Genomic DNA, 115,343 nt, shown 5'->3' on the forward strand with positions numbered 1-115,343 from the left:
AGGAAGAGCTGAAAATAAAGTTTTCAATTCCATATGTATTACATTCCTGAAGTAAGTAAATAAGCGTGTTCAGATTGTTTTCATAATAAAGCAAAGGATTTTCAACACTTTCGCCTACTGCTTTACTAGCTGCAAAATGAATTATTCCTTCAATATCACTATTTCTTTTAAAGAAATCTGAAACATCCGCCTTAAAACGAAGATCAAGCCTCTCAAAAGTTGGTGGTATCTTGGAAATATTGGTTATTCCCTCCAAAACATCCAAAGAAGAATTGGAAAGATTATCGATAATTAAAACTTGATAACCTGATTTTTGAAGTTCAACAACGGTATGGGAACCTATGTAGCCCAAACCACCAGTTACGAGTATTTTTTTCATTATTTGGTTACGAAATTTATAACGGTCTCTGTAATATAATCAATCTGCTCATCATCCAGTTCTGTGTGCATTGGCAATGAAATCACTTCTTTTATCAACTGATTTGTAACTGTAAAATCTTCTTCTTTGTAACGCTCATCTTTATATGCTTTCTGAAGATGCAGTGGGATTGGGTAATACACGCCACAAGGAATTCCTTTTTCGTTTAAATGGTTTACTAATGCATCGCGATCCGCATTTACGATTTTTAAGGTGTACTGATGAAAAACATGGCAGTCGCAATTATCGCAAATTTTTTGGGAATTATCGCAAATTCCAGTTGGAGTAATTATATTTTCAACTCCTTCAAACGCCTTGTTGTATTTTCGTGCGGCATTTCGACGGGCTGCGTTATATGCGTCCAAATGCGGCAACTTTGCTCTAAGCACCGCTGCTTGTATAGAGTCTAATCTACTATTTACACCAACCACATCGTGATGGTAGCGCACATACATACCATGGTTTACAATGCCGCGAATAATGTGTGCCAAATCATCGTCATTAGTAAATATCGCTCCGCCATCACCATAACATCCTAAATTTTTTGAAGGAAAGAAAGAAGTCGAGGCAATGTGACCTATAGTTCCGGTTTTCCTTTTAGTACCGTCTTTTGAGGTATAATCTGCACCAATTCCTTGGGCGTTATCTTCAATTACATAAAGATTGTGCTCTTCGGCAAGCGCCATAATTTCGTCCATATTCGCCGCAAGCCCGAAAAGATGAACGGGAACTATTGCTTTGGTTTTTGGAGTAATTGCTTTTTTTATGGCTTCAATAGCTATGTTGAAATTTATTGGGTCCACATCAACCAAAACGGGAGTGAGTTGCAAAAGTGCAATAACCTCAACAGTTGCAGCAAAGGTGAAGTCGGCCGTAATCACTTCATCGCCTGGCTTTAAACCAAGCCCCATCATCGCTATTTGAAGCGCATCGGTTCCATTGGCGCAGGGAATTACATGTTTTACATCTAAATACTCTTCAAGCTCCTTTTGAAATTCGTGAACCTCGGGACCATTTACAAAAGCGGTGGTTTCAATCACTTTCATGATAGAACTGTCCACCCGCTCCTTTATATTTTCATACTGACCTTTAAGGTCAACCATTTGTATTTTTTTCATGCTGCTGAAATAATTTTGAATTCGGTAAAATTACGAAAATGATATTTGTTATTTCGGGATTCGGGATGGGTTAATTCGGGATTCGAGATAGGGGCAACTTGAATTGACTTCATCGGTTTGGAATTTGGTACTTGAAATTTGGTATTTTTGCGTCATATGCGCATCATCTATAATTTATTAATTCATTTCGTTTCCTTCGGTTTAAGGATTGTGGCGCTGTTCAGCAAAAAAATGAAGCTTTTCGTCAACGGTAGGAAAGACGTTTTTGAAGTTCTTCAACAAAAAATTTCCGCTACAGATAAAACCATTTGGTTTCACTGTGCTTCTTTGGGTGAATTTGAGCAAGGCGTCCCAATTATGGAAGCAATGAAAAAAATAAAGCCCAACCATAAAATAGTGGTCAGCTTCTTTTCGCCATCAGGTTATGAAATCAAAAAAAACACTCCTTTGGCGGATGCCGTGATTTATTTGCCGATGGATACCTCTTCAAACGCAAAAAGGTTTATTAAAACCGTTCATCCATCGCTTGCTATTTTTGTGAAATATGAATTTTGGCCCAATTATCTTTTCGAGCTTCAGAAAAAAAACATTTCAACCCTTTTGGTTTCGGGTGTTTTTAGAAAGAACCAAATCTTTTTCAAAAGCTATGGAAGTTTTATGCGAAAAGCCCTCGGAAGTTTTGATCACTTTTTCCTACAGGATGAAAAATCCGAAGCACTTTTAAAAAGCATTGGCTTCAACAATGTAACAGTTAGTGGCGACACACGGTTTGATAGGGTTTCACACCAAATTGAAATGGACAATACCCTAAAATTTGCCGAAGATTTCAAGGGGAATTCGCTTTGCATTGTCTGCGGAAGCACATGGCCAGATGATGAAGCAGTACTTTTAGACTATATAAATTCGGCACCTGAAAATGTGAAATTCATTATTGCTCCACATAAAATAGAAACTGATAAAATTGAAAGTTTCAAAAATAAAATTATAAAAAAAACAGTCTTGCATTCAAATAAAGACGAAGTGAACCTTTACGAATATTCGGTTTTGATAATTGACTGCATTGGCTTGTTGAGCAAACTATACAGTTATGCAGACATCGCTTATGTGGGTGGCGCAATGGGAAAAACTGGACTTCACAATATATTGGAACCAGCCACTTTTGGAGTGCCAATCGTGATTGGAAAAAATTATGATGAATTTCAAGAAGCCATTCGTCTGCAAGATTTGGCTGGTCTTTTTTCTGTGAATAACGCAGCGGAATGTAGCGAGATATTGGACAAACTAATAAATAATGACAACTTCAGAAACAAAACCGGAATGATCTGTGGCCACTTCGTGAACAAAAACACGGGAGCAACACAGAAAATAATCAATTACTTAATAGCGAATTTTAAGTAAATATTTAACTTCTCTCTTATACTAACTGAACTATTTTGAATAAAAATCTAGCTTATTAGCATTATTTTTACATTTTTTAGTATTTAATTATCAATCTTCCACTTTTAAATAGATTAGATTTGTTGCAACCATTAAAACAATCTATTTATGAAAAAGCTATTTATTCTAATTTCCATTGCAACTTTAGCTTTGGGTTCATGTCGTGAAACAACGACGGAAACCAAAGAAGTGATACGCGAAGTGAAAGTTGAAACTCCTCAAACTGAAAACAAAGAGGGCATTCTTGAACGTACCGCAAAAGAAGTGGATAAAGAAGTAAACGAGGAAATCGATAAAAAAATTGATGAAATCGGGAACGATAAATAAATAACACTAACTCAAAACTAAAAACTATGAAAAAGTTAACAATGATTGCCCTATTTGCAGGATTCTTAACAGTTTCTCTTACTTCTTGTAGAGATCAAAAAACCCAGAAGGAAGAAGTAATTGAAGACATGCAGGACAAGGGTGCTGATATTAAAGTGAAAGACGACGGTGATAAAATAAAAATGGAAACCGAAGACGAAAAAGCCAAAATAAAAACTGACGATGACGGAAACGTTAAAATAAAAATAAAAGACAAAGATTAAATTCTTAGTTTTTTAAACAAAGAGGGGGTGTTTTGAAAAAAACATCCCTCTTTTTATTTCAGGCCGCTTATTTGTCCTTTTAGTTCATCCATTGACTGTTGTAATTGCCGCAACAAACTACTTTCAGCAGGTTCGTCCACTCCAAAACTCAACTTGCTATTTACCATCCAAAGCTCTTGGATATCCTTCACTTTTACATCTATGGGCAAGTATTGATCGTTTAGGGATATAAGCCTGATGCTTTGCAGGTTGTTAGGGATTTTTTGAAGTTTTTTCACCAAAACCGAATCTCTTAAAACCACTATGTAAATCTTGCTGTCTGTAGCTTCGCTAATACTGGGCACGGCACGGCCTAAAACCCACTCATTTGGTTTTATGTTTGGCAGCATACTATCACCTTCAACCTGAAAACCGCGATAAGATGCATTTCTGTATTCTGGCAAAGGAATATTGAAAGCCGGCAGGCTTTGATACCACCCTAAATCGTGAATATTGTTTGGGTAACCCGCTGCTGCTTTTTGGTTTACCAATAAAATACTGTCATTGCCCGAAATATCCAATGTTATAACCTTCGGACTCACATCGCCACGAGAAGTATCTATATGTTTTTCAAAACTTTTACCGTAAAGCCATAAAGGATTAATGTTGAATTGAGCCATAAGCTCCATCACAATTTTTCCGGTAATTTTGGTCTTACCTCTTTCAATATCAGCAGTCGTGGTGCCTATATCCAGAAGTTCCGAAAACGATTGTTGGGTATGGTGCAGCTCTTCACGGAGGGCTTTAAACCGTGTAGCTTCAATAGGAAGAGTATTTTTCATCCTTTAAAAATACTCTTTTTTGGAAATATTCCAAAAAAATAATGGATAATTTCCCTAAAAAAAGATTTGTACTTGCCTCAAAAAAAAAACTTATAAATGATACACAATCAAAATTTTAATTACTTTTGCACACTATTAATCACTAATCTATTTCTACAATGAAAAAAATCTTTTTATCACTTGCCGCTCTTGCATTAGTTGCTTCTGTTTACTCTTGCAGAGAAACTACAACAGAAAATGCTGAAGAAACTGCTGAATCAGTTCAAACTGACGCTGAGAACGCTATGGACAATGCAGCTGAAGCTGTTGATAACGCTGCTGACGCAACTGAAGATGCTATGGAAGATGCAGGCGATGCAGTTGAGCAAGCCGCTGATGACACTAAAGAAGCTGTAAAAGACGCTACTAACGGTCAATAAGCAATTTTTTTGCTGAAAAAACAGAAAGCCCTTTCAAATATGAAAGGGCTTTTTTTATACCTTGAATTTATCTGAAAAACAACTTTCAGAATATAGTTAGAACTAAAATAAAAAATGCCTCGTAATTATTTAATTACGAGGCATTTACGTACTGATGGCGGGACTTGAACCCGCACGACCTAATGGTCACAGGATTTTAAGTCCGGCGTGTCTACCAATTCCACCACATCAGCTTAATTCGGCTGCCAGTTGCAACCGGGACTTAACAAAAAATGCCGAATTGCATCGGCATCCTAGTTGAGCGAAAAACGGGATTCGAACCCGCGACCTCCACCTTGGCAAGGTGGCGCTCTACCAACTGAGCTATTTTCGCATAATATTTAATGAACGACGCTTCATATTCAAAGCGGGAGCAAATTTAAAAATTTTACTTCAAAAGCAAAGTCTTTTTTGATAAATTATTCCTGAATTTTACTTTTTCAATTTAACTGTTGCATTCCGCTGCAACATGCGCCGTATTTCATTTAACTTCATCAAGGCTTCTACGGGCGTAAGTGTATCAATATCAATACCTAAAATCTCTTCCCGGAGTTCTTCTAGCAGCGGATCGTCCAGTTTAAAAAAGCTCAACTGCATCTCTTCTTTTGAAACTGCTTTCATTTCTTCGGTCAATTCTTCTGAAGCGTGGCTCTTTTCTAATCGTTTCAGTATTTTATTTGCCCTTTGAAGCACCGCTTGCGGCATTCCTGCCATTTTTGCAACGTGAATCCCGAAACTGTGATGGCTTCCACCTGGAACCAACTTCCGAAGGAAAAGTACATTGTCTTTCAATTCCTTTACCGAAACATTATAATTTTTGATTCGGGCAAAAGTTTCGGTCATTTCGTTTAATTCGTGATAGTGGGTTGCAAAAAGTGTTTTCCCGCGTGAAGGATGTTCGTGCAAATATTCGCTAATGGCCCAAGCTATCGAGATGCCGTCATAGGTACTTGTTCCCCGGCCAATCTCATCCAAGAGAATTAAACTCCGTTCAGAAAGGTTATTCAGAATACTTGCCGTTTCGTTCATTTCAACCATAAAGGTTGATTCGCCCATCGAAATATTATCGCTCGCGCCAACCCTAGTAAAAATTTTGTCCACACACCCCATCCGCACTGCTGAAGCTGGAACAAAACTACCCATCTGTGCCAACAATACAATCAAAGCTGTTTGGCGTAGAATTGCAGATTTACCACTCATGTTCGGTCCGGTAATCATAATGATTTGCTGATTGTCTCTATCTAGAAAAACATCATTAGCAATGTACGGAGCATCTGGAGGAAGTTGTTTTTCAATAACCGGGTGACGCCCTTCTTTTATATCCAAATCAAAAGTATCATCGAGTAGCGGCCTTGTGTAGTTTGCTTCTTTTGCTTGCGTTGCGAAAGAACACAGACAATCCAGCTGCGCGATCAGTGCTGCATTTTGCTGAACGGATCCAATAAATTGAAGCATCCACTCCACTAGCTTCCCAAAAATTTCTTGCTCCAAAGCGAGTATTTTTTCTTCAGCTCCTAGGATTTTTGTTTCGTATTCTTTTAATTCTTCCGTAATATAACGCTCGGCATTTACCAAAGTTTGCTTTCGAATCCATTCTGGCGGCACTTTGTCTTTATGGGTGTTTCGAACTTCTATGTAATATCCAAAAACGTTGTTTGAAGCTATTTTAAGCGAAGAAATACCTGTCCGTTTGGTTTCGCGCTGTAGCATTTCATCCAGATATCCCTTGCCGTTTGCTGAGATATTCCGAAGCTCGTCAAGTGATTCTGAAAACCCTTCTGCTATGGAATTTCCTTTAAGAATGTTTACCGGAGCTTCCTCAAAAAGCGTTTCCTTTATTTTATCCCTAAGTAATTCGCAGTCGTGTAATTGTTCGCCAATAATTTTCAGGGATTCATTCTTTGAATTTAAAGCCAATGCTTTAATAGGAACGACTGCTTCTAAAGAATTTTTAAGTTGAATAACCTCTCTTGGATTCACTTTTCCCGTTGCAACTTTTGAAATCAAGCGCTCCAAATCGCCAATGCGCTTGGTGTATTGTTTCGTTTTTTCCAGAATAACTGTGTTGTCGAGCAGAAAACTAACAACTTCGTGACGCCGATTTATCTTTTCAGCATTTTTAAGAGGAAGTGCCATCCAACGTTTCAAAAGCCTTCCACCCATAGGCGAAATGGTTTTGTCTATAACATCCAAAAGTGTAACTGCATTTTGCTGATTGGAATGGTACAACTCTAAATTGCGAATGGTAAAACGGTCCATCCAAACGTATTCGTCTTCAGCAATTCGAGACAAACGCGAAATGTGCAGCAACTTGGTGTGTCGGGTTTCGCTTAAGTAATGAAGCGCAGCGCCCGCAGCAATAATGCCATCTTCCAAATGATCCACGCCAAAACCCTTTAAGTTTTTTGTGTCGAAATGTTTCGTAAGCGTTTCAAAGGAATAATCACTTTGAAAAATCCAGTCTTCCAAATGGAAAACGTGATATTGATTGCCAAAAGTTTCCGTAAAAAGTTTTCGTTTCTGTTTCGAAAAAAGCACTTCTGAAGGATTGAAATTTTGTAGTAGTTTATCAACGTATTCCGCAGAACCTTCTGAAACCAGAAACTCTCCCGTAGAAACATCTAAAAAAGAAACACCAATATTTTTCACGGTTGCTGAGCCTGTCGAAGTACCAAAGTGAACTGCTGCCAAAAAGTTATTCGATTTTGATTGTAGGATATCGTCGTTAAAAGCAACTCCTGGCGTGACCAATTCAGTAACGCCACGCTTTACAATGGTTTTGGTCATTTTTGGGTCTTCCAGTTGGTCGCAGATGGCAACTCGGCAACCGGCCATAACCAGTTTTGGTAAATACGTATTTAAGGAATGATGCGGAAAACCAGCGAGCTCAACATTATCACCGCCATTATTCCGAGCGGTAAGTGTAATATTCAAAATTCTCGCGGCTCGTATTGCGTCTTCCCCAAAAGTTTCGTAAAAATCGCCCACACGAAAAAGCAGCAAAGCATCGGGATACTTGGCTTTAATCGTGTTGTACTGCTTCATCAACGGGGTTTCCTTCTTCGCCATAACTCAAAAAAATTCTTTAATCGATAAATGTAACTAAAATGCTGTTTTCTTTAAAATGAAGTGATTGTGAATTATTGGGTTTTATCAACAATTGGCCTCAACTTTAGCCGGCTAATAATTAACTTTGCCGCCTATGAAAAATCGCAAGCTAAAAAATAGCGAACTCGATCGCATCAATCCTGAAGAATACAAGGCTTCGGAAAAAACGCCACTGATAATTATTCTCGATAACATCCGAAGCTTGAACAATATTGGTTCCGTTTTCCGGACAGCGGATGCTTTTTTGGTGAAGAAAATTTATCTCTGTGGCATTACGGCCAAGCCTCCGCATAAAGACATTCAAAAAACTGCTTTGGGCGCAACGGATAGCGTGGATTGGGAATATGCTGAAAATGTTACGGAATTAGTTTCCAAATTACAAAGCGAAGGTGTGTTTGTAGCTTCCATCGAGCAAGCGGAACTCGCCGTAAACCTTAATGACTTCTCTGTTCAAAAAGAAATGACTTATGCAGTTATTTTCGGGAACGAAGTAAAGGGCGTTCAGCAAAAAATAGTTACGGCAAGCGATGCGGTGATTGAAATTCCGCAATTTGGCACCAAACATTCGCTGAACATTTCTGTAAGCGTGGGTGTTGTGGTTTGGGATTTGTTTGTAAAGTTGCAAAAAAGTGAGAAATAGGAAATGGAAAATTGGAAGTGAAATATTTATATAAATTTTCTCATTCTATTTTTTTGTCTTGGCTCTTTATTCTTGGTTCTTTTTTTAGAAAAAGCGGTGAAGCAATAAATTTACATGAATTAGCACAATGCTGAAAACGCCAATTACTATGGCGAACTTCAAAATATTGTGCAAAACCATATAATGGATTTTGTTTTTTGAATACCAAAGAACCGCAAGAAACACGGCCAATCCTATAATACTTACATAAAAATAGTAATCCATATAACCTATCTCATCCTTAAATTTAGTGATAAGCAAAATGATTGGCGCCAAAGTCAATACGCTTAAAACAGTAAGCATTATTTTGGAAGTTTTTTCGCCATAAACCACTGGAATTGTATTGTAACCATGGGTTAAATCGCCTTTAATATTTTCAAGATCTTTCACTAATTCGCGCATAGCAATCAACAAGAAAAGAAAGGTGGCGTGTACAAAAATTACAACATCAAAATTTCGGTAATGCACAAAAATTGCAAAAAATGGAATTACTGCGAGAATAGCTGCCGTAATATTTCCAATGAAAGGATATTTTTTCAGTTTATGCGAATAGAACCAAAGGAAAAAAATATAAATAGAGAAAAATAGCACAGCTCTAAACGAAACATAACTCGCAAAAATGACCGACAAAAAGTTGAGTACAAAATAAGCCGAAAGCTTGGTGCGTTGGCTCACAAGTTTGTCCAACATTGTTTTCTGCGGTCTGTTTATTAAATCTTTTTCGCTATCGTAAAAACTGTTTATGATATAACCACTGGCAATTGCTGAAGATGAAGCCAAGACCAACATGAGCAAATTCACGTCAAACAAAACATCGCGAACGCGCAAATCTGGAGCCAAAATGTAAATACTGGTGAGGTATTGGGCAATTACAATAATGAGAATATTGTAGCCGCGAACCAAAGAAAACAGGCTGAAAAACTTTAATAGGAAGAGTTTTTGTTTTCTATTGAGCATTTTTATCGCGTAAATAGTTAGCTATTAAAACAATTTGAAAGGACTTAAAATTCAAACCACTTTATACTTTAATAAATCTTCTAACGCCAATTTCACCATCTGCACTTATTATTTTGATGAAGTAAACTCCTGCCTCTAATTTTGAAACATTTAATTCAGAATTACTATCATTCAAGACATTAATATTTCTTGTAATCAATTGCCCTAAGTTATTATATATTTCAACTTTTTGAATAGTTTTTATGCAATTAATATTCAGAGTATTCGATGATGGGTTGGGGTAAATGGAAAAGTTTAGGGTGGCGGCTTCATTAGTGCCTAAGATAAGGGTATTTTTAAACCATCTTATTTCATTTGAATCTCTAAGACTAGCAATAACATCCATATCGCCATCGCCATCAATATCATTTGCTAGAACAAAATTGGCTCCGTCAGCATTATTCATTATAATGTTTTGTGACCCAAAATTCCCAGCGCCATCAAGATTTTCGTACCAATCAACCACATCGCCGTAAAGGGAAACCGAAAGTACATCAAGATCGCCATCATTATCCAAATCCGATGTATAAACGCCAACGGGTGTATCTAGCCCTGATGCAATATTCTTCTCTGGACCGAAATCACCTAGGCCATCTATATTCTCAAACCATACCACCTTACCATCCAATCTTTGGGTTATTATTACATCCAAATCGTTATCGCCATCCAAATCGGAAGCATGAACAAAATCGATATTGTTGTTACGAGTTGAAGCAATTAACTGGGGTGGGCTAAAAACTCCACCTCCTAAATTTTCATACCAATTTGTCGCACCATTTATTAATGAAGCAGAAACAATATCCAATCTTCCGTCGTTATTAATATCTGCGACGTGAATATTATACGGACTCAAGGCAAAATTATCAACAATAATTTGTTCCGATCCAAAATTTCCTTGTCCGTCCAAGTTTTCAAACCATGACAATTTGTTTGTAAAAAATGTGGCTGTTACTACATCCACATCACCATCACCATCCATATCTTCAGCAGCAATATCAATATAAGCACTTGAAATTTGATTGGCTATTATTTTCTTTTCGCTGAATAGTCCATTTCCATCTAAGTTCTCTTGCCAAGCCACAAGATGTTGAGAAACAAATACAACGTCTAAATCTCCATCACCATCCACATCTTTTGCTACGACGGCTTTCGCACCATAATTATTTTGCGATATGGTTTTTTGTATACTGAAATTCCCATAACCGTCCACATTTTTATACCAAGCTATTTCTCCATCGGAGTAGGAAGCTGAAAGCACATCCAAGTTGCCATCACCATCTATATCGGCGGCATAAATGCTTTGGGGAGAATCTACATTATAAGTGAAATATTGATGCGGTCCAAAAGTGCCATTTCCATCAAGATTTTTATGAAACCCTATCCTGTCTTCTGAAGCAGAGATAATATCCGCACCGCCATTGTTATCAATATCGGCAACATAAATAGAAAAAGTAAATCCAGAGGATGTATTCACAAAATGGGGCGCACTAAAATTACCCTCTCCATCTAAATTTTCATACCATTCAATGGAAGTATCTTGATCTCTAGAAAGTCCTGAAATTACATCAAGATCTCCGTCACCGTCAATATCTGAAGCAAAAATGGTATATGGGCTAAAGGTACCCGAGGTTATTATTTGTTTCGCACCAAAACTTGCCTGTCCATCCAGATTTTCATACCATGCTATAGTACCTGTGCTAGAATTAGATGAAGCAGAAATTACATCCATATCTCCATCGCTATCAATGTCCGCAGCCTGCACATATTTGAAGTTACCCAAGCCTATATTCTGTTTGGCCCCAAATTGCCCTTGTGAATCTATATTTTCAAACCACACCAACTCATTGCCCAATCCCGAGGCCGATAAAACATCCATATCTCCGTCATTATCCATATCTGCCGAATAAACCGAATATACGCCCAAGGCATTTGGATTGATTATATTTTGTGTCCCAAAATTCCCTAATCCATCGGTATTTTCATACCATACAATTTTACCCTCATTAATATTCCCCGAAGCAGAAATTACATCCATGTCGCCATCGCCGTCAATATCTGAAGCAAAAACCGAAAGCGCATTGATAGCATCGGTAGTAATAATTTGCTGGACTCCAAATGTACCTTGCCCATCCAAATTCTCGTACCACGCGATTTTATTGTCATTAGATGAAGCGGAAAGTACATCCATATCTGAATCTCCATCTATATCAATCGCAAAAACCGATGAAGCGCCAATTGCGTTCACACTAATTAATTGCTGATCGCCATAAGTCCCTTGTCCGTCTAAATTTTTATACCATGCAATTTTACTGTCATTCATTGAAGCAGAGAGAATATCTATATCCCCATCACCATCAATATCGGCTGCAAAAACAGAGCGTGGATTTTGGGTGGCATTATAATCGCCAATAATGATTTTATTTTCAAAATCAACTTGGGCAAAACTTTGCAGCGATAGAAACGAAATAAGTAAGAGGGGTAATTTTAATTTCATTTTCAATGAATTATAAAAACAAGATATGAGCAATCGATTTCACAATAGAAATCAATTGCTAGCAAAGTAATCAAAATTTATATTTTTTGGTTTGAAACTAAAAAGAAAGAATCCAGAAGAATGATGCTTTAAAAACTATAAACCACTTCAAGTTTATAATTTTTCAAGGCCTTACGGGCTTCGTCAATATCTTCCGTGAAGCCAAGCATATAGCCTCCTCCGCCAGAGCCACAAAGTTTTAGGTAGTATGCATTGCTATCAATTCCCTTCTTCCAAAGTTTGTGGAACTGTGCTGGAATCATTGGTTTAAAATTGTCCAAAACCACTTTTGAAAGCTGTTTGATATTCCCAAAAAGCGATTTCACGTCGCCTTGCAGAAAATCCTCAACGCAAGCGTCTGTATGTTTTGTGAATTGGTCTTTAAGCATATTCCGGAAACCTTCCTGCTTCATATTTTCCATAAAAATCTGAACCATTGGAGCGGTTTCACCAGTACTGCCACTGTCCAATAAAAATACGGCACCTTTTCCGTTTTCGGTTTGAGAAGGAATACCGGCAGGCTCAATATTGTCTTTGGAATTGATTAAAATAGGAAGACTCAAATAACTGTTCAACGGATCTAAACCTGAAGATTTTCCATGGAAAAAAGACTCCATTTCAGCAAAAATAGCTTTTAGAGTAAGCAGTTTTTCACGGGTAAGATTTTCAAGAACCGTAATTTTATCATTTGCATATTTATCGTAAATAGCCGCTACCAAAGCGCCGCTGCTACCCACACCGTAACCCTGTGGAATGCTACTGTCAAAATACAATCCCCTTTCCACGTCCTTTTTCAAAGCTTCCATATCAAAAGAAACCAATTTTGGATTTTCTGTCTGAAGTGTTTCCAAATACTCAGCAAACCGTTTTAGGCTAGCGTTTGATTTGTGTGTGGAAATGGTATGGTGTTTATCAATTTTCAACGCACCTTTATAAAAATTATAGGGAATTGATAATCCTTTGGAATCCTTGATAATTCCATATTCACCGAAAAGTAAAATTTTTGAGTAAAAGAGGGGGCCGTGCATATTTTAATTCTTTCTAATGTTAAAAATACAGATTTTAACGATAAGATTCTTTTTAAAATGCAAAGATACGGTTTTTAAGAATTATAGTTTCAGAAAATTTCATTCAGAAGTTCAAAAAATTTAAATTAAAAAGTTGAATTTAAGTATTCTACAAATTCTTGATGACATTTTAATGAATTTGCCGATGTAGTGTCAAAAACCCTTGCACAATGAAAACTTCAACATCATTTTTCGTCCTCCTTTTAGTCTCTTCCATTTTCACTTCATGCCTTAATAGTAATGGAAAACAACAGAATTTTAATGAAGAAGACACCTTCGGGGAGTATTACAACGAAGAAAACGCCTCCGAAAATTATGAAAACGGCAACAATCAGATTGCAAAAAAAGGTGAAATGAAATACTTCAACACCATAGATTCCCGAAACGGAATGGTGATGTCGCGCATTCCATTTCCTTCCTCTTGGCAAAAACAAAATGGCGGCGAGTACCTCTATACAGGGCCAAATGGAATTAAAGTTCACGGCGAACGCGGGGGAAGTTTTATGTTTTCTAAAGACCCACAAATGAACCAAATGTATCAGCAAAGCGGAATGCAGGTGCAGCTTCCAAAATCCATAGACCAAGTAATAAATGAAGGTTTTATGGAATACGCCAATAAAATAAATCGCAAACTGGTGCGGAAATACCCAATGCCACAATTTGCTGCTTGGGACAAACAATTTGATGACCAACTGTATAAGAGCATGCCTTCACAAAAAACGTTCACCGTTATGGGCCTGGAATGGCGCGACCCAGATGGCACCTCATTCCTTACCGTATTGCATCATTACGTTTCTTACGATCAATACGGAGGTTACTGGGGCATAACCTATTCTGTGCTTGAAACTTCTAAAAATGTTTTTGAACAAGCCAAAATACAATACCTCAACGGGCTTTTAAACCAACAAATAAACTCACAGTGGCTGCAGGCAGTAAACCAAAAGGATATGCAAATTGCCCAGCAGAGCAATGCCGGCCACCAACAACGAATGGCGAATATAAAATCCTTTGGCGACCAAAACACTGCACGTTTCAATGAGCGAATGGCCGCGATGGACCAAAATATGGAAAGCTGGCGAGCCAATCAAGTCGCGGGAGATAGAAACCAAGAGCAGTTTCTGGACTATGTAAACGAAAGAACTAATGTAGTGGACCCTAATACTGGACAAACTTATAAAGTAGATGCAGGCGCAAATCAATATTGGATAAACAGCCAAGGCGAATATATAAAAAGTGACAATGCTAACTACAATCCGAACCAAGACAACAATATCAACAACCAAACTTGGACGGAATATGAGGAACAAAATTGAAGTAATTTCATAAAGCAATAGCTCTGTATGAAATTTGCCAATCAAAAATAAGTTGTATCTTTCTTCAAAATATCCCCAGAAACATTTACTTATTTTTTAGGTTTTTCAACTATGAAATTCAAACGTTGGATATTTTTTTCCTTACCTCACATCATTATATTTCTTTCTGTGTTTACAATGTATCCGCAAGAAAAAATTATGTCCGTAAAAGAAATCCAAACCCTTATTGAACAGGATTCGCTTGCAAAAGCCCAAACGGAAGTATCAAAAAACCTTACCTATTATCGCACCCAAAAAATATTCGATAGCCTTTATAATTACATCCAGTTTGAAGGCAGTTTTAAGCTAAATAACGGTGATAAGAAACTGGCTATCAAAAAAGCAGAGGTACTTACTCAAGAAATAAAGAATAACGCTTCCCCGCATTTTGTTGTTGAAGCTATTACAGAAATGGGCTGGATTTACGATGATGCTGGGCAGCATCAAAAAGCCTACGATTTTCTAGAAACTGCCATTCCCTTCGCACTTCGCAATAAAGAACCGCAAAATACTGACGTTGCAGGTGTGGAGTATCGCCGGGGTTATTATGCATCTAAAATGGGCGGTTTCCCTTTGGCAAATAAACATTACCAAACATCACTGCGGTTGTTGAGGAAGAGCGGAAAACAAGATTACGTTTTTTATAACCAAGTTTACAATGCCCTTGGCGGAATGATGTGGCAGGAAGCCAAACTGGACAGTGCAAAATTCTATTTTCAAGAAGCCGTGAAGGTATTGGAAAAAACGGATGAAACCGATATTATGAACCGTTATTACCGTCCATCGCTAGTGAAAATGAACCTTGCTATTTTGTGGAACGCTTTGGGTAAAAATCAGGAAGCAATTGCAATTTCAGAAGAAGCCCTTGCTGGCTTTCAGCAATATATAAATCGCTCCACGGATGAAGCACGGACCTATAAAGCAAAAAACCATCAATGTGTTGTGATAGATAATATGGCAACTTTTTACAATACCCTTGGCGAGTACTCCAGATCGCAGGAACTAATTGAATATTCTTTTGAACAGAAAAAAAAGCTTTTCGAAAAAAACGACATCAACCTCATCATTTCAAATATCATTCTTGCTGAAGCCAAAACGGCAAGTCACGATTTTGAAGGCGCAGCAAAAAATGCCGACCATGCATTGGAACTCTTAAAAACCAGTCCAGGCGCCGATTTATACTGGGGAGCCGCAGCATTATCTACCCGCGCCACCATTTATGAATTTATGGACGACACTGAAAATGCCGCAATTTTTTATGAAAAGGCAGAAACAATGTATCGAAAATCCATGGGCGATACCTATACCAAGGATTTTCTGGACAACATTATGGAATATTCCCTCTTTGCTGCAAAAAACCAAAAAAAAGAGAAAGCTATTTCCCTCGCCAAAGAAACGTATCATTTCACGCATACGGGTGATTTTAAAAACACACTTCAAGAATTTTATCACACCATCAATTTGGCACAAGTGCATTACCTACTTAAGGATTATGCCGAAGCTGAAAAATTTAGTGAAGAAGCACTGCGTTTCAACATCTTAAAAAAAGGCGAAAAAATAAGCGCTACAGATTCCATTCTTAGCCAATACCGCAAACCACAGGCGCTACTTATCAATGCTCAATCAAAATACTATTCTACTGAAAACAAAAACCCCTTTTTTTTGAAAGACCTATTACGCCAAGTGGAGGAGGGTGTTGCCATCTTGGACCAACGCAAAAAAGTGGTTAGCAACAACGAAAACGTTACGCTACTGATAACCGAAAACGAAGAACTTTTAAATTTTGCTAAAAAACTTCGGCTCGAACTTTTCCAAATGACTAAAGACGAAGTATATCTGGACAAAATGATAGCACTTCATGAGTCGAGCATTTATAACCGCATTCGCTCGCGATTGAACCTTCGGGATAACGTGGCATTTCAGCACATTCCGAAAGAAGTGGTTTCGAGAGAAAACAGTTTAAAGGCAAAAATGGTTTCTTCCCTCAACGACTCACAAAACAGCAGCATAGCGCCATTCTTTAAAGCATCAGAAAATTGGGAACAATTTCTGGATTCGTTGAAACAGAATTATCCCAGATATTACAAAATGCGTTATGCAACTTTGGAAGAACCCATCAACGACCTTCAACAAAAAATACCTAAAAATACCACTGTGGTCCGGTATATTTTTATTGAAGATGACCTCTATGTTTTTGTAGTCTCGCATTCCATTAAAAAAATGATAAAACTAAATTATTCAGCTGTCAAAAATTACATCCCAAAACTCAAAAATGACGAGTTTTCAGTTGAAAAAATGCGGCCGCTACTTTATGAGTTGTACCGCGCTTTATGGTTTCCATTAGAAAAATATGTGCATACCCAAAAAGTAGTTATTATTCCCGATCGCGATCTTTTCAACCTCAGTTTTGAAACACTTACCTCAAAACCAATGAAGAATTTTCAAGAAATGGCTTCCATAAGCTTATTGGCGAAGTATGATATTTCCTATAATTTCAGTTTATTGCTCTACAAAGATAAAGGCAAGGTTGCCGATTATTCTTCAGAGTTTATTGCCTTTGCTCCCGGTTTCAACAAAAAAATGAAGGAGGAATACAAACTCACAATCAAAGATTCCGTAGCGTTGGACAAAACCTATTTAAGATTGCTACCTCAGCCTTTTAGTGAAGATCTGGTGAAACAATATGCCAAAGTTTTTAATGGCAATTATTTTATAAATGAAAACGCCAGCAAAGAGTTGTTTATTAATCGAGCCAAAGAACACAAAATAATCCACATTGGTACCCATGCAGAAAGCAACAATATAAGTCCGGAGTTGAGCCGCCTTATTTTTGCAAAAAAGACTGATAGCAAAGAAAACTATGACGAAAACTCGCTGTACTCATATGAAATTTATAACATAGACCTCTCTTCTAATCTCGCCATCCTTACCGCTTGCGACACGGGCAAACCCACTTATCAAGCTGGTGAAGGAATGATATCGTTGGCGCACGCCTTCAATTATGCCGGAAGTGAAAGCATCTTGACAAGCCTTTGGGAAATAGACGAAGAATCCAGTGCTGTAATCGTAAAACTTTTTTACGACAATCTTTCCGAAGGAATGCCAAAAGATGAAGCCTTGCGAAAAGCAAAACTAAGTTACATAGCCACAGCCGAGGGCCGTACAGTTGCCCCACAATATTGGGCAGGCCTTGTGCTTATTGGCGATACTACTCCAATAAATTTAAATAATGATATCGCTTGGTGGTGGTATGTTTTGGCGGGATTTGTTGCGCTAGCACTTCTTGTTCTAATAATACGTAACAAAAAACAGGCACCGTCTGAAAACTGAAGTTGTTCGTTTGCTATTCGGGTTTTAAATTTTTAATTTTTCAGCTCCCAAACCAACCTCATCTACAATAAACTCTCCATTTTTACAGAATTGCGAAAGCTCTTTTTTGATGAAATGTAAAACTGTTTCCTTTTCAATTTCTGGGTAAAGCACATGTACATTAGCACCCGCATCCAACGTAAAGCAAACGTTGCTAGCAGTTTCTTCCCTAAATTTCCAAATACGATTGATTATTTCCAAGGTGTTTGGTTTCATCAATATGAAATAGGGCATCGAGGTCATCATCATAGCGTGAAGAGACAATGCCTCACTTTCCACAATTTTGATGAATTCAGAAACATTACCATTTTTAAAAATCGGGATTAGCTTGGAGAGATTTTCCTTTGCTTGCCTGAAGCGTTGTTCGGCAAAAGGATGATCTAGCATCAAATCGTGGCCAAGGGTACTACTCACTTGCTTTTCGCCTTTGTCAACCAATAAAATCGTGTCTTGATAATTCTTGAAGTTCGGATGTACCTCAAAAGGATATTTTGTGCCGAAGAATTTACTGCTTCCGTTAATATCTGAGTGTTCACCCCAAACAATCAACGGTCCTTCCACACTTCTGGAAGCACTACCAGACCCCAAACGCGCAAGAAAAGACGCTTTTTCAATAAAATATTCGTCCATAATATGCGGTTGCATTTGCTGTTCCATATCCATTAAACAAAGCGCCAATGCACTCATTCCACTAGCGGAGGAAGCAATACCACTACTGTGGGGAAAACTGTTGGATGTTTCAATCTTAAATTTGAAATCTTTCAAAAATGGCAAATACACCTCCACCCTTTCAAAGAATTTTTGGATTTTCGGCTCAAACGAAACTTCTCTTTTTCCGTCGAGATACACTTCAAAATTAAATTCCTGAGAAGAAGATTTTTCAAAAGACAACTTAGTATTTGTATGACAGTTGCTCAAAGTAAAGCTTACTGATGCATTCATCGGCATTTGCTCACCGTATTTCCCCCAGTATTTAACTAATGCGATATTGCTGGGCGATCGCCAAGAAACGGTTCCGGAAGATAAAGACTGAGTATAACTACAAACAATGAATCTGTGTTGTGCCATATTGTTAGGGATAGATTACAAAAGTAAAACACTTTTTCGGTTATCGTGATGACAATTTAAAAACGTTTCGATGTATTCCTATAATCCTAAAACCACATATCATGAAGAAAATATTACTTCTCCCTATTTTATTTCTTTTTAATTTAAACATTTCCGCTCAAAATTGGAATCAAATAGGGCAAGATATAAATGGCGAATCGGCAGATAATTGGAGCGGCTTTAGGGTAAGCTTAGATGCCACAGGAAATACTGTCGCTGTTGGCGCTCCCATAAACGATGGGATAAATGGCGAGAATTCGGGCCAAGTGCGGGTGTTCTCAAAAAATGGCAACTCGTGGATCCAAAAAGGGACTGATATAGACGGAGAAGCAAGCCAAGATGTTAGCGGTTGGGCAGTAAGCATTAGCGCAGACGGAAATATCGTCTCCATAGGCGCAACTAACAATGATGGCAATGGCAACAACGCAGGACAGGTTCGTCTATTTCAGTTTAACAATACCGATTGGGTACAGTTGGGTGCCGACATAGATGGGGAGGCAGAAGAGGACCGAAGCGGAACTTCTGTTACTATCAGTAACGATGGAACGTTAGTAGCCATAGGATCTGTCTTTAATCAAGGTGTAAACGGCGCACAATCGGGTCACGTTCGTGTATATATGTATAATGGTTCTGATTGGACTCAAAAAGGAAATGATATAGACGGAGAAGCATCTATGGATCTTAGCGGAGGCAGTATAAGCATCACGGGTGATGGCAATATAGTGGCCATTGGCGCAACTGGAAATGATGGAGGGGGTGACTCTTCAGGACACGCCCGTGTATATTCCTGGAATGGAACTGCGTGGGTACAACTTGGTAATGATATAGATGGGGAAACTGAAGGAGATCGCTTGGGCACTTCCGTAAGTTTAAGCGACAATGGAAATTTCCTTGCTGTGAGTGCACCAGATTACAATACGGGTGCTGTGTATGTTTATAATTTTAATGGAGCCAATTGGGTACAGGTTGGACAAACGCTTTTAGGTGAAAATGCTTTGGACGGATATGGAAATTGGATTAATTTAAACGCCGACGGCATGTTTCTTGCGGTAGCTGCCCCATTATATGATTCCGATAGAGGTCTCGTAAAAATTTACCACTTCGATGGAACTTCGTGGCTTCAATATGGAATAGATCTATTGGGTGAAGCGGAAAATGAAGCCAGTGGCTTCAGTGTTCAGTTGAGCAACGACGGCCAGCGCGTTGCCATAGGAGCCCCTTTTAATGAAGAAAACGGGTTTGATGCTGGACAATGCAGGATATATGAGTTTGGAACACTCGGGGTTGAGGATAATTTTCTGAATCGAATTAGACTATATCCAAACCCTTCTAACGGTACTTTCACAATAGACCTAGAAAAGGAATATACCGATGTAACCGTAAAGATTTACAATATGCTGGGGCAAATTATTTCTTCGGAAAAATACGCTTTGGCAAAAACAATTGAGAAAGAAATCACAAACGCAGCTGGGGTTTATTTTGTGAAAGTAAGTACAGCTAAAGAAGGATCAAACACTTTAAGGATTATAAAACAATGATTATTCAATAGCTTGTGAGGTTGAACAACAACCGGAATGCCCCTCTAACAAGGGGCATTTTTTATTAGAGAAAACCAAAAACAAATTGAATTTCCCTCTTCGTTATTGGCTCATAGCTACTCGCTAAGAAAGTGATGACATTCCCACACCAATTTCGATGTAACATTATAATCCTTAAAAAACCAAATTATGAAAATTTCATTTACCTTATTCGCATTACTATTAGGTGTCTGTAATGCCTTTTCACAAGATCCCGCCATTATGTGGCAAAAAACCATCGGTGGTAGCGAGGGCGATTTTTCAACTGCTTTTGAAGCTACTTCAGATGGAGGCTTCATCATTGGTGGCTATTCCAACAGCAACATTTCTGGAGAAAAAACTGAAAATAGCAACGGCGGCACCGATATCTGGATTGTCAAAATTGATGCCTCAGGAAACATTATGTGGCAAAACACCATTGGCGGAAGCGGAAACGATTCGCTCCTTTCCATTAAACAAACTTCGGATGGCGGTTACATCGTAGGTGCAGGGTCTGACTCAAACATTTCTGGCGACAAGTCTGAAAACTCTCGTGGAGGACTCGATTACTGGATTTTAAAACTGAATAGTTCTGGCACTATCGTCTGGCAAAAAACCTATGGTGGAGCCCAACCAGAATTTGACACCTACGTTGTTGAAACCAACGATGGCGGTTACTTTGTAGGCGGATATTCCGATAGCGACATTAGTGGAGACAAAACCGACCCTACCAACGGACAACGTGATTATTGGGCTTTAAAGCTCGATAGCACTGGAGCTATTGTTTGGCAGAACAGCATTGGTGGCAGTTTGGTGGACCGTCCACAGGCAGCCTTTCAAACAAACGATGGAGGCTACATAATTGGGGGATTTTCCACTTCAGGTGTTTCAGGTGATAAAACCGAAACCAACCGAGGCGTAACTGACAACTGGATAGTAAAACTTGACGGCAGCGGAAACGTACAATGGGACAAAACTTATGGTGGCAACGATAGCGACGTGCTGCGCAATATGGTAAAAACAGCAGACGGAGGTTATATCGTGGGCGGCTATTCAAAATCCAATATTTCTGGAGACAAAACCGAAAATTCTCAAGGCGATTATGATTACTGGATATTAAAACTGAACACCAGTGGAAACTTAGTTTGGCAAAACACTATTGGTGGCAGTGGCATAGACTATGTTCGCGATTTAAAACAACTTGCAGACGGCACCTATATGATAGCCGGTTACAGCAACAGTAACATTTCTGGCGACAAAACCGAAAACAGCAACGGTGGCTACGATTATTGGTTGGTAAGACTAAATTCCTCTGGAAGCATCCTTTCCCAAAATTCCATTGGCGGCGCTGCCGATGAAAGCGGTACATACATCCTACCAACAGTTGACGGCAATTTTGCAATGTTCTGTTCCTCAAACTCCAATATTTCGGGAGATAAAAGCGAAAACAGTAGAGGTCTGGATGATTACTGGGTTTTTAAAACAACGCCTAGCATTCTTGGCGTTTCAAGAAATACTTTTGGTCCAGCTATCAGCGCCTACCCAAACCCAACGAATGGCAGATTTACAATAAATCTAGGTGAAAGCTTTTCAGAAACCAATGTTACCATTGTCAATATGCTTGGCCAAGTTGTTTCATCAAAAAATTACAAAAACACCCAAATGCTGGATTTAGAAATCAACGGCGCGTCCGGAATCTATCTGGCAACCGTAAAAACCGCGGAAGGAAAACAAGCAACTCTTAAAATAACCAAAAAGTAACTTTTTTCATTTTTAATAGTTAATTTGGTGGAGGCTCTTAAAAGGGGCCTCTTTCATTTTGAGCACAGCAAAGAAACCCTCATATCTCATAAATCTTTCTTCTCTATTCTCTTTTCCTTATTCTTTATTCTTAAACCAGTCTGGCATCAAAAAGCATAAAATTTCCTATCTTTCACAAAAGTTTAAAACATAAAATCAATTCTTTAAAAAATATACTATGAAAAATCTTATCGTTCTCTTCGCCTTTGTTCTTTTTGCAGCAACCGCACAAAGCCAATCGCTAACACAAAAAGACGTTACCGGCACTTGGCTTGTAGTAAATGTTGAAAATAGCAACAGCAACCCAAAAATGGCAGCGGCAATGACCAATGCCGTGATTAACCTTTATGCCGACAATAGTTTTGAGATAAAGGAGAAACAACAAAACGGTACTGCTTATACATACAACACCACTTCAAATAAAAATGCAACGTGGAGCTTCAACGCTAGCACCCAAACCATCAACACTACCCGCACAAAAATGACACTTAAAATTTCCAAAAGCGGCGACAAAACCTTTTTCACCGACAGTGAAAGCGGGTTGAAGTTTGAGGTGAATAAGCCAATTTAAAAGTGAAATATAAAACATTCACTTTAAGGTGATGAATGAAATCAATACAGAAATGTACCGCAAATGCGGCCTAAACATTTCAAACTTCATAACCGAACCCGAAAGCAAAGAATACAACGCTTGTCAATTTCAAATTGATGGGCGTCTTGTTATAAGCAGAATCGCAAAAACAACCCCTAAAAAAATAGGCCAATTCGTTACCTTCTGGAACCGAAATACAAAGGGAATCACCCAACCCTATTCTGAAATAGACAACTTCCACTTTTACGTTATCAACGTACAGAAAGAAAACCATGTTGGGCAATTCGTCTTCCCAAAATCAATTTTAATAGCCAAAGGGATAGTTTCCACCGAAAAGAAAGACGGCAAAAGAGGGTTTCGGGTTTACCCTATTTGGGATGCACCCACCAGCAAACAAGCCCAAAAAACCCAACAATGGCAACTTGATTATTTTTATGAGATTAATAGTAAGACCGACTTAGAAAAAGTTGCCGAGCTGTACCACTCACATTATAACTAAAACAGTATTATACCACTATAAACCAACCCTAAATGAGTTTCTTAAAAGCCGAATGGAGAAAACTAGCCATTGCAAATTATGTAATTAATCCTGTAACCCTCTCCAACTATCTTCCCGCTGGAACCGAACTCGATTTATGGGAAGGCAAATGCTATGTCAGTTTAGTCGGGTTTATGTTTCTCAACACAAAATTAATAGGAATAAAAATTCCGTTCCACGTTAATTTTGAGGAAGTCAATCTACGGTTTTATGTAAAAAGATTTGAAAACGGCACCTGGAAACGCGGCGTAGTTTTTATCAAGGAAATAGTTCCAAAACCAGCATTGACCCTAGTTGCAAATACAATCTATAAAGAGAATTATGAAACATTGCCAATGCTTCACAAATGGGAAGAAAATGATTCGGATAGAATTGTAGCCTATCAATGGAAAAAAAATAAACAATGGCAATCATTTAAAATAATTTCAGATATTGAACTCTCAGAAATTCCAGAAAATAGCGAAACGGAGTTCATTACGGAACATTATTGGGGCTATGCAAAAGTGAACGAAAAAATAACTAATGAATACGAAGTAACCCACTCAAAATGGCGGCAATACAAAGTAAAAAGCTCAGAAATAAAAGTTGATTTTGGAGTTGTGTACGGCAATGATTTTGACTTTTTAAATAACCTAAAACCCGAATCGGTTATGCTTACAGAAGGTTCAGAAATAACTGTTGAAAACAAAAGAACAATAAAAATAGAATCCCATTAATGAAACCCCTCAAAAAAATCCTATTCCTGTATATACTCCTCCAGTCTTTTTTCTGCATAAACGCACAAGAAAAAGACTGTGCGTTTTTTAAAACAGGTAATTTCAAATACGTGCTCGAAGATCAACCCGAAATCATAATTCGCACAGACTCTACACAGGTTGAACTAAACCCAATTGATAAAATTGAAATTTACTCCACGGTGGAATGGATTTCAGACTGCGAATATGTTTTAACCTACAAAAGAATAGAAAACTACCCTGAAGACGTAAGCCACATAATAGGCAAAAAAATATATTGCGAAATACTTGAGACAAACGGCAACTGGATGAAAGTACACGCCAAGGGCGTTTATGTAGACGCCCCAGTAGAGTTTATCAAGCTAAAAGATTAACAAAAGAAATCTTCAATCACCGAAGCTTCAGCGTAGGAGGAATAACCAACAACTAACGACCGACACCCCCATTACAAAAAAACCGTAACATACTATAAATCAAAGGTTTTGCACATAAAAGTAGTAAATCAAATGTATTATGAGTCCAGTACTTAAAGTAGGTCACCACAAAAATGTAGCAAACTTTAGCGCAGCGGTTACAATCCCAAAAATAGAAACCCATAACCAACTCCCCAGAATCTAAAGCCCCTAATGCGTTTCTCATTTAGGATGAGGCGGCTTTTTTTTAATGGTTTTGTCAAAATCAAAATATAAATTGAAAAAATAGACCCAATTACGGAAAACCGTAAAGAACATTCAATTTAATAGAAGAAGTTTGAAGAAGGGTAAAACCAACTAGTATTAAAAAACAAAACAACTAACCTAAAACAACCAAAATCATGAACAAACATCTCCTTCAATCACAACGCACTCATATTTCACCATATAGAACAAATTGAAAAACAAAAACGCAATGACGATCAAGCAAGTCAAATGGCTATGCTTGCCGCTGTTAAAGGAAAATAACCGCTATCTACTTCAAAAAAAAGCAAATGAATTTTTTCAATAACAAATCAATATATTTTAAGATTATTTTAAGGGTTTACTATATTTGAAAAATGAAAAAACACATCCTCCTCACAATCTGGCTATTTAGCTTTGTTGCTATTGGTCAAGAGAAACTAGAAATTATTGACCTCGATGAAATTAATAACTCCATAGCATCAAAATCTCAAGAAAAAGACTACGAGGGCGTTCTTGATGTTTTGGGAAAGATCAATAAAAACGACTCTACTTACGCAAGTTCCCTGATTAGAAAATCATATTATTTAATGGCTTTGGATAGGTATGAAGATGCCGTTGCCACCTTAGATGAGGGGCTTGCCATGGGTGTTGGCGATCTAAAGAGTTCATTTTATCAAAACAAAGGGGTTTCATATATCAACCAAAAAAAATATGAGGAAGCCATTAAAACATTTGACGAAGGTTTAAAAATTTTCCCTGCAAATTATCTTTTGTTGTATAACAAAGCAGTTGCTTTACAAGGGATTGGGCAGCTTAAAGAGACCGTTAAAATCTTAGAACAAGTTATTGCTTTAAGTCCATTTTACACCAAAGCATACATGCAACTTGGCTCTATTTACTATGAGCAGGAACGTCCCTCACAAGCTTTAATGGCTTTTAATCTCGCCTTAATGATAGAGCCAGATAAGGAATTTTCATTTGCAAGACTTAAAGCGATAAACACTATGTTAGGTTCAGAAAATGAGAACCAGCGAACTCCCGGGCTGATTCTTTCTGAAGACGATAAAGCTTTTGATGATATTGATTTAATAATAAGCAACCGGATTGCATTAAATAAGAATTATAAAATAGACAATGAATTAGATTTTGCTTTAACCAAACAAAATCATGCATTACTAATAAAGCTTGAGGATTTTAAGGGTAAAGGTGGATTTTGGAGCGAAAAAATGGTTCCTTTTTATAAGTGGATTAACGACACTAAAAATTTTGATGCTTTTAGTTATACCATCGCCTATTCAATAGAAAACAAGGATTATAAAAAGATTGTAGAGAAACATACTAAGGAGGTTATGGAATTTATAAAGCCAGCAGTTCTTGCTTGGACAACCATTACCAGAACTGACAATAAAGCGCTTTTCAACGATAAAATAGTTCAATTTCAATATGACAAGACTGCCATTTCCATAAGTGGGATGGGCGCTATGGCGGCTGACGAAAAACAAATTGGAGACTGGATATATTTTAATAAAGAGGGAAGAGTAATTGCCGAAGGTAAATATAACGAGAACGGGGAGCGCAATGGCAAATGGATATGGTTCAACGATCAATTAGCACTTAACGAAACGGCCATTTATAAAAATGGCGAACTAAATGGGGAAAATGTTATCTACTATCCAGACGGACAATTGTCTATTAAGGCCTTTTACAAAGACGGCAAAGTTGATGGGGAATATCTTTTTTATTACGAGAATGGCGCGTTGAAACAAAAGAAATATTTTAAGGATGGAGAACTTTCAGGTACCTACACCTCCTACTTTATGGTAGGGGAGGAAATCCCTGAATTTATTACCCCTTACAAACAAAACGAGGTACACGAAAAAGCCAGCGAGTATTTTTCTAATGGAAAATTGTATTCCGAAATTCCTTTTAAAGATGGAAAAAGAGATGGCATTGAAAAAATATTTTATTTAAATGGCAACGTATCTAATGAGTTCACCCATATAGACGGGCAGCTTCAAGGCCCAATTAAAACGTACCATTCAAACGGTAAGGTTTCTGACGTTGGCACTTACAAGGACGATCTTTTACAAGGACCTTACACTACTTACTACCCAGATGGAACATTAAAAAGTGAAGGTAATTATTTAGATGGTTTACTCGATGGAAGCTATACCTTTTACGATTTTGATAGTAAGAAATATTATAACTACTCCTATAAAAAGGGCGATATAATTGATTATAGATTTTTTAATAAGAAGGACGAAGTATTAAAAGAAGGAAAAAAGCGGGGAGGCGAATTCTACTACAACGGTTTTGCTGCAAATGGCAATCTTACAACGGAAGGGCTTTACGATGTGTCTGGTGGTCGAAAAGGAGCATGGAAGTATTATGGGAACGATGGTAATTTAACAGCAAAAGGCACTTATGAAAATGACTTAACACAAGGGGTTTATACCGCATATTATCCAAATGGCACGAAAGAATGGTTGGGTAATTATAAAAACGACACGCTTGTGGGCTACTACGCCAACTATCATAAAAATGGCAAGATAGATAATCAGGGAGGCTATAAAAATGGGCTACAACAAGGTGAATGGAGGTTTTATTACGTGGACGGAAGTTTAAAAAGCATCAATTTTTATCATAAAGATGAATTACATGGAGTACAAAAATATTATGGCATTGAAGGCAAACTAACACATATTGCTTTATACGAATACGGCGATTTTTTATCTGAAACATTTTATGACAGAAACGAAAAGCAATTTCAGGAAGTAAGCTATAAACCCTCAAAAACAGATACACTGTTGGTCTTTAAACATTATAATGGAAAAATATATACTGAAAGTTCTTACATCTACGGAATAAAACACGGAGATTACAAGTCGTATTTCTTTAATGGGAAATTAGAAAACGAAGGCGCATATTTAAACAGCGCTCAAAATGGGGCTTGGACCTGGTATTTTGAAAATGGAAAACCTCGAGTTGAAGCTAATTACGTTATAGGAAATCTTGAAGGCAAGTTTATTCGGTATTATGAAAATGGACAAATTGAAGATGAAAATTATTATGAATTAGGAAATGCAGTGGGCACATGGAAATCTTATTACGAAGACGGTACGCTATATACAAACACTACGTATATTGATGGAGAAGAACAGGGGCGTAAAGAATTTTATAGTCCAAATGGGAAACTACAATTAGTTCGATTCTATGAGCATGGTACGCTAATAGGCTATAGCCATAGCGGTAAAGACGGTAAGGAGTTGGCAATGATTCCTATTGAAAATGAAACTGCGAAGATTACTGCGTATTACGACAATGGAAAAATTTCGCGAGAGATGGGACTTCAAAACGGACAATATACAGGCGTTTACAAAACCTACTTTTACGGTGGCCAGCTAAAAGATGAGTTTACGCACGAAAATGGCGAGTATCAAGGTCCAAAAATTTCCTATTATGCAAACGGAAATATGAAGGAACGAAAGGAGTATCTAATAGGGGAACTTCACGGAAAAGCAACAAAGTATTATGAAGATGGTACGCTAATGGAAGAAACTCATTTTAAAAATGGCATTCAAACCGGAAACGCGGCCAGTTATGATAAAACAGGGAAAAAGACCAAATCTGAAGAATATTTTAATGGAAGTATATACACGCAGCAAGTTTTTTAGCTTTAAAAACATTGGGGTTATTTTAATGCTTGTTGCTACTTCTGCACAGGCTCAATATTCTGATATTTTTCAGAATTATAAGGAAAAGTATCCCGAGGCTTCTTTTGTTCGCCTTAATCAGGAATCTAATCTTTTTATCACCATTAAAAACGGTAATATCGATATAGTTGAGAAGAATGTAGAAGAGAATTTATATCTTAATGAGTCAGCCACACAGGGGTCTAAACAATCTTTAAATTTTTCAAGCTTTTTTGAATTGGAAGAAATCGAGGCTTCTTCCTTTAATTACGAAGACCGCAAATACAGAGAAGAAAAGGTTTCGGTCTTTACTGAAAAAGACGAGATGGGCGAATCTTTTTATGACGACACAAAATCTGTAAACTTTGTTTATTCCAACCTTAAAAAGGGGTCGAGATCACAACTAAAATACTCTCAAAAAATTAAGAATCCGCGGTTTTTAACTCCTTTCTATTTTGGAAACTTTTCGCCCATAGCTCAGAATAAATTCAGTATTACTGCAGATGCTTCGGTAAATTTAAAATTTAAGCAGTTTAATACTGAAGGAATGGATATTGTTTTCACCAAAGAAGAAAAACGTGGGAAGATAACTTACACTTGGAAATTAAAAGATGTAAAAGCTTTTGATTATGAATCTCAGGCATCAACATATAAAAATATACTGCCACACCTAGTACCAATTATTGCGTCTTATGAAGTAAATGGCAATACCGTGCCCGTCCTTAATGAAACCAAAGATCTTTACAATTGGTATTACTCGTTGGTTAAGGATGTTAATCAAGAGCCGGCAGACCCCGAACTTATTGCCCTTACAAGAAGTCTTACCGATGGTTTGGATAGCGATTTGGAAAAAGTAAAAGCTATTTATTATTGGACGCAACGCAACATTAAATACATTGCTTTTGAGTATGCCTTAGGTGGTTTTATTCCCAGAGAAGCCAATCAGGTGTTTAAGAAAAAATACGGCGATTGTAAAGACAATAGCAGCATTCTATTTAAAATGCTAGAAATTGCAGGATTGAAAGGTAATTTAACTTGGATTGGCACCCGCGATATTCCATACAGCTATGAAGAAGTGCCAACGCCTATGGTTGACAACCATATGATTTTAAGCTATTTTGACGGCGCTGATATTTATTACCTAGATGCTACTGGAAGAAATATCCCGATAACATATCCATCTTCTTTTATTCAGGGAAAAGAGGCACTTATTGCATTGGATGACAGTAATTATCGCATTGCTAAAGTCCCAATTATCCCGGCTGAGATGAATTCTGTTAAAGATAAAACCCAACTTAAATTTGAAGGGAAGCAGCTTGTTGGTGTAACAGAGGTTGAAATTTCTGGGTACAATAAAATAGATTATATCTATGCCTTGGGAAATCTCAATACGAAAAATGAGCGCGATATTTTTTACAATGAAATTTTTCAGAAAGGAAACAATAAGTTTATTGCCCAAAATATTTCAGAAACCAATAAGGATGATTACGATAAAAACATAATTGTTACTTACAATTTTACTATTGGCGATTATTTTAAGCAATTTGGAGATCAGATTTTTCTTAACCTAAACCTCAACAAATATGTTTCGCAATACCGCACAGATCCCAACCGTAAGCGCGATATTGAAGTAGATTTTAAAAACTATTATACTTTTGAAACCGAACTTCAAATTCCCGAAGGATATAGCGTAGCGTATTTACCAGAATCGCAAATTTTTGAGATCGACTATATAAAAGCGACCATTTCTTATTCACAAATAGATGGAAAAATACAATATAAGCACACCGTAATCTGCGATTTTTTAAACCTTAATCTCGAGCAGCAAAAGGAGGTTAATGAGCTTATTACTAAGGTTGAAAAGGCATATAAGGAAGTGGTGACTTTTACAAAAAAAGCATAATATATATACTATGAAAAAACTAATCAGTTGTTGGGCACTTATACTTATTGCTCCATTACTTTTCGCACAGGAAACTCCATTTTACAAAAACTATTCTTGGGAAGCAAACCCTAATTTTTCAGTAAAGGTTGCAGACAGCACTTCTATTGTAGGCGTGAAGGATAAGATAGTTACCGAATTTATTTTTGAAGGCAAAGACCTTATAGAATATTTTTTAGAACACAAAGCAGTATGGCTTAACAGCGATGAACGTATAGAAGATTATAACAAGATTTATTTGCCGTATAACAACGATTCGGAATTGCTTATTAGTAAAGCTCGTGTAATTAAGCCTAATGGCGAAATTGTAGTACTGGACGATTCAAAGATTCATACAGCAGAAGACGAGGAAACAAAACGAGTATATAAATTTTTCGCTTTTGAAGGGATTGAAAAAGGTAGTATAATTGAGTATTATTATTTGGTAAAACGCGCCCCAGAATACTCGGGGAAGCTACTTACATTTCAAACATCTTACGCTAAGAAAGACATCACTTTTGAACTTTTTTCGCCTTCCAATTTAGTATTTAAGTTCAAAAGTTTTAATGGCTTACCAGAAACGAAATTAGATACCCTTTCGGAAGAAAATTTGCACTGGACGATGCACGCTGCCGAATTACCGGGCTTGGAGCATGAAAGTCAGTCGGCTTATAAGGCTTCGGTTGCTTCCTTGATTTTTAAACTGGATGAAAACCTGGCTAATAACACTAAGGATATTACTTCATATAGCAAGGTTTCGCAGAATTTATACAATTATTATTATACCGAGATTGACAAAAAAGCACATAAAAAGCTCACCAAATTTTTGGATGGGGCAGGCGTGAAATCGGGTATGGAGACAGATGAGGTGCTCCAAACACTGGAGTCTTATATTAAAACCAATGTTTACCTCAAGCAAGGCAATAATGTAGGCAACGATTTAGAAAGCGTCTTGGACCAAAAAGTGGCAAGTACCGAAGGAATAATGACTTTGTATATTTCACTTTTTAAAACTTTAGATATTAAGCACGAGCTTATTTTAACCAGTGACCGTCAAGACTTAAAATTTGACCCAGAATTTGAAGCGAATACGTTCCTGAATGAGTTTCTTTTCTACTTTCCTAAAACAGACAAGTATTTGGCGCCAACAGAAGTAGACACCCGTTACGGATTTCCACCAGCTTACTTAACAGACACATATGGGCTGTATATTAAAGAAGTTGTTTTGGGAGATTTTAAATCGGCTACAGCAAAAATTGAATATATTAATCCTGTCTCCGCAGAAAAGACGGTCGATAAAATGATTATCGATGTTGCTTTTAATTCGGAGGATCTCACCCAAAATACAATCAAACTCGACCGTTCTATGAGTGGTTATTACGCGGGGTATATACAACCTTTTGTCCACCTTATTCCCGAAGAAAATAAAACCGAGCTTCTTGAAGATTTTGCTAAAAGGCTGGATGAAAGTGCAGTTATAAAAAGTAAGGAAATGATAAATGCCGATCCCGCTCTTTTTGGTATAAAACCCTTGCAGTTTGTAATTGATTTTGAAACGGAATCGTTTGTTGAAAAAGCTGGAAACCGTTATCTCTTTAAGGTAGGCGAACTTATTGGTAAGCAAGTACAAATGTATCAGGATAATGAACGTATGCTCCCCCTCGAAGATGAATTTACCCGTACTTACTATCGCACCATTAACATAAAAATTCCAGAAGGATACCGTGTGGCAAATGCTGAAGACATTAACATAAATCACTCTTATTCTAAAGATGGGAAAGAGGTGCTAATGTTTAAATCTACTTATGAAATTGACGGCGATACCTTGACAATCACTGCAGATGAATTTTATAAGATTAATTTAATCTCAAAAGAATTTTACGAAGATTACCGAAAGGTGATAAACAGCGCTGCTGATTTTAATAAGGTGACTTTAATTTTGGAACCCAAATAAATTACAGAAAGAAATTCTTCTAAACATACAATGTAACTAGAGTTCTCCCCTTCTTGGGCGAGCATTCCGCCCATAACCTCACTACCAAAAATTTGCAACATATAACCACATAGCCAAACCCAAAAATTGAAACTAGCAACCCTAAATATTAATTGGGCGAATAAAAGCAAATCCAAAAATCACTGCCTCAAAATCGAGAAATTCTTAAATGCACAAGACTTCCATTTCCTAATTCTTACCGAAGCAATAAACCTAGATCTACCAAACTTCCCATTCAAATACCTTTCAGAGCAAATTCCAGAAAACATACGCTATGAAAATTTAAATTACCCCGAATATCTAAAAGGCGAAAAAGCATACCGAACCATAATCTATTCCAAATTCCCAAGTGTAAAAAAGCATCATGTAATAGACGGAAAAACAAGCCTTGCCCAAGAGTTTGAAACAGAAATAGGCAACATCATTATTTACACAACCATAATTGGAACCTAGTATAACAAACAGCCATTCGTCCAAAAAGAATTGGAAAACTGCATTAACGACTGTGAAAAAATACACCAATCAAACCCCAACCTAATAATTGTTGGCGATCTAAATACCTCTTTTCAGGAAAACGAAAAACAATTAACAATAAACACTGAAACAACCCAAGCATTAAAAAGGCTCTTTCAAAAACTAGAAGTCTTCAATGCCACGGAAAAGATAGCTCAGAATATAGATCACATCATTTTGCCAAAAGATTTTGATAAAAGATTAATTGAAAGTAACATTTTTATAAAAAAAGATGAATTAAGTGACCATCAAGGAGTTTTTATAACTATTAAATAAAATCAAAAAAAGCTCCTTCCCCTATTCTAAAAACAACAATCATAACATCAACATCCCATTAAAGGGGAAGGTGGATTTCTAAAAATGCCCAAAAGCATTTTTAGAAAGACGGAAGGGGGTAAAAACCTAAACACTTCCCTTACCCACATTCTCATTTCTTCCACCCTTTTCTCACTTACTCAAGATAAAAACGCTAAAATCATTTTAGCAGAGAATATTCCGCAATAAACTAAGCTATAAGACTTAGGCTTAAAGCCTAAGGCAAAAATTGTAACAATCTGAAAGAAATAGCGTTATATAGATTCATCAATCTAAAATCACTATGCTACAACGCTTTTTCATCTTCTGTTCCGGCGCAGACACCGCCATCCTTGAAGAATGTTCCCCTGGGGAGCGCACAAAATACGCCGGTATTGGCGCCACCGTGTTCTTTACCGCCGTTATGGCAACCATTGCTGGGGCTTATGCACTTTACACTGTCTTTGACAATTACTACACCGCCATTTTCTTCGGAACTATTTGGGGATTATTAATTTTCAATCTCGATAGATTTATCGTTTCCACCATCAAAAAAAGAAATAATTTCTTTGATGAATTAATTCAGGCCTCACCGCGAATCGCCTTGGCAATAATCATAGCCATAGTAATCTCAAAACCTTTGGAAATGAAGATTTTCGAAAAGGAAATCAACCAAGTGTTGCTCACAGAGAAAAACGAAATGACCCTCGCCAACAAAGACCAATTGGCTTTGCAATACACCCCTTCCGTAACAGCTTTGGATACCGAAATTGAAGGTTTAAAAAAGGAAATAACGGATAAAGAAGCCGAAGTAAACGCGCTATACGAAACCTACATAGCCGAAGCCGAAGGCCGCAAAGGCACTGAAAAATTAGGCAAAGGCCCAGTTTACAAAGAAAAACGCGAAAAACACGACGCCGAACTCGCCGCATTGGCAGAATTAAAGAAAACAAACGCAGAAAAAATCACCGCAGCCGAAGCACAAATAGCAAGCCTCGCCACCGAATATAAAACCAAGGTAGCCGACACCCAGCCCGTAATCGATGGCTTTGATGGTTTGATGGCGCGCGTAAACGCTTTGGATAAACTTCCGTGGTTACCATCGCTTTTTATCTTTTTACTCTTCCTAGCGATTGAAACTTCCCCTATACTCGCTAAACTTTTGTCCCCAAAAGGGACTTACGATTTAAAGTTGGAAGAACAGGAGAGTGCTTTAAAATCTTGGGTAACCCAACAGAAAGCACAAAGGGATATATTAGTAACCACAGACCGCGACATTAACAACAGAGTCTATGCAGACATCGCCGAAGAACAGGAACTTTACGATTACAAACGCAAAAAAGCCCGTGAATTGATGCAGATGCAAGCCGATGCGTTTTATAAAAAACAGAAAAGTATAATGTAATTGCAATTAGCCATGCATGAGGGACGAAATTTTAACGTGAAGTTTAATTTCGTCCTTCTCTTTTTCAGTATTATTGTTAGTCAATTACTTTAAAACAGCATGAATAAACACACTCCCGAACAAGCATCACAAGTAGCCAGAGACCATTATAACATAGACGCAGTATCGTCAAAACTAGACGGCTATGTTGATGAAAACTTTTTATTGATCTGTCCGCAAATTAGGCGGAAAACCGCTTCGGGTGAAAAACACCTTCTAAAAATAGCATCGGAAGAAATTGGCGAACAACTGGATTTCCAAATTCAAATTCTGAAACACTTATCTGCAAAAAAACTTACTGTCGGGCTATCCGAAGTTATTCCAAATAAAGAAGGCAAACCACTTTCAATACTTCCAAACAATAAAACCGCAAGAGTATTAAGCTGGCTTCCTGGCCGTCTATGGGCAACCGTAAACCCAAAAACCGAAAACTTGCGAAACAGTCTGGGCGAAGCTGCCGGAAGTTTAACAATGGCGCTAAAAGACTTTGAACATAAAGCAGCACACAGAAATCTGGATTGGGACTTAGCAAATTCGGCTTGGACTTCAGCGCACTTAAGTCGCTTTTCAGGAAAGCAAAAAGAGATTGTTCAATACATTCAAAAGCGTTTTAATGAAATTCAAGAGGAATACAAAAATCTTCCAAAAAGTATCGTTCACAATGATTTAAACGATTACAATATTTTAGTTTCCGAAGATTTAAGCAATCCAAAAATTACAGGCTTAATAGATTTTGGAGACTCAATTTTTACCCAAACTATAAACGACCTTGCCATTGTTTTGGCGTATGCAATTATGGATCTACCCGATCCACTTTCAGCAGCTTTGGAAGTAATAAATGGCTATAATCTAAACTACAAACTTTCAGAAAAGGAACTGGAATGTCTTTATACATTAATTGGAATGCGCCTCGTTACAACCGTGACGAACGCTTCCCTTAAAAAAGAGGAATTTCCCAACGACAATTATTACGTAATCAGCGAAAAACCTGCGTGGGATTTACTTGAAAAATGGTTTATTGTAAATGAAAACTTCGCCTATTATTCCTTCCGGAGTGTTTGTGGGTATTCCGCACATCCATTGGAAGAGAAGTTCAAAACTTGGGCGGAAAACAATCAAGTCCCTCTAAAAATACTGTTTCCAACCTTTGCTTCAGAGAAAGTGGTAAATCTCGATATGAGCGTTGGCAGTACGCTACTTGGCAATCTTTCGGAATACAACGATCCCGAGATTTCAGAGTTTAAATTGAAACAATTCCGAAAACAGCATCCCAAAACCATACTGCTGAACGGTTATTTGGAAGCACGTCCTTTTTACACTACCGAAGCTTTTAAAAGCGAAGGCAACAACGGCCCACAATACCGTACTGTTCATTTAGGAACTGACTTTTGGATACCAGCCAAAACACCCATCCACGCCCCTTTTGACGGAACTGTAAAAATAATCCATCACAACAATTACGATAAGGATTACGGCCCAATGCTCATCATAGAACACAAATTTAAAGGCGGAAAATTCTATTCGCTTTACGGACATTTGACCCTAATGTCGTTGGAAATTTTAAAAGTTGGGCAGAAAGTAAAACAGGGCGACCGCATCGCTTACATCGGCAAAGCATCTGAAAATGGTAATTGGGCACCACACCTTCATTTTCAATTGATTTTAGATTTGTTGGGCAATAATGAAAACTTCAATGGCGTGGCTTTGCCTACAAAAGTCTCGGTTTGGAAAAGCATCTGCCCCAACCCAAATTTTATATTTAAAGAGGAATTAAATACTTCCGAAGAAAAGATTTCAGATGAAAGCATAATCAATTTCAGAAAGGAACACCTCGGAAAAGGTTTGAGTCTTTCCTATGACAAACCTTTGCACATAGTGAGAGGCGAAGGCGTTTATTTGATTGATATTGAAGGGAGAAAATATTTGGACACAGTAAACAATGTAAACCACGTTGGGCATCAGCACCCAAAAGTGGTTGCCGCCGGACAAAAACAAATGGCAGTTTTGAATACGAATACCCGCTATTTACACAAAGAAATTATCGCTTACGCGGAAGCATTGCTGAAGAAACTACCGCCGCATTTATCTGTAATCCACTTTGTAAATTCAGGCAGCGAGGCCAACGAACTTGCCTTGCGAATGGCTAAAACCGTTACGGGTAATAAAGATATTTTGGCAATAGAAGTGGGCTACCACGGAAATACGAACGCTGTGATGGACGTGAGTTCTTATAAATTTGAAGGCGAAGGCGGCTTCCCAAAACCCGAAACAACACACATTCTTCCACTTCCAGATTCCTTTCGAGGGAGATATTCAGGAGAAAATTGCGGAATTGATTACGCCAATCATGCAAAGGAAGTCATTACAAATTTAAAAGCCGAAGGCAAAGAAATCGCAGGCTTTATAGGCGAAAGTATGATAAGTTGTGGCGGACAGATTGTTCCACCGAGCAATTATTTTAAAGAAGTTTATAAGCACGTTCACGAAGCTGGTGGCATTTGTATTGCAGATGAAGTGCAAACAGGTTTCGGACGAATGGGTAAAACTTTTTGGGCGTTTGAGCTTTACGATGTAAAGCCAGATATTGTAACCATGGGCAAACCCGCTGGGAACGGTCATCCGCTCGCGGTTGTTGCGTGCACAAAAGAAGTTGCAGAAAAATTCAATACGGGAATGGAGTATTTCAACACCTTTGGTGGCAATCCCGTTTCCTGCGCCATTGGTCGCACGGTTTTGGAAGTAATTGAAGAAGAAAACCTGCAACACAACGCATTGGACGTTGGTGGCTTTCTAATAAGTGAATTGAAAGTACTTCAAAAGCAATTTTCACTAATCGGCGACGTGCGCGGGGAAGGATTATTTTTAGGGTTTGAACTGAATGATTCAAACAAAAATCCATTGCCGGAACACGCTTCCTATTTGGCAAATAGAATGAAACAACTCGGCATTTTGATGAGCATTGACGGTCCAGATCACAATGTTTTAAAAATAAAACCCCCGATGATTTTTAGTAAAACGAACGCAGAAGAGCTTATCTTTAGACTGAAAATTGTTTTTGGAGAGGATTTTATGATGAAATTTTAAATTAACTTTAAAACGATTCTGCGATAAAAGCAGAATGATTTAATATGAAAAAACTACTCTTACTTTTCTGCCTATTCGTTACGTTTAATGCTATTTCCCAAACCGAAGCTTCAGATAAAGAAGCAATTTTTTCTGTGCTCAAAACACAACAAGATGCCTGGAATAAAGGCGATTTGGAAGGTTTTATGGAGGGTTATTGGAAAAGTGATTCTCTAAAATTTTATGGGAGCAAAGGAGTTACAAACGGTTGGCAAAAAACCTTGGACAATTACAAAAAAGGCTATCCTTCAAAAGAATACACGGGCAATCTTAGTTTCACAATTGAAGCAATTACCAAAATTGAAGAAAATTCATATTATATAATGGGCCAGTTCCATTTGGTTCGGGATGCAGGAAATGCGAACGGAGTCTTCCTGATTATCTTCAGAAAAATTGAAGGTGAGTGGAAAATTATTGCAGATTTGAGCTGCTAATTTCCCTTTATTCGTACCCAAAGATCAGTCAGCAACTTTTTGGCATCGCGCGTATCTTTTGGCTCTTCGGTAACTTTTAGTTCGTTTCCTTCTTTTTCTAGAAGAAAACTGAAAGCGTATTTCTCAGCACGTTGATCTACGCTCATCATCCCAAAACGGAGGTCGTTTAAATAGATTCCATCTTCTTTTTCAGAAATGGTATACCAGCCCTTTGTAATTTTTATAAGCCTTTGTACTTTGTCTTCTTCCTTTAAATTTCCAAGGGATTCGTGATTTTTTGGATGTGAGGAAAATTGAATCGGTTTTGAATCAAAAAAAGAATAATCGCCTATCAAAAAGGAATCTTCGGTTTCCACGTTTGCAGTCCATAAAATAGTATTCAATGGGCTGGGTTTGGTTTCCAAAGCGGAATAGGCTATGTTTTGATTTTTTAGTGCAGTTTCAAATTTATAAAACGTAACTCCCTTTAAAACTAAGGTAAGCAACATATAAGCGCTACTTAAAATCAAACCGAGATTATTAAATCTTCGCCTTTTAATACTTCCTCTTTTTTGAAACATCGCCAAAATCAAAAACGCTAGAAATGGCAGTGTATAAAGCGGATCGATTACGAAAATGTTTTTATACGCCAATCGGAGGTCAAATGGCCAAAAAAGCTGTGTGCCCCAAGTGGTATGTGCGTCCAATAATGGATGCGTCACGAAACACAGAAACCAAAACCAAGACCATTCCTTTAAACTCGCGCGTTTGTCCCAAAGCGAAAGTAGCCATCCAAATAGCAGCCCGAACACGACAGCAAAAACGATGGAATGTGTAAATCCTCGGTGGATTTCCAAAGCGGAAACAGTATCGGTAAAATAGTTTGCAATTATATCTAGATCTGGAATTGTTCCAGCAATCGCGCCTAGGACCATTGCTTTATTGCCAATCTTTTTTCCTAAAACTGCTTCGCCAACAGCAGCGCCCAAAACTATCTGTGTTACTGAATCCATTAAAAGTTAATATTTACAATAGCCATGCCGCGAAAATACGCCCTTCTAGAGTATAAAAAAAGGATGCTTTTTTAAAACATCCTTTTCTTAAAATTATAATTTACGAAGTTCTATTTTGAAAGTTCCGCCACTAAGGTATAAGCAGCATCCCCGTGAATACCCGTGAAATACTTGCCCCATTTTTCACCTCTTTTTTTACCTGAATCTCCAGGCCAAGCTTGGCCAATCAACTCGCCATTTTTATCGAACATCTTTTCCATATCACACAAAGAATCTACAAAAAATGCTTCAATAAATTCAGTTTTGTCGCTTCCCCATGCGTGAACATTGGGATAGTAGGCTTTTATGTATTCGTTTTTTGAAAGGACTTTAGAAAAACTCTCGGCCCGCATTTCATTAAATTCCTTTTGGGAACCGTCTTCGGGAAAGGTGAAATGCGTTTTTCTAACGTACAATACTAAATCCTTGGTGTTGTTATCTGGCAATAGTTTTGCGCCGTCAATAGGAGCATAAATTTCATCGGAATGCATTACTGAGAAATAATCATCGCGGTTTTTAAAATAGGCATCTCTTGCTTTCTCGTCTGGCCAAGCTTGTTTTGCAAGCTCCTCAGCACGATCGGCAGCTTTATCCATTGCTTCCCAAGACGGATAGGTCTGTACGTAAAGAACTTCAGAATTGTCCGGTGTAAAAAGGTGCGTGTAATAAGATGCCGATAAAACGTATTGGTTCTTGCTTACTACTTTTTGCAGATATTCCTTTTCCAAAGCTTTCCAATCATCCATGCTGAAATCATCTTTATCCATGTTCCAGTGCATTGTAGTAACTGATAGGTATTTAGGTCGATTCGCTTCATTTTGAGCGAACACACTAAAATTCAACAGCAACATAATTGATGCTATTGCAATAAACTTAAGGTTGGTGGTTGTTTTCATAATCCCATAAAATTAAATTAGTATAAATATTAAAATTGATTACTAAATAAAATTTTGGGGCAAGCCGAGGAGAGTAAAAAGCTAAAATGAAGAGTTTATGAGGAATAAAACTGTTTTAAAAGTAATAAAAAAATAATTACAAACAACTGTTTTTGTGATAATTATAAAAATCAATCTACAATCTGCATTTTCTTCAGCAGAAAGGAGGCGTTCATATTTTGGCAAATTCCAGGTTCTATTATAAAAATGGATGAAATATTAGAAAAAAGTAACAAAGAGAATTTGTTTTCAAAATTTGTGACAAAATGTAGAAAGCTGAAAAACAAATATTAACCAAAACTTTAAAAACTGGCTTTGTACATGTTAATTTGATACATTTATGTCGTAATATCTAAAGTATAACGAGATTTTATGCTGCTTTTTAAATAAAGCAGATTGATGATTGTTAGTAATTAATATCACTATGAACTTAAACGAAATACAAGATTTTATTATTAGGAATTGGCCTATTCTAACATATATCTTCGGTGGTGGCGGTGGTTTGACTTACTTAATTACACATTTAGTAAATAGAAGAAATAAACGAAATAAAGAAAGAAAAGATTACGATTTAAAATATTGGAAAATCATAAAACCTTCGAAAAAGATTAAAAAAACGGATTTCAATGTTCCGAGAAATAATAAATTAATTTCGCGACCGTGCGATACTGAAATTAAAAATAAAATTTTGGATAATAAACAAAATGTTATTTTAATAGGAGGAACTGAACCAAATCTAAAATATGGAAAATCTACACTTCTTTATACAGTTCTTAAACAAAAATCTCTAAAAGAGTATGTTGTATTTATTCCAAATCTTACCACAAAAATTATATCTGAGGATGAAATCTATTTTCCTCAAAAATGGCTAGAAACTCCAAATAGTAAGTTTATCTTACTCGTAGAAAATCTAAATAATTATAAGGATAATATGCAAAGTCTCATTATCTATTATAATTTATTACTGAAAAAATCCAAAACCTTCTTTTTCATTATTACCTCCGATTTTGATTTTGATTTTGATTGGGGAAATGTGGAAATAAAATTTCACAAAATTAAATTAAGCCCGATTGATAGAATAAATGAGAAAGATTCAATCATAATTACTCATTTAAAAAATGTTTTTGAGACACTTGAACCAACTCCACGTAAAATACTCTCATTTCTAAATTTATATGAGGAATTAGGTTTAAATACAAATAGTAAATTTATCTATGACATTATTCATTATGATTTACTGGATATATCGCAAGAAGATTTCAATAATAGGCTTTTTACATTAGAAGCAATTGATTTTATTATTTGGAAAAAAGAGGAAATAAAACTAAAAAAATCAATTGTTAACCCTGATTTTTCTAATTATGATTTAGTTAAACCTACCCATGATATAGATATTCATTTTATAGAAAACTATTTTTCTCACAATAAAAATTTCACCGGCCTTATTTATCTATCCAGCATATATGCAGATAGAAAGAATTTTCAAAAATCAAAAAAAACATTACTTAAAATTCTTGAATTTAACCCTCGCCATACTAAAGCTAAATATTTATTAGGAGAAGTATTATTAAAAGAATATCAAACTAATATAACTGAAAACAAATCTTATGATATTGACCTGTTAGATGAAGCAATTGATTGGTACGAAACAACGATTAGGGAAAATAATAATTTCTATAAATATAAATTAAGTTTGGCATTTTGTTTTATTAAAAGAGGCCAATCACCCAAAAATTCAACATTTCAAAAGCTAGATTTCTTCGAAAAAGCATTGACTAAGATTGATGAAACAAAGAGTTTAATCAATTTAGACAATTATTCATTTAATTATGCCTACGCTGTTTTTTACAAAAAGTTAAAACAACCCGAAACTTCATTATCTTATTACAAGATTGTAATGGATATTAATTATTCCAAGTTCAATTATAAGTTATTTACGGAATATGCGGAGCTACTTTATATGATTAATAAACATAATTTTAGAAAAGACTATACTGACGAAATCGAGAAATATCTATTATTGGCAGATGAAGTGAGACCTAAAAAATATTACAAAACAAACTATGTCCTAGCAAATTTTTATAATTGGAGAAGTCAGGATTCTAGGGTTAGTAAACAAGATAAAATGAATTATAAAAAATTATCTATATATAATTTTGACTTGGCCTTTGAAAATTCAGACAATAAATATTTACAGGCTCTAAAGGGAAAAGCTAAAGTTCTAATTTCCCAAAAAAAATCGGTTGAGGCTATCGAGATTTTAAAAAATGTTGTACAAGCTAATCCTAATGATTTTTATTCTCTAAAAGCAATAGGAACAGCTTATGCTAGAAAAGAAAACGTCAAAAAAGCGATATCCTATTATTTAAAAGCAATCGACAAAAGCATTTCAATGAGTTATATTAAAACCATGGAAGAAATCGAGAAATCTTTTTATCCAAAACTTTTTAAAGAACTTCAAAATTTATCGAATTATAATGAATTTATCGAATTACTTGAATCGGCCAAAAAAGAATCTATTCATATACTTGCAAAACGATTTATTGAAGATGAAATATATTTTACTCATATAGCCCAAATAAAAAATGACATAGATGAGATTACTGAACCTAATGACGCCATAGAGAATAGACTTAATTCTATAAGAAGCATGGCCGTTAGAGATTTTAAAAATAAAACTTTAGCAGTATATTTTATACGATTAGGAGATTTGGAAAAAAATAAAAAGAATAAAGTAGATTATTATAAAAAAGCCGAAAATATTCTGTTGAATAGTTTCCGAACTCCAAATAAGAAACCACATTCTTATTATAAACATATGATAGTTATTTCAAGTAAAATATCTTTAATTGAAGAAACAGGAAATTACATTGAAATTATTAAAAAATTTGAGAAACAAATTGAATATTCCGACAATAGTTATGCGGAAATTCATTTCGAATTTGCCAAATATTTAGATTCTCTACTGAATATTAATTATGATGTTCAGACAACTTTAGATAAATGCATTGATCAATACTTAATAGCTCATAAAAAGTTTAGTTATAAATCATATAATTATATTGAATTACAGTATTGTGAAAATAGATTAGACAAACTAAAATCTAATTTTAAAAATGGTTATAGATTATAGTTCCTGAAGCATTTCCTTTATCTCTCTATTAATGAATAATAACATTTTAACCTCTTAAATAAATATTAAATTCAAACAAGCGTTTCAATCCACAATTTGCATTTTCTTCAGCAGAAATGAGGCGTTCATATTTTGGCAAATTCCAGGTTTGAAGGTATAGTCGAAAAAGAGTTCGTCCTTTTCAATCCGTGCATCGAAGAAATAGTTTTTTACTCCAGACAGTTCTTCTGCAGCAACGCAAAGACTTAGATCGTGCGTAGCGATAATTCCCGTGGAATTGCTAGCAACGAGTTTTTCAATAAATTTGCGGGAGCCAATGGCTTTGTCTATGCTGTTTGTTCCTTTCAAGATTTCATCGAGAATGATGAAATAACGATCGGTTTTTATTTCGTCAACAATAAATTTTAAACGTTTTAATTCACTGAAAAAGTAAGATTCATCATCAGTTAAACTATCCGTGGTCCGCATACTCGTAATGAGCTTTATTGGGCTGTATTCCGCTTTTTCTGCACAAACCGGCAAGCCAATATTTCCCATTACAATTTGAAGTGATACGGTTCTCAGAAATGTACTTTTCCCTGCCATATTTGCTCCTGTAACAATGAAAAACTCTTCAGAATTAATCTGAAAATCATTGCGAACCATCGTTGCCTCTTTTAACAGCGGATGCCCAGCACCTTTCACTTTTAGAACGGGAACTTCATCGTTTATTTTTGGAAAAACATAATTGGGATGATTAAAACTGAAATTCCCCAAACTGTTGTAAGTATCAAAAAAAGTAATTGCATTGAACCAGACGGGAACGCTTTCTTTATGGGCTTTAATCCATCGTTCAATGTTATAGCTCTGTCTCAAATCGCGCAGCATAAAACCATTTGCGATAACACCGATGAGCATATTGCTTCGTTGGTCTAAAGCGTCCAAATGTTTGGCGAATTTCTTTAAAAGGTCTGAAGCCTTTATTTCTGAATTAACCACTAAATTTCTTTTTTCTGAAAGAAATTCTGAAGAAAAGTTCTCTTTTTCAATCTCCAGAATCAATTTATGAAACTGTTCAAAAGTGCTTTGAATTTTTGAAGTGTCTGAGGAAAGATCATTTACTTTTTTCAAATAACGTCCCGAAATGGCAAGCCCTAAAAAGAACCATCCCCCGATTGCATAACCTGATACTAAATCGAGATAATTCAACACTATCAAACCAACGGAAATGACTGAAAAAACTAATGAAACTGGCTTAATCCATTGGGGAACGAAGGTTTTATAATTTTTCAGCCAATCGGTAACCTCAGCTGCGGAAACTTCTGTTTTTACCAAAGAAGCAATAGCTGAAAACTGTTGACGCCATTTGGGCATTTCAGACAATTCGTTTATTGCTTCTTGCTTTTTTGGAATAGCATCGATTTCATTTTCAGTGAAAAGTTTCGCCAAAAAATCAGCTCCACTTTCCAAGGCAGTCCTATTTAAATATTGAAAAAAAGAACCACGTCCAAAAAGATCAATGTCCTGACTGTAGAAATGGAGCGGATTTTTATATTTTTCACCAGAAGGCAAATGATGAAAAACACGGTTCATCACGTCAAGTTCAGTTTCATTTTGCTCAATCAACTTCCTTTTCAAATCTCGCTCGTATTGCAGGCCGCTATGCTTTGAAACCAAATAAATGAATGCCGCTATTGCCAGCGCGATAATAGCAATTACAATTTTCGCGTTTCCAAAGAAAAAATAAACCCCAGCACAAGCAAGCAAAAAAACAACGAGCCTAATCGTACTCGAAACCACGAGTTTGCGTTTTATTTTTTGAAGTTCCTCGGAGTGGATTTCAATCTGTAATTTGTAAAAGTTTGACGAATTCTTCATTTATTTTTTTTGAATTTTTAAAGCGAATCAAGTTCGGCTTGGAGTTTTTTTGTAAGGTTTTGCACAACCAAATCATAGGAATGATTGATCAATTCCAAAACCAGTTCGTGCGGCAAATTGATTTCCAATTCTACAGTATTCCAGTGAACTTTGCTCATATGATACCCTGGCCTGATTAGTCCGTCATATTCTTCTCGAAGCTCAATAGACCTTTCTGGGTCACATTTTAGATTGGCTTGGGCGGGATTATATTCCAAACCCGTAAGCGCAAACATTTTCCCCATTACCTTAAAGACCAATGTCTTTTCATCAAAAGGAAAAGATTCAGTTACCCCTTTTTTTGAAATGCAATAATTCCTGAATTCTTCTATGTTCATAATGGTTCAGTTTATTTTATAGCCCAAAGCAGGTTTTCCATCAAAATAGACTAGTAATGTTTTTGCCCCGATGATCAAAGGCACATTAAATTTTATTCGGTTTGCTTCCCTTTCAATTTCTTCAATGAAAATCATCTCGGTTCCATAAGAATATGAGATTTTTTTAGGGTTTGTATTTTTGATGGAAAATAAAATTTTGTCGAAATATTCGTTTTCAAAAAGCAAGCCTTTTGTTGGGAATTCAATATCCTTTGGCAACAGATTTTTCTCAATGATCAACGGTTGTTCTGAAAACTGTTCCCTGCTTAAGATTCCATCAGAAAAAGCATCTTCATACATATCTGGATAGTGTGTTTTAATAAAAATCTCTGGTGGTGTTTTATAGTAAAAATAGCTCGGTTCCTTAATAAATTTACCATTGTATTTCCCAGCGCCCCAAGTAGCGTCAAATAGATAGGGTCTGCCGTCAATTGTAGCCACGTTCCAAATATGGACTCGCTTAAAGGGTCTTCCAATATCTGGAAAATTGGATTTTATATCGCCACGTACCAAATAGTTTTTTATTCCCTGCTGTTCACACAATTTTTCAAAAAGCATGGCATATCCTTCGCAAACGGCGACACCTTTTTGAAGAGTTCGTTGAATGATTTTTCCACGAAGCTTTTCATCTTTTTCATTTCGTTCGCGATAATTTGTGAAAGTGTAATCAAACTGCTTGTATTCATCAGGTTCGTATGAAATATTCTGGATAATCCAAGTATAGATTGCTCTAACCTTATCTTCTTCAGAAGCAAAATCACGGGCTATAAATTTTGAAAGTTTTTCTGGATTCTCAAAAGTGTTTGGATACATTGAAATGATGGCATCCACCCGTTCATAATCTTGGGCAAGTGCCGATATGTTCAAAAAAAGAAAAAAAAGAACTAGGAGTTTCATTTTTTTGAAGCAATTTCTTTTGGGGTTTCTTTGACTTCCAAGGCGGTATAATCGAGTTTCCAATTAATGGTTTCTACCAATTTTTCCATTAGCTGTATCGTTTCCAAAGCCTGTTTTGAAGCTTCATTCAACAAGCCACTTTCCGGGATTTTATCAACGATATGTTTTTTGGCTTCTTGGTTTATCTCGGTCAGATCTGTTGCTGTAAATGGGTTTGCCCAACCTTCGCGTTTGTCGTAATATTTAAAATCGGTCTCGATGGTGAGCAATTCAGGCTGTGGAAAATTGGTTAAAATAATCGTCTTATTTTTGGTGTCAGCGTGCATTTTCACTTTTGTGAGGTCAAAACCAATATGTGCTTTGGCCTCAATTAGAATTAGGGCTTTCTTCTTTCCCAAAATTAAATTCAGCCACTTATCTTTCACATTTTCGTAATAGAAAATTTCAGAAAAATCACCTTCCACTGTAATGAATTTACACACACTTCTGATTTTCTCCATCAAAATAACGGACTGCGTGCTCACTCTTTCTCTTTTTCGGCCACCGCTGAAACGGGCGAAAAGAAAGTAGGCTAAAATGGCGCCAACAGCCAAACCTATAAATAGATATTCCATAATATTATTTTCCAATGCTTCCCAAATGTGTGTTTTTAAAACTGTCCGGATATTTCAATCCGTAGCCAAAAACTCTGTCGAAGGAAGCGTGTGAGAACAAAATTACGCCTATTAAAATTAACAATGAATTGTTCAGATAAAATCCTGACAAACCAATGGCAATGGCAATCGCTTTGTGATGAAAAACATTGTAAGTGAATGCGCCAATTTTTGTGTTTATCAAATATCCGAACATTCCAATATCTGGGGTGAGCAGCAATGCCGGAAACCACCACCACGCATAATCTAATTGTGAGAAGAGGAAAATTCCCAAAATAAATTGCGCTAATTCCTCAATTTTTAAAGTTGTTTCCATTTTTAAATAATTTTATAAAGTACCGGTTTGCTCGGTGAAGCATCATTGTGAAAAGATGCTATTTGAAGGTTTAGCAAATAACTACCATCCTTTACTGAATCGGGTGCGTAAATCAGTTCTGTAATTGTACATTCATGACGTGGGTTTTCAGGATACTCCCAAAAAGCTTTGTGTGCCAAAAGCTTGCCTTCGTCCTTTTCTTTGTCAACGGAAGGGAGGTCTATCAGCAAATGTTTTACCCCGATTTCTCGTAAAAACAAAGCAGCTTTTTCGTGAAGAAACGGCCAATTGGTATCTGACCAGTGTTTTGTTTGTTTTTCTGAAGTATTTGGAAGTGATCTAATTACTATAGCTTCGGGCGTTTTTCCATTTAATGCTTCGCGAATGCTTTCTTCAGAAATAATTTCGTCATCGCCCACTTTTTCGGGTTTTACTGAAATCACTTCAGCTAAAAAAAAGAAAGTTTTTAATGCTTCGTTCACGGAATGAAATTCTTCTGAAATATGCCCGAAACATTCGGTATGCGTGCCGTGTGCGTGTGGATTGAAAAATACATTGTTGAAATTAACCGAAGCCCCTTCCGAAACTTTCCCCGTCCAATCCCCCATTTTTACCGGCTCAATGGTAGGTTTGTTTTGGTACCACGCCAATGGATTTTCTTTAGAAGCCTGCAATGGGATTGAAATATCCAGTGGTTTGGAGAGGTCAACTTTGATAGTTTGATTGTTTATTTCAATGGTAGTTTTCATGTGTCTATAACAATTATTTTTAATGGTCACATGGAACATCCTAAATAAACAACACCGTGTTTGCTCTAGAAATATTCAATGATGTTTCATCAATCTAAATTTACTAAGAATAAATCTGCCGCAATGCCATCGCTCAAAAACTTTCCTTTTTTTGAAATTTTCAAGGTTTGGTTTTCTTGGGTTAAAAGTTCGTTTTGTAAATGGATTTCTGCTTGTTTCAAAAGATATTCAGAATAATCTTTCCCGAATTCACTTTCAACTTTTTCCAAAGAAATACCCTTTTTGGTTCGCAATCCAGTCATCACGTATTCGTTGTATTTGTCTTCTTTAGAAAGCATTTCTGTTTCCGAGGGAAGAATTTCTTCTTCAATACTTTTAATATATTTCGTGTTGTTCGCCACGTTCCAACTTCGTGATTTCCCATCATAACTGTGCGCTGATGGACCAATGCCCAAATACGATTTTCCTTCCCAATAGGCTGTATTATTTCGGGAATGGAACCCTGGCTTTCCGAAATTTGAAAACTCATAGTTTTCCAAACCAGCTTCTTCAGTTTTAGTGAGCAATATTTCGTAATGTTGTTTTGCAGACTCCTCATCCACTGGCGGCACAATTCCTTTTTCGATGAATTTTTTTAAAGCGGTTTTCGGCTCGACTGTTAAAGCATAACACGAAAGATGTGGCACATTGAGCTTTAGCGCAATTTCTAGGTTTTCTTTCCAGCGTTTATCGCTCATTCCTGGAATTCCATAAATCAAATCGATGCTGATATTTTCAAAATATCGCTTCGCTTCTTTTATACATTCCAACGCTTCGGTAGCATCATGGGCGCGGTTCATCAGTTTTAAATCCTCTTCAAAAAAAGATTGGATTCCGATGCTTAATCGGTTAATTCGTGAATTTGTGAATTTGTGAATTTGTTCTTTTGAAATGTCGTCCGGATTAGCTTCGAGTGTAATCTCAGAGTTTTCGGAAACCTTGTAATTTTCATATATTGTTTGAAAAATCTGCTGCATTTCTTCCGAGGAAAGCAAGCTGGGTGTGCCGCCACCGAAATAAATGGTTTCAACCTCGCCAATTAATTCATCTTTTCGGAGCACTAATTCTTTACAAAGTGCATTAACTAATTCGCCTTTTTTCTTTAAAGAAGTTGAGAAATGGAAATCGCAGTAATGACAGGCTTGTTTGCAAAAGGGGATGTGGATATATATTCCAAAGCCGCCATTTTTATTTCCAAAATTTTCTGAATTATTCTCCATAACTTAGGGAATGCCCAACTTTAAAAAGCCTGATACTTCATAAGTCCTCAAAATTAGTTATTATTTTTACCAGAATTGGGGTTCTTGCTTTAAAAAGCTGGCCCGCAAATAATTTACAAAACATAAATTTATACTTCGCTATCTATCTTTCTCCCTTCTTTTGTGTTCCGTTCTTTCCTTTGGACAGGCCGATACACAAAAAATACGAGTAGGCTATGCGGGTTCGGCTCCATTTGTACTTCACAATGAAAAGGAAGAAGGGATTGTTTTTGATATTTGGCAAGAAATCGCTTTTGACCTCGGTCTGAGATATACATTGCAAGAATTTCCTTCAGTGGAAGATGGCATTGATGCGGCTAAAAACCATAAAATAGATATCTTAATTGGTCCAACGACAATAAATGCAGAACGTGCGGCAGTAATTTCATTTTCACAGCCTTATTATGATACCGAAATGGCAATCTTGGCGCCCATACAAGAACTTACACTTTGGGAAAAAATAAGTCCTATTTTTTCAACAACATTCCTTTATGCCATCTTGGGATTACTTTTAATACTTACCATTGTGGGCCTTTTGTTTTGGCTGGTGGAAGGGCGAAAATTTAAAGACGAATACGGAAAACAAATGCATCAAGGCATTGGGGCTGGCATTTGGCTTGCCATTGTAACTATGACCACTGTTGGTTATGGCGATTATGCTCCTCGAACTCCCGCAGGAAGGGTCGTAATGGGTTCTTGGATGATAATCTCACTTATTTTGGCAACTTCCTTTGTAGCCGGAATTGCCACAACTTTCTCCAAAACTACCCAGGAAAACAAAACCATTACCAGCTTGCAACATTTGGAAGGTAAAACTGTGGCCGTTCCAGATTACAGAAAAATTATGGATAGGGTCCGTAATGTAGAAGGCACGCCCATAGCTGTAAAAACTGTTTCTGAAGGCTATAAAATGCTTTTGGATAAAAAAGTAGACGCCTTGATTTATGATGAAATACCGCTGGAATATATATTTGGAACTAAAGAAAAGAACGATTTTGTTTTGAGCAAGAAAAAAATTGAACCTCAATATTATGGCTTTGTCTTCCCCATCGGTAGCGATTTGAAACGGAAAGTGGATGTAGAAATAATCCACCTGCAGGATAACAAAGAAATTTTACATATTATAGAAGACTGGATTTCAAGAAACTAGCAACCTTTTACAATCTAAAGATTACGGGTTGTATTTACTTAACCCTATCTTCATTCTGTTTTACAAAAGCGGCCCAGCCGGTATAGCTTTTTCCAACTTCAACTTTCCCTGAATTATAAAAATGGCAAACTGCTGCTGCCAATCCATCGGTGCTATCCAGGTTCTTGGGAAGTTCTTTTAAGCTTAAAAGACTTTGAAGCATTTTTGCCACTTGTTCTTTACTGGCATTTCCGTTGCCGGTGATGGCCATTTTAATTTTTTTGGGGGAATATTCGGTTATAGGAATTTCTCGTGAAAGCCCAGCCGCCATAGCTACTCCTTGTGCCCTACCGAGCTTGAGCATCGATTGTACGTTTTTTCCAAAGAATGGTGCTTCAATTGCAATTTCATCTGGATTGTGGCTGTCTATAAGTTCAATTGTTCGCTCAAAGATAAGTTTCAGTTTTAGGTAATGGTCGTCATACTTTTTTAGTTGAAGCTCATTCAGTTGTATAAAATGCATCTGTTTTCCCACCACTTTTATAAGACCGAAACCCATAATTGTGGTTCCAGGGTCGATTCCTAAGATAATTTTTTCAGGTTTTTCTTTCATTCCAATTGAGATTCCTGCCTTAACAGGAATTTGTATTTTAGCACAATGATTGCCTTACCCCACAAAGCTAAACAATATCTGCTTGCCGCCGCCAAAGTTTTGGTGCTCGCTGTAACTTTCGGGTATATTTTTTATAAACTAAAAAGCAATACTTCGTTAGGCTTTAGTGAGTTTACGGCAACTATTTTTTCCAAAGGAAGTCTTTCAATTTATACCGTATTGCTATTGCTACTTTTAGCAGCTGGAAATTGGTTTTTTGAAATCTTGAAATGGAAAACCTTGGTTTCAACATTTGAAAAAATAAATTTCAAAACTGCACTAAAGCAATGTTTGGCTTCACTAACAGTTTCGTTGGCAACGCCCAACCGTATTGGCGAGTACGGCGCAAAAGCACTTTTCTTTGAAAGCAGAAAGCGGAAAAAAATACTCTTGCTCAACTTCTTTTCCGGCGCAGCACAAATGCTGGTCACGACCTTTTTTGGCACTTTTGGAATGCTTTATTTTTTACGAAATTTCAATGTAAACTATTCAGTCACGACGCTTTGTTACTTTGGAATTGTACTTATTTTACTTTTTGCGGTCGGTTATTATTTCAAAGAAAAGGAATTGTTATTGAAGGGTTTTTCTATAGCAAAAACCCTTCAATTTTTTCGAGATATTCCGTTTCAAATAAAGTTTAAAACAGTGCTCTTTTCTACATTCCGCTATGTAATTTTCAGCAGTATGTTTTATGGATTGTTGTTGTTTTTTGGTGGGAACATTACCTTTTTGGAAGCCATTCCGCTGATTTTTTCAATGTATTTTTTGGTTTCTATTCTTCCCACTCTTTTTATTTTTGATGTTGTAATCCGTGGTGGTGTTGCTGTGTGGCTGTTTTCGCATGAAGGGATTCCGGAATTGGTGGTTTTGTCAACCGTGCTTGCAATGTGGCTTTTGAATTTTGTCCTGCCTTCGCTTTTAGGTAGTTTTTTCGTACTCACCTATAAACCTATCACCAGATGATTTGGATCTTTTTGATACTTTTTGTCGCTTACTTTTTTTGTATGATGGCCTTGGTGTATGGTTTTAAAAAAGTGAAGCCTTTTTACTCAGAAGAAATAAACTCTAAAATCCGTTTCAGCATACTAATCCCATACCGAAACGAGGCGGAAAACCTTCTGAATCTTTTGAAAACAATTGCCAAATTAAATTATCCTTCAGAACTATTTGAAATCATTTTTGTGAACGATGCTTCCGAGGATAATTCGGAAGCAATTATTTCCGAAGCAATTGAAAGAAGTAAGTTTTCAATACAAACCATTCAAAACAAACGCGTTTCCAATTCGCCCAAAAAAGACGCCATTTCCGTAGCGATCAAAAACTCAAATTTTGATTGGATTGTAACCACCGATGCCGATTGTGAACTCCCTAAAAATTGGCTGAAAACGCTTGATACTTTTATTCAAAAAAACAATCCCGTGATGGTTTGCGGCCCAGTAATTTATAAATCGAATGGAAGTTTTATTGAAAACTTCCAACAATTGGACGGCTTTAGTTTACAGGCCATAACCATTGGCAGTTTCGGGTTTGGAAATCCTTTGCTCTGCAACGGCGCCAACTTGGCATACAGAAAAGGGGCATTTTTAAAAGTGAATGGCTTTTCTGGCAATGATCACATTGCGAGTGGTGATGATATCTTTCTGTTGGAAAAGATGAAAAAAGCCTATCCAAAACAAGTTCAATTTTTAAAATCGAAAGAAGCCATTGTTTCCACAAAACCACAAAATAATTGGAAAGATGTTATAACCCAACGCATACGGTGGGCTTCAAAGACTTCAAAACAAAAAAGCTTATTACTAATACTTTTGGGGGTATTGGTGTTTTTAGTAAATATTTCACTTTTAGCAATTCCCTTTTTAATCTTATTCTATTTTAAATATGCAGGTTTATATATATTACTTATCTACTTAAAATTGATTACGGATTATATTGTTGTTCGTCAAACAGCAGATTTTCTAAGTAAAAAAATTAACTTTTGGAAGTTTCAGTGGCTACCCTTTGTATATGCCCAACTATTCTTGATTGTATTATATGGTAGTCTTCGTGGTAATTACGTTTGGAAAGGCCGAACCTTCGAAAAACAGTGATAAATTGATTTAATTTTTTACCTTAGCCATACTTTAAAAACACGCCCTTATGAAATCGCTCCTCCCCATTTTCGCTTTGTTTTTTATACTTTCCGCAACAACGCTACAAGCACAGGAACAATATACTGTTGATGGCCAAACCTATACTTTGAATACTGAAGTTGAGGGCACATTAACCTTGCTTTGGAACACCGTTGAAGGCGAATACCGCTATTTTTCAAAGAAAGGAAATGATATTGTTGAACTGAAAAACACAAAACAAAACGGTGATTACCAAGAAGAATACAAAGTAACATTACAACAGCAAACTAGTGACGCCTCCGTTTCGACCGAAAAAGTGAAACTTACATTGCCCAGCCTGCACGCCTTTTTTGTGCAATACAACAAAAAGAAAGATCCAAATTTTAATGAAACAGAAAAATCCATTGATCTTGAGTTTCGACTTGGAGCTTTTGCGGGAGTTAGTAACAGTATTTATACAACAAACCCAACAAACGCTCTTCAACCAGTTGCAGGAATAGATCTGGAACTAATAGATGCAATAAAATTGAAAAGACACTCCGTTGTGCTTCGTTTTAAACAAACTTTTGAGAGCAGCGATTACAAATATACCGCATCACAAATTTCGTTGAATTACCGTTTCAAATTTGTAAAAACACCAAAGTTTGACGCCTTTATAAATTGCAAATTTGCTGCACTTACATTTTCGAAAAGGGAGTTTACTTATATATTAGAAAGCGATCCTCCCACCATTATTACAGAAAATAGTTCAGGCAGTGATTTTAACGCTCCTGTTACCTTCGGAATTGGTGCAGACTATAAAGTTGGCAATGGCTATATTACCTTTAATTATAATGACATTGTTGGCCTGAATGTGGAAAGCAATGATGAATTTCCTGTAGATTTTACGCTGGGTTATAAATTCAATTTGTAATCAATTTGTTTTAATAATGACTGGCAATGTGAATTGCGTTTTCACAGGAATGCCACGTTTATAGGCCGGTGCCACAGGTTGTAGCGAATCGATACTTTGCAAAAGCCATTTTTCCAGCTCTGGAAATTCTTTTTGTAGCAACGTATCCATTTTTATTTCGAGAATGGTAAGTTGGCCGCTGCTGCTCACTTCAAAATTTACTTTTACGGTATCGTAAACCTCACGAGTTGCAATCATAGCTTCGTGGCTAATGGATTTGTAAAGTTGTGAACTGATGGTGTTTATAAAACAATCTTTCTGTTCGGGTTTTTCCAAAGTGTTTTCGCAGTTAGAAAAGGATGGGTAGCTATCTACCTCTTTCCAGTCTATGGCTTCCATTTCTTTTTTATAGACATTTTCTGAAGAAACTTTTTCGGTCTCAAAAAACTGGCAGGAAGTTGCCAGTAGCAGTAAAAAAACAAAAAGTAAACTGTGTTTCATTTGTCTTTATTATTTGTTTTTTTAAGGACAAATGGAACATCCAAATAGACTTAGTGGTCTATTTTATAAATAATGGATGTTTCATTTCAGAAAAAATTCAACTTGAAAAGTACAAATTTACTGAAACATACGTGATTAAATTGAAAGTCAAAGCGGAATGTCAATCAGGGATGTTACATACCTGTATTGAATACCGTCGATGTATGTGTTTTAAAAACTAATATATAGGCAGATAAAAGATAATGTCTTAAATAGTAAAGTGATTATCTCATTTAGAACAGGGGTCCTAAAAGAATTTTTTAGTATCTGTTCGAGCACAGTCGAGAATTTTAATTCCAGACTTTTAAAAAAGGTTTCGACTGTGCTCGACCGGATACAATAGTCTATTCCACTACATTAAAGACAATAGGCAATGAATAAAGTACGCCTACTTTTTGGCCTTTTTGCTCACCGGGCCGCATCTGTGGAAGTTTTTTAATGATGCGAATGGCTTCGGTTTCTAGCTCTGGTTTTGGAGCGCGGGCTTTTACATCTACAATATTTCCAGACTTGTCAATTTTAAACTGAACGGCGATGCGTTGGAGACCCAAAAGCCCCAAATCATTACCAAGTTTCGTATTGAAATTTTCCCCAACAAAAGCACTGATACTCTCTGAGAAACACTTCTTCAAGACTTCATTGTCACCTAAGCATCCCGGAAAGGTTGGCACCTTTTCTATTGCGGCAAAAGGAACGTCTGCTTCATTTTGGTCTTTGGTTTCATCCAAATATTCTTGAAGCGAAGTGTAAACTTTATCGCCTGGTTGAGATTCTGAGGTTAAAAACTTTAATGCTTTTTCTTCTTCGGGGGTCATGTCGCCTTTTTTCATAATGGCTTCAGCCAGTTCGTTAATTTTGTTCATCACTTCGGAATCTGACTGTTGGACAGTTTGTGTTTCTTCAGCTTTTGGGTCATTACTACAAGCAGTGTAAATTAACATGCCACAGATTGCTGGTAATAGCAGTAAATACTTTACCTGTGCAGCTTTTCGTGATTTTGATTTTTGTAACATAATGATTCGTTTTTTGATTAATGATTGATTGAAAAATGTATTGATGAATGATATTTTTTCTGTTTGGAATACTTCAGAAAGTAGGTTTTGATAGTATTGTTTTTTGTCTTTTTCGGCGGTAACCTTTGCATCTGCTATGAATTCGTGGAGCGTAGTCATGCGGTTTTGAAAGAGAAAGACCATCGGGTTGAACCAAAAGACAATGCGAAGCATTTCAAAAAACAGTAGATCTAAAGAATGTTTTTGTTCAATATGAATTTTTTCATGGGCAATGATGCTAGCTTTGCTCTCTTCGGAAATGTTTTCACCCAAAAATATGATGTTGAAAAAGGAAAAGGCTGTATCGGTTTTTTGAAGAATTTTAAGTTTGAATCCATTAAAATATTCTGTGGTTCCAGAGAAATACAGTTTTGCTATTTTGTAGAATTTCCAAAAGAAAAATACAGCACTGAGTCCAATTCCTATAAACCAAAAATCCAACAGTCCCGGAAGCCAAAATGACGTACCGCTTGTAATTGTTTCAGGAGTATTCCCGCCAATAACAACCGCTGGCAATTGAAAAATAAATTCCTGCGGAATGTTTTGCTGAATAAAATCGATACTTACAAAAGGCAAAACAAGACCCAAAATCGGGGTCAGAAACAGATAGATTCTGTTTAAACCGAAAAACGTTTCCTTTTTCAGAAAGAGGTCATATACTGCCAAAAACAGTACTTGAAAAGCGAATATTTCAAATAGGGTATGTATCATTTTTCAGTTTTTTCAGAATTAATTTCTTTCATAATAACCTCCATTTCCTGAATGCTGATATCGTTTTTCTTCATAAAAAAAGAAACCATACTTTTAAAAGAGCCCTGAAAATAACCGTCCATCAATTTATTTAAAGATTGACTGCTATACTCCGTTTTCTTCACTTTAGGGTAATAAACATGACCACGCCCTTCTTTTCTATAATCGACAAAATCCTTGCTCTCCAGAATCCGCACAATAGTAGAAACTGTGTTGTACGCAGGTTTTGGCTCGGGCAATTGCTCTATGATTGACGCTACGTTTGCCTCTGCCAAATCCCAAAGAATTTGCATAATATCCTCTTCTGCTTTTGTTAATTGTTTCATTTTTATATTATTAGAAGGTTCAAATATAACTAATACGTTAGTTTAAACTAATTTTTTAGTTATGTTTTTATAAAAAAAACCTTACCGACTTTTACGCCTGTAAGGTTTTACATTTTTAAACCTATAAAATTAGACCCAGATAGTCTTTTCTTCTATAGTGCTTTTGCGCGTTCCTTCGGGAAGTTCGTCATCATATTTTCCCATATAGAAAAAACCGAGACATTGCTCTCCTTCTTCCATTTGAATGAATTTGTCCATATACTTCAAAATGCCAGGAGAAGCCCAATACGCACCAATGCCTATTTCGTGTGCGGTGAGCCACATGTTTTGAACTGCCATAGCCGTAGCCGCAATTTCTTCCCATTCGGGTAAACTTTCCTTGGGGTCACGCTGCATACAAATTGCTATTACACAACCAGCTTTTACTGGGTTGTCCATAAACTTGCTATAGGTAAATTCTGAAAAATTCTCGGTAGTTTGCTTGTAAGTTTCGGCCGCAAATTTTCCTAGAGCCACCTGCGAAATACCATGAAACACCTTAAAACGCCAAGGTTCTGTTCGTTTATGCGTTGGCGCCCAATTTGCGCTTTCAAGTATGGTTAAAACTTCTTCTTTGGTGATAGGTTGGCTGTTATATTGTGCAGGGAAAACCGCGCGGCGGTTTTTTATAGAATTCGAAATCATTTTTTTTTATTTAGCGACGTGAAGATAGTAAAAGGGTCTTTCAAAAAAAATAATTTTAATGCTATCTGAAAAAATAAAAAAACCATTCTGACCCCACTTAATTTCTAGGTGTTCTTTTCTTTTTTTTTCAATTTTAAACCATATAACCACTTAAGCTGTGCTGTGGGATTGTAAAAGAATGCAAAATCGCTCTTAGGCTTTTTGCATAATTGGATGCATTGGGTAATTGTATTCTAGATTTCAGTTTTTTTAATTCCTTCTCATCATCAGAAAACACCATGCCCGATTGATAGCTTTCGAAGAGTCTATGGCTTATTTCTTGATCCATCATAATTGTTATCTGATTATGCCTATCGTCCTTTTTTATTTTTGATAGAATGGTTTCAACATCATCAATCTCCCCTTCCAACACCTGTAAAAAGGTACCCTCATTATAGAGTAACAAACCAGTAACATTCCGAAAAACATTCTGCGTTTTAGAAAATGAAAAGAGTGCCTCCAATTTGTGGTTTTGCCATAAATTAACTGAGTTACTAATATAACATTTTGTGTGAAGCATATTTAGAATTTGGTGTTATTTTAAAGGTACGGCTAGTTTATCAAGGACTAACTTAAAGTATTGTTAATGTTATACTTAACAGGCGCATACAAAAGAAACACCCCTCTTAAAGTACTATGCTAAGAACGTCAACACTAACCAACCTTTCTTTCTCCACAGGCAAAATATTCATAATTCAAGCAAAATTGGAGCTGGCTTTATAATAATCAAAGCATTTTTAGAAAATTAGAAGAAACACAATTCACATGTTACGCTACTCTAAAACTTCGACTTTCGTCGTTCTTCCCCCTTCAATTTACACCTCACCAAAACCTAAGGTGTCCGAGTGAATTTTGGTAAGCGAAGCAAAGCAAAAATTTGCCTGTGCTGAGCTAAGTTTAACCTGAGCGCAGTCAAAGGGTCGAAGTTTATCAAAGCCCCCTACTTCAGTGTGGATTAATCCCAAAAATGGAGAAAACTGTATGGATATTGTATAAAACAAAAAAAGCCCATCCATATGGATAAGCTTCTCATCGGTCTATTTCTAAACCACAAGCCACCTTTAGGTGACTCAACACAACATCTTGTTGCGGTCTGGACGAGACTCCAATCATTATATTTTGATTTATCTTCATATATCCATATCCCTTGTAATACGGGAGAACTATAATATATATTTTCTTATTTGATGTTAATTTACGTCATTTTATTTACATTTACCGCACGGTTACCGCACGATAAATTAATTAATATGTACAACTACGTCTTCAATATCAATACTAACTCAACTAAAACTGGCAAGGATATTCCTTTAAAAATTAGATATTATGAGGATGCGAAAAAGAGAGTTCAAATTGATACGGGAATAAAAATTGCCAAAAGACACTGGAGTGAGTCTAAGAAGAGACTAAAGAATTCTGCTGAAATTCCATTTGAATATGCAGAATTTGAAAGGTTAGAATCTTTGGCCAATCAAATCATTGACCATTACAAGAAGAAAAAACTTCCTCTTACTTGCAAAAAATTTAAGAATCATTTTATAAATGAAAATTTAATTGAAGTAAATGATTCCGTGGAAGGTGTTTATGAAGAGTTAGAAAAGTTCATAGAAAAAAAGAAGTCTGAAGTAGTTCCAGATGTAATCAAAGATTATCATACATTAAAAAAACACCTTGAAACCTATGAGACCGCTGAAGAAACCACATTAACATTCAAATCTTTCAATTATGATTTTTACCATAGTTGGATAAAATTCCTTGCTTTTAAATACAAAAGAAGAGACAAAAAGATTGGCCTTAAGAATAATAGTATTGGCAAATCAATTAAAAATCTTAAAGCATTTTTAAACTATTGTATTCAGTCGGAAAAAATCGAGCCAATTGACCTTACAGCATATAAAGGGATTCAGGACGAGGTAGACCACATATACTTGAAGCAAGAAGAGATAGACAAAATTGCAAAGGTCGATTGTAAAGGAGATGAAGAATTGCAGAAGGTGCAGGACTTTTTTATAATTGGATGTTATACAGGACTACGTTTCTCTGATATTGCTAGAATCAAACCTGATTATATAAAAGACGACTTCTTACACTTGATACAAAAAAAGACTTCTGGAAGAGTTATAATACCTCTTCGCCCTCCTGTAATAGAAGCACTTAAGAAATACGATTATCATTCACCAGATGTATCCAGCTTTGTTTTTAATAAAAGGATAAAAGAACTTGGGGAAGAAGCTAAACTAAATGACTCTGTAGAATTAGAGCACAAAAGAGGAGCAACTAAAGATGTAAAAACATTTAAGAAGTATCAGCTCATAAGCTCACATACCTGTAGACGTTCATTTTGTACAAATGCTTACTTCGATGATATTGATGTTCAGCTTATAATGAAGGCTTCGGGACACAAAACAGAAAAAGCTTTTAGGAGATACTTAAAATTGTCCAATTTAGAAGCTGCTGAAAAACTTAAGCAAGCTTGGGGAATGTGAATAAAATTTCCTCCATAATAAAACCTGGTTATTTAGAGCTACTAGAAAATAAGCTAACTGGAAGGATTCTTGACGGGGGGTACTTAAAAAAACGGATTCTTAATTTTGCATACCCTGACGGGAGGTATAACCCCAATCTCTCAAATAATTTTTTATTTCACAATTTACCCCACTTGAAGGCTATACACGGGTAAAATTAGCGATATCACCAAATCCTTTTTATGCCCTATTTAGCCTCCTAAGGCAAAACACGGGTTATAAGCCCCATTTCAGGAAATTCTAGATAAAAAATAAAAACCCTGCTTTTCCCACTTGGGTACTATAGGCGCATAAGGAATGGATAAGCCTCCCTTTAATAATGTTACGTAAGTTAGGTTAATATAGGCGTTATTGGGGAGGGGGACTTACAGATTGCCTCTCTGGAATATCTTTTCATATAAATCATAATTCAGTAGAGCGGGATTGACGCAAGAACCTTTAGGCTTATAACTGATTTTTAATTTGTAAAATTATTTTTGATTAAGTACTGATTCCGCTATTGTGTTTATACTCGTGTTATGCACAGGTTTTTCTCACGCTTTAATTAGACTCTCTATTTTTTCGCAAGGATTTTGATTTGGTTTAGGCATTACCTCTAAAATGTCAACAGACCAATCGAAATTTTCTTCTCTGATTTTTTCTCCCAAATATGTGCCTTTTAATCCTTCGATAATCATTTCTCCAACATCGCCCTCATTAATGGAAATTTCACTATCCAAAGTTTTCATATAAATCATTGCATTATCAGATTTGCGTGATATAGTAATGCGATATTTTATATTCTCTATTTTGTATGGGGTTAAATTATAAAGTCGCAACGCAACAAAATCAAATCTATCTCTATCATAATTATTCCACATTAACTCCTTTTTTCTTAACATTGTTGGATTATAAGGTTTGGATTTAAAATCAGAACATTCATTTGATATATTTTCAAAGTAGAAAGCCATTAATGAGTTTGCATCTTTGTTTTTATCGTTGTAAGTAGGAAATCGTAATCTATAAATATTTCCATTTGCTTTCACGAAAATTATGAATGACCCATTGTCAATAATTTGACCACCATTTAAAGCGTCTGAAAAATCGTACTTAAGAAATTCGAGTTGTGAATTGTCAAGTGTTTTGTACGCTTGCTTAAAATTTGTTGAGATTACATTTTTAATTTGGGATACACCTTCTCCATAATTACTGGATTTGAATTCTGGTGATGTTAAATCAAACAAGTTCATAAAGCTAATGGAATCTTTTTCTTTTATTGCCTTCAATGCATAATCCTTCACAGAATCAAAATTGTATTTATTCAATTCGATTTGTGAATCGCAAGCAGAAAGACTAATGATAGCGATTATTAATAAAAGTTTTATTTTCATAAATTATGTTGCCAGTAGTAGTACTTATTACGGAATGATAACTTCTTCCTTACTAATAGCCGTGTTGTTCTTTGATTTCTCTACGATTTCATCCGCATCTTTACTTAATTCATAAAGTTTTTCTCTTTCTAATTTTAACCTCTCATCAAGAAAGTTATGCCTTAACTCAAATTCAGTAAATATTTCACTCCAAGTTTTAACATAAATTTTTATTCTACCATCTTCATTGTAAATTAGAGATTCTTCTCCGTGAGTTTTATTTGTCCTAATTTGTCTTTCAATAAATTGACTAGTGTTAAACTTGTTTCCAATTAAGTAAAATTTCCACGACATATTTGGAGCATTAAACTCTTGTCTTGAACTTATAACACTTAAGTACTTCATAACTTGAGAATACTCTTTTTCTCCTAATTGGATTTTCGGATGCTTTAATTCAAGAACAATATTTTCTATTTTTGCATCTTTTTTATGTTGTCGACAAGCAAAAATATCCATTTCTCTATTTTTATCTATATGGTCTATTTTAGTGTCTTTTATCTCTCCAGTAGTTTTATAAATGTACCTTTTTAGTGCTTCCTCAAATTTAGGTTCAGCGGCTGTTACTAAATGATATTCTTCTCCGAACAGCCAATAATGATTTTCTATTAAATCTTGCAAATGAGGTATTTCTTTAGCTCCAAGCTCTTCATTAAAAACAAGTTCTTTTAATTGATAATAAGTTTTGTATCTATCTTCAATTAGCTTAATGGTATTTATAACTCTGTTTAGGCTTGTTTTGTGAAGGATTTTTGACAAATCCTCTCTTTCTTCAGGTTCGAGTTGAGTTACGCTTTCTATTATTTTGAAGATATTATCTCTTTCGTTAGAGTCAAGTAGTAAGTCTATAAATTGAACGAATATCTTTTTTTGTTCAAGATTTAAATTAGAAAATATCTTAGGTTGGACTTCATATAATCCAATGATAGTGTCTTTAAGTTCTTTACTTCTAATTTGCTCCCAAGAATTATTATAAGTTGGTATAATACCGTCTAATTCGTAGTCCATTACTAACCTTTCGGCATATGCCCTTAAATAAGGTTTTCGTTTATTTTTTAAATATTCGTTAAGTTTAGTTATTAAATATTTATACTCAACAGAAGATTTTGCTTTGGAGAATAAGCTTTTTTGATTGCTTTCTTCATTTGTGGTAAAATCGAAATGTGAAAAGAAATCACTTTCAATATAAATACTATGATAATAATAATCTCCTTTTTTATTTAGAGTAGTGAAGTCTTTATAAATTTCCTTTCCATTAGAATCTTGAAAATAAAATTTAGAATGTTCCTTGTTTAAAGATTCATTCCATTGAACATATTTGATTTTAAATATGCTATTGTTATTCTCCAAGTTGAAAAAATCTCTATCTGCAACTAATTCTGAATAATCCAAAGGTGTTCCATTTATTAGAATTGAATATTCTTTATTTAATTCTAAAAACCAGCAAAACTCTTTCTTTATATAATTTTTTAAATCTATCTCAAATACATCTTTACTAATAAGTAAGTTGGTGAAATAAACCGTGGTTCCCGTGAAATTTACATCTGTGTTTAAAATTTTCTTTTGGTATACTTTTAAATTTTCAGCAGATATAGCTATTGTTCCACCTTTTATTCCTTGATTTTCGTAAGATGTAGTCCATTTCGCACCATTTGCAAAAGTGTAAAATGTAAGTCTACCCACTCCGTTTTTACCGTGTAAAATCGATGAATGTTTTGGAGATTGAATTTGAATCGATTTTTCTGAATCATAGAAGTTATCAAATTTGTAGGCTAAATTTTCTAGGTCAATTCCTGTTCCATTATCTTTTACTTGAATAAAGTTGATTCGTCCTAATTCGTTGGAATCATAATTTATTTCAATTTTTGTAGCCTTAGCATCAAAACCATTCCAGATATATTCAGCAAAAGAAGAAGCAGGGTTGTAGTTCTTCAATACTCTTTTTATTCCTTTAGATGTAATTTTCGCTTCGTTCTGCATTTTTGTTTTTGTATTACTGGCAACGTTTAGTATAACCGCAGTTACGGATAAATATACGAGGTTTTTCGGTTTAGCATTGACGTTAGCAATTAGGCGTGGATTCGGACGCAGTCGAATCCGCCGTAATTGCGGTTCTACAGTGTTGGTAGCAGTTTTTAAATTCCGTTTGGAAAATATTCTTTTAGATAAACCTTTGCTTCCTCATAATCTAATTCGGATGCTTTTTTCATATAATAATACTCTAATTTATTTTCACGTAATTTTCCATATTCAAAACCCAAACCATAGTTTATTTTTGGATTATTTGGCTCTAATTTCAATGCTTTCTTTATTAATTCAATTGCTTCATCATTCAAGCCACAGGATGATTTAAAAATCCCGTAGTTAAAGTATAATTCAGGAAATTCAATATTGTTAATTAGTTTTAAATAACATTTTTCCGCTTCAGCTTGGAACTCAATTAACTTGAATTTTTCAGCATCTGTTAACTCTTTTTCTTGCTCAATTAATTTATAAGACTTATTGGCAAAATCATTAGCAATTTCGTATAAATTAGTGTTCTTCACTTTTACACGTATTTCAAGATGAAAAGGTATCGGATTTCCAATAAAATAATCTGTATGACCATTCGAGTAATCTATAACTATATCTAAAACTTCAACTGAAATATCTGATATTCGATATTGTTTATTCTCGTAATTAAATATAGATTCAATTTTTAATGTTGTATTTCCTAAAATAGAAGATATTTTCTTGTAATCCGAAGTTTCAAATATTGCTTTTTCACCTTCATCTTTAAAAACAAATCGAGGATAAATAAGGGCATCTTTATATTCAATATCATTTATCGAAGGAAAGTCAGGTAAGTTAATTCCCATAAAAGAGTTAACCTTTTTTGGTCTTAAATTTTTATAAATATCTTTCTTAAATAAACTCATTTTTATTTTTTTTCTTGAATTGCTACCAACGTGTTATATCTACACTAAAGGTGACCTTTTTCGCATTATAAGGGATAAACACACCTTCTTGTGATTCTATCCGTTTCTGTTATTTTTACTAAAACTACAATTAATCCATCAAATATCCATCATACATATTCTTGATTATAGCTTCATCCCATACATCATATTATCCAGTTCTCTCCAATTGGGGATGTGCTTCGAAAGTTCTGCCCAGAATTCTTTAGAGTGATTCTTTATTTTAGTGTGTACCAGTTCGTGGACTATTAGGTAATCTATTAGTGAGAATGGTAATTTTATAGATTCTATATTTATGGTAATGGCATTATTGGGGGAACAACTTCCCCATTGTTTTTCAAGCTTTTTAAACTGAACTTTTTCATATTTCAAGCCTGTTTTCTTTGACCATTTTTTTAGTCTTGGTTTTATCTTTTCTAAGGCTTTCTGAGTGAAGAAATTTTCAAAGGCTTCAACTAAATTGGATTGGCTGTTTAAACTTTTAGGAGTGAGAACTTTAAACTTTGATTCAGTGAAGTCTATTTCTATGTTTTCAATGTCATTATTGATGAATATCTCCACATAGTACTTTCTGCCCAAATACTGAATCCTGGAACCAGTGACTATTTCATCTTCTCCTATGGACTTAACGAGCTCTAACTTATCTATTATCCACTTGGCTTTTTTGGCTATTAGTTTGTCACTTTTTTCAATGGATATGAGATTTCCTTTCAGAGTAACCCCTTTCCCTTTTTCTACAGTTATGTAATGGGATTTGAGCCCTTCCTTTTCAAGAATGGTATATTCTATCGTTTTATGTCCGTACTTAATCTCTGGCATTATTAAAACTTATGAATATAATTTTGTGAAAGCTTAACTTCCTGTTCAATTCTTTTCATTTCTGCGCTATCGTTTAATGCTATTGTTCTATAAATTATATTCTCAATATTATTTAAAACGTATTTACGCTTTTCTTCATTATTTCTTGTTCCTTGTCCATATGGTTTTGGTAACAACGAGCTCATCCTATATGCAACATTGTTACCGCAACCAAAAAGAATAAATTCATTAGTCGCTTTATTCTTTAATTGATATACTCCTTTTCCGTATGGGGCTATTAAAATGTCATTATCAGCTGGATTTGGAAATTCATACCATTCAGACCAGTTAAAATCTTTCATAAATCCTATCCCTTATTTTTTATCAAAACATCCACCATTTCCCTAGCTTTTATTTTTGCCTCTGAACTTTCCAATTTAGCTTGTAGTAAACGTTTTATCTTGTTTTCAATGTCTTTCTTAACTCTGCCTTTATTCTGCCAATCAATAATATCTAATTCACCCTTTATAAGAGCAAATAAGCTCCTGGTAGCGTCTTCTGCTTCATTATTGAATATAGTCTTCATTGAGTTGAAAACCGCTCTGCTACGCTCTGTATTGAATCCTTTTTCTTCTCCTTCTTTTTGCTGGCTAATTATCTCATCCTGGATTTGGGAATAGGCCAATAATAATTGAAGCTGGGTCAGTCTTTTTTCTTCATATTGTTTCAAAAGCTCCTCTAACCTTTGTGCTAAGGGCTTGTAAAAATCTGGGTTTTTGTCAATGCCAACTTTTATGGTGTGCTTTAAGTTGTTTCGCATCTTCAACTCTTTGGTGGCTGGAGAGGCGTTCATAATTTCCTCTTTGAACTTTTCTTTATCTATAATAGAGATAGGTTCGTTCAAAAGACTTTCAACTCCTTCAGATTTTAAGTGGGCATCTATCATATCCTGAAGCATCTTACTTTCATCGGGACTGATACGAAGACCATCATCATCTGGATATGCGTTTTTGGCTCTCAACTTCAATTCATTGTAGAGCTTAAAATCATCTTCATATTTCAACGCTGCCTGGTTGGGCAGGATTAGGTTAATGGATTTGTTGAAATCTTTCAGTAAGGTTTTAAACTCATCCCTTCTGTCCAAAGGTTCAATATACAAAAGAGCTTTATCAATATATTTCTCCCTGTCATACTTTCTATCAACTTTTAAGGGTTTGAAAAACTCTACCAGCTTATTGTGATTCAACTCTAGGATTGGCAGCTCTTCATTTATATTTTTAAGAATATCATCTGGTCTAAGGTCGCCTGAAAATATTTCAAGTGCCTGAATCAGATAGTCCGTGATACCGTTGTAATCAATAATAAATCCTGCATTCTTTCCTTGTCTGCTTCTGTTTACCCTTGCAATGGCTTGCAATAGATTGTGTTCCTTTAAAGGTTTGTCTAGATAGAGGCAGGAGGCAATGGGTGCATCCCAACCTGTAAGCAACATATCTGAAACTATGATAAAGGCAGTATTGTCATATTTTTTCTTCTTGCCAGATTTATCTCTTTCTCTCTCATCTCCAAAAGGAAGTTTAAAATCATCAGTAACTGTTTTTACCATTTCAGGGGGAACTACCAGAATGGGTTTTTGGTCATTGGGATTGTTTTTGTTCCACTCCAATGTTTTGAAATACTCCTTTGCGATGGCATCGCCTTTTGGAGAACCCATACTGATGACCACTTTGGAATCAAAATTATGATAGCCTTGTTCTTTTAATTTCAAGAGGGCTTCTTGATATTTTATTGCTGCTGGTCTGCCACTGCAAACTATCATTGCCTTGTGCTTATCAGGATAGATTTTATCTCTGTAATGGTCTACAATGTGTTTGCTTATATCCCGAATCCGCTCTTTAGAAAGTTGATATTTTTGAAGAGCTTTCCTTTTTAAAAGGTCTTTCTTTTCTTCCGATTCATCTTTGAACTTTTCTTCAAACTCCTTATCTAGTTCCTCTTTTTTGATATCCAGTTTGGCAATTCCTTCATCATAGAGCAGTTCTACAGTGGCACCATCTGCAACAGATTCTTTGATAGTATAAACATCAATATAATCTCCTCCATAAAACTCTCCTAAAGTGGATTTGTCTTCTTTGGAAATAGGAGTGCCCGTAAACGCTATAAACTTTGCATTGGGTAAAACCGAACGCATAAAAGCTGCTAGGAATCCATAATGGCTGCGGTGGGCTTCATCCACCATAACATAGAGGTTTTCTTTGTTTGAAAGTGCAGCGAGGTCTATTTCTGTGCGCTCAATTTCTATCCATTTACCCTCCTGTAACTCCTTAGTGATTTTGATGAGTTTATTATCTAAAATCTTTTTTTCGATTTGGATATTGCCTTTTTCCTCAATTTCAGTTTGGTCTTCTTGGGAAGTAGATTCCCTATCGCTTTCCTGGAATTTCTGAATTGTGGTTGTTATTATAGAACCATAATCATTGCCTAATAATTTTTGTAAATGTGCTACCGAGGATGCCTGTTTTACATTTTTAAAACCTACGTGTTGTAAGGTTGTTGTAATCTGCCTATCCAAATCCTTACGGTCAGTCATCACCAAAATGGTGGGATTGTTGAAACCATATTCTGGAGCTTGCAGTTTTCTGGCAATGTATGCCATAGTCAAAGACTTCCCACTTCCTTGGGTGTGCCAAACAACGCCACCTTCATCTCCTTGCAAACGCTTAATTGTTTTATTGGTTGCTCTTAATTGCTGATGTCTTGGAAGTTTTTTAATGGTTCTTCCTTCTTCCATTTCAAATAGGATAAAATGACGGATTAAGTCCAAAATTCTTTCTTTTCTGAAAAGAGCATACAAAAGCACATCCTGTTTGGAAGGAGAATCCCCTAAAAAACTAAGGTCTTCATCTTTGCCTGGTCTGTATAGGAAATAAAATTGTTGGGGCGCACCAATGGCACCATATCTTCCTCCATCCTTCCAAATTCCCAAACAGAATTGGTTGAAATGGAAGAGTTTTTCTGAGTTTTCTTGGTAATATTTAATATCATTATAAGCAGTGTCCCAGGCATTGGTAGCTATTGGAGATTTGCATTCAATAATTGCAATGGGCAGCCCATTTATATAGACTACTAAATCTGGAATTGAGTTTTGGTATCTGCCGTGGTATCTTATCTGGTTGACAATTAAATAATCGTTGTTGTCAGGGTTTTTGTAATCTATGAAATGGATTGGGTGAAAGTCTTCCTTCCCATCTATTACCTGCTTCACCGTCTGAGCTCCACCTCTGATTAAATGCCATATCTTTTCATTGATTTCCATAAGGGAAGTTCCCGTTACGGATGTGATAAGGCCATAGGCTTTATTTAGGTTATTGTCATTTATCCAGGGGTTTATTCTTTTAATGGCAGCGAGCAACCTGTCCTTTAGAATGGTTTCAGTAATATCTGTACGTTCATCCTGAGTAGCTCCATTGATATATTGATATCCCATTTTCTGAAACAGCTTAATGGCTGGTAGTTCACTTTGGATGTATTCTGGAGTGTTACTCATTACTGCAATAAGTTACTAAATGTTGTAAATGTTGTTTATACTCTTCAGCAAAATCAAATAGTTCTTGCGCCTTTATTCTTGGATAGTCTTCTATATTATTAGGCAAAATTTTAATTAGAGAACTTAATTTAGAAAAGTCTTCACCTGTAGATTTATAAGCAATCCATTCATTGCTTGTAGTATGTTCCCAGCCATCAAAATTCTTTCTAACGCTCATTTTATAGGCATTTGTTTTTTCAATATTTACTTTATCTTGAAAAGTATTTGCCCAGAGACCAATATTTTGATTTTGGCCTAAATGTTCATATGTAAACCTGAAATCTTTATTAGGTTCAAGATATAAGTATAATTTGGAATTATGAGCAAAATTATTTTCATAGATTTCTACTTTAAAGTCTGTATCCTTTGTCAATTCCTCTAATTCTCTCTTTACAGCATACCAGAATTTTGAAACCATTTTATCTACAACGGCTCCCATATGCTGGTAAATTTCAAAAGCAGAGGAAAAATTTTCCTCATCTATTGTAAGGGTTTTGAAAATTTCATCATCGTATTTACTCATCTTAAAAATATTTTATGATTTCTATATATTGTTTTACTAACTCCTTTACATTGGCTGACTGAACATTTGGCATCGTTGCATTTAGCATATCTGAAATATCCGTTTGATAACTGAGGCATTTTAAAACATCAACATCTACCAATCGAGTTTTCAAATCTTCATTTATCGTATATTCAGAAGGGGTTTTCCCGTCCTTAGTAAGATAAACTAATAAGATATTCTCATCCTTTAGCCCCAAAGTTTTTGTACAATAATTATAATACCGCTCCAATTGTTTGGGTTGGTCAGGTGCATCAATTTTGTTTTCAATCACTACTGCAAACCTCTGTTTTAGACCAATACTCTGAATAAAGATATCAATACGACCATATAAAGCAGTATGCTTTTCTTCAAGAACTTCAATTTGATTTAGATTAATGTTGGTAAATCTATTTTTTTTGTCTTCCGAAATTTTAAGGGATTCGATAAAAGCTGTATAAAAAAGTAATTGTTGGCCGTGAGTACTTCTAGTTTTTAAAAGGTTCACCAAAAAAGGCGTGTGGGTTGTAGTTTCTCTATAATTAATATTTAAAATATTGAAAATATTATAGTTTATAGCATTTGAAAGATTCCATTGAGAATAGCCATTCTTCATTTCAATAAAATTCGAAATTACAGTCTGTATTTTAGGGATGTTTTCATCAATCAAACGTTGCTCAAATCTATGTTTTGTTTTTAAATAGGCTTCAAGTAAATTTTGGATATTTTGCTGGGACACTTCCATATTACAATTGATTTTTATCTCTCAAATCCATATAAATGTAATTTAGAAAATGGTCAACTTCTTGCAAATTATTAATGTTTAAATCTTTCCCAATCATTGAAATTAACTCACAATATTGAGCATAGTCTGCTCCTTTAAAACTGGTTTTGGTTTTGATGTTGACACCCAAAGTTTTCAAGCTTTTTAAAGGATTGTTGTTTAAAACAGTAAACCTTTTAGAATCATAGGTGGTTAACATTTCAGTGAAAATATTATAGGACAAACCATTTATTGATTTTGATTTTTCTAAAGCTTCATCAAAAATTTGAGAGGTACTTTTTGATTTAAAATTTTCATCAATATGTTTTATAAGTGCAGTAGTCTTTTTATAATTTTCAATCACATAAGTTTTTCTTCTATAAAGTCCATTTGAGTGCCATAGATGTCTGTAACCACTTGCTCCGATTAATTCACTATATAAATCAGTAAATCTTCTTTTATTGATGGGCGAGTCACTTATTTCTTGAAGATTTTTTTTAGCTTCTTTATACCGTCTAATTTTATCTTTCAGACCAATTTGCTCATCTTTATTATTTAAATATCTGTCATAATATTTATTCAGCAGTTTTTTATTTATATAGGGTTCGTTGCTTATTTCTTCTTTAGCCTTTTCTATTGCTTTTTTAATTTTTTCATATTTGCCTTTATATTGTTGCAATTGAAGGTAAGCAGCTTCAGAAACATAATCCTGTTCCAGAAGATTGTCAAAATAATCTTGAATTTCAATGGCTTCTTTGACTTTAGGAGCGTAGTGATTTAATACGGACAATTCCTCATTTTTCTCCCAAGCATTTTTAGTGAGGTTTGCGGAACCAATAACTACAGATACTTTCTTACTGGTTCTGAATAAATACAATTTAGGGTGAAAAGCTGCATTCTTCATTTCAGCTAAATACAATATTAGCAGCCTATTTTCATTGGATAGTTTGTAGAGTTTTAATAGTGCTTCTGGACTTGATACCATCATATTAAGCCCTACAACCAAACGGACTCTTGCTTTATCTTTTAATGCATTTTGAATTAATTTTATAATTAAAGAATAACCACCGTCTGTCAAAAATGCTACTGCTATATCAATCTCATTGGAATTTTGCCACAGATTAATTATAGTTTGCTTGTGGTTAATTTCTTTATTTGTGATTATTTCCATTCAACATTTTTAAAAATTGAAATTATATTATCTATTAATATTATCACTCATTAGGTTTTTTTATTATAGCAGTTCCATCAGCAAAAAATTCAAAATCTTCAGAAGAAAAGGATTCGAAATTCATTTTAGGGGAAATTTGTGTTTCAGATTTTTCAAGATATCTTACTACGGTTTCGGATATAGCAGGCAAAAAGTTTATAGGATTCCTATTAATAAATCTTATCAAAGAGAAAATTTCAAAAAATCCCGATGAAAAAATATCATCCTTAATTGAAAAATCTTCTAGATTTGGAAAACCATCGGGAATAAAGTATTTATTGTCATCAATAAAAATTTCTGATAAAGTGCTTATTTCGATGGATTTACCATTCATTAAGTTTTTAGAATTTCTAAAATCTCCAATCATATAAAACCAAGCGGCATAATGTAATTTTAAAACACTATCATTATCTTTAATTCGGTTAACTTCATTTTCAGGGTCAACCCAATGCAACATTGAATCATCATCATTATTTTCATCTGACCATTCAGCACAAAATCCAAATTTTTTAGTGACATTATAATAACCGTTATTATTAATGATTTGCTCACCACTATCACATTGACTAAGTGCTTTCTTCAGCTTGGTTTTAAAACTTCCACTTGAGGTTGTTTCTTTTCCCTTAGATTCTACTAAACACAATTGATTAGATGCGATTTGGTTTTGTGCAACAAAATCGGGAGTAGAGCTTTTAGGTGGAATAGTAATTCCTCTATTTTTACAGAAAATGTGAAAATCGACTATATAAGGGTACCCATTCTTCTCTAAATATAAATAGACAGTTCCTTGAGATGTTTCTCCAATTCTTGAAGTTCTTGAGAAATCTCTTAAACTTTCAATCCTTTTAGAATTGATACGAATATTCGGACTATGTCTATCTATCAAACTTGAGAGTCCAAGGTTAGAAGCAATAGCATCAAGCCAATATTCAGTATTGTATAAGTTTCTTGATGAAATGGTCATTGCTATAGCGTGCGAGAGACGCCATCCATTGATTGGAAAATCGCTTGGCGAATTTAAGGGTAATGGAAGTCTTCTATTCAAGATTAAACTATTTTTGTCATATTCTTGAACTGTGATATTACGATTGTTAAAACAAAGCATAAGTTTATATTTAAGTTTTTACTCTAATCCTCCCCGTCAACAACTGCTGCATCAAACCTTTTTTAAGTTCTTGGTATTCGGTTTTTTTATCTTCTTGGATTTGGAGTTTTTCGTCTACAGACTTTAATATTTCTGCGATTTCTTCTTGTTCTTGAATTGGAGGTAAGGGTATTTTAGTTTCCCTAACTTGCTTTAAACTAAGCTGAGGATAGGCTTGACCTGTGGTGATTTTTAAATACTCTTGAATAATTAACGCTTGGCTTAAATACTGAAAAACAAACTGGCTTGATAAGGATGAGTCTGTAATTCTTATCCGAGCAATATGCTGATTAATGTTACCATTTTTATATTCCATAGGATAAATACATACCCTCCCAACATTTCCAGTAATTGTCATTAAAATATCCCCACCCTTAATTTTGGAGCGTTCCATTGCATTGTTTGCTTCATCTGAAATATGCATTGCGCCAGACAAAATAAACCCATTAGGGCTTACACATTCGCTTCTTAAAAATTGGATGCCAGTTTCTTGCCACTCATATCCATAGGTTGTTGGTGTTGAGCCTTTAGTTATAAAATGTGAGTGTGATTCAAGATTTGAAATCTCCCAGCTCTCAGGAATCTCCCCCAAGGGCGAATCTTTAAATTTGGTATGGCTGATGCCTTTGGTGAGCAGTTGCTGCATCAAGCCTTTTTTAAGGTTTTGGGTTTCGGCAATACGCTGGTCTATGGAATCAATCTTTTCATCTGCCGTGGAAAGGATTTCGGCTATTTTTTGTTGTTCGGGGAGGGGTGGAAGAGGGATGAAACTATCTTTAATCTGTTGGGTTCCTATATTGGCCTGCGCTCCCTGAGATGCATTGTTACGACAATGTCTGAGCCAACTTTCAGAATTTCCAATGTATGAGAGGTAAGAGGGATTTATTACATCTTCTTGCAATCTTAAATGACCTACACGTTGATTTAATAGATATTTTTCTCCTTGATTTATAATAGTCATCCTACCGATTAAATCTTTATTTGGAGTTACGTCCGTCATTGCCATTATAAGGTCACCTTTTTTTAGTAGATATCTTTGTAGGGAGTTCTCCTCGTTTTTGTTCCATTTTTTGTGCTTATTGATATCAAATTGAAATCTTCCATCAAGAGAAATCATAGCCATTGAAATAATAGGAATACCATTCTGGACATATCCTTTCGAGGAAAATGCATATCCATTCTGAAATTCTGTAATAACTTCTTCAATTTTAGAAACTTTCCAATCATTAGGTACACTAACACCATTTATATTTTTCCTCATATCCCTAACTCTTTTAAAAACGCAGCTAACTTTTCATCAATATCTTTTTCCTCAGCTTTCAAGGTTTCAATATTTCTTTTTACCAATGCCAAATCAACAATGGGTTCGGGTTCGCTGGTATCTATATATCTTGAGATGTTTAGGTTGTAATCGTTTTCCTTTATTTCAGTTAAAGAGACAATGCGCATATATTTTTCAACGTCTGCAAATCCATCATAGGCATCTACAATTTTAGAAACGTGCTTTTCTTCCAGTTCGTTTTGGTTTTTGCCTTCCTTATAATCACTGCTGGCATCAATAATAACCACTTTACCTTTTTGCTCAGGAGTTTTGCTTTTATTGATAATCCAAATAGAGGCGGGTATACCTGTGTTATAAAACAAAGCACTTGGCAGGCCAACAATACCTTCCACCAAATCTGCTTTAAGCAAACCTTTTCTGATAGCACCTTCAGTTCCACTTCTAAACAGGGTTCCGTGGGGCAATACCACTCCTGCTTTTCCATCTTGTTTTAGTACAGCAATCATATGTTGTAAAAAAGCCAAATCTGCATAGCCTCTGGGCGGAACTCCATATTGCAATCTGCCATAAGGGTCTGTTACCACTTTGGAGTAATTGGGAGTAATCTTTTTTTCTTTTCCATCCTTGCCCAATTTGGTCTGGATATTGGTTTCCGCTGCTGCCCACCATTTATCCATCGAAAATGGAGGATTGGCAATTACACGGTCAAAGAGCATCAATTCATTATCTTCATTCCTGTGTTTTGGGTCATTAATGGTATCTCCTTTGCGAAGGTCTGCATCCATAAAGTTGTGCAAAATCATATTCAGCTTTCCTATTGCCCAAGTACTTAGGTTTTTCTCCTGCCCATAGAGTGAAACATTTACATTGTTTCCAACCTTTCCATTGGGTTGCTCTGCTATGTATCTTGCAGATTCTATCAACATACCACCACTACCAAATGTTGGGTCATATACCTTGTTTTTGGGCTCTGGTTTAATAAGGTTTACTATTAATTGTACAACACCTCTTGGGGTATAGAACTCGCCTCCTTTTTTGCCAGCATCATCTGCAAATTGTTTTATAAGATACTCATATGCATCGCCTAGGAGGTCGGGTGTAGCCAAATCGGCATTACTCAATGAGTACTGATTGAAGTGGCTTAGGAGACGCTGTAATAGAGCGTCAGATAGCTTTTCTTTATCTCCGAACTTGGTGGCAGTAAGCACACCTTCCAAAGTGGTATTTTCACTTTCAATAGCTGCAAAAGCTTTATCCAATGCAATACCAATATTTTCCGTTTGGCCTTTGATGAATTTCCATCTGGCCTGTTGTGGAATTTGGATGTAGGTATCATCTTCAGCTTCTTGCCTAGAGACTTTATCACGCTGCATTATATTTTCTACTTCTTCTTCAAAAACATCATTTGCCCTCTTAAGAAACAGCAGCCCGAAGATGTAGTTTTTAAAGTCTGAGGAGTCAATGCTTCCTCTTAATATGTTGGCTGAATCCCATAACCAGGATTCGAGGGTTTCTAATTTTAGGGTCATTTAATTGGAATTGATTGTTTGTAAAGAGAGTAAATTTTACAGGTATAATCAAGAAATTTAGATTATTTTTCAACAAAGTTTTAATATAATTGAACCTTTAATAAACATATGAACTATTTAAAATTAATATGGTAAAAGAGTTATCCGAAGAAACACTAGTTGTTGTGCCAGCTTACAATGCTCAAAACACTATTCTTAAAGTAATAAATGAAATTATTGAAAGTGGATTTAAAAATATTTTAATAAGTGATGATTTCAGCAATACCTCCATTCAGCCCATAGTTGGTAAACTAGATGATAAAATAATTTTTATTGAACAAAAGGAAAATTTAGGTTACGGAGGAAACCAAAAGTTCTTATATAACTATGCTCTCAGAAACAATTTTAAATACGTAGTTATGATTCACGGAGATTTACAATATACTCCAACACTAATACCTCCTTTAGTAACTATGTTGAAATTTGCAAAATATGACTTTGTATTTGGTTCTAGAATATTAGGTGGTAATGCAACAAAAAATGGAATGCCTATAATTAAGTTTATCGCAAATAGGAGTTTGACGTTATTTCAAAATATGATGACTGGATATAAACTTTCTGAGTACCATAGTGGACTAAGAGCCTATAATTCGGAAATATTAAAAAGCATCAATTTCAATGAGTTTTCAAATAAATTTTTGTTTGATAATCAAATGCTATTAGCACTAATTAAAAAAAAATACAAAATTGGCGAAGTTTCTTGTATAACTAAGTATGATACTAACTCATCCTCTATTAGTTATAAAGAATCTACTATCTATGCAATAGGAGTTATAAAGCTGACATTCAAGCATTTTTTTAGAAACATTCTTTAAAAGAATAAACTTTTACACCTTTAGACGATAGACTCTCAATTTCCTCAAACTCATAATCATTATTAAAAGCATCTATATCTATGATGTCAAATCTATTTATTAAAATGTTCTCTTGGTCTAAATGAAATTCTAAAAAATTCTTTTGTGCAGAAAAGATGTCAATGGATTCGCTATTAGAATTCAGCATTGAAATCAATACAAAATTATCGTGAAGTGCTATTCTTTTACCTCTATCGGATAATGCATCAATTTTATCATTAATACTGTGGTATTCAGCATACTCTTCTCTTCCAAATTCCTTCAGCATATCAATATTCTTAAAAATCAAAACTGAACATCCAATAATTATACAAGAAAAAGCAATTTTCTGAAACATCTGATTATTTCTTTTACCAAAAATCATATAACCTATTAATAAAGGAGTAGTATTAAACATATACCTGAAACTTTCAAAATGAGTTATCTCTCCCGCTTCGATTGCATATTGGCCTCTATAATGAAAGCTATAAAGTAAAATAAATGAAAACCAAATTAGAATTAATATGCCAGATTTTTTAGATGGTCTTCTGGCTAGAAGTATAAAAATCAGTAAAATGAAGAATCCATCAAATCTAAAAAAAGCTTTCAAATAAGTTGGAAATTGAAAGATAAAGTAATCTACTGAAAAAGTACTTCTTCCTAAATAAGAAGCTTCTAATCCTTCAGTATAAAAAGGGTTGATAGCAAACTGTGTTAATATTAAAAAAAGAGCAAAAATCCAAAAAGTATACTTTCTAATAAGATATTTTGGATTAATTAATATTAATGTAGAAAGATAAATGAGGTTCTCTCTCTTAACAATCACAAGAATTATAAGCAACAATAAAGCTGTCCATAGCCACCACTTCATATTTTTCAGAAGGTATTGATGAAGACTTATAATAAAAATTAAAGCTAAACAAAAAGACAAGTTTTCTATTAATCCACTATTGAATACATATAATACAGGTAAGGAAGATATAAAAACGACCATAAACGTTACTCCGACAAAATCATCTTTGTAGAAGATAAAAACAACTAAGAAACATAATCCAAACAGAATAGCATTTCCAAATTTATGAATCAAATATTGTTTCTTAATGTTCAATATTTTTGCAACAGAAAAAAGGTATGCAGAATAGGTGATGTAATGACCTGTATAAGACGAGACAGATATACACTCTCCGTTAACTCTTGATTCACATCCGTGAGTCCTAAAGTCCTTTACAAAAGGAGCTAAATTTGCCTGACTTGCAACGTGGGCACTTATAAAAGAATCTTCATATTCGAAACCATAAAACTTAATAGAATGTAATGGCTTGAATACAATCACTAAACCAATGATTAGTGTAGTACCCATTAGGTAAACTCTATTTTTCCTCCAAAATTGGCTTAACTTCTGCATATTTAATATTCCAAGTAAAGAATCCCGAGCAATCTTTTTTCACAATACATTTCTCGCATTCAGGCTTAAAACTGTTTTTCCAGTCAGAAATAGATTGTTTTGCATAACTCCATAATGACTCAGGAATATGACATAAAGGTGTGTTATATATTGAAACATTGTATTTCCAACTAGATAGAAATTTTAATGAGGATTGAAGATTGCCTTCTGCCATTAAAGAATCCTCTTCAATTAATTGAGATTTATTAGCTTTAGTGTAACCAATAATCTCTAAACCCATAAAAGTAATATGGTAAACAAATGGAAAATTCTTATGTATAAATTTAGAGAGAGGTAATAATCTAGGGTTAGATAATTTATGTAAAACTACCCTAATTTCTACTGGAAAACCTAAACTACTTATTTTATGAATTCCTAAACAAGTTTGGTGAAATGCATCTTTAGCTTGAACTATGTGGTCGTGTATCTTGTAAACATCTGAATAAAGAGGTATAGCGAAAACTACATTTCTTCTTACCTCAATAGAACTGAGAGTATTTATCATACTGTCTAGGGCAAGCATTCTTCCATTTGACAAAATTGTAATCAATAAATCTGGAAATTTATTTAGGATTTTGTTAATCAACAATACTAATCTTTCACCTAACAATGTTGGCTCTCCACCAGTAATAGTTAAGTGTTTAGGTGAATCATTTAATAAGTCAATAGCATAATCCCAAATAAAATAGTTTTCTAAAGTATCGTCAATATCCAAAGGTGGTTGACTACACATCAAACAATTTGAATTACACCTAATTGTGGCAAAAATAAAATTATTACTACTTTTAGTTCTATATACTGACCTTACCTTTGAATTTCTTACAGAGATTATGTCATCGACTTCTATATCATTAAGGCCTTTTATATTAGACAGACAATCCTCTTCTTCTCTACCCGAACTATCTAAATAGAATTGTTTAATTTTATTCGTCTTCAAGTCTTTTCCTTCTACAACAATAGAAGTTTCTTGATTCTTAAAGTTTTTGGATATAACTCTTCCAACGAATAACTCACTACTTGATTTTTCTACTTTACCTTTCCAAGAAAGTTTAATTTCTTCATTCATTATTTACCCAAGATTTAAAAATTTCTAGAGTATCAGGTTCCTCATCAATTTTATTAAAAATTATATCTAAAACAGACATATTGCGTTGACAGAAGCTACTATCAGGTCTGAAGCCATACATATCTCCCTGTGTTGCGTGATGTACAACTGGGTCAGCACCACAATATACATTGTACGCACAAGTGCTACAGCCTGCCAGACAATCATTAATACCTGCATCTCCGATTTTTTCAATGACTGGATTGGCAAGTAATGTTTCCCAGCTATCATTAACAGTGCCTATTTGAAAAGTGAAATCTTTCATCTGTGCGAGCATTCGGGATTCGTCACTCAAAAAAATCTTACCATCATAATCGTATACTATGACACTGTTTATTAAGCCTGAAGGAGACATTAAGTCTACGTAATTTTCAGAATAAGCCGTAAGTATTTTCTTTAAAAGAATAGAAGTATATGTTTCCTTAAAATATTCACCATTTCTATTCAATTCTAATATATAATCTAACCCCTCACTATAGAATTTGATAAATTCGTTAGTTTGGTAATTACTGTTTTTGTTTTTTGTAGCAAAACCATAGGGAGAAATAGGTCTTAAAAAAACCGATTTGAATCCAAATTTCCTGTATTCATCAATAATTTTTATTGGATGTTCAAGAGATAAAGTTGTTGTTGTCATTAGTGCAGAGACATTTTCTCTACCTACAATTTCAAATGATAAATTTAATCCCTTCTCTACTAATGAATAGCTATTTCTTCCTGGCCTCTTTCTATTTTCATTATGTAACTCCTCGTGCCCATCAAGTGAACAAGAAACAAGAACATTTTCCAGTTTACAAAATTCTAGAATCTCACTATTAATAGGCGCTAAGTTGGTGCATATCACATAATTAATACGTTTGTTAATTTTTTTTGCTTCTTCCTTTGTATAGGCTATGGCATCTTTGATTAAATCAAAAGCTAGAAGTGCTTCTCCACCTTGAAATTCCATTGTAATATCATCTTCGGGAGAAGCAAGCATTAAATTGATGCCCTTGTAAAGGTTTAAGTGAGAAAAATCAAATTTTTCTTTATTTTGAGAAACTCTTGAAACTTGGCAATACTGGCAGGTGTGATCACAACGTAACGTGATGACAAAGATATGAAGTTGGGCAAAGTTAAAAGCATTAGTTTTCTTCGCTCTATATCTATTAGCTAATAGTTCTAAAGATTTTATATTATCGCTATCACTTATAATATGATTACTCAGTAAGTCATAATACAAATCCTCACTTAGTTTAGAAGTATTTTTATTTACTAAATCTTCTACCGTTCCGTAAGGCGCAATAAGATAATCACCAACCATACTAATGATAAGTTCTTTTCCTGAATTGAGTCTTTTAAAATTAAATGGTAATAACTTAATTCCAGTTGAATTTAAGTCATCATAAAAGTGAAGGTTCTGAAATTTTCTAAATTCCTTTCTTAAGGCGTTAATTTCCATTTCTTTTTAAAATATTGATAGGGTCATCAAATTCACCAATATCTTTAAATTTGAGCAAATCTGGATAAAAGGCCTTGGAAACAACTAAGTTTTTAATATCCTTTGTTTCCATATTTATTTGTTCTCTCAAAGAAAAGTCATTCAGAGATTTTATAAATTCTTTTCTATCAATTTCATTAAAATTTTCAGAAATCACTTCGAAGTAATCCTCATCATCACTAACAAGAATCTCAAAGTTTTTAGAAAACCAATAAATAGTGTTTCTGATTGCTTCTATATTATAAATGCTTTTTTTTAATCTAATTACCATTAAACAAAAGAAGAAGAAGAATGAGAAGCGTGAGAAGCGTGAGAAGAATGAGAGGAATGAGAGGAATGTGAAGTGTGAAAACAAGCAATACTCTCATCAATATTATTAAAGTTTACTTTTAAAGTAAATTCTTTTGCTCTATTTTTATTTAAGTTTCTAACATCAATTGAGTGTGAATTATCGTCATCATTGTTGGTGTCAGAATTTATGTTTGCAACCGCATTAGATGCTATTGCACTTGAACCTAGAATTGAGCTTAAAGCTAAAAGTGCCTTTTTATTCATAATATTTACATTTAATTGGGTTTAAAAATACTAAATAATAGGGAAAGTTTAACACTTTGTGAAATAATAATTTATTTATTATAAATAACCAGAAGCTTTTGAGTTCAAATAGAATTAATAAAAATCCTTTTTAAAACCATAATATTTTAAATTAATTTCAGTAAATTAACACTATGAAAGTAATAATTATTATAATAGTCTTAGTTGCTTTTACCTCTTGTGGTAAATCAAAAGTCCAAAAATGTATAGATTCCAAAGTGGAACAGGGTTGGTCTTATAGTGATGCTAAGGAGGGATGTGAGGAGGGTTATCACGATTCTATCATTAAAAAATAAAAAGTTATTTTCGATTATCCTTAATGTATTCTGAGGGATTAAGATGTCCTTTTGTATTTGAAGAATAGTCTACATTAATGGGAGCCCAATTTCATTTCTCAGTTCAAAATGTAAATCCGCCAAGTATTATTTCGTAGGGTTATTAATCCCAACATAAAAATTAAAATAATTTCCTAAGGACAAATAACACTGCTTGTTATTGGTTTTTTATTATGGCAGTTTAAGTAACCATTCATTTAAAATATCAGCAATTTCATATTCTTCTTTTTCAATTGCTTTTTCTTTTAGGTTATTTAAATCAGCAATTATTTTTTCGTGATACTCAAAATATCCGTATAAATCTCTGTTCTCAATAAAAAGATTGTAAATCCATTTCAAAACATTACTTTTTACTACAGAATTATTCCACTGTGTTCTGGCAGAATTCAGTTTATCGTGATTGTTATATTCAGAATAAACGTGAGAAATAAGCTCATTTCTTTGTTTCCAACCTAATTTTGTAGTGGCAGAATCATTTATCTTAATTTCATTCTCTAACCTAATAAATAACGCTACAAGTTTTTTTTGTATTTCTAAATCGGATTTATTCATAGTTTTGTATAGTTGTCCTTTTTAAATATTTTTATAATCTCAGCCATCTCTTTTACTAAGCTATCATATCTATATTCTTCTATGTAAACTGCTTCAAGTGTGTCATCACCATCTAAAAATTGGATAGCTGAACCATCCTCAAATTCCAGTGCTATTATAGAGCCATCGACACTTTCTATTCTTTGTGAAATTTCATCTTCAAGATTTTTCCAATCTAAATCTAGTTCTTCGAAATCAATTAACTCATCATAAAACCATTTTGATATAAAGTCACTTATAATAGTGTTGTTTTTACAAAATATGCGAGAAATTATTGTGCCATTATAACTCTCAAGGCCATCTTTTGATTCACGATATTTCAAAAAAAGAAAATGGAGAGTCTGCATTTGTGAAGTTATATCCTCCTCTAAAAATCTAGCAAACCATTCATCATAAGTTTTGTCATCACCCCAATGTATACAAAGCGTGTTATAATCCTTTTGAAAAAACTCCAAATCAACATATCTTTCAAAATCCCTATCAGAAGAATCTCTATACAGTATTACTCTCATTTTGTTTAGTTTATATTAGTAATCTCACATTACTTATAAGATGTTATTTTCGATGATTTTTAATGTATTCAGATGGATTTAGATATCCTTTTGTATTAGAAGAATAGCCTACAAAAACAGGGAGCCCAATCTCATCTCTCAGTTCTAAATGTAAATGCGCCAAGTACTGACCATCATTATTTCCAATTGAACCAATTTTCTGACCCTTTATAACGTAATCACCTTCTTTTACATTAATTGTATTACAATGTGCATAAACTGATTCAACTGAAGTTTTTTTGTCTATATAGTGAATAATTCTGATTACATTTCCCCAGCCCCATTTTTTATTTTCAGCAAAAACCACGTAACCATTAGCTATAGAATAAATCGGGTCACCTAAATCTGTATTACCGCCACCAATTCCATTCCAATCATCTCCAAGGTGATTATTCACAGTGAATTTTTGAGCATTGTAATAACCCTTAGCATCTGGCTTTCCAACAGGATAGTCAAATCCATCTGTGAAATTAATTTTTGTATAGTCGATATCCCTTTTATGTTCTTTACAACTAACTAAAACAAGAAGAACTATGATTAGTACTTTTTCCATATGGTAATTTTTAATAAAGTTAATGGATAAATTTCTTTACATCATTTCCAAAGAATAAACATTGGAATTGTTTCTTTGAATGTCTTTAAAGAAGAATCCTCCAGTTTCAGGGATTTGCTCTATCAGGTCAAACTTTCTACACTCTTTTGGTAGATTTTCGAATACAAGAGTAAAGTCTAAGTCTTTATATGCTTTCAGCTCTGTCCATTGGGGATAAACAGCTATGTTGTCACTAAACAATAATTTACTCTTTGCACCAGTGTCCTTACACAAGAGAAAGACATTGTTCCATATCCTAACCTGAGTAGGATACATTCCTGAATAACAGTTAATATGGACAATGACTTGAGACTCTGTTTCTGTCTGAGTAGCTATCAGTTCCTTTAATTCTTTTGCTATTTCTATTTCTGGTTGTTTTATTGTTGTGCTCATTTTATTTTGATTTTAGTTGTATGTCATATTACTTAAAAATGATAACTCGGTGAATTGACCATCTATATAGTAGGCTATCTTCAGGCCAGCAACGTGGCCAGATAACATAGATTTTGCCAATATGCCAACCAATACAGGTTCCTTGCTATCTTGAAAATATTTTTCTGGTTTAGGATGAATTCCGAATTGGCTGCCTATGAATAATGGGAAACGCTTCTCTTCGATGCGATGATATTCTGCTTCGTCAACAATATCGAAAAGGAATTCGGGAAACCTGAAGCAATGGTTTTGATGCTCCATTATTTTAAATCTTACATTGAGCCAGCATTTATCACGCTGCCTGTTGTATAACATTTTTGTGAAGTATGACATAATGAATAGTTTACTACTTAATTATTTACTGGAATTACTTTCAATTGGCAGTTATTCATATCTCAAAGCAATCGCTAATCCTTATAATACAATTATCCGTAAATTCTATAGGTGATTTGTTGAATCTTCTAATAAATGCCAAGCGCATAGCTAGCAATCGGAGTCCTTGGGCGTGTACGCCAACTATTCCTAACTTAAGAGCACTTTTATAGCTCTCTATAAGTTCAGAATTGCTCATTTTCTCAAAACTTTCTAAAAACCCTGAAATTTCTTGGCTATCGCCCTGTCTTCGTGAATAATACTGTTGCATAATAGATTTAAAAAGATTAAATCATTACGACAGACAAATGAAGTTGTGGAGGATAACATACTTTTTCCTGTAATCAGAACTCATTGTTTGGAGCACCTTCCCGTGTTATCGGAGGTTGCTGTCATACTTAAATGACTCGTAATGATTTAGTAAAGATAATAAAATTTAAGCTGCTTTATCTAATTCTTTATCATCATTTTTCAGCTTACTGTTTAATGATGATATCCTTTCCTTGAAATGCTTATAATGCCTTTCAATAGTTTTAATGCACTTACCTGTTTTCTCTTGGAGGGATTTTTGGGTTATTTTTCCAGATTCTTCGAAAGACCAATTATCTATAGCCTTTTCAATTTTAGCAATAGATTTTTTCATCCTTATACCTCCAATAATTTTACCTTTAATTCGGTTCTTTTGAATTTTTGATAAGCCTGCTTTAGGATTAAATACAAGTCTCCTCTCGTAATTTAGAATTGGAGTTTTCTCCTTTTCCCCATATTTATACTTAACTATTGTCATAATCTCCTCATCTTTAAGGGGTGGCTTACAATGGTCACGATTTATATTAATTATAAATGAACAGAAATCATCAAAAGGCATTTCCAGATTAAGTGCAATTATCTGGTGAGCAAAAGAGCTCATATAAGTATTTCTACTCCCCCTATTAATTGATTTAGGAATAAATGCCTTAGCAAATAATTGTTTTTCTTCAAATACCACATAATCCTTGCCTTCAAAATCAATAGTATGGAGGTTATTGAACCTAATTACCCCCGTTGCATAAGCAACTCTTACTTCTCTCTTTTTAAATGCTAATGTAATGGGGGAATTATTATTACCTACTCTAGTAACCATATTTATTGTTGGCTTGAAGGTTATTGAATCCTCATTATAAAATAAGTCAGGGTCATAACTGTGTATGTTAGGTTGAGAGGCCTTCTTTGCTCCAATATCACTCTCAATACCTAACAACTCTGATACCTCCTTATAAACATATCTAAAATTATCTTTACTAAGGTTTTTCACCCTTACCAATATTCCTCTACCATAGTTTGATAATGACTTCCAGGTACAGAAAATATACGGGTTGGTTAAATCAATACTCACAATATTATCCAAGTCAATATATATGAAACCAGATGGAGCCTTGATGTTGTCATTTCTTCTCCAATCATAAAAACTGAAGTTTAGTGTAAAACAGGATATGCCTTCCTTAAGCTTTACGTATAACTCTTCTTCATCGTTTTTATATGCGTTTCTTGCCTTCTCAATGGCTAAAAGAACTTCCTTTTCAGGGCTTTTAACCATATCCATAAAAGTATAGACATCTATCTCATCCAGTACCTTAGGACTCTTCACGTTTTTAAATGTGTTTATCATAGCCTTAGGATTCAATAGAGGTTAAACTTGCGACTATTTCACACTTCTTGTAATATACCCTTCGGCCTTTGTAATATGGCTTAATAAGCTTGCTCTTTGTCCAGTTATGAAGAGTTACAAGAGTTATGTTCAGAAACTTTGCAGTCTCTTTCCTTGATAACAATTCCACCTTGTCAATTACAGGTGTTTCGTTTTTCTCTGTCAGTATTTCTCTGAATTTTTGACAAAGCTTCGCCATAAACTCCTCCTCAGAGGAGCCTTCTAAATAAATATTTTTCATCTTTTTTACTTTTTATATCTGAGCGGATTTGCTCAGAATATTTGATTTAGATTGTGCTGGCCAGCTTAATCTTCTTCTACAAATTTAAGAGGTTTTTCGAAGACGTGGAAACACTTTAACTTACTATGAGTCAAGTGATTATATATGTTAATTTTGTTTTTTCGAAGGTGCTGTCGTTCTACTTTTATTAATTTTCTAAAAAACTGGAAATCAATCATATATAAAAATTAATTTTCACCTTAGCTAGGAAGAACTACAACCTAGCTAAGACGGTCTTTTTAGGTTTAAAAATGTTAAAATAAATGAATAAAAAAATTAACATTCTTAAGCGAAAAAGACCAAAAACCGCCCTTTTTGCCATCCAGTAAAAGTGAAAAACTTATAGATTTCTTCTAGTTAATGAAAACAGAAAGAAAAAATGAATGAATTTGGATATAAGGGATTGGACATTCGAAGGGGAAGAAATCTGGGATGCTATAAACGACAAAGATGTTAGCCCGTTAGCTGAAAAATTGGAATGGTATACAATGTGCCAGAATGAAATTATTAAGTTCTATACAGATATTACTAAACCATCCAATCTAATAAAATATGGAGAAATTACAATTGAAGATATAATAGGACAACCATATAATCAGGAGCCGATTCTATTTGACCCACCTCCTATTGACCAAGAATTTGGGATTAGAACTATTAATTCAATAAGACCTGTCAAAAATAGAACATAGAGGAGGAGTTAGAATCTAATAAAACTTGATTGTCTTTGTGAATACAAATTCCTCAAGAGATTCATATTATAAGGATTTGCTCAACGGGAATACGATGGGAGAATTGTTGTATAAAGGAGATTTCCTGAAAATTACCGCACGATTACCGCACGAATGCCCCAAAACAAAAAAAGCCTCTCCATTTAGGAAAAGCTTCTCATCGGTCTATTTCTAAACCACAAGCCACCTTTAAGTGACTCAACACAACATTTTAGTTGCGGTCTGGACGAGACTCGAACTCGCGACCCCCTGCGTGACAGGCAGGTATTCTAACCAACTGAACTACCAGACCAAAGTTTTCAATCTACCTTTCGGCGGACCCCAACAACAGTTGGGCATAGTGAAAATTTGTTACCATACATTTTGGGAATATTCCCTTGCCGTATTAAGCGGTGGCAAATATACCACTCCATTTCATTTCCGCAAACTATTTTTTAAAAAAAATGAATTAATTATTTTGTGCGATTTTTCAAAAATAATAACATAATTATTCCTCAGTAAAAACTGAAAACTTTAATCACCCAAACTTCTGTCGCTCCACCAAATAGGTAGTCAAAATCTTGTTGAAACTCTCGTTGATGTCGGTCAAAACATATTTTATTCTGTATTGGGCACAGCGCAATTGAATCTCCTTAAAGTAATTTTGAACAGCTTCTTCATATTGTTGCTTAATATTATCTGCATAAAGATTCACGTGTTCTCCCGTTTCAACATCAACAAAACGTTTTGGCCGATTGCTGAAATCAAAATCAACCTCTTTCTTTTTATCAAACGTGTGAAACAATATTACTTCGTGTTTGTTGTATTTTAAATGCTGAAGGGCCTCAAATAGTTTTTCCGCTTCGGCATCACTCTGAAACATATCTGTAAAAAGGAAAACCAAGGAGCGGCGTTTCAGCTTTTCAGCAATTAAATGCAAGTGCTCGTAGGTTTTGGTTTGTGTTTTTTCTTTTGAAGAAAGCAATGCTTCATTCAACTTTTGAAGCAACATCTGATGGTGGCGCTCACTTCCCTTTTCCGAAGCATAAAATTCATAATCATCACTGTAAAGGCTTAACCCAACTGCGTCGCGCTGGCGTTTCATCAAATTCATAATTGCAGCCGAAGCCAGCACCGAAAACCCAATTTTGTTCAAAGAATTTATATTAAACTGTTTCAACTTCGGATAATGCATCGAACTGCTGTTGTCCACAATTAAATGACAGCGCAGGTTGGTTTCTTCTTCGTAACGTTTTGTATAAAGCTTGTCTGTTTTGGCGAAAAGCTTCCAGTCTATATGTTTGGTACTTTCACCATTGTTGTAGATTTTATGCTCCGCAAATTCTGCCGAAAAACCGTGAAACGGACTTTTATGAAGCCCTGAAATAAACCCTTCCACCACTTGTTTTGCAAGCAGTTCCAGATTTTTAAAACCCGTAATCTCGTTTATCTCTTTTTCTATATGCATCCTGTCATCCTGAGCTTGTCGAAGGGTCGTTTATTTCTTTTTCTATGTTCACGCTTTCTATATAATTTTTAATAATCGCTCCGCGATTTATTAAAGAACATTCAGTGACCTTATTATTAGCCAAATATTAAATAAAAATTATAACCTCATTATCTAAAGTGATTTTACTCAACTTTTTTCTTCAAAATATACATCTCGGCTAAATCGCCTGCAATCACATTTCTTTGATCATCCAACATCCACAATTGGTTTTCGCCAACTTTAAACTGAAAATGGCCACTTTCTGATCTTAAGCGGATCATTGTACCAAGATTGTTCCATACAAATTCGCCATTTTGCGTAAATTCATTTTCAACTTCAGGCTTGCCTAAATACGTTTGCGAAAGAGTAAATGTTTTATCGCTCTTAAGTTCCAAAACGGTTTTGATGCCCTCGCAATCAGCACAGGGTAGTTTGCCCTCGTAAACTCCAGCCCAATCCAACGAATTTTCGGAATTGTGTGAATCAACAATAGCTGAATCCACAGTTTCTAAAGATTTCTCAGAAGAAGCTTCTTTCTTTTCCCCGTTCTTGCAGCCAACTAAAGTGATAGCTGCGATTCCAAATATTAATGCTGTTCTTTTCAAAATTCTTATTTCAAAATTTTATCTACAATACCATAATCAACAGACTCTTCGGCGCTCATCCAATGATCCCGATTGAAATCTTTCATCACTTTTTCAAATTTCTGACCGCAATTTTCAGCCAAAATACGTGCGCTGATTTCTTTTGTTTTCAAAATTTCTTGAGCCGTAATTTCAATATCGCTGGCAACACCGCGAGCACCTCCGCTTGGCTGATGGATCATTACCCGGGCGTGTGGCTGGATAAAACGCTTACCTTTTTCGCCTGCGGAAAGTAAAATACTTCCCATGGAGGCCGCTAAACCTGTGCAAATTGTTGAAACTGGACTCTTTATTTCTTTTATGGTATCATAAATTGAAAATCCAGAGGTAACATAGCCGCCCGGACTGTTTATATAGAATTTAATTTCATCGTGGTTCAGTGCGTCCAGATACATCAACCTATCCACAACGTGGCGTGCGCTTTTGTCATCTACCATTCCCCAAAGAAATACTTTGCGTCCTTCTAGTAATTTGCTGTCAATTTTATCTTGTACTTTTTCTGTTTTTTTCATAGTTTTAAATCTGTTCCCTCGAGCGCAGTCGAGAGGTATTTTAAAAAGCTTGTTGGTTTAAAAGGTCTCGACTTTGCTTCGACTGCGCTCAGCATAACACGCCTGACCGGACATTGCCACTAATATAGAAAAAGGCTCAGCAATACGCCAAGCCTTTTGTTATTTTAATTTTTCTTTTTTTTATATTTTTATAAAAGCTTATCAATCGCTTCAGCATACACATTTTTAGGAGCAACACCAACTTGACGGCCAACTAATTCGCCATTATTAAAGATCAAAACTGTTGGAATATTTCTTACACCAAATTGCGCAGCGTATTGTTGGTTTGCATCAACATCCAACTTGCCTACAACTGCTTTTCCTTCATAGTCTTTGCTAAGCTCGTCTATTACTGGACCAACCATACGGCAAGGACCGCACCAAGCTGCCCAAAAGTCTACTACTACTGGAAGTTCGCTATTCATTACTATTTCTTCAAAATTTGCGTCTGTTATTTCTAATGCCATAATCTTTGTTTTTAATGATTTCACAAAAGTAGTCCTTTTTTTTGCGAAAACTTACTGGGTTAATATATGTTTAGGAAATGTTAGTATTGATTATTTCTATTGTTAATTCAACTTATAAAGCACCTGCTCCCTGTCAAGTGCATCAAGCAATTCCTTTGAAATATTTATTTTATGCTTCCTACTAGGCATAGTGAGATGAATTTTTTCTTCGTTTTCATACACTACAAAAAACAATTGCTTTTCACCTTTATGGGTTTTTACGAGATCTTTAAGTAAATCGATTTTTCCTTCTTTTAAATCGCTTAAAGGAAATTTTAATGTTAGTTTTTTTCCGTGTGTTTCCATCACATCGTGGAGCAATTGGAAGCTGTTATATTGTAGTCGAGGCTCTCCTTTTTGACCAGTATCGCGATTTGTCCAACCTTCCTTCACAAAAACCCGTCCGTAGATAAAGGAATTCGGAACCAAGAAATGGCGCCATTTTAAGTATTCTTCTCCAAAAATTTTGAAGTCATAACTGTCTTCATAATCTTCCACAGTGAAAATGGCCCAGCCCTTTCCGGCTTTTGATTCTCGGTGCTGCACATCACTAACAACCCCTCCAAAACACATTTCTTTATTGAGATAATCTTCCAAATGATTAAAATTTGAAACCTTGCAGTTTGTAAAACTGTCCATTTCAACTCTAAAATCATCCAGTGGGTGGCCGGAAATATAAACGCCAACCACTTCACGTTCCTGCCTGAGTTTTTTCATCGTACCCCATTCCTCACACTGTGGAATTTCAGGCTCGGGAATCTGTACTTCGCTCGAACCATCAAATAAACTTTGCTGAGATGAATTCTCCGTTTCCTGATACCTTGCGGCAGTACGCAATAATTTTTCAAGAAACGTTACGCCATCACCGTCGTCGTGTAGATATTGTGCACGATGTGCATTAAAACTATCAAAACCACCGGCAAGTGCAAGATTTTCAAATGCTTTTTTATTTGCGGAACGCAAATCAATTCGCTTTGCCAAATCAAAAACCGATTTGTATTTTCCGTCTTTTCGGTATTCAACTATTGTAGCCACGGCACTGCTGCCAACCCCTTTTACGGCACCCATCCCAAAACGGATTGCACCTTGATCGTTTACAGTAAATTTGTGAAAGGATTCGTTTACATCTGGACCCAAAACGGTCAATCCCATTCGCTTACATTCGTCCATAAAAAAGGTAACTTGCTTTATGTCGCTCATGTTGTTTGAAAGCACCGCCGCCATGTACTCAGCCGGATAATGCGCTTTTAAGTAGGCTGTTTGGTATGCAATCCAAGCGTAACACGTTGAGTGGGATTTGTTGAAAGCGTAACTCGCAAATGCTTCCCAATCTTTCCAAATTTTTTCAAGTTTTTCTGCATCGTGACCTTTTTCGGAAGCTTGGGCAACGAATTGCGGCTTCATTTTGTCGAGAACCGATTTTTGTTTTTTACCCATCGCCTTTCGCAAAACGTCGGCTTCACCTTTAGTAAAGTCTGCCAATTTTTGCGATAGTAACATCACCTGCTCCTGATATACCGTAATGCCATAAGTTTCTTTCAAAAATTCTTCCATTGCGGGAAGATCATATTCAATTTCTTCTTCGCCGTGTTTTCTTTTTACAAAACTGGGAATATATTCCATTGGACCCGGACGATACAGCGCGTTCATTGCAATCAAATCCGCAAAAACCGTAGGCTTCAATTCTTTCATATATTTCTGCATACCAGCAGATTCATATTGAAAAATCCCAACTGTTTCTCCTCTTTGGAAAAGTTCGTAAGTCTTTTCATCATCGAGCGGAAAAATATCCGGATCGAGGTCTATGTCATGTTTGTGTTTTACGAGTTTTACGGTGTCTTTTATAAGTGTCAAGGTTTTCAACCCGAGGAAATCCATCTTCAAAAGCCCCGCACTTTCCACTACCGAGTTGTCAAATTGCGTAACGTACAAATCTGAATCTTTTGCAGTAGCAACAGGAACGAAATCTGTAATATCGCTAGGCGTAATGATTACACCGCAGGCGTGAATTCCAGTATTTCTAACTGACCCTTCTAAGATTTTTGCCTGATTTATAGTTTGCGCTTCCAGATTACTTCCTTCGGAAAGGTTTAAAAGTTCATTTACTTTAGGAAGCTCATCGCTTCGGAAACGGCTTCGCAATTCCGCAGGGCTTAAACCGAATATTTTGTTCAGTTTGGTCATATTCGGAATAAGCTTCGAAATTCTATCAGCTTCGTTCAATGGCAAATCCAAAACCCGCGCAGTATCGCGAATGGATGATTTGGCCGCCATAGTTCCGTAGGTAATAATCTGCGCTACTTGATTACTGCCGTATTTGTTGATTACGTAATCCATAACCCTGCTTCGGCCTTCGTCATCAAAATCGATATCAATATCGGGCATGCTCACACGGTCCGGATTGAGAAAACGCTCAAAAAGCAGATCGTACTTAATTGGACAAATATTCGTAATTCCTAAACAATAAGCCACCGCACTTCCCGCCGCCGAACCACGCCCCGGACCAACGGAAACGTCCATTTTTCGAGCTTCAGCAATGAAATCCTGCACAATCAAAAAGTAGCCAGGATAGCCAGTATTGGCAATTACATCTAGCTCAAAGTCTAAACGCTGTTTTATCTCTTTTACCCTTTCGGAAGCGCCCTCGGGAATTTCCAAATCCGTCAGTGCCTCATAGGAAACTTCTATCAATTCTGGATAGCGCTTTTTTGCACCTTCGTAAGTCAAATACCGCAAATAGGCATTTTCGCCACGTTTGCCCCCATCTATATCTTCAGACTTCAAAAATTCCTGCGGAATGCCAAAATTGGGTAACAAAACATCGCGATGTAAAGAAAAAGGTTGAATTTTTGAAACCACTTCTTCAATATTCAAAATAGCCTCAGGGAGGTCTTTGAACAGCAATTTCATTTCATCCTGCCCCTTAAAATAATATTCTTGGTTCGGTAAACCGTAACGGTAACCACGACCACGACCAATAGGTGTCGCCTGTTTTTCGCCGTCCTTAACACAGAGCAAAATGTCATGGGCGTTGGCGTCTTCTTTCTTTATATAATAGGTGTTGTTGCAGGCCACGATTTTCACATTATTCCGCTTCGCCATCTCAATCAACACATCGTTAACGCGCCTTTCGTCCTCTTGGTCGTGGCGCATAACTTCCACATACAGGTCTTTGCCAAACTGCTCTTTCCACCAAAGCAGTGCTTCTTCTGCTTGATTTTCACCTAGGTTCAAAATTTTTCCGGGCACTTCTCCATAGAGACCACCCGTTAAAACAATAATGTCTTCTTTGTATTTTTCAACTATCTTTTTATCAATTCGCGGCACGTAATAAAACCCATCGATATAGGCTATGGAAGCCATTTTTGCTAAATTGTGATAGCCATTTTTGTTTTTGGCCAGCAATACAACTTGATATCCGTTGTCTTTATGAGTTTTGTTGAGATGGTCTTCGCAAACAAAAAATTCGCACCCAACAATTGCTTTTAGTTCTTTGCTTTTATCTTCTTCGGAAAGGGATTTATTGTGATTGGAAACAGCCTGCACAAAATGAAATGCACCCATCATATTGCCCGTATCGGTGATTGACACGGCGGTCATATTATTTTCAACTGCAGCGTTTACCAAATCCAAGGTACTGGATGTGGATTGTAAAATCGAGAACTGTGAATGGTTGTGAAGGTGCACAAAAGGGGCATCTTCCAGTGTTTCAATGTTTTCCTTTATTTCTTCGGAAGAGATTTCCTGTGTTTCCGAAGCGACCTGCATTTGCTTTCGAATTCTTTCAGAAGCATTTTTTAGGTTGATATGCTCAAGCCCAATTAACGCAATGGTTTTTGGATTAGCTTCTGAAAAGTTTTCAAAATAATCCGGCTGAACGTCAAGCTCTTCTTTAGTGAAAATCTGACGGCGAACCAACTCGAAGAAACAACGTGTGGTTGCTTCAACATCTGCAGTGGCATTATGGGCTTCAGCGAAAGGTTCGCTAAAAAGAAACTCGTGAAGCTCCGTTAATGTTGGTAATTTGAACTTTCCGCCACGTCCGCCAGGAATTTGGCAGAGCTGGGCGGTGGTTTCAGTACAGGTGTCTAAAACCTGCATTTTGGGCAAGGGATTTTCAATTCCCAATCGGAAAAATTCCGCGCCCATTATATTTAAATCGAACCCTACATTCTGACCGACAACGAACTTCGATTTTGAAAGCACCTCTTGAAATTTTTCAGCTACTTCTTCCAAAGAAATTCCTTCAGCAGTAGCCAATTCGGTTGAAATTCCGTGGATTTTTTCGGCATCAAAAGGAATATTGAAACCTTCGGGCTTTACCAAATAATCTTGGTGTTCCAAAAGCTTTCCATTAGCATCGTGTAATTGCCAAGCAATCTGGATACAGCGCGGCCAGTTATCGCTATCGCTCACGGGAGCATTGTAGCGTTTTGGAAGGCCTGTAGTCTCTGTATCGAAGATTAAATACATTTTGATTTATGATTTATGATTAACGAACTTTGAACATTGAACTTTGAACATTGAACATTGAACTTTGAACTTTGAACTTTGAACTTTGAACTTTGAACTTTGAACTTTGAACTTTGAACTTTGAACTTTGAACTTTGAACTAAGGAAGTAAAAATATAAAAACCCCCAGCCTCCGGGAAGAAAAATTATTAAGAGTTGTTCACAAATAAAACCGCTCCCAAAAATGGAAACGGTTTTATTCTTCTTAATCATAGTTGTTATTAGGATACTACGGCTTCAAAATTCTTGGCACTTTGCCACGCAGTATTTATTGTGTCACCCTGATTGGTTTAACCTTTAAAGTAGGCTTTGTATAGAAATGCTAATTAATAAGCAACATTAAACTGGCCTTCTGTAATTTCAGTTCGGTTTGTGATAAAGGAAAAGGTTCCATTTATGGTTTTTGCAGTAGTGTCATGCTCAAGAATCGTTATAATCCCGTCGACAGTTTCTTCTGGGCCGGTAAGACCTTGATATTTGGCAGCAAAACCTCCTCTTGGCAACGTATATTCGCCAGGCTCAACACCTGCAGTAACCGAAATCACTATCGTGGCATTGACTGTACTTCCAGAGGTTATAATGGTGTTGCCAGTATTACGGGATGTAACTGTCACCGGTATAAACTGATTACCATCTACTTTGGCACTAAACGTTCCCGCATTGGTAGGATCAACAATATCTCCGCCAGAATAGGAAACATTGTGCAAAGCCCCTTTTGAAACATATACCGTGTCAATGCCAGGTAGAAAAGCATTGAAATTAAAAGTTCCCGTAAGCGTTTTGTTGGTTTCATTCACTTCTGAAATAGTTACTACACCCACCCCATTAGGTCTGGTGGTGTATATGCTTCCGCCCATATCTTCATAAATAGCATAATTGGGTAGTCCTTCAGCAATGCCGAAATTTCCTTCGGCCAAGCGCGAAAGATGTATCGTAAGAGACTCCTCGTCAGTAAACCCCTGAATGGTAAGGCTGCCGTCTTCATTTAAAGCCGCACGCGCATCGTTAGATCTGTAAAGCCTATTGTCCACATTGGCTTGCAAAGCAACTTCATTAGTTTCTATATCTTCACAGGAAATAAGTGACAATGCGGCTAAGAGAACAAATAGTATATTTTTCATCGGTTAAGGGTATTTAGGGGTTTTGACAAATGTAAAATAAAAACTTTAATTGGTTGAATTTCAAAAAGAAAATATACTATCTTTGCCGTCCTTAATTATAACCGGGGTCGGGAACCCCAAAAATTAATTTTAATATGCCTGTAAAAATCAGACTACAAAGACACGGGAAGAAAGGTAAGCCTTATTTCTGGATTATCGCGGCTGATAGCCGTAGCAAAAGGGATGGTAAATTCCTTGCAAAATTAGGATTTTACAATCCAACAACCAACCCTGCACAGATTGACCTAGATGTGGACAGCACTGTACAATGGCTTCAAAATGGAGCACAACCTACAGATACTGCCCGTGCTATTCTTTCTTACAAAGGAGCTTTAATGAAAAATCACCTTGCTGGTGGTGTTCGTAAAGGCGCTTTGACCGAAGAACAAGCCGAAGCAAAGTACAACGAGTGGGTAGAATCTAAAAAAGGTTCAATCGATCACAAAAAAGCAACTCTCTCAGAAGCACAACAAAAACTAAGAGCTGAAGCACTTGTTGCTGAAAAAGCTGTAAGCGACAAACGTGCTGCTGATGCCGCTGCCGCTGCCGCTCCTGCAGAAGAAGAAGTAACTGAAGAAGTTGAAGCAACTGCTGAAACTCCAACAGAAGAAGCTCCTGCTACTGAAGTTAAAGAAGAGGAAGCTCCAGCTGCCAAATCTGCAATAGAAGAGGCTGCTGATGAAGCTAAAGAAGACAAAAAAGAAGCTTAAATTAAATAACGATGCAAAAGGAGAATTGCTTCTACTTGGGCAAAATCGTTAGAAAATATAGCTTTAAGGGGGAACTGCTCATAAAACTTGATACAGACGAACCCGAACTTTTTACTGAAATGGAATCGGTTTTTGTGGAACAACGCAAAAACTTGATTCCATTTTTTATTGAAGAAAGCTCATTGCATAAAAGTGAATTGCTGCGCGTGCGCTTTGAAGATGTAAAAAACGAAGAGGAGGCTAATGCTCTAATTGGCGCACACCTCTACCTCCCTTTGAAATTTCTTCCGAAACTTTCCGGTACCAAATTCTACTATCACGAAATCATTGGTTTTACCGCGGAAGATGAATCTTTTGGAAAAATTGGTGAAATTACTGGGGTTAACGACAATACTTCACAAGCTTTGTTTGAAATAGATCGAGACGGAAAACAAATTTTGATACCGATGATTGACCATTTCATTAAAAAAGTGGATCGTGAAAACAAAACTATACTTTTAGCTGTACCAGAAGGATTGATTGAAATGTACCTTTAAAAAAGTTTCAGGTTTCAGGCTACTGGGAAAAACCGAAATGCAAAAAATCAAAAATCTTCAATCAGCAATCGTTAATCTAAAATTATTTGGAGCCTTTTAAATTTAAACGATTTACTGTTGAACAAGACCGCTGCGCTATGAAAATTGGTACTGACGGTGTTTTGCTAGGGTCTTGGGTTTCTGTAACCAAAAAACCCTTTTCAATTTTAGATATTGGCGCTGGAACAGGGATTATTGCACTTCAGCTTGCCCAGCGTTCAAACGCTGAAATGGTCGATGCCATTGAAATTGACGAAAATGCTTACGAACAGTGTGTTGACAATTTCGAAAACTCCCCGTGGGGTGATCGGCTTTTTTGCTACCACGCTTCATTGGAAGAATTTGTAGATGAAATTGAAGAAAAGTACGACCTCATTATTTCCAATCCCCCATTCTACTCCGAAGATTATAAAACCTCCAACGATTCTCGTGATTTGGCACGATTCAGTGATGCACTTCCCTTTGACGAATTAATTGAAAGTGTTTCCCATTTACTTTCCGACGAAGGAATTTTTGCCGTTATCATTCCCCGAAAAGAAGAAGAAAAATTCATCAAAATGGCTTCGGAAGTAAACCTATTTCCAAATAGAATTTGCAGAGTTCGAGGCAATGAGACTTCAGAAGAAAAAAGAAGCATGCTCGAATTTTCTTTTGAAAAAATTTCTTCTAAAATAGAAAACCTTACTGTTGAAACTTTACGCCACAATTATACCGAAGAATATATAAAACTGGTACAGGATTTTTACTTGAAAATGTAGGTCTTTAAGCTTGTGATTTCTACATTTGTATTCCTTTAAATTACTTATAGATGAAACCAGATTTATTCGAAGCCCCAGATTATTACAATCTTGACGAATTACTTTCCGAAGAGCACAAATTGGTACGCCAAGCTGCCCGCGATTGGGTAAAGCGCGACGTATCTCCTATTATAGAAGAATACGCCCAAAAGGCAGAATTTCCAAGCCAAATCATAAAAGGCCTTGCCGAAATTGGAGCCTTTGGCCCCTACATTCCTGAGGAATATGGCGGAGCTGGACTTGATCAAATATCTTACGGTTTGATTATGCAGGAAATTGAGCGTGGTGATAGTGGTGTTCGTAGCACTGCATCAGTTCAATCTTCTTTAGTGATGTATCCAATCTGGAAATATGGCAACGAAGAACAACGCAAAAAATATTTGCCAAAACTCGCTTCTGGCGAATGGATGGGCTGTTTCGGATTGACCGAGCCAGACCACGGAAGCAATCCCAGCGGAATGACCACCAACTTTAAAGACAAAGGTGACCACTACCTTTTGAACGGTGCCAAAATGTGGATCAGCAATGCACCTTTTGCACAAGTTGCAGTTGTTTGGGCAAAAAACGAAGAAGGAAGAATCCACGGCTTGATCGTGGAACGAGGAATGGAAGGCTTTTCAACTCCTGAAACACATAACAAATGGTCGCTTCGCGCTTCGGCAACCGGCGAACTTATTTTTGACAACGTAAAAGTTCCAAAGGAAAATCTACTTCCTAACAAATCAGGCTTGGGTGCGCCACTTGGCTGTCTTGACTCTGCACGTTATGGAATCGCTTGGGGCGCTATTGGCGCTGCTATGGATTGTTATGACACTGCGCTTCGTTATTCAAAAGAAAGAATGCAGTTTGGAAAACCAATTGGACAATTCCAACTTCAACAAAAAAAACTTGCTGAGATGATTACCGAAATCACCAAAGCACAATTGTTGGCTTGGCGTGTGGGTGTAATGCGAAATGCAGGAACTGCGACCAGCGCACAGATTTCGATGGCAAAACGAAACAACGTGGATATGGCAATTACCATTGCCCGAGAAGCAAGACAAATGCTAGGTGGAATGGGTATCACTGGCGAATACAGTATTATGCGCCACTCGATGAACCTGGAAAGTGTAATTACCTATGAAGGTACACACGACATTCACTTGTTGATAACTGGTCTAGACATTACTGGGCTGAACGCTTTTCAATAAACAGACTGACATCCTTTAAAAAGCCATGAATTCACGAATATTTTATAGTATATTCGTGAATTCGTGGTTTAAATTTTTCAACAATGTCCTCTTTTAAAAGAATTTCCAGAGCTTACCAATCTGCACGCCGGATTTCTTTTAACGATACTTCAAAATTTGTGATTTTTAGCGACTGCCATCGCGGTGACAATAGCTTTGCAGACGATTTTGCCAACAACCGAAATATTTACTTTCACGCGCTTCAGGATTATTATAAAAAAGGTTTTACATACTGTGAAATTGGTGATGGCGATGAACTTTGGGAAAATATTTTTTTTAAGGATATTTTTGAAGCCCATCAAAATGTATATGAACTGATGAAGCTTTTTTATGCAGAAAACAGGCTTTATAGGTTGGTTGGTAACCACGATATGGTATATATGAATCAAAAATTTGTGGAGAAAACACTCTTTACCTATTTTGATAAAATAACTGGGAAAGATGCGCCGCTATTCCCAGGAATTGAATTTACGGAAGGTTTAATTTTGGAGCATGAAGAAACAAGGCAGGAAGTTTTTATGTTGCACGGCCACCAAGCAGATTGGATGAACTATGTGGGATGGAAATTCAATAGATTTATGGTTCGCGTACTTTGGCGACAACTACAGATTTTTGGCATTGGCGACCCAACGAGCCCAGCAAAGAATTACAAAGAACTCATAAAGGTTGAGAAAAGAACCAAACGGTGGATTGTTGAAAACAAAAATCTTTTTACCATTATTGGGCATACGCACAGACCAAGGTTTCCCGAGCCTGGCGACATTGCTTTTTTTAATGACGGCAGTTGCGTGCACCCACGAAGCATTACTGGGTTGGAGATAGAAAACAGCGAAATTTCATTGATAAAATGGCAGATTTCCACTACAGAAGATGGCACACTGAAAGTTCAACGTGTATTGCTTGAAGGGCCACAAAAATTGATTGATTATAAAAGTAAAGAGTAGCTTATTTCGTATGAATATGAAAACAATATCCAATATGATAAATTTCAAAGTTTTAATATTATTGATAGCTCTCATCTCTTTTTCCTGTGCTGTTTCAAAAAAGAATAGTACTTCAGAAAAAGTTACATACAAATATTTAGCGCTCGGCGATAGTTACACTATAGGCGAAAGCGTTTGCAGCGACTGTAATTATCCAATGCAATTGACGGATAGTTTAAATAAAACTTCAAAGGAAATAACTGAGGTAAAAATAATCGCCAAAACTGGGTGGACAACCACAGATTTACTTTCGGCTATTGCTTCTGAAAATCCTTCAAAAGATTATGATTTGGTAACATTACTGATTGGCGTAAACAACCAATATCAAAACAAACCATTTACAATTTATAAAGAGGAATTTCCGAAGTTGCTCGATATGGCAATCGATTTTGCCAAAGGAAAATCTGAAAATGTAATCGTGATCTCAATTCCAGATTACGGTTTCACACCTTTCGGCCAAAAGTCCGGAAAATCTGAAAAAGCCACGAAAGAATTGGTCCGCTATAATATTTATGCTGAAAAAATTGCTTTTGAAAAGGGCGTGCATTTTGAAAATATCACTCCAATAACCCAAAAAGGATTGGAAAACCCAGCGTTGGTTGCTTCAGACGGCTTGCATCCTTCGGAAGTGGCTTATAAAAAGTTTGTTGAAGTTATGTTTGACAGTGTTCTGAAAATCCTCCGCTAAACTTCGGGAGCCAATTCTACTTCTAATCCGTTGAGCTCATCTTTTATAAAAATCTGGCAGCCCAAACGACTGTTTTCTTTAACATTATAGGCTTCGGCAAGCATTAAATCTTCATCGTAGCTCATTTCAGGTAGCTCGTGGTCGCTTAGTACATAACATTGGCAAGATGCACACATAGCCATTCCGCCACAGATACCAATAGTTCCTTCTGGAGCTAATTCGTATGAACGAACTATTTCCATCAAATTCATATTCATATCTGTTGGAGCATCTACTTCGTGTTTCACTCCTTGGCGGTCAATTATTGTAATTTTTATATCAGTCATTTATTAATCGATTGACTTAATTACCGCTTTTGGGGCTTCTTTTTTACTTCCGTCAAAACCTTCAACACCTCCAACTGTAGTGTATTTCATAACATATCGCTTATCTGGGAATATGCGTTGATAAGCGCTTTGGCACATCAATGTTGCCTCGTGAAAACCGCAAAGAATCAGTTTCAGCTTTCCAGGATAAGTGTTTACATCGCCAATAGCATAGATACCAGGAATGTTTGTTTGGTAATCTAAAGTGTTATCAACTTTGATGGCGTTCTTTTCAATTTCAAGCCCCCAATCGGCAATAGGACCAAGTTTTGGCGACAATCCGAACAAAGGAATAAAATGGTCGCACTCCCGATTGAAAATGGCAGCGCCTTGTTTTATTACTACTTCTTCCAAACCATTATTTCCAACCAAACCAATTACTTCGGCAGGAGTTATCAATTCAATCTTTCCAATATTTTTTAGTTCCTGAACTTTTTCAACACTGTCCAATGCACCTCGGAATTCGTTTCTACGGTGAATGAGCGTTACACTCTTTGCAACGTCTGTCAAGAAAATACTCCAATCTAGTGCAGAATCACCACCGCCGGAAATAATGACATTTTTGTTTCGATACAATTCAGGATCTCGGATAATGTATTCCACACCTTTATCTTCAAAATCCAAGAGATTGGGAATAGGAGGTTTTCTCGGTTCAAAACTCCCTAATCCACCTGCAATTGCAACGATTGGCGCATGATGTTTTGTACCTTTTTCAGTGGTAACTATAAAAGAACCATCTTCTAATTTTTCAATAGTATCTGCCCGCTCACCTAAAGTGAAACCTGGCTGAAAAGGTTCAATTTGTTTCATCAAATTCTCCACCAAGTCACCAGCAAGCACCTCTGGAAAACCAGGAATATCATATATTGGTTTTTTAGGATATATTTCGGAACACTGCCCGCCAGCTTGCGGAAGTGCATCAATTAAATGACATTTTAATTTAAGCAATCCTGCTTCAAAAACAGTGAAAAGACCCGTAGGCCCAGCACCGATGATGAGAATATCTGTTTTTATCATGAAAGACTATTTCTTTATTGAGTTCAAAAATAGTTTAGAAATTGAGTAAAAAAAATGACGCTTGTCATTATTGAGAAACACTTACAACTTTTTCAATTTGAGGAGCATACTTTTTAATAGTCATTTCCACCCCGCTTTTCAGCGTCATTTGGTTAACGGAACAACCTACGCAAGCACCTTGTAATTGAACATTTACCACTTTTCCATCGTCTATGGACAGAAGCGTAATATCGCCGCCATCATTCTGTAAAAATGGACGGATCTCGTCCAATGCTTCCTCTACTTTTGTTGTTAGTTCTTGCGTTGTCATATTATTTTTTTACGGCACTGCAACCTGCCATTGTTGTAATTTTTATTGCTTCGGTTGCTGGAAGGTTTTCGTTTCTGCGCACGGTTTCTTCAACAACATTTTTGGTGATTGTTTCAAAAGCTTCCTCAATTGCGCTTGCTGTTTGCAATGCTGCTGGTCTTCCCGCATCACCCGCTTCGCGGATGCTTTGAACTAAGGGCACTTCACCTAAAAATGGTACCCCCAAATCTTCAGCTAAATGTTTGGCACCCTCTTTTCCAAAGATATAGTATTTATTTTCAGGAAGTTCGGCAGGAGTAAAATAAGACATGTTTTCAATGATTCCCAAAACCGGAACGTCAATATTTTCTTGACGAAACATGGCCACCCCTTTTCGGGCATCAGCAAGAGCCACGTTTTGTGGTGTACTTACCACAACTGCTCCTGTAATTGGCAATGACTGCATAATACTCAAGTGAATATCTCCAGTTCCAGGCGGAAGGTCTATTAGCATAAAGTCTAGTTCGCCCCAGGCAGCATCAAAAATAAGTTGATTTAATGCTTTGGAAGCCATGGGCCCTCTCCAAATTACTGCTTGGTCTGGTTGGGTAAAAAATCCGATGGAAAGAATTTTTATTCCGTAGTTTTCAACGGGCTTCATTTTACTTTTACCACCAATGTTTACTGAAAGTGGTTTTTCCATTGCCACATCAAACATAATCGGGATTGAAGGACCGTAAATATCGGCATCTAAAATACCAACTTTAAAACCCATTTTGGTAAGTGTAACCGCCAAATTTGCTGTTACAGTAGATTTTCCCACACCACCTTTTCCAGAAGCCACGGCAACTATATTTTGAATTCCGGGGATTGGTTTTCCTTTTATTAAATTTGGATTTTGAGGTTTTGCAGGCGCTTCAACCTTAATGTTCACTTGTACTTTGGCATTGGCATCCACTTTTTCATGAATGGTTTTTATAATATCTGCCTCAGCGCGTTTTTTTATGTGAAGGGCTGGCGTGGAAAGCTTCAGATCTACTATAATTTCGTCTGCAAAAGTTACTACATTTTGTACAGCACCACTTTCTACCATATTTCTTCCTTCACCAGAAATTGTAATGGTTTCAAGGGCTTGAAGGATATCTTGTTTTGAAATGCTCATTATTTTTTACTTAATATTTAGATTGATTCTAAAGTGCAAATATAAGAGTAAAACTTCGGAAAACGAAGCTGTAGGATTGAAATGATTTATGGCTGGATAGTTAGAATTTTAGGTATCTGGATTATTAGATTGTTGAATCTTTGGATTTACCAATATTTGTAAATTTTACAAAAATTAGGAAATATTAGGACTGCTATTGAATTTAAGATCGGAAAAGCCTTTCTATTAAAGCTCTTTCATAGGATCCCAAAAGTGCTTTTCAAAATTTTGAATTTTGTTCTCAACCACTTCTATTCCTTCACTTTCTAAAAGTTGCTGCATTAAATTTGTGCCTTGAAAATGGTGCTTTCCAGTAAGCAATCCATTTCGATTCACAACTCGGTGTGCAGGCAGCTCTTTTTTTACGCTTCCGTTCATTGCCCAACCCACCATTCTGGCACTTCCCGAAGCGCCTAAATAGTTTGCGATTGCTCCATAAGAAGTAACCCTTCCGTAAGGTATAAGCGCTGCTACTTGATAGACTTTTTCAAAAAAACCTTCATTAGCCATTTTTAGAATTCCTTTAAAATTTTCAATAAAGTTATTACGGAAATAGCCGCAGTAACAATGCCTATTACGTAATTCATGTTTAGATTCAATTTACGTGAATGTTCTTTGGGTCTAAAGAATTGGACGTACAAAGCTAAACTCGCAAAAGTCCCCATACCTGAGGCCAGTACGGCAAACCAAAGCGCAGGTTGAGAAAAAGTAAACACTCCAAATGACGAAAATGTTATGCTGAGATAGATCCAATAAGGTATTGGTAAAATGTTTAGTGCTGCAATAAAAATACCCAAAAAGAAGCGGTTTCTTTTGGAATTCTCATTGTGATCGCGCATTTCCCTAGGCGTGTCTTTCGCTATAAAAATGAAGTAAATAGTAAGGCTTATAAATATGCCCAAAGCCACTTTTTGAAGCATGTTAACCACTTCTGGATGCTTGCCAATATAACGCGCAAGAAGTAACGCAATGTATGTTTGACACATTACTGTGATACAAACCCCTACTGAAAAAAGAAAGGCCCTTTTCCTGCCCTCCTTCATGCTTATTTTGGCCGCATACATATTTATTAAGCCCGGAGGAAGCACCCCTATAAATGAACCTAGAAAACCTATAAATAAATTGTAAAATATAGCCATTAGGATGGTTGTTTCTGTGAATATACTGAATTTCTAACTAACGGAATTTAAACAGAATGTAAGTTATCTTCTTGCCAATTTCAAGGTATTGCTTTTCATAAAAAGTCTGAATATTGGTTACGGCGTCGGGCGCGCCTTGGCTGCCGTATACATCGTGGTGTGCATATTCAATTATTTCATCCAAACCATGAAGCAGACCAAGTGTGTAACCGTGCATAAATTCGCTATCGGTTTTAAGATGAACAAACCCATCTGGTTTTAGAATTTTTTTGTATTTCTGAAGAAAATCTTCGTTCGTCAAACGGTGCTTGGTGCGTTTGTATTTTATTTGTGGGTCAGGAAAGGTGATCCAAATTTCATCTACTTCATTTTCTTCAAAAATGTGGTCCACTAGTTCAATCTGGGTGCGCAAAAAACCTACGTTATTGAGCTTTTCTTCCAAAGCGATTTTTGCCCCACGCCAAAAACGGGCACCTTTAATGTCTATTCCCAAAAAATTCATATCGGGATAAGCTTTTGCAAGGTTCACAGAATATTCCCCTTTGCCGCAGCCCAATTCTAAAACCAAGGGGTTGTTGTTTTTAAAGAAACTTTTTCTCCAATTTCCTTTCAGTTTCAGAGCATCGCTCAATACTTCCTCGCGCGATGGTTGCACAACGTTCGAAAAAGTTTCATTTTCCCTAAAGCGCCTCAGTTTGTTTTTGCTACCCAAAATTTAAATTTTCGGTAAAATTAAGGAAATATACTACCGCTGCAATTATTGCTACCTTTGTTTTTATGCTGAAAAAGAAGACTATTTTGATTGCACCATTACATTGGGGCCTGGGTCACGCCACGCGCTGTATTCCAATAATTCGTGCTTTGCTCGATTACGGGTTTGAAGTTTTATTAGCTTCAGATGGGGCTGCCCTGTTATTGCTGCAAAAAGAATTTCCTGAATTGAAATCTTTGGAACTACCTTCATACAATATTACTTATCCTAAAAAGGGAATCTATTTTAAATGGAAAATACTACTGAAACTTCCTCATATTCGAAGAACAATTTCTGCTGAAAAAAGAATTTTAAAACAACTCGTTGCAGAAGGGAAAATCCATGGAATAATCAGCGATAACCGGTTTGGAGTGAGAAATTCGAAAATACCTTCCGTTTTCATTACGCATCAATTGAACGTTTTAACGGGGAGTACTTCCTACTTCAGCAGTAAAATGCATCAAAAAATAATTAAGAAATTTGATGCTTGCTGGGTGCCAGATGTAGATGACTTGCTAATGAACCTCAGCGGAAAACTTGGTCATTTAACGGGGGAGCCATTCCCAATAAAATACATCGGCGTTTTAAGCCGAATGGAGAAAAAAGAAGTGCCAATAACCATAGACATCTTGGTTTTGCTTTCTGGACCTGAACCTCAAAGGACTATTTTTGAAGAAAAACTGAAAGAGACATTAAAAAAAAGTGAAAAGAAAATTTTAATGATTCGCGGAATTATTGAAAAAGAACAAAAGTGGCAAGATTTTGAAAACATAAAAATGGTGAATTTTATGACAAGTGAAGAACTTGAAGACACCTTAAACAAAAGCGAAGTTATTATTTCCCGCTCTGGCTACACCACCATTATGGACTTGACGGTGCTTGAAAAAAAGGCGTTTTTTATCCCAACGCCCGGACAATACGAGCAGATATATTTGGCAGAGCGTTTAAAGGATCTTGGGATTGTTCCTTCCTGCAAACAAGAGAAATTTAAATTAAAAAAACTCGACAAAGTCGCTGTTTACAAGGGACTGAAAACTTTGTCGCAACAACCGGTAAATTTTTCAAAATTATTCTCCCTTTTCGAGGGTGAATGAAAACTCAGAACCAATACCGAATTGACTTTCTACGTAGATTTTTTCGTTGTGAGCTTCCACAATATGCTTTACAATGGAAAGCCCCAAACCGCTTCCGCCTTCCTTTCGGGAGCCGCTTTTATCGACTCGGAAAAAACGCTCAAAAATACGTGGCATATTTTCACTTAAAATACCTTCACCATTATCGGTAATACGGACCAGCACTTTGTTTTTCACAATATTTTCAATGCTTACCTCAGTGGTTCCGTCCTGTTTTCCATATTTCAAAGAGTTTACAATAAGGTTTGTAAGCACTTGCTCAATTCGCTCACGATCTGCGTTTACCATTATTTCTTTAGAATACACTTTGTCAAAAACAAGGGATATGTTTTTTTTAGCAGCTTTCATTTCAAACAAATCAAAGATATTCTGAATCAATTCCAATATGTTGAAGTTTTCCTTGTTCAGGACCAAGCCTCCCACTTCCAATTTGGAAATCATGTCTAATTCCTTCACAATATAAATGAGCCTTTCCACACCTTTACTTGCTCTACGCAAGTATTCTTTCCGAACGGTTTTATCTTTCATTGCGCCTTCTAGCAAAGTCAAAATATAGCTTTGCACCGTAAACAATGGGGTTTTCAGTTCATGCGAAATATTTCCCATAAATTCCTTGCGATAGTTTTCGCGAACGTTCAAGGTTTCAATTTCAAGTTTTTTAACGTTTACATAATTTTCAACTTCGCGCGTGAGTACTTCCATATCTGTAGTTACAGAGGGTTTTGGAAAATCCTTTTCATTTAAAATGCGAACGTCTTTATATATTTTTTTTATTCGGAAGTAAATGAATTTCTCAACCCGATATTGAAGAACTAAAAACGTGATCAAAAATGAAATCAGAAAAAAGAGAAGCAACCAAGAGGAAATTATTTCAAATAAAAAATATAAAAAAAAGCCCATCGTCAACGTTGAACAAAATGAAATAAGCAGCGAGGTTAAAGCTGCAAAATTATATTTTTTAGGAAAATTCATTTTTTAAACCACAAATTTATAGCCGACCCCTTTTACGGTCTTAAACCTATCATCACCAATTTTTTCGCGGAGTTTTCTGATGTGAACATCGATAGTTCGACCGCCGACAATCACGTCGTTACCCCAAATGCTGTCCAAAATATCTTCGCGTTTAAAGACTTTTCCAGGTTTTGAAGCAAGTAACGCCAAAAGTTCAAATTCCTTTCGCGGAAGTATAATTTCTTCTTTGCCGAGCAGAATTTTGTACTCTTCACGATTGATGGTTAAATTTCCAAGTTTTATGTTTTCATCCTCCTCTTCTTCTTTAAACCTTCGCAATAATGCCTTTACTTTGCTAACAAGAACTTTTGGTTTGATTGGTTTTGTTATATAATCGTCGGCTCCTGCTTCAAAACCTGCCATCTGGGAGTAGTCTTCCCCGCGTGCGGTTAAAAAAGTGATTACAGTTTCAGCGAGTTCTGGGATATTTCTAATTTTCTCACAAGCTTCAATACCGTCCATTTTTGGCATCATTACATCCATAATGATTAATTGCGGCTTTATCTTTTTTGCTTGGGCAATCGCTTCAAGCCCATTTTCAGCAGTTTCAACCGTATAGCCTTCCGAAGTAAGATTGTATCGAACGATTTCAATAATATCCGGTTCATCATCGACTAATAAAATTGTAATATCCTTTTTTTTCATATTAAATTTTCATGTCTTTTAATGGTTCAAAGATACCATTATTTAAACTCAGGAAATGTTTAGCACACTTATTGTTAATGTTATAGTAACAGTTTAATAATATTATAACTCACGACCAATTGCATCAAAATTAGACGTAAAACACGACTTTAAATATAATTGTGATTGAGTTTTTAAAGTTGAAAAATATTTTTTAACTTTAGTTATATATCTTAAAAACAGATGGTTATGAAAAAAATTACATTCATTGCAAGCTTATTGCTCTACACCATTTCTTTTTCGCAAATACGCATAAATGAAGTGGATGTGGATCAAGAGGGAACCGATGTTACAGAATTTGTTGAAATTCTGTCCGATTCCCCAAATTTTTCACTTGAAGGTTACATTGTGGTTTTCTACAATGGTACAGACGACGAAAGCTACAAAAGGGTAGATTTAACAGGTTATGTTACAGATTCGGAAGGGTTTTTCATCATTGGCAGTAGTGCAACGCCCGGAGTTGATATTTCTATTGGAACCAGCAACACCATTCAAAATGGGCCAGATGCTATTGCTATTTACCAAGATGAAGTAAGCAATTTCCCAAACGGAACCCCTGTAACAAACGTCAATTTAATTGATGCGATTGTTTATGGAACTAATGATGACGATGATCCTGAACTTTTAGCAGGGCTGGATCAAACCGTTCAATATGATGAAGATCTGAATGGTAACAAGGATACAGAATCCATCCAAAATGATGGCGCTGGAAGTTTTTGTGTTGACGCCCCAACATTGCGCGCTACAAATGCCTGTATTTTAAGTATTGGCGAATCAAAGGCTGATGTTTTTAATATCTATCCAAACCCTGCATCAAATGGTTACATATACATCACTTCAAAAGTGAGCGGCGCAAAAAACATTTCAATTTTTGACGTTCTTGGAAAGCAAGTACTAAAAAATTCTTTAAGCGGTGAAAGATTGGATATCTCAGCTTTGAATAGCGGTATTTACATTATGAAAATCGATCAAGGAAAGACTTCTGCCACCAAAAAATTGATTGTTAAGTAATAAATTATAAAATTTATTTTTAAAGCTCCTGTTTCGATAGGAGCTTTTTTATTTGTCTATTTTTGAAGTGAAATTTCGTTGTAGAAAAATATGTTTGAAAAGGAAATTTTTAATATCAATACACCCGAAGAATTTGAACGTCTTGCGTTGGAAGTATTCCGCTTTCAATATGAAAATGTTCCTGTTTACAGACAATTCTGCAATTTTTTAAACAAGAACGTTTCCGATGTAAAAACCATTGAAAACATTCCTTTTCTACCCATCCAGTTCTTCAAAAGCCATAAAGTAATTACTGAAAGTTTATCTGAAGAAACAATCTTTACAAGTAGCGGAACAACGGGAAGCATAACTAGCAAACACTATGTTTCCGATTTAAGTATTTATGAAAAAAGTTTTCAAATAGCCTTTGAAAAAGAATACGGCAATCCCGAAAACTTTACAATTTTAGCGCTGCTGCCGTCTTATTTGGAACGTGAAGGATCTTCTTTAATTTATATGGTTGAAAAATTGATAGAAAAGAGCAACAATCCAAATAGCGGTTTTTATTTATATGAAATGGATGCACTGATTGATAGGTTGAATTTTTTGGAGGAATCCGGTCAAAAAACAATCCTAATTGGTGTTTCTTACGCTTTGCTCGATTTAATTGATAAAACCAGATTTCAACTAAAAAATACACTTGTAATGGAAACTGGTGGAATGAAAGGACGCCGAAAAGAAATGATAAAAGAGGAACTGCACGAAATTTTAAAAAGTGGTTTCGGTGTTCCGGAAATTCATAGCGAATACGGAATGACGGAGCTTCTCTCACAAGCATATTCTGTTGGTAATGGACTTTTTTCCTGTCCTCCATGGATGAAAGTTCTAACACGCGACACGGAAGATGCGTTTTCCTATACTTTTGAAAAGACTGGAGGGATTAATGTGATTGACTTAGCAAACCTCTACTCTTGTTCCTTCATTGCAACCCAAGACTTGGGTAAAACTTTTACTAATGGCACTTTTGAAGTTTTGGGCCGTTTCGATTCCAGCGATATCCGCGGTTGTAATTTGATGGTTTTATAGGGAAATATTTAACATAAACCACTGAAAAACAGTGTAAGGTATCAATAAATCCAGCGACCAAACAATTGTGAAAAAGTGATGATTTTTCATAATTTGGTTGGTTAGTTAATCGAAAAATCCCCGCGCAATTTTTTGCCGGGGATTTTTTATGAAATTAATCTTACAATAACTAGACTGCTTTAATAATAAAATAATTCTTCTTTCCGCGTTGTAGCAGCACAAATTGCCCATTGATCAAATCGTTTTCCGAAACGGTAAAATCGTCGGAAACTTTTTCTTTGTTCACTGAAATAGAGTTCTCCTTTAAAGCGCGACGTGCTTCTCCATTAGATTTCAAAAACCCAGTTTTTTCGGCCAATGCGCCAATAATATCAAGTCCGTTTTTTATTTCTTCTTTTGAAATCTCCGCTTGCGGCACGCCTTCAAAAACATCGAGAAAGGTTTTTTCATCAAGTGTTTTTAAATCATCAGAAGTGGAGTTTCCAAACAATATTTCGGAAGCTTTCACCGCTTTTTCAAACTCCTCAGTACTGTGAACGGTTGTGGTAACTTCCTGCGCCAAGCGCTTTTGAAGTAATCGCAAATGTGGTGCTTCTTTGTGTTCGGAAACCAATTTGTCAATTGTTTCTTTATTGAGAAAAGTGAAAATTTTGATGTATTTCTCAGCATCGTCATCGCTAGTGTTCAGCCAGTATTGGTAGAATTTGTAAGGGGAAGTCCTGTTTGCATCCAACCAAATATTGCCGCCTTCGCTTTTCCCGAATTTACTGCCGTCGCTTTTTGTAATCAACGGGCAAGTTAGTGCATAGCCTTTTCCGCCTGCAATCCTTCGTATTAGCTCAGTCCCAGTAGTTATATTTCCCCATTGGTCGCTACCGCCCATTTGCAGGGTACAGTTCAAGTTTTTATATAAATGAAGAAAATCGTATCCCTGGATTAATTGATAGGTAAATTCTGTAAACGAAAGTCCCTCTGCACTTTCACCGCTCAAACGAGTTTTCACGGAATCCTTCGACATCATATAATTTACGGTAATATGCTTGCCTACATTTCTGATGAAATCAAGAAACGAAAACTCCTTCATCCAATCGTAATTATTCACCATTACAGCTTGGTTTTCGGCTCCCGAAGAAAAATCCAAAAATTGTGATAATTGGTTTTTAACACATTCCTGATTGTGTCGTAATGCTGCTTCATCAAGCAAATTTCGTTCGGCACTCTTCCCAGATGGATCACCTATCATTCCTGTAGCACCACCCACCAACGCAACAGGTTTGTGGCCACAGCGCTGATAAAAAGACAAAAGCATTATAGGCACCAAATTACCAATGTGCAATGAATCTGCAGTAGGGTCAAAACCCACGTATGCAGAGCGCATGGATTCCATAAGATGCGTTTCCGTTTCGGGCATTACATCGTGTACCATACCTCGCCATTGTAGTTCTTCAACGAAATTTTTTAGCTTCATTTTCTTTAAAATTTGCCTCCGCCACCAAGGTTTTGGAGTATGAGGATGCAAAGATAGGGTTCTCTTTCAAAGATTCAAGGTTCAAGTTTCAAGAAATTGAATTTCGATTTCATTCTCGATTTCAATTTCATTTTCAGTATTTTCGCCTTATGATATTAGTAACTGGCGGCACTGGTTTGGTGGGCTCCCATCTGTTGTATTTTCTTTTGAAGAAAGACGAGCCGGTGCGTGCAATTCATAGAAAAAATAGTGACATTGGTTCTGTAAAAAAGGTTCTTGCTCTTTACACTTCTGAAGTGGATTTACTTTTCAATAAAATTGAATGGGTTGAAGCCAACATTATAGATATTCCAGCACTTACAGTTGCTTTTGAGAACATTACAAAAGTGTATCATTGTGCAGCTTTCATAACTTTTAACCCTTCAAAATATAAAGTCCTTAAAAAAGCAAATGTTGAAGGCACGGCAAATATTGTAAACCTCTGTTTAGCAAATAAAATTGAAAAAATCTGTTATGTCAGTTCGGTTGCCACTTTGGGAAGTAATTTAAACAATCGGTTAATTACAGAAGAAACTCCTTGGAACCCCGACGAAAAAAACAGCGATTACGCCATCACAAAATACGGTGCCGAAATGGAGGTTTGGCGTGGTACACAGGAAGGCTTAGAGGCAGTAATCGTGAATCCAGGTGTTATTTTGGGCACGTCGCCCGATGGTGGCGGAAGTGGTGTAATTATTTCATTAGGTGCTAGCGGTATTCCTTTTTATCCTACCGGAGCAATGGGTATTGTTGATGTTCAAGATGTGGTAAAAGTGATGGTTCAGCTGATTGATTCTGATATCAAAAATGAGCAATTTATTTTGGTTAGTGAAAATATTACTTATAAGGAGTTGCTCTCCAAGCTAGCCCCTTTGTTCGGAAAAAAACCGCCAACCAAAAAGCTGTCAAAAAGAATTATGCTTTTTCTAAGTGGAATGGATTGGCTATCGAGTATATTTTTCAGAACAAAAAGAAGGATTGTTAAAGCTACCGTTCGATCCATGTTCAAATCCTCTCTTTACGATGCGGAGAAAATAAAAAAAACCCTTGCTTTTCAATTTACACCAACGGAAGAAACGCTGGATAGAATTGTAAAAGAAAGAGGGGGAAAATTAAATTAAACTGTCTTTTACTGGCTCAGAACTCGCCTTAACCTCCTTCAATTGGCGTTTTATACTATCTTTTCGAAGCCACTCTTTTTCCCAAATACTGTCCATTTTTTGTTGCATTGTGTTAAGCCGAGCTTCAACCTCGCCGACAATTTCCATATAGATATTCACATCGGCAGCATAAAACGCGTTGCTTTTTGCGAACTGCAAACTATCAATTCCATAATTTTTATAGACCATCGAATCCATTTTGATGCCTTTCGCAATGATTGATTTATTGTCTATACTTCTAGCGGCATTATCCAAATAGGTTTCCGTCAGTATATCGACCATTTTATCTTTGGAAATAAGATTTTTAGGCTTTTCGGGTTGGTTCACATCCTGACAGCCAAATAAACTTAAAACGAATACTATAAAAAATATCGATTGCTTCATTATCTATTAAAGGTAAGTCTTTCTGGATTGCTCTTGTTGGGAAATTTTGAATTTTCATAAACAACGATCCCATTTACCAAAGTATGCGTAACCCGCGATTTAAAGATTGTTCCTTCAAAAGGTGACCATCCACATTTATAGAGTAGGTTTTCTTTTTTTACGTTCCAAGGCGAATTGAGATCGACCAAAACCAAGTCTGCTTTATAGCCTTTTCTTATATAACCACGCTCTTTTATTTGAAACAAAATTGCAGGGTTGTGTGCCGTTTTTTCTACAATTTTTTCCAAAGAAATTTTGCCTCTGTGATACAATTCCAAAAGCGCCACCAATGCGTGTTGCACTAAAGGTCCGCCAGATGGAGCATTTAAATATTTATTATTTTTTTCTTCCAAAGTATGAGGTGCGTGGTCTGTAGCGATAACATCAATACGGTCATCGAGCAAGGCTTTTAGTAATCCGTCTCTGTCTTTTTCAGTTTTAATGGCTGGATTCCATTTTATTTTGGTGCCTTTGGTTTTGTAATCTTCATCTGTAAACCACAAATGGTGAATACAAACCTCAGCGGTAATTTTCTTTTCGGAAAGTGGTTTTTTATTGCTAAAAAGATGCGTTTCCTTTTCCGTTGAAAGATGAAAAACATGAAGGCGCGCTCCCGTTTTTTCAGCAAGTTTTATAGCATTTGAAGATGAAATATAACACGCTTCCTCACTGCGGATTTTTGGGTGAAGTTCCACAGGAATGTCTTCACCATATTCCGCTTTATATTTTTCAAGATTTTGTTTTATGGTAGCTTCATCCTCACAATGTGCAGAAATGAGCAAATTGGTTTTGCTGAAAATTTCTTCCAAGATTTTCGGATCATCTACCAACATATTTCCAGTAGAGGAACCCAAAAATAGTTTTAAACCAGCTACTTTTTTCGGATCAACTTTTAAAATCTCGTCCAAATTATCGTTCGTGCCGCCAAACATAAAAGAATAATTGGCCCAAGAAGTTTTGGAGGCAATATCAAATTTTTCTTCCAGTAATTCAATGGTAGTAGCCTGTGGAACGGTGTTCGGCATTTCAATAAACGAAGTGATTCCCCCGGCCACCGCAGCTTTTGATTCGCTTTCAATATCGGCTTTGTGCGTCAATCCCGGTTCACGAAAATGCACCTGATCGTCAATCATTCCCGGCAATAAATAGCTGCCATCTGCATCGATAACTTTCGTTTCGGCAGATTTCATGCTGATGGTTTCAGAAATTTCCGCAATGCGTCCGTCCTGAACCAGCACGTCGCCTTTAAAGATTACTCCTTCATTTACAATATTCGCGTTCTTAATTAAAACTGCCCTCATTGAATCTTTTTCTGTTAAATACACTTTTAAATTTCATTGCAATCACACCAAAAATAGCTTCGGAAATAATGCCAGAACTCATTTTTGATTCTCCTTTCGTGCGATCCGTAAAAATAACCGGCACTTCTTTTATTTTGAATTTGCTGATGTACGCCTTGAATTTCATTTCAATCTGAAAAGCGTAGCCCACAAAACGAATGTTGTCTAAGTTTATTTTCTGCAGCACACTTCTTTTGTAACAAATAAATCCAGCCGTGGTGTCATAAATATTCATCCCCATCACAAACCGTACATATTTTGAAGCCAGCCAAGATAACAAAACCCTACTCATTGGCCAGTTTACCACATTTACGCCTTTCACGTATCGCGAACCAATTGCCATATCGTTGCCTTCCTTATGGCAAGCATTGAATAGCCGAATCAAATCATTGGGGTTGTGTGAAAAATCCGCATCCATTTCAAAAATGTAATCGTATCCATTTTCCAAAGCCCATTTAAAACCCGCAATATAAGCTGCTCCCAAGCCCTTCTTTTCTGTTCGATTGAGTATAAATAATCTGTCGGGATATGCCTTGAAATTTGCCTCAACCGCCTGTGCAGTGCCGTCTGGGGAATTATCATCCACAACCAAAATGTGAAATTCACGTTGCAACGAGAAAACAGTGCGCAGCAGCCGTTCTATGTTTTCAATTTCATTGTAGGTTGGCACCACCACTACCGCCTTGGACATACTGCAATTTTAGTGCAAATGTACCCTTTTTTGAATAAATAAATGTGAAGTAAAATCTAATTGATGCCACAAAATGGAAATATATTTTACTGTACCTTTACTCAAAATTTTGACGGTGGATTTTAG

108 protein-coding genes, 3 tRNA genes and 1 riboswitch (2 of these 112 cut by a window edge) are annotated in these 115,343 nt (G+C 35.9%); of the genes, 41 read left to right on the forward strand and 70 right to left on the reverse strand.

The genetic code is table 11. The features are described from left to right. Both galE and ESU54_RS05125 read right to left on the reverse strand, forming a co-directional pair. Positions 1-379: the beginning of a UDP-glucose 4-epimerase GalE gene (galE, locus tag ESU54_RS05120; RefSeq protein WP_111843519.1), read on the reverse strand. It extends 641 nt beyond the left edge of the window; 379 of the gene's 1,020 nt are visible here — the first part of the coding sequence; the start codon lies at positions 377-379; its stop codon lies off the left edge, out of view. Beyond that, positions 379-1,536, reverse strand: a complete 1,158-nt coding sequence (locus ESU54_RS05125; RefSeq protein WP_111843518.1) for a DegT/DnrJ/EryC1/StrS family aminotransferase — start codon at positions 1,534-1,536, stop codon at positions 379-381. The genes galE and ESU54_RS05125 overlap by 1 nt, the downstream gene beginning before the upstream one ends. Positions 1,537-1,692: 156 nt before the next feature. On the opposite strand from ESU54_RS05125, the gene ESU54_RS05130 reads away from it, so the two are divergent. The 3 genes from ESU54_RS05130 to ESU54_RS05140 all read left to right on the forward strand — a co-directional run bounded on the left by ESU54_RS05130 (position 1,693) and on the right by ESU54_RS05140 (position 3,563). After that, positions 1,693-2,934, forward strand: a complete 1,242-nt coding sequence (locus ESU54_RS05130; protein ID WP_111843517.1) for a 3-deoxy-D-manno-octulosonic acid transferase — start codon at positions 1,693-1,695, stop codon at positions 2,932-2,934. Positions 2,935-3,081: 147 nt separating this feature from the next. Then, positions 3,082-3,300, forward strand: coding sequence for a hypothetical protein (locus ESU54_RS05135; protein ID WP_111843516.1), 219 nt, complete (start codon positions 3,082-3,084; stop codon positions 3,298-3,300). A gap of 26 nt (positions 3,301-3,326) precedes the next feature. Beyond that, positions 3,327-3,563 (forward strand): hypothetical protein, encoded by a 237-nt coding sequence (locus tag ESU54_RS05140; RefSeq protein WP_111843515.1) that lies wholly within the window; start codon positions 3,327-3,329, stop codon positions 3,561-3,563. A 53-nt stretch (positions 3,564-3,616) separates the two neighbouring features. On the opposite strand, the gene ESU54_RS05145 is transcribed toward ESU54_RS05140, so the two are convergent. Beyond that, positions 3,617-4,384: a LexA family transcriptional regulator gene (locus ESU54_RS05145; RefSeq protein WP_111843514.1), complete on the reverse strand. Its 768-nt coding sequence runs from the start codon at positions 4,382-4,384 to the stop codon at positions 3,617-3,619. 158 nt (positions 4,385-4,542) lie between these two features. Here ESU54_RS05145 and ESU54_RS05150 point away from each other — a divergent pair, with 158 nt between their 5' ends. Further along, the gene (locus ESU54_RS05150; RefSeq protein WP_111843513.1) at positions 4,543-4,803 is read left to right on the forward strand and encodes a hypothetical protein; all 261 of its coding nucleotides are present in this window, start codon (positions 4,543-4,545) and stop codon (positions 4,801-4,803) included. A 149-nt stretch (positions 4,804-4,952) separates the two neighbouring features. Here the strand turns inward: ESU54_RS05150 and ESU54_RS05155 are convergent. The 3 genes from ESU54_RS05155 to mutS form a co-directional block, all read right to left on the reverse strand. Continuing rightward, a tRNA-Leu gene (locus ESU54_RS05155) sits at positions 4,953-5,036 on the reverse strand. Positions 5,037-5,103: 67 nt separating this feature from the next. Further along, a tRNA-Gly gene (locus tag ESU54_RS05160) sits at positions 5,104-5,176 on the reverse strand. A gap of 98 nt (positions 5,177-5,274) precedes the next feature. Continuing rightward, positions 5,275-7,911, reverse strand: a complete 2,637-nt coding sequence (mutS, locus tag ESU54_RS05165) for a DNA mismatch repair protein MutS (RefSeq protein ID WP_111843512.1) — start codon at positions 7,909-7,911, stop codon at positions 5,275-5,277. A gap of 133 nt (positions 7,912-8,044) precedes the next feature. Between mutS and ESU54_RS05170 the strand changes: the two genes are divergently transcribed. Continuing rightward, a complete protein-coding gene (locus tag ESU54_RS05170) occupies positions 8,045-8,590 on the forward strand; it encodes a TrmH family RNA methyltransferase (protein ID WP_111843511.1) in 546 nt (181 codons plus the stop codon). 84 nt (positions 8,591-8,674) lie between these two features. On the opposite strand, the gene ESU54_RS05175 is transcribed toward ESU54_RS05170, so the two are convergent. The 3 genes from ESU54_RS05175 to ESU54_RS05185 all read right to left on the reverse strand — a co-directional run bounded on the left by ESU54_RS05175 (position 8,675) and on the right by ESU54_RS05185 (position 13,186). Then, on the reverse strand, positions 8,675-9,586 hold the full coding sequence (locus ESU54_RS05175; protein ID WP_111843510.1) for a geranylgeranylglycerol-phosphate geranylgeranyltransferase: 912 nt from the start codon (positions 9,584-9,586) through the stop codon (positions 8,675-8,677). Positions 9,587-9,647: 61 nt separating this feature from the next. Then, the gene (locus ESU54_RS05180) at positions 9,648-12,119 is read right to left on the reverse strand and encodes a T9SS type A sorting domain-containing protein (RefSeq protein WP_111843509.1); all 2,472 of its coding nucleotides are present in this window, start codon (positions 12,117-12,119) and stop codon (positions 9,648-9,650) included. A gap of 128 nt (positions 12,120-12,247) precedes the next feature. Then, positions 12,248-13,186 (reverse strand): mevalonate kinase family protein, encoded by a 939-nt coding sequence (locus ESU54_RS05185; protein ID WP_111843508.1) that lies wholly within the window; start codon positions 13,184-13,186, stop codon positions 12,248-12,250. A gap of 209 nt (positions 13,187-13,395) precedes the next feature. Here ESU54_RS05185 and ESU54_RS05190 point away from each other — a divergent pair, with 209 nt between their 5' ends. Both ESU54_RS05190 and ESU54_RS05195 read left to right on the forward strand, forming a co-directional pair. Next, positions 13,396-14,538 carry a hypothetical protein gene (locus ESU54_RS05190; RefSeq protein WP_111843507.1) on the forward strand — a complete coding sequence of 381 codons (1,143 nt, stop codon included), beginning with the start codon at positions 13,396-13,398 and terminating at the stop codon, positions 14,536-14,538. A gap of 198 nt (positions 14,539-14,736) precedes the next feature. Then, positions 14,737-17,907 (forward strand): CHAT domain-containing protein, encoded by a 3,171-nt coding sequence (locus ESU54_RS05195; RefSeq protein ID WP_235004536.1) that lies wholly within the window; start codon positions 14,737-14,739, stop codon positions 17,905-17,907. Positions 17,908-17,931: 24 nt separating this feature from the next. Here the strand turns inward: ESU54_RS05195 and ESU54_RS05200 are convergent, their stop codons facing one another. After that, positions 17,932-19,014 carry a diphosphomevalonate/mevalonate 3,5-bisphosphate decarboxylase family protein gene (locus ESU54_RS05200; protein WP_111843505.1) on the reverse strand — a complete coding sequence of 361 codons (1,083 nt, stop codon included), beginning with the start codon at positions 19,012-19,014 and terminating at the stop codon, positions 17,932-17,934. 101 nt (positions 19,015-19,115) lie between these two features. Here ESU54_RS05200 and ESU54_RS05205 point away from each other — a divergent pair, with 101 nt between their 5' ends. From ESU54_RS05205 to ESU54_RS05270, 15 genes are all read left to right on the forward strand, one after another. Continuing rightward, the gene (locus ESU54_RS05205) at positions 19,116-20,591 is read left to right on the forward strand and encodes a T9SS type A sorting domain-containing protein (protein ID WP_111843504.1); all 1,476 of its coding nucleotides are present in this window, start codon (positions 19,116-19,118) and stop codon (positions 20,589-20,591) included. A gap of 189 nt (positions 20,592-20,780) precedes the next feature. Then, positions 20,781-22,370 carry a T9SS type A sorting domain-containing protein gene (locus ESU54_RS05210; RefSeq protein ID WP_111843503.1) on the forward strand — a complete coding sequence of 530 codons (1,590 nt, stop codon included), beginning with the start codon at positions 20,781-20,783 and terminating at the stop codon, positions 22,368-22,370. A 217-nt stretch (positions 22,371-22,587) separates the two neighbouring features. Continuing rightward, on the forward strand, positions 22,588-22,980 hold the full coding sequence (locus ESU54_RS05215; RefSeq protein WP_111843502.1) for a hypothetical protein: 393 nt from the start codon (positions 22,588-22,590) through the stop codon (positions 22,978-22,980). Positions 22,981-23,011: 31 nt separating this feature from the next. Then, on the forward strand, positions 23,012-23,500 hold the full coding sequence (locus ESU54_RS05220; RefSeq protein ID WP_111843501.1) for a MepB family protein: 489 nt from the start codon (positions 23,012-23,014) through the stop codon (positions 23,498-23,500). Positions 23,501-23,532: 32 nt separating this feature from the next. Next, positions 23,533-24,255, forward strand: a complete 723-nt coding sequence (locus tag ESU54_RS05225; protein ID WP_111843500.1) for a YqjF family protein — start codon at positions 23,533-23,535, stop codon at positions 24,253-24,255. Beyond that, a complete protein-coding gene (locus ESU54_RS05230) occupies positions 24,255-24,647 on the forward strand; it encodes a hypothetical protein (protein ID WP_111843499.1) in 393 nt (130 codons plus the stop codon). Before ESU54_RS05225 ends, ESU54_RS05230 begins: the two co-directional genes overlap by 1 nt. A gap of 659 nt (positions 24,648-25,306) precedes the next feature. Continuing rightward, the gene (locus tag ESU54_RS05235; protein WP_111843498.1) at positions 25,307-28,606 is read left to right on the forward strand and encodes a toxin-antitoxin system YwqK family antitoxin; all 3,300 of its coding nucleotides are present in this window, start codon (positions 25,307-25,309) and stop codon (positions 28,604-28,606) included. Continuing rightward, the gene (locus ESU54_RS05240; protein ID WP_111843626.1) at positions 28,575-30,527 is read left to right on the forward strand and encodes a DUF3857 domain-containing protein; all 1,953 of its coding nucleotides are present in this window, start codon (positions 28,575-28,577) and stop codon (positions 30,525-30,527) included. Before ESU54_RS05235 ends, ESU54_RS05240 begins: the two co-directional genes overlap by 32 nt. A 10-nt stretch (positions 30,528-30,537) precedes the next feature. Next, positions 30,538-32,499, forward strand: coding sequence for a DUF3857 domain-containing protein (locus ESU54_RS05245; protein WP_111843497.1), 1,962 nt, complete (start codon positions 30,538-30,540; stop codon positions 32,497-32,499). Positions 32,500-32,625: 126 nt separating this feature from the next. Beyond that, entirely contained in the window at positions 32,626-32,991 is a 366-nt protein-coding gene (locus ESU54_RS05250; protein WP_111843496.1) for a hypothetical protein, read from the forward strand. A 30-nt stretch (positions 32,992-33,021) separates the two neighbouring features. Then, entirely contained in the window at positions 33,022-33,327 is a 306-nt protein-coding gene (locus ESU54_RS05255; RefSeq protein WP_111843495.1) for an endonuclease/exonuclease/phosphatase family protein, read from the forward strand. Between the two features lie 84 nt (positions 33,328-33,411). Then, positions 33,412-33,555: a hypothetical protein gene (locus tag ESU54_RS17795; protein ID WP_160113252.1), complete on the forward strand. Its 144-nt coding sequence runs from the start codon at positions 33,412-33,414 to the stop codon at positions 33,553-33,555. Positions 33,556-33,649: 94 nt separating this feature from the next. Next, positions 33,650-34,750, forward strand: a complete 1,101-nt coding sequence (locus tag ESU54_RS05260; RefSeq protein WP_111843494.1) for a DUF4407 domain-containing protein — start codon at positions 33,650-33,652, stop codon at positions 34,748-34,750. Positions 34,751-34,849: 99 nt separating this feature from the next. Next, on the forward strand, positions 34,850-37,873 hold the full coding sequence (locus ESU54_RS05265) for an aminotransferase class III-fold pyridoxal phosphate-dependent enzyme (protein ID WP_111843493.1): 3,024 nt from the start codon (positions 34,850-34,852) through the stop codon (positions 37,871-37,873). Positions 37,874-37,917: 44 nt separating this feature from the next. Continuing rightward, the gene (locus tag ESU54_RS05270; RefSeq protein WP_111843492.1) at positions 37,918-38,346 is read left to right on the forward strand and encodes a YybH family protein; all 429 of its coding nucleotides are present in this window, start codon (positions 37,918-37,920) and stop codon (positions 38,344-38,346) included. Here ESU54_RS05270 and ESU54_RS05275 read toward each other — a convergent pair. Both ESU54_RS05275 and ESU54_RS05280 read right to left on the reverse strand, forming a co-directional pair. Further along, complete coding sequence (locus ESU54_RS05275) at positions 38,343-39,338, reverse strand: metal-dependent hydrolase (RefSeq protein ID WP_111843491.1); 996 nt, start codon at positions 39,336-39,338, stop codon at positions 38,343-38,345. The genes ESU54_RS05270 and ESU54_RS05275 overlap by 4 nt on opposite strands. Before the next feature lie 110 nt (positions 39,339-39,448). Next, positions 39,449-40,273, reverse strand: coding sequence for a hypothetical protein (locus ESU54_RS05280; RefSeq protein ID WP_111843490.1), 825 nt, complete (start codon positions 40,271-40,273; stop codon positions 39,449-39,451). A 463-nt stretch (positions 40,274-40,736) separates the two neighbouring features. Here ESU54_RS05280 and ESU54_RS05285 point away from each other — a divergent pair, with 463 nt between their 5' ends. Further along, entirely contained in the window at positions 40,737-43,445 is a 2,709-nt protein-coding gene (locus ESU54_RS05285; protein ID WP_146848083.1) for a tetratricopeptide repeat protein, read from the forward strand. A gap of 84 nt (positions 43,446-43,529) precedes the next feature. Here ESU54_RS05285 and ESU54_RS05290 read toward each other — a convergent pair whose 3' ends face one another. The 7 genes from ESU54_RS05290 to hemW all read right to left on the reverse strand — a co-directional run bounded on the left by ESU54_RS05290 (position 43,530) and on the right by hemW (position 49,592). Continuing rightward, a complete protein-coding gene (locus tag ESU54_RS05290; protein WP_111843489.1) occupies positions 43,530-45,302 on the reverse strand; it encodes a MutS-related protein in 1,773 nt (590 codons plus the stop codon). Between the two features lie 17 nt (positions 45,303-45,319). Then, positions 45,320-45,679, reverse strand: a complete 360-nt coding sequence (locus ESU54_RS05295; RefSeq protein ID WP_111843488.1) for an MmcQ/YjbR family DNA-binding protein — start codon at positions 45,677-45,679, stop codon at positions 45,320-45,322. Between the two features lie 6 nt (positions 45,680-45,685). After that, positions 45,686-46,615 carry a transglutaminase domain-containing protein gene (locus ESU54_RS05300; RefSeq protein ID WP_111843487.1) on the reverse strand — a complete coding sequence of 310 codons (930 nt, stop codon included), beginning with the start codon at positions 46,613-46,615 and terminating at the stop codon, positions 45,686-45,688. After that, complete coding sequence (locus ESU54_RS05305) at positions 46,612-47,229, reverse strand: DUF4230 domain-containing protein (RefSeq protein WP_111843625.1); 618 nt, start codon at positions 47,227-47,229, stop codon at positions 46,612-46,614. The genes ESU54_RS05300 and ESU54_RS05305 overlap by 4 nt, the downstream gene beginning before the upstream one ends. A 4-nt stretch (positions 47,230-47,233) precedes the next feature. After that, entirely contained in the window at positions 47,234-47,584 is a 351-nt protein-coding gene (locus ESU54_RS05310) for a DUF4260 domain-containing protein (protein WP_111843486.1), read from the reverse strand. A gap of 2 nt (positions 47,585-47,586) precedes the next feature. Next, a complete protein-coding gene (locus ESU54_RS05315; RefSeq protein WP_111843485.1) occupies positions 47,587-48,333 on the reverse strand; it encodes a cyclase family protein in 747 nt (248 codons plus the stop codon). Between the two features lie 89 nt (positions 48,334-48,422). After that, positions 48,423-49,592, reverse strand: a complete 1,170-nt coding sequence (gene hemW, locus ESU54_RS05320) for a radical SAM family heme chaperone HemW (RefSeq protein ID WP_111843484.1) — start codon at positions 49,590-49,592, stop codon at positions 48,423-48,425. 160 nt (positions 49,593-49,752) lie between these two features. Between hemW and ESU54_RS05325 the strand changes: the two genes are divergently transcribed. Continuing rightward, positions 49,753-50,781 carry a transporter substrate-binding domain-containing protein gene (locus ESU54_RS05325; RefSeq protein ID WP_235004535.1) on the forward strand — a complete coding sequence of 343 codons (1,029 nt, stop codon included), beginning with the start codon at positions 49,753-49,755 and terminating at the stop codon, positions 50,779-50,781. 34 nt (positions 50,782-50,815) lie between these two features. Here ESU54_RS05325 and ruvC read toward each other — a convergent pair whose 3' ends face one another. Further along, positions 50,816-51,373 carry a crossover junction endodeoxyribonuclease RuvC gene (gene ruvC, locus ESU54_RS05330; protein ID WP_111843482.1) on the reverse strand — a complete coding sequence of 186 codons (558 nt, stop codon included), beginning with the start codon at positions 51,371-51,373 and terminating at the stop codon, positions 50,816-50,818. A gap of 45 nt (positions 51,374-51,418) precedes the next feature. On the opposite strand from ruvC, the gene ESU54_RS05335 reads away from it, so the two are divergent. The 3 genes from ESU54_RS05335 to ESU54_RS05345 are packed head-to-tail and all read left to right on the forward strand — an operon-like array spanning position 51,419 to position 54,433. Further along, entirely contained in the window at positions 51,419-52,375 is a 957-nt protein-coding gene (locus ESU54_RS05335; protein WP_111843481.1) for a lysylphosphatidylglycerol synthase domain-containing protein, read from the forward strand. Continuing rightward, positions 52,372-53,499, forward strand: coding sequence for a glycosyltransferase family 2 protein (locus ESU54_RS05340; RefSeq protein WP_111843480.1), 1,128 nt, complete (start codon positions 52,372-52,374; stop codon positions 53,497-53,499). Before ESU54_RS05335 ends, ESU54_RS05340 begins: the two co-directional genes overlap by 4 nt. Positions 53,500-53,548: 49 nt before the next feature. Continuing rightward, a complete protein-coding gene (locus ESU54_RS05345; protein WP_111843479.1) occupies positions 53,549-54,433 on the forward strand; it encodes a hypothetical protein in 885 nt (294 codons plus the stop codon). Here the strand turns inward: ESU54_RS05345 and ESU54_RS05350 are convergent, their stop codons facing one another. From ESU54_RS05350 to ESU54_RS05370, 5 genes are all read right to left on the reverse strand, one after another. After that, on the reverse strand, positions 54,434-54,913 hold the full coding sequence (locus ESU54_RS05350; protein WP_111843478.1) for a hypothetical protein: 480 nt from the start codon (positions 54,911-54,913) through the stop codon (positions 54,434-54,436). It lies immediately after the preceding gene. A gap of 383 nt (positions 54,914-55,296) precedes the next feature. Further along, positions 55,297-56,715, reverse strand: a complete 1,419-nt coding sequence (locus ESU54_RS05355; protein WP_111843477.1) for a M56 family metallopeptidase — start codon at positions 56,713-56,715, stop codon at positions 55,297-55,299. After that, positions 56,712-57,080 carry a BlaI/MecI/CopY family transcriptional regulator gene (locus ESU54_RS05360; protein ID WP_111843476.1) on the reverse strand — a complete coding sequence of 123 codons (369 nt, stop codon included), beginning with the start codon at positions 57,078-57,080 and terminating at the stop codon, positions 56,712-56,714. The genes ESU54_RS05355 and ESU54_RS05360 overlap by 4 nt, the downstream gene beginning before the upstream one ends. Positions 57,081-57,209: 129 nt before the next feature. Next, positions 57,210-57,764, reverse strand: a complete 555-nt coding sequence (locus ESU54_RS05365; protein ID WP_111843475.1) for a nitroreductase family protein — start codon at positions 57,762-57,764, stop codon at positions 57,210-57,212. 133 nt (positions 57,765-57,897) lie between these two features. Continuing rightward, positions 57,898-58,323: a BLUF domain-containing protein gene (locus ESU54_RS05370; protein WP_111843474.1), complete on the reverse strand. Its 426-nt coding sequence runs from the start codon at positions 58,321-58,323 to the stop codon at positions 57,898-57,900. Positions 58,324-59,053: 730 nt separating this feature from the next. On the opposite strand from ESU54_RS05370, the gene ESU54_RS05375 reads away from it, so the two are divergent. Further along, entirely contained in the window at positions 59,054-60,289 is a 1,236-nt protein-coding gene (locus ESU54_RS05375; RefSeq protein WP_160113250.1) for a site-specific integrase, read from the forward strand. Positions 60,290-60,861: 572 nt separating this feature from the next. Here the strand turns inward: ESU54_RS05375 and ESU54_RS05380 are convergent. The 12 genes from ESU54_RS05380 to ESU54_RS05435 form a co-directional block, all read right to left on the reverse strand. After that, positions 60,862-61,698, reverse strand: coding sequence for a hypothetical protein (locus ESU54_RS05380; RefSeq protein ID WP_111843472.1), 837 nt, complete (start codon positions 61,696-61,698; stop codon positions 60,862-60,864). 27 nt (positions 61,699-61,725) lie between these two features. Continuing rightward, entirely contained in the window at positions 61,726-63,714 is a 1,989-nt protein-coding gene (locus ESU54_RS05385; protein WP_111843471.1) for an ATP-binding protein, read from the reverse strand. A 155-nt stretch (positions 63,715-63,869) separates the two neighbouring features. Beyond that, entirely contained in the window at positions 63,870-64,652 is a 783-nt protein-coding gene (locus ESU54_RS05390; protein WP_111843470.1) for a tetratricopeptide repeat protein, read from the reverse strand. 165 nt (positions 64,653-64,817) lie between these two features. Then, a complete protein-coding gene (locus ESU54_RS05395) occupies positions 64,818-65,510 on the reverse strand; it encodes a M48 family metallopeptidase (protein ID WP_111843469.1) in 693 nt (230 codons plus the stop codon). Positions 65,511-65,512: 2 nt separating this feature from the next. Further along, positions 65,513-65,851, reverse strand: coding sequence for a hypothetical protein (locus ESU54_RS05400; protein ID WP_111843468.1), 339 nt, complete (start codon positions 65,849-65,851; stop codon positions 65,513-65,515). Between the two features lie 5 nt (positions 65,852-65,856). Next, a complete protein-coding gene (locus ESU54_RS05405; protein ID WP_111843467.1) occupies positions 65,857-69,036 on the reverse strand; it encodes a type I restriction endonuclease subunit R in 3,180 nt (1,059 codons plus the stop codon). Beyond that, a complete protein-coding gene (locus ESU54_RS05410; protein ID WP_111843466.1) occupies positions 69,029-69,598 on the reverse strand; it encodes a hypothetical protein in 570 nt (189 codons plus the stop codon). The genes ESU54_RS05405 and ESU54_RS05410 overlap by 8 nt, the downstream gene beginning before the upstream one ends. Position 69,599: 1 nt before the next feature. Beyond that, positions 69,600-70,361 (reverse strand): PDDEXK-like family protein, encoded by a 762-nt coding sequence (locus tag ESU54_RS05415; RefSeq protein ID WP_111843465.1) that lies wholly within the window; start codon positions 70,359-70,361, stop codon positions 69,600-69,602. A gap of 1 nt (position 70,362) precedes the next feature. Continuing rightward, complete coding sequence (locus ESU54_RS05420; RefSeq protein WP_111843464.1) at positions 70,363-71,550, reverse strand: restriction endonuclease PLD domain-containing protein; 1,188 nt, start codon at positions 71,548-71,550, stop codon at positions 70,363-70,365. Positions 71,551-71,593: 43 nt separating this feature from the next. Further along, the gene (locus tag ESU54_RS05425; protein WP_146743966.1) at positions 71,594-72,634 is read right to left on the reverse strand and encodes a hypothetical protein; all 1,041 of its coding nucleotides are present in this window, start codon (positions 72,632-72,634) and stop codon (positions 71,594-71,596) included. A gap of 70 nt (positions 72,635-72,704) precedes the next feature. Then, positions 72,705-73,994 carry a restriction endonuclease subunit S gene (locus ESU54_RS05430; protein ID WP_111843462.1) on the reverse strand — a complete coding sequence of 430 codons (1,290 nt, stop codon included), beginning with the start codon at positions 73,992-73,994 and terminating at the stop codon, positions 72,705-72,707. After that, complete coding sequence (locus ESU54_RS05435; RefSeq protein ID WP_111843461.1) at positions 73,991-75,544, reverse strand: type I restriction-modification system subunit M; 1,554 nt, start codon at positions 75,542-75,544, stop codon at positions 73,991-73,993. The genes ESU54_RS05430 and ESU54_RS05435 overlap by 4 nt, the downstream gene beginning before the upstream one ends. A 128-nt stretch (positions 75,545-75,672) precedes the next feature. On the opposite strand from ESU54_RS05435, the gene ESU54_RS05440 reads away from it, so the two are divergent. Next, positions 75,673-76,398: a glycosyltransferase family 2 protein gene (locus ESU54_RS05440; protein ID WP_111843460.1), complete on the forward strand. Its 726-nt coding sequence runs from the start codon at positions 75,673-75,675 to the stop codon at positions 76,396-76,398. Here the strand turns inward: ESU54_RS05440 and ESU54_RS05445 are convergent. From ESU54_RS05445 to ESU54_RS05505, 13 genes are all read right to left on the reverse strand, one after another. Further along, entirely contained in the window at positions 76,382-77,776 is a 1,395-nt protein-coding gene (locus ESU54_RS05445) for a hypothetical protein (protein ID WP_146743965.1), read from the reverse strand. The two genes, ESU54_RS05440 and ESU54_RS05445, sit on opposite strands and share 17 nt — an antisense overlap. A gap of 10 nt (positions 77,777-77,786) precedes the next feature. Beyond that, positions 77,787-78,926, reverse strand: a complete 1,140-nt coding sequence (gene hxsC, locus ESU54_RS05450; protein ID WP_111843458.1) for a His-Xaa-Ser system radical SAM maturase HxsC — start codon at positions 78,924-78,926, stop codon at positions 77,787-77,789. Then, the gene (gene hxsB, locus ESU54_RS05455) at positions 78,919-80,406 is read right to left on the reverse strand and encodes a His-Xaa-Ser system radical SAM maturase HxsB (RefSeq protein WP_111843457.1); all 1,488 of its coding nucleotides are present in this window, start codon (positions 80,404-80,406) and stop codon (positions 78,919-78,921) included. The genes hxsC and hxsB overlap by 8 nt, the downstream gene beginning before the upstream one ends. Beyond that, the gene (gene hxsD / locus ESU54_RS05460) at positions 80,396-80,716 is read right to left on the reverse strand and encodes a His-Xaa-Ser system protein HxsD (RefSeq protein WP_111843456.1); all 321 of its coding nucleotides are present in this window, start codon (positions 80,714-80,716) and stop codon (positions 80,396-80,398) included. The genes hxsB and hxsD overlap by 11 nt, the downstream gene beginning before the upstream one ends. Continuing rightward, on the reverse strand, positions 80,716-81,000 hold the full coding sequence (locus tag ESU54_RS05465) for a hypothetical protein (protein WP_111843455.1): 285 nt from the start codon (positions 80,998-81,000) through the stop codon (positions 80,716-80,718). Before ESU54_RS05465 ends, hxsD begins: the two co-directional genes overlap by 1 nt. A 545-nt stretch (positions 81,001-81,545) precedes the next feature. Beyond that, positions 81,546-81,926, reverse strand: a complete 381-nt coding sequence (locus ESU54_RS05470) for a hypothetical protein (RefSeq protein ID WP_111843454.1) — start codon at positions 81,924-81,926, stop codon at positions 81,546-81,548. Continuing rightward, a complete protein-coding gene (locus ESU54_RS05475) occupies positions 81,923-82,477 on the reverse strand; it encodes a hypothetical protein (protein ID WP_111843453.1) in 555 nt (184 codons plus the stop codon). Before ESU54_RS05475 ends, ESU54_RS05470 begins: the two co-directional genes overlap by 4 nt. Before the next feature lie 43 nt (positions 82,478-82,520). After that, positions 82,521-83,069: a murein hydrolase activator EnvC family protein gene (locus ESU54_RS05480; protein ID WP_111843452.1), complete on the reverse strand. Its 549-nt coding sequence runs from the start codon at positions 83,067-83,069 to the stop codon at positions 82,521-82,523. A 36-nt stretch (positions 83,070-83,105) separates the two neighbouring features. Continuing rightward, positions 83,106-83,501, reverse strand: a complete 396-nt coding sequence (locus tag ESU54_RS05485; protein ID WP_111843451.1) for a hypothetical protein — start codon at positions 83,499-83,501, stop codon at positions 83,106-83,108. Between the two features lie 12 nt (positions 83,502-83,513). After that, the gene (locus ESU54_RS05490; RefSeq protein WP_146743964.1) at positions 83,514-83,873 is read right to left on the reverse strand and encodes a hypothetical protein; all 360 of its coding nucleotides are present in this window, start codon (positions 83,871-83,873) and stop codon (positions 83,514-83,516) included. Positions 83,874-83,928: 55 nt separating this feature from the next. Further along, positions 83,929-84,183 carry a hypothetical protein gene (locus tag ESU54_RS05495; RefSeq protein ID WP_111843449.1) on the reverse strand — a complete coding sequence of 85 codons (255 nt, stop codon included), beginning with the start codon at positions 84,181-84,183 and terminating at the stop codon, positions 83,929-83,931. 48 nt (positions 84,184-84,231) lie between these two features. Then, positions 84,232-84,333, reverse strand: a riboswitch (SAM-I-IV-variant riboswitch). A gap of 15 nt (positions 84,334-84,348) precedes the next feature. After that, positions 84,349-85,560: a BT4734/BF3469 family protein gene (locus ESU54_RS05500; protein WP_146743963.1), complete on the reverse strand. Its 1,212-nt coding sequence runs from the start codon at positions 85,558-85,560 to the stop codon at positions 84,349-84,351. A 4-nt stretch (positions 85,561-85,564) separates the two neighbouring features. Continuing rightward, positions 85,565-85,840 carry a helix-turn-helix domain-containing protein gene (locus tag ESU54_RS05505; RefSeq protein ID WP_111843447.1) on the reverse strand — a complete coding sequence of 92 codons (276 nt, stop codon included), beginning with the start codon at positions 85,838-85,840 and terminating at the stop codon, positions 85,565-85,567. A gap of 422 nt (positions 85,841-86,262) precedes the next feature. Here ESU54_RS05505 and ESU54_RS05510 point away from each other — a divergent pair, with 422 nt between their 5' ends. After that, on the forward strand, positions 86,263-86,568 hold the full coding sequence (locus tag ESU54_RS05510; RefSeq protein ID WP_111843446.1) for a hypothetical protein: 306 nt from the start codon (positions 86,263-86,265) through the stop codon (positions 86,566-86,568). A 257-nt stretch (positions 86,569-86,825) separates the two neighbouring features. Here ESU54_RS05510 and ESU54_RS05515 read toward each other — a convergent pair. From ESU54_RS05515 to ESU54_RS05545, 7 genes are all read right to left on the reverse strand, one after another. After that, positions 86,826-86,899 (reverse strand) — tRNA-Asp (locus ESU54_RS05515). Positions 86,900-87,124: 225 nt separating this feature from the next. Then, positions 87,125-88,054, reverse strand: a complete 930-nt coding sequence (locus ESU54_RS05520; protein ID WP_111843445.1) for a DUF58 domain-containing protein — start codon at positions 88,052-88,054, stop codon at positions 87,125-87,127. Between the two features lie 164 nt (positions 88,055-88,218). Further along, complete coding sequence (locus ESU54_RS05525; protein ID WP_111843444.1) at positions 88,219-88,680, reverse strand: copper resistance protein NlpE; 462 nt, start codon at positions 88,678-88,680, stop codon at positions 88,219-88,221. 5 nt (positions 88,681-88,685) lie between these two features. After that, entirely contained in the window at positions 88,686-89,231 is a 546-nt protein-coding gene (locus tag ESU54_RS05530) for a ClpP family protease (protein WP_111843443.1), read from the reverse strand. A gap of 188 nt (positions 89,232-89,419) precedes the next feature. Beyond that, positions 89,420-89,737 carry a thioredoxin gene (gene trxA / locus ESU54_RS05535; protein ID WP_111843442.1) on the reverse strand — a complete coding sequence of 106 codons (318 nt, stop codon included), beginning with the start codon at positions 89,735-89,737 and terminating at the stop codon, positions 89,420-89,422. Positions 89,738-89,839: 102 nt separating this feature from the next. Continuing rightward, positions 89,840-94,249 carry a DNA polymerase III subunit alpha gene (gene dnaE, locus ESU54_RS05540; RefSeq protein ID WP_111843441.1) on the reverse strand — a complete coding sequence of 1,470 codons (4,410 nt, stop codon included), beginning with the start codon at positions 94,247-94,249 and terminating at the stop codon, positions 89,840-89,842. Positions 94,250-94,614: 365 nt separating this feature from the next. Continuing rightward, entirely contained in the window at positions 94,615-95,409 is a 795-nt protein-coding gene (locus ESU54_RS05545; RefSeq protein WP_111843439.1) for a DUF6252 family protein, read from the reverse strand. A gap of 134 nt (positions 95,410-95,543) precedes the next feature. Here ESU54_RS05545 and ESU54_RS05550 point away from each other — a divergent pair, with 134 nt between their 5' ends. The 6 genes from ESU54_RS05550 to ESU54_RS05575 all read left to right on the forward strand — a co-directional run bounded on the left by ESU54_RS05550 (position 95,544) and on the right by ESU54_RS05575 (position 100,430). After that, positions 95,544-96,158, forward strand: a complete 615-nt coding sequence (locus tag ESU54_RS05550; RefSeq protein WP_111843438.1) for a 30S ribosomal protein S16 — start codon at positions 95,544-95,546, stop codon at positions 96,156-96,158. An 11-nt stretch (positions 96,159-96,169) separates the two neighbouring features. After that, on the forward strand, positions 96,170-96,694 hold the full coding sequence (rimM, locus tag ESU54_RS05555; RefSeq protein WP_111843437.1) for a ribosome maturation factor RimM: 525 nt from the start codon (positions 96,170-96,172) through the stop codon (positions 96,692-96,694). A gap of 137 nt (positions 96,695-96,831) precedes the next feature. Continuing rightward, positions 96,832-97,491: a tRNA1(Val) (adenine(37)-N6)-methyltransferase gene (locus ESU54_RS05560; protein WP_111843436.1), complete on the forward strand. Its 660-nt coding sequence runs from the start codon at positions 96,832-96,834 to the stop codon at positions 97,489-97,491. A gap of 50 nt (positions 97,492-97,541) precedes the next feature. Then, the gene (locus ESU54_RS05565; RefSeq protein ID WP_111843435.1) at positions 97,542-98,720 is read left to right on the forward strand and encodes an acyl-CoA dehydrogenase family protein; all 1,179 of its coding nucleotides are present in this window, start codon (positions 97,542-97,544) and stop codon (positions 98,718-98,720) included. 83 nt (positions 98,721-98,803) lie between these two features. Then, the gene (locus ESU54_RS05570; RefSeq protein WP_111843434.1) at positions 98,804-99,703 is read left to right on the forward strand and encodes a metallophosphoesterase; all 900 of its coding nucleotides are present in this window, start codon (positions 98,804-98,806) and stop codon (positions 99,701-99,703) included. A 34-nt stretch (positions 99,704-99,737) separates the two neighbouring features. After that, positions 99,738-100,430: an SGNH/GDSL hydrolase family protein gene (locus ESU54_RS05575; protein ID WP_111843433.1), complete on the forward strand. Its 693-nt coding sequence runs from the start codon at positions 99,738-99,740 to the stop codon at positions 100,428-100,430. Here ESU54_RS05575 and ESU54_RS05580 read toward each other — a convergent pair. The 7 genes from ESU54_RS05580 to trmB all read right to left on the reverse strand — a co-directional run bounded on the left by ESU54_RS05580 (position 100,427) and on the right by trmB (position 105,153). After that, positions 100,427-100,756 carry a 2Fe-2S iron-sulfur cluster-binding protein gene (locus tag ESU54_RS05580; RefSeq protein ID WP_111843432.1) on the reverse strand — a complete coding sequence of 110 codons (330 nt, stop codon included), beginning with the start codon at positions 100,754-100,756 and terminating at the stop codon, positions 100,427-100,429. The genes ESU54_RS05575 and ESU54_RS05580 overlap by 4 nt on opposite strands. A gap of 3 nt (positions 100,757-100,759) precedes the next feature. Continuing rightward, positions 100,760-101,812 (reverse strand): NAD(P)/FAD-dependent oxidoreductase, encoded by a 1,053-nt coding sequence (locus tag ESU54_RS05585; RefSeq protein ID WP_111843431.1) that lies wholly within the window; start codon positions 101,810-101,812, stop codon positions 100,760-100,762. Positions 101,813-101,879: 67 nt separating this feature from the next. Beyond that, on the reverse strand, positions 101,880-102,122 hold the full coding sequence (locus ESU54_RS05590; RefSeq protein ID WP_111843430.1) for a NifU family protein: 243 nt from the start codon (positions 102,120-102,122) through the stop codon (positions 101,880-101,882). Between the two features lies 1 nt (position 102,123). Then, complete coding sequence (locus ESU54_RS05595) at positions 102,124-103,263, reverse strand: Mrp/NBP35 family ATP-binding protein (RefSeq protein ID WP_111843429.1); 1,140 nt, start codon at positions 103,261-103,263, stop codon at positions 102,124-102,126. A gap of 225 nt (positions 103,264-103,488) precedes the next feature. Next, complete coding sequence (locus tag ESU54_RS05600) at positions 103,489-103,812, reverse strand: MGMT family protein (protein WP_111843428.1); 324 nt, start codon at positions 103,810-103,812, stop codon at positions 103,489-103,491. Between the two features lie 2 nt (positions 103,813-103,814). After that, positions 103,815-104,441, reverse strand: a complete 627-nt coding sequence (locus ESU54_RS05605) for a LysE family translocator (protein ID WP_111843427.1) — start codon at positions 104,439-104,441, stop codon at positions 103,815-103,817. Between the two features lie 37 nt (positions 104,442-104,478). Beyond that, positions 104,479-105,153, reverse strand: coding sequence for a tRNA (guanosine(46)-N7)-methyltransferase TrmB (trmB, locus tag ESU54_RS05610; RefSeq protein WP_111843426.1), 675 nt, complete (start codon positions 105,151-105,153; stop codon positions 104,479-104,481). Between the two features lie 65 nt (positions 105,154-105,218). Between trmB and ESU54_RS05615 the strand changes: the two genes are divergently transcribed. Continuing rightward, on the forward strand, positions 105,219-106,286 hold the full coding sequence (locus ESU54_RS05615; protein ID WP_111843425.1) for a glycosyltransferase: 1,068 nt from the start codon (positions 105,219-105,221) through the stop codon (positions 106,284-106,286). On the opposite strand, the gene ESU54_RS05620 is transcribed toward ESU54_RS05615, so the two are convergent. Beyond that, on the reverse strand, positions 106,260-107,297 hold the full coding sequence (locus ESU54_RS05620) for a sensor histidine kinase (protein ID WP_111843424.1): 1,038 nt from the start codon (positions 107,295-107,297) through the stop codon (positions 106,260-106,262). The genes ESU54_RS05615 and ESU54_RS05620 overlap by 27 nt on opposite strands. Positions 107,298-107,300: 3 nt before the next feature. Beyond that, the gene (locus tag ESU54_RS05625) at positions 107,301-107,981 is read right to left on the reverse strand and encodes a response regulator (protein ID WP_111843423.1); all 681 of its coding nucleotides are present in this window, start codon (positions 107,979-107,981) and stop codon (positions 107,301-107,303) included. A gap of 228 nt (positions 107,982-108,209) precedes the next feature. Here ESU54_RS05625 and ESU54_RS05630 point away from each other — a divergent pair, with 228 nt between their 5' ends. Together ESU54_RS05630 and ESU54_RS05635 are read left to right on the forward strand one after the other, a co-directional pair. Then, positions 108,210-109,031: a T9SS type A sorting domain-containing protein gene (locus ESU54_RS05630; RefSeq protein WP_111843623.1), complete on the forward strand. Its 822-nt coding sequence runs from the start codon at positions 108,210-108,212 to the stop codon at positions 109,029-109,031. Between the two features lie 90 nt (positions 109,032-109,121). Continuing rightward, positions 109,122-110,096, forward strand: coding sequence for a LuxE/PaaK family acyltransferase (locus tag ESU54_RS05635; protein ID WP_111843422.1), 975 nt, complete (start codon positions 109,122-109,124; stop codon positions 110,094-110,096). Between the two features lie 169 nt (positions 110,097-110,265). Here the strand turns inward: ESU54_RS05635 and tyrS are convergent, their stop codons facing one another. Continuing rightward, positions 110,266-111,564, reverse strand: coding sequence for a tyrosine--tRNA ligase (gene tyrS, locus ESU54_RS05640; protein WP_111843421.1), 1,299 nt, complete (start codon positions 111,562-111,564; stop codon positions 110,266-110,268). A 149-nt stretch (positions 111,565-111,713) separates the two neighbouring features. Between tyrS and ESU54_RS05645 the strand changes: the two genes are divergently transcribed. After that, the gene (locus ESU54_RS05645) at positions 111,714-112,724 is read left to right on the forward strand and encodes an NAD-dependent epimerase/dehydratase family protein (protein WP_111843420.1); all 1,011 of its coding nucleotides are present in this window, start codon (positions 111,714-111,716) and stop codon (positions 112,722-112,724) included. Here the strand turns inward: ESU54_RS05645 and ESU54_RS05650 are convergent. From ESU54_RS05650 to ESU54_RS05660, 3 genes are read right to left on the reverse strand one after another with little or no spacing between them, the layout of a single operon-like run. Next, positions 112,716-113,147: a DUF4296 domain-containing protein gene (locus ESU54_RS05650; protein ID WP_111843419.1), complete on the reverse strand. Its 432-nt coding sequence runs from the start codon at positions 113,145-113,147 to the stop codon at positions 112,716-112,718. The two genes, ESU54_RS05645 and ESU54_RS05650, sit on opposite strands and share 9 nt — an antisense overlap. Further along, entirely contained in the window at positions 113,147-114,487 is a 1,341-nt protein-coding gene (locus tag ESU54_RS05655; protein WP_111843622.1) for a dihydroorotase, read from the reverse strand. Before ESU54_RS05655 ends, ESU54_RS05650 begins: the two co-directional genes overlap by 1 nt. Then, positions 114,468-115,217 (reverse strand): polyprenol monophosphomannose synthase, encoded by a 750-nt coding sequence (locus tag ESU54_RS05660; RefSeq protein ID WP_111843418.1) that lies wholly within the window; start codon positions 115,215-115,217, stop codon positions 114,468-114,470. The genes ESU54_RS05655 and ESU54_RS05660 overlap by 20 nt, the downstream gene beginning before the upstream one ends. A gap of 73 nt (positions 115,218-115,290) precedes the next feature. Between ESU54_RS05660 and ESU54_RS05665 the strand changes: the two genes are divergently transcribed. Further along, positions 115,291-115,343 carry the 5' portion of a DUF4271 domain-containing protein gene (locus ESU54_RS05665; RefSeq protein WP_146848085.1) on the forward strand. Its footprint extends 643 nt past the window's final position, so only the first 53 of its 696 coding nucleotides appear in the window; it begins with the start codon at positions 115,291-115,293; its stop codon lies off the right edge, out of view.

The sequence above is a fragment of the Aequorivita antarctica genome, from assembly GCF_007997155.1.
Taxonomy (GTDB): Bacteria; Bacteroidota; Bacteroidia; order Flavobacteriales; family Flavobacteriaceae; genus Aequorivita; species Aequorivita antarctica.

Bases quoted from the DNA above. Each gene is read 5' to 3' on its own strand.
- dnaE (WP_111843441.1), bottom strand. From the start codon at position 94,249: ATGTATTTAATCTTCGATACAGAGACTACAGGCCTTCCAAAACGCTAC.
- ESU54_RS05240 (WP_111843626.1), top strand. From the start codon at position 28,575: ATGGAAGTATATACACGCAGCAAGTTTTTTAGCTTTAAAAACATTGGG.
- ESU54_RS05630 (WP_111843623.1), top strand. From the start codon at position 108,210: ATGAAAAAAATTACATTCATTGCAAGCTTATTGCTCTACACCATTTCT.
- ESU54_RS05195 (WP_235004536.1), top strand. From the start codon at position 14,737: ATGTCCGTAAAAGAAATCCAAACCCTTATTGAACAGGATTCGCTTGCA.
- ESU54_RS05660 (WP_111843418.1), bottom strand. From the start codon at position 115,217: ATGTCCAAGGCGGTAGTGGTGGTGCCAACCTACAATGAAATTGAAAAC.
- ESU54_RS05390 (WP_111843470.1), bottom strand. From the start codon at position 64,652: ATGAGTTTATTTAAGAAAGATATTTATAAAAATTTAAGACCAAAAAAG.
- ESU54_RS05595 (WP_111843429.1), bottom strand. From the start codon at position 103,263: ATGAGCATTTCAAAACAAGATATCCTTCAAGCCCTTGAAACCATTACA.
- ESU54_RS05200 (WP_111843505.1), bottom strand. From the start codon at position 19,014: ATGGCACAACACAGATTCATTGTTTGTAGTTATACTCAGTCTTTATCT.
- ESU54_RS05175 (WP_111843510.1), bottom strand. From the start codon at position 9,586: ATGCTCAATAGAAAACAAAAACTCTTCCTATTAAAGTTTTTCAGCCTG.
- ESU54_RS05220 (WP_111843501.1), top strand. From the start codon at position 23,012: ATGAATGAAATCAATACAGAAATGTACCGCAAATGCGGCCTAAACATT.
- ESU54_RS05645 (WP_111843420.1), top strand. From the start codon at position 111,714: ATGATATTAGTAACTGGCGGCACTGGTTTGGTGGGCTCCCATCTGTTG.
- ESU54_RS05335 (WP_111843481.1), top strand. From the start codon at position 51,419: ATGATTGCCTTACCCCACAAAGCTAAACAATATCTGCTTGCCGCCGCC.
- ESU54_RS05405 (WP_111843467.1), bottom strand. From the start codon at position 69,036: ATGAGTAACACTCCAGAATACATCCAAAGTGAACTACCAGCCATTAAG.
- ESU54_RS05135 (WP_111843516.1), top strand. From the start codon at position 3,082: ATGAAAAAGCTATTTATTCTAATTTCCATTGCAACTTTAGCTTTGGGT.
- ESU54_RS05635 (WP_111843422.1), top strand. From the start codon at position 109,122: ATGTTTGAAAAGGAAATTTTTAATATCAATACACCCGAAGAATTTGAA.
- ESU54_RS05270 (WP_111843492.1), top strand. From the start codon at position 37,918: ATGAAAAAACTACTCTTACTTTTCTGCCTATTCGTTACGTTTAATGCT.
- ESU54_RS05550 (WP_111843438.1), top strand. From the start codon at position 95,544: ATGCCTGTAAAAATCAGACTACAAAGACACGGGAAGAAAGGTAAGCCT.
- ESU54_RS05415 (WP_111843465.1), bottom strand. From the start codon at position 70,361: ATGGAAGTGTCCCAGCAAAATATCCAAAATTTACTTGAAGCCTATTTA.
- ESU54_RS05495 (WP_111843449.1), bottom strand. From the start codon at position 84,183: ATGCAACAGTATTATTCACGAAGACAGGGCGATAGCCAAGAAATTTCA.
- hxsD (WP_111843456.1), bottom strand. From the start codon at position 80,716: ATGGTAATTAGATTAAAAAAAAGCATTTATAATATAGAAGCAATCAGA.
- ESU54_RS05300 (WP_111843487.1), bottom strand. From the start codon at position 46,615: ATGAAACTCCTAGTTCTTTTTTTTCTTTTTTTGAACATATCGGCACTT.
- ESU54_RS05350 (WP_111843478.1), bottom strand. From the start codon at position 54,913: ATGAAACACAGTTTACTTTTTGTTTTTTTACTGCTACTGGCAACTTCC.
- ESU54_RS05280 (WP_111843490.1), bottom strand. From the start codon at position 40,273: ATGAAAACAACCACCAACCTTAAGTTTATTGCAATAGCATCAATTATG.
- ESU54_RS05360 (WP_111843476.1), bottom strand. From the start codon at position 57,080: ATGAAACAATTAACAAAAGCAGAAGAGGATATTATGCAAATTCTTTGG.
- ESU54_RS05625 (WP_111843423.1), bottom strand. From the start codon at position 107,981: ATGAAAAAAAAGGATATTACAATTTTATTAGTCGATGATGAACCGGAT.
- ESU54_RS05490 (WP_146743964.1), bottom strand. From the start codon at position 83,873: ATGTCATACTTCACAAAAATGTTATACAACAGGCAGCGTGATAAATGC.
- ESU54_RS05650 (WP_111843419.1), bottom strand. From the start codon at position 113,147: ATGAAGCAATCGATATTTTTTATAGTATTCGTTTTAAGTTTATTTGGC.
- hxsC (WP_111843458.1), bottom strand. From the start codon at position 78,926: ATGAATGAAGAAATTAAACTTTCTTGGAAAGGTAAAGTAGAAAAATCA.
- ESU54_RS05520 (WP_111843445.1), bottom strand. From the start codon at position 88,054: ATGCATATAGAAAAAGAGATAAACGAGATTACGGGTTTTAAAAATCTG.
- ESU54_RS05465 (WP_111843455.1), bottom strand. From the start codon at position 81,000: ATGAATAAAAAGGCACTTTTAGCTTTAAGCTCAATTCTAGGTTCAAGT.
- ESU54_RS05570 (WP_111843434.1), top strand. From the start codon at position 98,804: ATGTCCTCTTTTAAAAGAATTTCCAGAGCTTACCAATCTGCACGCCGG.
- ESU54_RS05225 (WP_111843500.1), top strand. From the start codon at position 23,533: ATGAGTTTCTTAAAAGCCGAATGGAGAAAACTAGCCATTGCAAATTAT.
- ESU54_RS05355 (WP_111843477.1), bottom strand. From the start codon at position 56,715: ATGATACATACCCTATTTGAAATATTCGCTTTTCAAGTACTGTTTTTG.
- ESU54_RS05575 (WP_111843433.1), top strand. From the start codon at position 99,738: ATGATAAATTTCAAAGTTTTAATATTATTGATAGCTCTCATCTCTTTT.
- ESU54_RS05580 (WP_111843432.1), bottom strand. From the start codon at position 100,756: ATGACTGATATAAAAATTACAATAATTGACCGCCAAGGAGTGAAACAC.
- ESU54_RS17795 (WP_160113252.1), top strand. From the start codon at position 33,412: ATGCCCAAAAGCATTTTTAGAAAGACGGAAGGGGGTAAAAACCTAAAC.
- ESU54_RS05545 (WP_111843439.1), bottom strand. From the start codon at position 95,409: ATGAAAAATATACTATTTGTTCTCTTAGCCGCATTGTCACTTATTTCC.
- ESU54_RS05485 (WP_111843451.1), bottom strand. From the start codon at position 83,501: ATGAGCACAACAATAAAACAACCAGAAATAGAAATAGCAAAAGAATTA.
- ESU54_RS05315 (WP_111843485.1), bottom strand. From the start codon at position 48,333: ATGAAAACTACCATTGAAATAAACAATCAAACTATCAAAGTTGACCTC.
- ESU54_RS05480 (WP_111843452.1), bottom strand. From the start codon at position 83,069: ATGGAAAAAGTACTAATCATAGTTCTTCTTGTTTTAGTTAGTTGTAAA.
- rimM (WP_111843437.1), top strand. From the start codon at position 96,170: ATGCAAAAGGAGAATTGCTTCTACTTGGGCAAAATCGTTAGAAAATAT.
- ESU54_RS05385 (WP_111843471.1), bottom strand. From the start codon at position 63,714: ATGCAGAACGAAGCGAAAATTACATCTAAAGGAATAAAAAGAGTATTG.
- ESU54_RS05505 (WP_111843447.1), bottom strand. From the start codon at position 85,840: ATGAAAAATATTTATTTAGAAGGCTCCTCTGAGGAGGAGTTTATGGCG.
- ESU54_RS05375 (WP_160113250.1), top strand. From the start codon at position 59,054: ATGTACAACTACGTCTTCAATATCAATACTAACTCAACTAAAACTGGC.
- ESU54_RS05275 (WP_111843491.1), bottom strand. From the start codon at position 39,338: ATGGATTCAGTAACACAGATAGTTTTGGGCGCTGCTGTTGGCGAAGCA.
- ESU54_RS05445 (WP_146743965.1), bottom strand. From the start codon at position 77,776: ATGGGTACTACACTAATCATTGGTTTAGTGATTGTATTCAAGCCATTA.
- ESU54_RS05210 (WP_111843503.1), top strand. From the start codon at position 20,781: ATGAAAATTTCATTTACCTTATTCGCATTACTATTAGGTGTCTGTAAT.
- tyrS (WP_111843421.1), bottom strand. From the start codon at position 111,564: ATGAAGCTAAAAAATTTCGTTGAAGAACTACAATGGCGAGGTATGGTA.
- ESU54_RS05205 (WP_111843504.1), top strand. From the start codon at position 19,116: ATGAAGAAAATATTACTTCTCCCTATTTTATTTCTTTTTAATTTAAAC.
- ESU54_RS05440 (WP_111843460.1), top strand. From the start codon at position 75,673: ATGGTAAAAGAGTTATCCGAAGAAACACTAGTTGTTGTGCCAGCTTAC.
- ESU54_RS05190 (WP_111843507.1), top strand. From the start codon at position 13,396: ATGAAAACTTCAACATCATTTTTCGTCCTCCTTTTAGTCTCTTCCATT.
- ESU54_RS05370 (WP_111843474.1), bottom strand. From the start codon at position 58,323: ATGCTTCACACAAAATGTTATATTAGTAACTCAGTTAATTTATGGCAA.
- ESU54_RS05150 (WP_111843513.1), top strand. From the start codon at position 4,543: ATGAAAAAAATCTTTTTATCACTTGCCGCTCTTGCATTAGTTGCTTCT.
- ESU54_RS05605 (WP_111843427.1), bottom strand. From the start codon at position 104,441: ATGGCTATATTTTACAATTTATTTATAGGTTTTCTAGGTTCATTTATA.
- ESU54_RS05585 (WP_111843431.1), bottom strand. From the start codon at position 101,812: ATGATAAAAACAGATATTCTCATCATCGGTGCTGGGCCTACGGGTCTT.
- ESU54_RS05435 (WP_111843461.1), bottom strand. From the start codon at position 75,544: ATGACCCTAAAATTAGAAACCCTCGAATCCTGGTTATGGGATTCAGCC.
- ESU54_RS05145 (WP_111843514.1), bottom strand. From the start codon at position 4,384: ATGAAAAATACTCTTCCTATTGAAGCTACACGGTTTAAAGCCCTCCGT.
- ESU54_RS05305 (WP_111843625.1), bottom strand. From the start codon at position 47,229: ATGGAATATCTATTTATAGGTTTGGCTGTTGGCGCCATTTTAGCCTAC.
- ESU54_RS05170 (WP_111843511.1), top strand. From the start codon at position 8,045: ATGAAAAATCGCAAGCTAAAAAATAGCGAACTCGATCGCATCAATCCT.
- ESU54_RS05620 (WP_111843424.1), bottom strand. From the start codon at position 107,297: ATGAATTTTCCTAAAAAATATAATTTTGCAGCTTTAACCTCGCTGCTT.
- ESU54_RS05470 (WP_111843454.1), bottom strand. From the start codon at position 81,926: ATGAATAAATCCGATTTAGAAATACAAAAAAAACTTGTAGCGTTATTT.
- ESU54_RS05510 (WP_111843446.1), top strand. From the start codon at position 86,263: ATGAATTTGGATATAAGGGATTGGACATTCGAAGGGGAAGAAATCTGG.
- ESU54_RS05500 (WP_146743963.1), bottom strand. From the start codon at position 85,560: ATGATAAACACATTTAAAAACGTGAAGAGTCCTAAGGTACTGGATGAG.
- ESU54_RS05565 (WP_111843435.1), top strand. From the start codon at position 97,542: ATGAAACCAGATTTATTCGAAGCCCCAGATTATTACAATCTTGACGAA.
- ESU54_RS05285 (WP_146848083.1), top strand. From the start codon at position 40,737: ATGAACTTAAACGAAATACAAGATTTTATTATTAGGAATTGGCCTATT.
- ESU54_RS05215 (WP_111843502.1), top strand. From the start codon at position 22,588: ATGAAAAATCTTATCGTTCTCTTCGCCTTTGTTCTTTTTGCAGCAACC.
- ESU54_RS05130 (WP_111843517.1), top strand. From the start codon at position 1,693: ATGCGCATCATCTATAATTTATTAATTCATTTCGTTTCCTTCGGTTTA.
- ESU54_RS05420 (WP_111843464.1), bottom strand. From the start codon at position 71,550: ATGGAAATAATCACAAATAAAGAAATTAACCACAAGCAAACTATAATT.
- ESU54_RS05590 (WP_111843430.1), bottom strand. From the start codon at position 102,122: ATGACAACGCAAGAACTAACAACAAAAGTAGAGGAAGCATTGGACGAG.
- ESU54_RS05410 (WP_111843466.1), bottom strand. From the start codon at position 69,598: ATGAGTAAATACGATGATGAAATTTTCAAAACCCTTACAATAGATGAG.
- ESU54_RS05295 (WP_111843488.1), bottom strand. From the start codon at position 45,679: ATGAACATAGAAGAATTCAGGAATTATTGCATTTCAAAAAAAGGGGTA.
- ESU54_RS05180 (WP_111843509.1), bottom strand. From the start codon at position 12,119: ATGAAATTAAAATTACCCCTCTTACTTATTTCGTTTCTATCGCTGCAA.
- ESU54_RS05600 (WP_111843428.1), bottom strand. From the start codon at position 103,812: ATGGCTAATGAAGGTTTTTTTGAAAAAGTCTATCAAGTAGCAGCGCTT.
- ESU54_RS05430 (WP_111843462.1), bottom strand. From the start codon at position 73,994: ATGAGGAAAAATATAAATGGTGTTAGTGTACCTAATGATTGGAAAGTT.
- ESU54_RS05290 (WP_111843489.1), bottom strand. From the start codon at position 45,302: ATGAAGAATTCGTCAAACTTTTACAAATTACAGATTGAAATCCACTCC.
- ESU54_RS05235 (WP_111843498.1), top strand. From the start codon at position 25,307: ATGAAAAAACACATCCTCCTCACAATCTGGCTATTTAGCTTTGTTGCT.
- ESU54_RS05185 (WP_111843508.1), bottom strand. From the start codon at position 13,186: ATGCACGGCCCCCTCTTTTACTCAAAAATTTTACTTTTCGGTGAATAT.
- ESU54_RS05530 (WP_111843443.1), bottom strand. From the start codon at position 89,231: ATGAAAAAAACAGAAAAAGTACAAGATAAAATTGACAGCAAATTACTA.
- ESU54_RS05340 (WP_111843480.1), top strand. From the start codon at position 52,372: ATGATTTGGATCTTTTTGATACTTTTTGTCGCTTACTTTTTTTGTATG.
- ESU54_RS05395 (WP_111843469.1), bottom strand. From the start codon at position 65,510: ATGCCAGAGATTAAGTACGGACATAAAACGATAGAATATACCATTCTT.
- ESU54_RS05345 (WP_111843479.1), top strand. From the start codon at position 53,549: ATGAAATCGCTCCTCCCCATTTTCGCTTTGTTTTTTATACTTTCCGCA.
- hxsB (WP_111843457.1), bottom strand. From the start codon at position 80,406: ATGGAAATTAACGCCTTAAGAAAGGAATTTAGAAAATTTCAGAACCTT.
- ESU54_RS05655 (WP_111843622.1), bottom strand. From the start codon at position 114,487: ATGAGGGCAGTTTTAATTAAGAACGCGAATATTGTAAATGAAGGAGTA.
- hemW (WP_111843484.1), bottom strand. From the start codon at position 49,592: ATGGAGAATAATTCAGAAAATTTTGGAAATAAAAATGGCGGCTTTGGA.
- ESU54_RS05475 (WP_111843453.1), bottom strand. From the start codon at position 82,477: ATGAGAGTAATACTGTATAGAGATTCTTCTGATAGGGATTTTGAAAGA.
- ESU54_RS05365 (WP_111843475.1), bottom strand. From the start codon at position 57,764: ATGATTTCGAATTCTATAAAAAACCGCCGCGCGGTTTTCCCTGCACAA.
- ESU54_RS05260 (WP_111843494.1), top strand. From the start codon at position 33,650: ATGCTACAACGCTTTTTCATCTTCTGTTCCGGCGCAGACACCGCCATC.
- ESU54_RS05140 (WP_111843515.1), top strand. From the start codon at position 3,327: ATGAAAAAGTTAACAATGATTGCCCTATTTGCAGGATTCTTAACAGTT.
- ESU54_RS05230 (WP_111843499.1), top strand. From the start codon at position 24,255: ATGAAACCCCTCAAAAAAATCCTATTCCTGTATATACTCCTCCAGTCT.
- ESU54_RS05615 (WP_111843425.1), top strand. From the start codon at position 105,219: ATGCTGAAAAAGAAGACTATTTTGATTGCACCATTACATTGGGGCCTG.
- ruvC (WP_111843482.1), bottom strand. From the start codon at position 51,373: ATGAAAGAAAAACCTGAAAAAATTATCTTAGGAATCGACCCTGGAACC.
- ESU54_RS05380 (WP_111843472.1), bottom strand. From the start codon at position 61,698: ATGAAAATAAAACTTTTATTAATAATCGCTATCATTAGTCTTTCTGCT.
- ESU54_RS05245 (WP_111843497.1), top strand. From the start codon at position 30,538: ATGAAAAAACTAATCAGTTGTTGGGCACTTATACTTATTGCTCCATTA.
- mutS (WP_111843512.1), bottom strand. From the start codon at position 7,911: ATGGCGAAGAAGGAAACCCCGTTGATGAAGCAGTACAACACGATTAAA.
- trxA (WP_111843442.1), bottom strand. From the start codon at position 89,737: ATGGCATTAGAAATAACAGACGCAAATTTTGAAGAAATAGTAATGAAT.
- ESU54_RS05310 (WP_111843486.1), bottom strand. From the start codon at position 47,584: ATGGAAACAACTTTAAAAATTGAGGAATTAGCGCAATTTATTTTGGGA.
- ESU54_RS05265 (WP_111843493.1), top strand. From the start codon at position 34,850: ATGAATAAACACACTCCCGAACAAGCATCACAAGTAGCCAGAGACCAT.
- ESU54_RS05560 (WP_111843436.1), top strand. From the start codon at position 96,832: ATGAAAATTGGTACTGACGGTGTTTTGCTAGGGTCTTGGGTTTCTGTA.
- ESU54_RS05125 (WP_111843518.1), bottom strand. From the start codon at position 1,536: ATGAAAAAAATACAAATGGTTGACCTTAAAGGTCAGTATGAAAATATA.
- ESU54_RS05400 (WP_111843468.1), bottom strand. From the start codon at position 65,851: ATGAAAGATTTTAACTGGTCTGAATGGTATGAATTTCCAAATCCAGCT.